The 115,343-nt window shown below is 48.6% G+C and carries 108 protein-coding genes, 1 tRNA gene and 1 other RNA gene (1 of these 110 cut by a window edge); 53 read left to right on the top strand and 57 right to left on the bottom strand.

Annotated features, from left to right (window positions below):
• Positions 1-665: the 5' portion of a DNA topoisomerase VI subunit B gene (locus EZJ49_RS07180; RefSeq protein WP_262555486.1), read on the bottom strand. 1,102 nt of this gene lie to the left of the window's left edge; the window shows 665 of its 1,767 coding nt (coding positions 1-665); it begins with the start codon at positions 663-665; its stop codon lies off the left edge, out of view.
• Positions 666-848: 183 nt separating this feature from the next.
• The gene (locus tag EZJ49_RS07175) at positions 849-4,181 is read right to left on the bottom strand and encodes a cadherin-like domain-containing protein (protein ID WP_262555484.1); all 3,333 of its coding nucleotides are present in this window, start codon (positions 4,179-4,181) and stop codon (positions 849-851) included.
• A 275-nt stretch (positions 4,182-4,456) separates the two neighbouring features.
• On the opposite strand from EZJ49_RS07175, the gene EZJ49_RS07170 reads away from it, so the two are divergent.
• Genes EZJ49_RS07170 through EZJ49_RS07160 form a run of 3 tightly spaced genes read left to right on the top strand, consistent with a single transcriptional unit; the run spans position 4,457 to position 7,205 of the window.
• Entirely contained in the window at positions 4,457-4,795 is a 339-nt protein-coding gene (locus tag EZJ49_RS07170; protein ID WP_262555482.1) for a pentapeptide repeat-containing protein, read from the top strand.
• Entirely contained in the window at positions 4,792-5,943 is a 1,152-nt protein-coding gene (locus tag EZJ49_RS07165) for a hypothetical protein (RefSeq protein ID WP_262555480.1), read from the top strand. Before EZJ49_RS07170 ends, EZJ49_RS07165 begins: the two co-directional genes overlap by 4 nt.
• Entirely contained in the window at positions 5,940-7,205 is a 1,266-nt protein-coding gene (locus tag EZJ49_RS07160) for a PQQ-binding-like beta-propeller repeat protein (protein WP_262555478.1), read from the top strand. Before EZJ49_RS07165 ends, EZJ49_RS07160 begins: the two co-directional genes overlap by 4 nt.
• Here the strand turns inward: EZJ49_RS07160 and EZJ49_RS07155 are convergent.
• Entirely contained in the window at positions 7,195-7,821 is a 627-nt protein-coding gene (locus tag EZJ49_RS07155) for a hypothetical protein (RefSeq protein WP_262555476.1), read from the bottom strand. The two genes, EZJ49_RS07160 and EZJ49_RS07155, sit on opposite strands and share 11 nt — an antisense overlap.
• 124 nt (positions 7,822-7,945) lie before the next feature.
• On the opposite strand from EZJ49_RS07155, the gene EZJ49_RS07150 reads away from it, so the two are divergent.
• The 6 genes from EZJ49_RS07150 to EZJ49_RS07125 all read left to right on the top strand — a co-directional run bounded on the left by EZJ49_RS07150 (position 7,946) and on the right by EZJ49_RS07125 (position 18,004).
• On the top strand, positions 7,946-8,569 hold the full coding sequence (locus EZJ49_RS07150; protein WP_262555474.1) for a hypothetical protein: 624 nt from the start codon (positions 7,946-7,948) through the stop codon (positions 8,567-8,569).
• Positions 8,570-8,707: 138 nt separating this feature from the next.
• Positions 8,708-10,645: a hypothetical protein gene (locus tag EZJ49_RS07145; RefSeq protein ID WP_262555472.1), complete on the top strand. Its 1,938-nt coding sequence runs from the start codon at positions 8,708-8,710 to the stop codon at positions 10,643-10,645.
• A complete protein-coding gene (locus EZJ49_RS07140) occupies positions 10,635-11,081 on the top strand; it encodes a pentapeptide repeat-containing protein (RefSeq protein ID WP_262555470.1) in 447 nt (148 codons plus the stop codon). Before EZJ49_RS07145 ends, EZJ49_RS07140 begins: the two co-directional genes overlap by 11 nt.
• A complete protein-coding gene (locus EZJ49_RS07135; protein ID WP_262555468.1) occupies positions 11,078-12,292 on the top strand; it encodes an HTTM domain-containing protein in 1,215 nt (404 codons plus the stop codon). Before EZJ49_RS07140 ends, EZJ49_RS07135 begins: the two co-directional genes overlap by 4 nt.
• Positions 12,293-12,352: 60 nt before the next feature.
• Positions 12,353-17,254, top strand: coding sequence for a hypothetical protein (locus tag EZJ49_RS07130; protein ID WP_262555466.1), 4,902 nt, complete (start codon positions 12,353-12,355; stop codon positions 17,252-17,254).
• 96 nt (positions 17,255-17,350) lie between these two features.
• On the top strand, positions 17,351-18,004 hold the full coding sequence (locus EZJ49_RS07125; protein ID WP_262555464.1) for a hypothetical protein: 654 nt from the start codon (positions 17,351-17,353) through the stop codon (positions 18,002-18,004).
• Positions 18,005-18,020: 16 nt separating this feature from the next.
• Here the strand turns inward: EZJ49_RS07125 and EZJ49_RS07120 are convergent, their stop codons facing one another.
• Positions 18,021-18,344 (bottom strand): HNH endonuclease, encoded by a 324-nt coding sequence (locus tag EZJ49_RS07120; protein ID WP_262555462.1) that lies wholly within the window; start codon positions 18,342-18,344, stop codon positions 18,021-18,023.
• A 143-nt stretch (positions 18,345-18,487) separates the two neighbouring features.
• Here EZJ49_RS07120 and EZJ49_RS07115 point away from each other — a divergent pair, with 143 nt between their 5' ends.
• The 3 genes from EZJ49_RS07115 (at position 18,488) to EZJ49_RS07105 (ending at position 20,796) form a co-directional block, all read left to right on the top strand.
• A complete protein-coding gene (locus EZJ49_RS07115; protein WP_262555460.1) occupies positions 18,488-19,630 on the top strand; it encodes a cyclic nucleotide-binding domain-containing protein in 1,143 nt (380 codons plus the stop codon).
• A gap of 1 nt (position 19,631) precedes the next feature.
• The gene (locus EZJ49_RS07110; protein ID WP_262555458.1) at positions 19,632-20,318 is read left to right on the top strand and encodes a PilZ domain-containing protein; all 687 of its coding nucleotides are present in this window, start codon (positions 19,632-19,634) and stop codon (positions 20,316-20,318) included.
• Between the two features lie 64 nt (positions 20,319-20,382).
• Positions 20,383-20,796, top strand: coding sequence for a CBS domain-containing protein (locus tag EZJ49_RS07105; RefSeq protein ID WP_262555457.1), 414 nt, complete (start codon positions 20,383-20,385; stop codon positions 20,794-20,796).
• Between the two features lie 38 nt (positions 20,797-20,834).
• Here the strand turns inward: EZJ49_RS07105 and EZJ49_RS07100 are convergent, their stop codons facing one another.
• Positions 20,835-22,769, bottom strand: coding sequence for an LTA synthase family protein (locus EZJ49_RS07100; RefSeq protein ID WP_262555455.1), 1,935 nt, complete (start codon positions 22,767-22,769; stop codon positions 20,835-20,837).
• 105 nt (positions 22,770-22,874) lie between these two features.
• Between EZJ49_RS07100 and EZJ49_RS07095 the strand changes: the two genes are divergently transcribed.
• Genes EZJ49_RS07095 through EZJ49_RS07075 form a run of 5 tightly spaced genes read left to right on the top strand, consistent with a single transcriptional unit; the run spans position 22,875 to position 27,865 of the window.
• Complete coding sequence (locus tag EZJ49_RS07095; RefSeq protein ID WP_262555453.1) at positions 22,875-23,087, top strand: BolA family transcriptional regulator; 213 nt, start codon at positions 22,875-22,877, stop codon at positions 23,085-23,087.
• A 17-nt stretch (positions 23,088-23,104) separates the two neighbouring features.
• Positions 23,105-23,410, top strand: coding sequence for a Grx4 family monothiol glutaredoxin (gene grxD, locus EZJ49_RS07090; protein WP_011165269.1), 306 nt, complete (start codon positions 23,105-23,107; stop codon positions 23,408-23,410).
• A 1-nt stretch (position 23,411) separates the two neighbouring features.
• Positions 23,412-23,618: a DUF2892 domain-containing protein gene (locus EZJ49_RS07085; protein ID WP_011165270.1), complete on the top strand. Its 207-nt coding sequence runs from the start codon at positions 23,412-23,414 to the stop codon at positions 23,616-23,618.
• An 11-nt stretch (positions 23,619-23,629) separates the two neighbouring features.
• A complete protein-coding gene (locus tag EZJ49_RS07080; protein ID WP_262555450.1) occupies positions 23,630-25,015 on the top strand; it encodes an FAD-binding oxidoreductase in 1,386 nt (461 codons plus the stop codon).
• Between the two features lie 60 nt (positions 25,016-25,075).
• Entirely contained in the window at positions 25,076-27,865 is a 2,790-nt protein-coding gene (locus EZJ49_RS07075; protein WP_262555449.1) for a fibronectin type III domain-containing protein, read from the top strand.
• Positions 27,866-27,877: 12 nt separating this feature from the next.
• Here the strand turns inward: EZJ49_RS07075 and serA are convergent, their stop codons facing one another.
• Positions 27,878-29,083, bottom strand: coding sequence for a phosphoglycerate dehydrogenase (gene serA, locus EZJ49_RS07070; RefSeq protein WP_262555447.1), 1,206 nt, complete (start codon positions 29,081-29,083; stop codon positions 27,878-27,880).
• Positions 29,084-29,193: 110 nt separating this feature from the next.
• Here serA and EZJ49_RS07065 point away from each other — a divergent pair, with 110 nt between their 5' ends.
• The 5 genes from EZJ49_RS07065 to EZJ49_RS07045 are packed head-to-tail and all read left to right on the top strand — an operon-like array spanning position 29,194 to position 33,982.
• Positions 29,194-30,552, top strand: coding sequence for a sigma-54-dependent transcriptional regulator (locus EZJ49_RS07065; protein ID WP_262555445.1), 1,359 nt, complete (start codon positions 29,194-29,196; stop codon positions 30,550-30,552).
• Positions 30,552-31,496, top strand: a complete 945-nt coding sequence (locus tag EZJ49_RS07060; RefSeq protein WP_262555443.1) for a phosphatidate cytidylyltransferase — start codon at positions 30,552-30,554, stop codon at positions 31,494-31,496. Before EZJ49_RS07065 ends, EZJ49_RS07060 begins: the two co-directional genes overlap by 1 nt.
• Positions 31,493-32,242: a lysophospholipid acyltransferase family protein gene (locus EZJ49_RS07055; RefSeq protein WP_262555441.1), complete on the top strand. Its 750-nt coding sequence runs from the start codon at positions 31,493-31,495 to the stop codon at positions 32,240-32,242. Before EZJ49_RS07060 ends, EZJ49_RS07055 begins: the two co-directional genes overlap by 4 nt.
• A complete protein-coding gene (locus tag EZJ49_RS07050; RefSeq protein ID WP_262555439.1) occupies positions 32,235-33,137 on the top strand; it encodes an MBL fold metallo-hydrolase in 903 nt (300 codons plus the stop codon). The genes EZJ49_RS07055 and EZJ49_RS07050 overlap by 8 nt, the downstream gene beginning before the upstream one ends.
• 53 nt (positions 33,138-33,190) lie before the next feature.
• On the top strand, positions 33,191-33,982 hold the full coding sequence (locus EZJ49_RS07045; protein WP_262555438.1) for a YihY/virulence factor BrkB family protein: 792 nt from the start codon (positions 33,191-33,193) through the stop codon (positions 33,980-33,982).
• Between the two features lie 37 nt (positions 33,983-34,019).
• On the opposite strand, the gene EZJ49_RS07040 is transcribed toward EZJ49_RS07045, so the two are convergent.
• A tRNA-Arg gene (locus EZJ49_RS07040) sits at positions 34,020-34,096 on the bottom strand.
• A 260-nt stretch (positions 34,097-34,356) separates the two neighbouring features.
• Here EZJ49_RS07040 and EZJ49_RS07035 point away from each other — a divergent pair.
• Positions 34,357-35,439, top strand: coding sequence for a hypothetical protein (locus EZJ49_RS07035; RefSeq protein ID WP_262555436.1), 1,083 nt, complete (start codon positions 34,357-34,359; stop codon positions 35,437-35,439).
• A 44-nt stretch (positions 35,440-35,483) separates the two neighbouring features.
• Here the strand turns inward: EZJ49_RS07035 and EZJ49_RS07030 are convergent, their stop codons facing one another.
• Complete coding sequence (locus EZJ49_RS07030; protein ID WP_262555434.1) at positions 35,484-36,683, bottom strand: hypothetical protein; 1,200 nt, start codon at positions 36,681-36,683, stop codon at positions 35,484-35,486.
• Between the two features lie 201 nt (positions 36,684-36,884).
• On the opposite strand from EZJ49_RS07030, the gene EZJ49_RS07025 reads away from it, so the two are divergent.
• Positions 36,885-37,667, top strand: a complete 783-nt coding sequence (locus EZJ49_RS07025; protein ID WP_262555432.1) for a hypothetical protein — start codon at positions 36,885-36,887, stop codon at positions 37,665-37,667.
• A gap of 68 nt (positions 37,668-37,735) precedes the next feature.
• Complete coding sequence (locus tag EZJ49_RS07020) at positions 37,736-38,083, top strand: ankyrin repeat domain-containing protein (RefSeq protein WP_262555430.1); 348 nt, start codon at positions 37,736-37,738, stop codon at positions 38,081-38,083.
• 3 nt (positions 38,084-38,086) lie between these two features.
• Here the strand turns inward: EZJ49_RS07020 and EZJ49_RS07015 are convergent, their stop codons facing one another.
• From EZJ49_RS07015 to EZJ49_RS06985, 7 genes are all read right to left on the bottom strand, one after another.
• Positions 38,087-39,079: a pectin acetylesterase-family hydrolase gene (locus EZJ49_RS07015; protein WP_262555428.1), complete on the bottom strand. Its 993-nt coding sequence runs from the start codon at positions 39,077-39,079 to the stop codon at positions 38,087-38,089.
• Between the two features lie 112 nt (positions 39,080-39,191).
• The gene (locus tag EZJ49_RS07010) at positions 39,192-39,479 is read right to left on the bottom strand and encodes a hypothetical protein (protein ID WP_262555426.1); all 288 of its coding nucleotides are present in this window, start codon (positions 39,477-39,479) and stop codon (positions 39,192-39,194) included.
• Between the two features lie 183 nt (positions 39,480-39,662).
• Positions 39,663-42,158, bottom strand: coding sequence for an RCC1 domain-containing protein (locus EZJ49_RS07005; RefSeq protein WP_262555424.1), 2,496 nt, complete (start codon positions 42,156-42,158; stop codon positions 39,663-39,665).
• A gap of 96 nt (positions 42,159-42,254) precedes the next feature.
• Positions 42,255-43,004, bottom strand: a complete 750-nt coding sequence (locus EZJ49_RS07000; protein WP_262555422.1) for a substrate-binding periplasmic protein — start codon at positions 43,002-43,004, stop codon at positions 42,255-42,257.
• Between the two features lie 42 nt (positions 43,005-43,046).
• Complete coding sequence (locus EZJ49_RS06995) at positions 43,047-43,502, bottom strand: SRPBCC domain-containing protein (protein ID WP_262555420.1); 456 nt, start codon at positions 43,500-43,502, stop codon at positions 43,047-43,049.
• 116 nt (positions 43,503-43,618) lie between these two features.
• Positions 43,619-44,140: a DUF2231 domain-containing protein gene (locus EZJ49_RS06990; protein ID WP_262555418.1), complete on the bottom strand. Its 522-nt coding sequence runs from the start codon at positions 44,138-44,140 to the stop codon at positions 43,619-43,621.
• A 109-nt stretch (positions 44,141-44,249) separates the two neighbouring features.
• Positions 44,250-44,648, bottom strand: a complete 399-nt coding sequence (locus tag EZJ49_RS06985) for a hypothetical protein (protein WP_262555416.1) — start codon at positions 44,646-44,648, stop codon at positions 44,250-44,252.
• A 187-nt stretch (positions 44,649-44,835) separates the two neighbouring features.
• Between EZJ49_RS06985 and EZJ49_RS06980 the strand changes: the two genes are divergently transcribed.
• Together EZJ49_RS06980 and EZJ49_RS06975 are read left to right on the top strand one after the other, a co-directional pair.
• Positions 44,836-45,717 (top strand): pirin family protein, encoded by an 882-nt coding sequence (locus EZJ49_RS06980; RefSeq protein ID WP_262555414.1) that lies wholly within the window; start codon positions 44,836-44,838, stop codon positions 45,715-45,717.
• A gap of 70 nt (positions 45,718-45,787) precedes the next feature.
• Positions 45,788-46,690: a LysR family transcriptional regulator gene (locus tag EZJ49_RS06975; RefSeq protein ID WP_262555412.1), complete on the top strand. Its 903-nt coding sequence runs from the start codon at positions 45,788-45,790 to the stop codon at positions 46,688-46,690.
• Between the two features lie 203 nt (positions 46,691-46,893).
• On the opposite strand, the gene EZJ49_RS06970 is transcribed toward EZJ49_RS06975, so the two are convergent.
• Positions 46,894-48,681 carry a MutS family DNA mismatch repair protein gene (locus tag EZJ49_RS06970; RefSeq protein WP_262555410.1) on the bottom strand — a complete coding sequence of 596 codons (1,788 nt, stop codon included), beginning with the start codon at positions 48,679-48,681 and terminating at the stop codon, positions 46,894-46,896.
• A gap of 84 nt (positions 48,682-48,765) precedes the next feature.
• Positions 48,766-49,554, bottom strand: a complete 789-nt coding sequence (locus EZJ49_RS06965) for a DUF4382 domain-containing protein (protein ID WP_262555408.1) — start codon at positions 49,552-49,554, stop codon at positions 48,766-48,768.
• 351 nt (positions 49,555-49,905) lie between these two features.
• On the opposite strand from EZJ49_RS06965, the gene EZJ49_RS06960 reads away from it, so the two are divergent.
• The gene (locus EZJ49_RS06960; RefSeq protein WP_262555406.1) at positions 49,906-51,294 is read left to right on the top strand and encodes an MFS transporter; all 1,389 of its coding nucleotides are present in this window, start codon (positions 49,906-49,908) and stop codon (positions 51,292-51,294) included.
• 104 nt (positions 51,295-51,398) lie between these two features.
• On the top strand, positions 51,399-51,581 hold the full coding sequence (locus EZJ49_RS06955; protein WP_262555404.1) for a hypothetical protein: 183 nt from the start codon (positions 51,399-51,401) through the stop codon (positions 51,579-51,581).
• Here EZJ49_RS06955 and EZJ49_RS06950 read toward each other — a convergent pair.
• On the bottom strand, positions 51,578-52,444 hold the full coding sequence (locus EZJ49_RS06950) for an AraC family transcriptional regulator (protein WP_262555401.1): 867 nt from the start codon (positions 52,442-52,444) through the stop codon (positions 51,578-51,580). The genes EZJ49_RS06955 and EZJ49_RS06950 overlap by 4 nt on opposite strands.
• 136 nt (positions 52,445-52,580) lie before the next feature.
• On the opposite strand from EZJ49_RS06950, the gene EZJ49_RS06945 reads away from it, so the two are divergent.
• Positions 52,581-53,024 (top strand): hypothetical protein, encoded by a 444-nt coding sequence (locus tag EZJ49_RS06945; RefSeq protein ID WP_262555399.1) that lies wholly within the window; start codon positions 52,581-52,583, stop codon positions 53,022-53,024.
• A 62-nt stretch (positions 53,025-53,086) separates the two neighbouring features.
• On the opposite strand, the gene EZJ49_RS06940 is transcribed toward EZJ49_RS06945, so the two are convergent.
• Positions 53,087-53,611, bottom strand: coding sequence for a hypothetical protein (locus EZJ49_RS06940; protein ID WP_262555397.1), 525 nt, complete (start codon positions 53,609-53,611; stop codon positions 53,087-53,089).
• A gap of 206 nt (positions 53,612-53,817) precedes the next feature.
• Here EZJ49_RS06940 and EZJ49_RS06935 point away from each other — a divergent pair, with 206 nt between their 5' ends.
• A complete protein-coding gene (locus EZJ49_RS06935; RefSeq protein WP_262555395.1) occupies positions 53,818-54,948 on the top strand; it encodes an AGE family epimerase/isomerase in 1,131 nt (376 codons plus the stop codon).
• Between the two features lie 2 nt (positions 54,949-54,950).
• On the opposite strand, the gene EZJ49_RS06930 is transcribed toward EZJ49_RS06935, so the two are convergent.
• Positions 54,951-55,157, bottom strand: a complete 207-nt coding sequence (locus EZJ49_RS06930; RefSeq protein WP_262555393.1) for a hypothetical protein — start codon at positions 55,155-55,157, stop codon at positions 54,951-54,953.
• A 74-nt stretch (positions 55,158-55,231) separates the two neighbouring features.
• The gene (locus EZJ49_RS06925; protein WP_262555392.1) at positions 55,232-56,128 is read right to left on the bottom strand and encodes a S1 family peptidase; all 897 of its coding nucleotides are present in this window, start codon (positions 56,126-56,128) and stop codon (positions 55,232-55,234) included.
• Between the two features lie 127 nt (positions 56,129-56,255).
• On the opposite strand from EZJ49_RS06925, the gene EZJ49_RS06920 reads away from it, so the two are divergent.
• Entirely contained in the window at positions 56,256-57,776 is a 1,521-nt protein-coding gene (locus EZJ49_RS06920; RefSeq protein ID WP_262555391.1) for an acyl-CoA dehydrogenase family protein, read from the top strand.
• Here EZJ49_RS06920 and EZJ49_RS06915 read toward each other — a convergent pair.
• From EZJ49_RS06915 to EZJ49_RS06885, 7 genes are all read right to left on the bottom strand, one after another.
• On the bottom strand, positions 57,771-58,616 hold the full coding sequence (locus EZJ49_RS06915) for a hypothetical protein (protein WP_262555390.1): 846 nt from the start codon (positions 58,614-58,616) through the stop codon (positions 57,771-57,773). The two genes, EZJ49_RS06920 and EZJ49_RS06915, sit on opposite strands and share 6 nt — an antisense overlap.
• 4 nt (positions 58,617-58,620) lie before the next feature.
• Positions 58,621-60,210, bottom strand: a complete 1,590-nt coding sequence (locus EZJ49_RS06910) for a hypothetical protein (RefSeq protein ID WP_262555389.1) — start codon at positions 60,208-60,210, stop codon at positions 58,621-58,623.
• Positions 60,211-60,236: 26 nt separating this feature from the next.
• Positions 60,237-61,520, bottom strand: coding sequence for a hypothetical protein (locus EZJ49_RS06905; RefSeq protein WP_262555388.1), 1,284 nt, complete (start codon positions 61,518-61,520; stop codon positions 60,237-60,239).
• A gap of 46 nt (positions 61,521-61,566) precedes the next feature.
• Positions 61,567-62,166 (bottom strand): hypothetical protein, encoded by a 600-nt coding sequence (locus tag EZJ49_RS06900; RefSeq protein WP_262555387.1) that lies wholly within the window; start codon positions 62,164-62,166, stop codon positions 61,567-61,569.
• Positions 62,166-64,889: a hypothetical protein gene (locus EZJ49_RS06895; RefSeq protein ID WP_262555386.1), complete on the bottom strand. Its 2,724-nt coding sequence runs from the start codon at positions 64,887-64,889 to the stop codon at positions 62,166-62,168. The genes EZJ49_RS06900 and EZJ49_RS06895 overlap by 1 nt, the downstream gene beginning before the upstream one ends.
• 24 nt (positions 64,890-64,913) lie before the next feature.
• A complete protein-coding gene (locus EZJ49_RS06890) occupies positions 64,914-65,441 on the bottom strand; it encodes a protease (protein ID WP_262555385.1) in 528 nt (175 codons plus the stop codon).
• Between the two features lie 208 nt (positions 65,442-65,649).
• Positions 65,650-67,413 carry a hypothetical protein gene (locus EZJ49_RS06885; RefSeq protein ID WP_262555384.1) on the bottom strand — a complete coding sequence of 588 codons (1,764 nt, stop codon included), beginning with the start codon at positions 67,411-67,413 and terminating at the stop codon, positions 65,650-65,652.
• A 19-nt stretch (positions 67,414-67,432) separates the two neighbouring features.
• On the opposite strand from EZJ49_RS06885, the gene EZJ49_RS06880 reads away from it, so the two are divergent.
• From EZJ49_RS06880 to EZJ49_RS06870, 3 genes are all read left to right on the top strand, one after another.
• Entirely contained in the window at positions 67,433-67,627 is a 195-nt protein-coding gene (locus tag EZJ49_RS06880; protein WP_262555383.1) for a hypothetical protein, read from the top strand.
• A gap of 170 nt (positions 67,628-67,797) precedes the next feature.
• A complete protein-coding gene (locus EZJ49_RS06875; RefSeq protein WP_262555382.1) occupies positions 67,798-68,526 on the top strand; it encodes a hypothetical protein in 729 nt (242 codons plus the stop codon).
• Complete coding sequence (locus EZJ49_RS06870) at positions 68,517-69,947, top strand: hypothetical protein (RefSeq protein ID WP_262555381.1); 1,431 nt, start codon at positions 68,517-68,519, stop codon at positions 69,945-69,947. The genes EZJ49_RS06875 and EZJ49_RS06870 overlap by 10 nt, the downstream gene beginning before the upstream one ends.
• A 3-nt stretch (positions 69,948-69,950) precedes the next feature.
• Here EZJ49_RS06870 and EZJ49_RS06865 read toward each other — a convergent pair whose 3' ends face one another.
• Complete coding sequence (locus EZJ49_RS06865; protein ID WP_262555380.1) at positions 69,951-70,610, bottom strand: SRPBCC domain-containing protein; 660 nt, start codon at positions 70,608-70,610, stop codon at positions 69,951-69,953.
• A gap of 17 nt (positions 70,611-70,627) precedes the next feature.
• Entirely contained in the window at positions 70,628-71,350 is a 723-nt protein-coding gene (locus tag EZJ49_RS06860) for a DUF4097 domain-containing protein (RefSeq protein ID WP_262555379.1), read from the bottom strand.
• A 157-nt stretch (positions 71,351-71,507) separates the two neighbouring features.
• On the opposite strand from EZJ49_RS06860, the gene EZJ49_RS06855 reads away from it, so the two are divergent.
• Positions 71,508-73,109: an ABC-F family ATP-binding cassette domain-containing protein gene (locus tag EZJ49_RS06855; protein WP_262555378.1), complete on the top strand. Its 1,602-nt coding sequence runs from the start codon at positions 71,508-71,510 to the stop codon at positions 73,107-73,109.
• Here EZJ49_RS06855 and EZJ49_RS06850 read toward each other — a convergent pair.
• Positions 73,106-73,606 (bottom strand): substrate binding domain-containing protein, encoded by a 501-nt coding sequence (locus EZJ49_RS06850; RefSeq protein WP_262555377.1) that lies wholly within the window; start codon positions 73,604-73,606, stop codon positions 73,106-73,108. The two genes, EZJ49_RS06855 and EZJ49_RS06850, sit on opposite strands and share 4 nt — an antisense overlap.
• Positions 73,564-74,031, bottom strand: coding sequence for a CpaE family protein (locus EZJ49_RS06845; protein WP_262555376.1), 468 nt, complete (start codon positions 74,029-74,031; stop codon positions 73,564-73,566). Before EZJ49_RS06845 ends, EZJ49_RS06850 begins: the two co-directional genes overlap by 43 nt.
• On the opposite strand from EZJ49_RS06845, the gene EZJ49_RS06840 reads away from it, so the two are divergent.
• Entirely contained in the window at positions 74,010-75,014 is a 1,005-nt protein-coding gene (locus tag EZJ49_RS06840) for an S-(hydroxymethyl)glutathione dehydrogenase/class III alcohol dehydrogenase (protein ID WP_262555375.1), read from the top strand. The genes EZJ49_RS06845 and EZJ49_RS06840 overlap by 22 nt on opposite strands.
• Positions 75,015-75,025: 11 nt before the next feature.
• Positions 75,026-75,850, top strand: a complete 825-nt coding sequence (gene fghA, locus EZJ49_RS06835; protein ID WP_262555374.1) for an S-formylglutathione hydrolase — start codon at positions 75,026-75,028, stop codon at positions 75,848-75,850.
• Here the strand turns inward: fghA and EZJ49_RS06830 are convergent.
• Complete coding sequence (locus tag EZJ49_RS06830; RefSeq protein WP_262555373.1) at positions 75,822-76,559, bottom strand: tRNA-uridine aminocarboxypropyltransferase; 738 nt, start codon at positions 76,557-76,559, stop codon at positions 75,822-75,824. The two genes, fghA and EZJ49_RS06830, sit on opposite strands and share 29 nt — an antisense overlap.
• 206 nt (positions 76,560-76,765) lie before the next feature.
• On the opposite strand from EZJ49_RS06830, the gene EZJ49_RS06825 reads away from it, so the two are divergent.
• A complete protein-coding gene (locus tag EZJ49_RS06825) occupies positions 76,766-77,410 on the top strand; it encodes a L,D-transpeptidase (protein ID WP_262555372.1) in 645 nt (214 codons plus the stop codon).
• 41 nt (positions 77,411-77,451) lie between these two features.
• Here EZJ49_RS06825 and EZJ49_RS06820 read toward each other — a convergent pair whose 3' ends face one another.
• Together EZJ49_RS06820 and EZJ49_RS06815 are read right to left on the bottom strand one after the other, a co-directional pair.
• The gene (locus EZJ49_RS06820) at positions 77,452-77,937 is read right to left on the bottom strand and encodes a hypothetical protein (RefSeq protein WP_262555371.1); all 486 of its coding nucleotides are present in this window, start codon (positions 77,935-77,937) and stop codon (positions 77,452-77,454) included.
• 45 nt (positions 77,938-77,982) lie between these two features.
• Positions 77,983-78,354 carry an MGMT family protein gene (locus EZJ49_RS06815; RefSeq protein ID WP_262555370.1) on the bottom strand — a complete coding sequence of 124 codons (372 nt, stop codon included), beginning with the start codon at positions 78,352-78,354 and terminating at the stop codon, positions 77,983-77,985.
• A gap of 42 nt (positions 78,355-78,396) precedes the next feature.
• Here EZJ49_RS06815 and EZJ49_RS06810 point away from each other — a divergent pair, with 42 nt between their 5' ends.
• Positions 78,397-79,941 carry an AbgT family transporter gene (locus EZJ49_RS06810; RefSeq protein WP_262555369.1) on the top strand — a complete coding sequence of 515 codons (1,545 nt, stop codon included), beginning with the start codon at positions 78,397-78,399 and terminating at the stop codon, positions 79,939-79,941.
• 43 nt (positions 79,942-79,984) lie between these two features.
• Here the strand turns inward: EZJ49_RS06810 and EZJ49_RS06805 are convergent, their stop codons facing one another.
• A complete protein-coding gene (locus tag EZJ49_RS06805) occupies positions 79,985-80,938 on the bottom strand; it encodes a hypothetical protein (protein WP_262555368.1) in 954 nt (317 codons plus the stop codon).
• A 174-nt stretch (positions 80,939-81,112) separates the two neighbouring features.
• The gene (locus EZJ49_RS06800) at positions 81,113-81,358 is read right to left on the bottom strand and encodes a zf-TFIIB domain-containing protein (RefSeq protein ID WP_262555367.1); all 246 of its coding nucleotides are present in this window, start codon (positions 81,356-81,358) and stop codon (positions 81,113-81,115) included.
• A gap of 179 nt (positions 81,359-81,537) precedes the next feature.
• Here EZJ49_RS06800 and EZJ49_RS06795 point away from each other — a divergent pair, with 179 nt between their 5' ends.
• A complete protein-coding gene (locus tag EZJ49_RS06795; protein WP_262555366.1) occupies positions 81,538-82,728 on the top strand; it encodes an MFS transporter in 1,191 nt (396 codons plus the stop codon).
• Between the two features lie 3 nt (positions 82,729-82,731).
• Here EZJ49_RS06795 and EZJ49_RS06790 read toward each other — a convergent pair whose 3' ends face one another.
• Both EZJ49_RS06790 and EZJ49_RS06785 read right to left on the bottom strand, forming a co-directional pair.
• Positions 82,732-83,397: a response regulator gene (locus EZJ49_RS06790; RefSeq protein WP_262555365.1), complete on the bottom strand. Its 666-nt coding sequence runs from the start codon at positions 83,395-83,397 to the stop codon at positions 82,732-82,734.
• A 19-nt stretch (positions 83,398-83,416) separates the two neighbouring features.
• Entirely contained in the window at positions 83,417-85,432 is a 2,016-nt protein-coding gene (locus EZJ49_RS06785) for a sensor histidine kinase (RefSeq protein WP_262555364.1), read from the bottom strand.
• Positions 85,433-85,599: 167 nt separating this feature from the next.
• Here EZJ49_RS06785 and EZJ49_RS06780 point away from each other — a divergent pair, with 167 nt between their 5' ends.
• On the top strand, positions 85,600-86,010 hold the full coding sequence (locus EZJ49_RS06780; protein ID WP_262555363.1) for a CoA-binding protein: 411 nt from the start codon (positions 85,600-85,602) through the stop codon (positions 86,008-86,010).
• On the opposite strand, the gene EZJ49_RS06775 is transcribed toward EZJ49_RS06780, so the two are convergent.
• Entirely contained in the window at positions 86,007-87,014 is a 1,008-nt protein-coding gene (locus EZJ49_RS06775) for a VOC family protein (protein WP_262555362.1), read from the bottom strand. The genes EZJ49_RS06780 and EZJ49_RS06775 overlap by 4 nt on opposite strands.
• Before the next feature lie 141 nt (positions 87,015-87,155).
• Here EZJ49_RS06775 and EZJ49_RS06770 point away from each other — a divergent pair, with 141 nt between their 5' ends.
• The 4 genes from EZJ49_RS06770 (at position 87,156) to EZJ49_RS06755 (ending at position 93,282) form a co-directional block, all read left to right on the top strand.
• Positions 87,156-87,908: an alpha/beta fold hydrolase gene (locus EZJ49_RS06770; protein ID WP_262555361.1), complete on the top strand. Its 753-nt coding sequence runs from the start codon at positions 87,156-87,158 to the stop codon at positions 87,906-87,908.
• Positions 87,905-88,540 carry a phosphatase PAP2-related protein gene (locus EZJ49_RS06765; RefSeq protein WP_262555360.1) on the top strand — a complete coding sequence of 212 codons (636 nt, stop codon included), beginning with the start codon at positions 87,905-87,907 and terminating at the stop codon, positions 88,538-88,540. Before EZJ49_RS06770 ends, EZJ49_RS06765 begins: the two co-directional genes overlap by 4 nt.
• A gap of 151 nt (positions 88,541-88,691) precedes the next feature.
• Entirely contained in the window at positions 88,692-92,699 is a 4,008-nt protein-coding gene (locus tag EZJ49_RS06760) for an alkaline phosphatase family protein (RefSeq protein WP_262555359.1), read from the top strand.
• A 145-nt stretch (positions 92,700-92,844) separates the two neighbouring features.
• Positions 92,845-93,282 (top strand): cupin domain-containing protein, encoded by a 438-nt coding sequence (locus EZJ49_RS06755; RefSeq protein ID WP_262555358.1) that lies wholly within the window; start codon positions 92,845-92,847, stop codon positions 93,280-93,282.
• Positions 93,283-93,323: 41 nt separating this feature from the next.
• Here the strand turns inward: EZJ49_RS06755 and EZJ49_RS06750 are convergent, their stop codons facing one another.
• Positions 93,324-94,661 (bottom strand): MBL fold metallo-hydrolase, encoded by a 1,338-nt coding sequence (locus EZJ49_RS06750; RefSeq protein WP_262555357.1) that lies wholly within the window; start codon positions 94,659-94,661, stop codon positions 93,324-93,326.
• 54 nt (positions 94,662-94,715) lie between these two features.
• Here EZJ49_RS06750 and EZJ49_RS06745 point away from each other — a divergent pair, with 54 nt between their 5' ends.
• Positions 94,716-95,489 carry an exodeoxyribonuclease III gene (locus EZJ49_RS06745; RefSeq protein ID WP_262555356.1) on the top strand — a complete coding sequence of 258 codons (774 nt, stop codon included), beginning with the start codon at positions 94,716-94,718 and terminating at the stop codon, positions 95,487-95,489.
• A 2-nt stretch (positions 95,490-95,491) separates the two neighbouring features.
• Here the strand turns inward: EZJ49_RS06745 and EZJ49_RS06740 are convergent, their stop codons facing one another.
• Both EZJ49_RS06740 and EZJ49_RS06735 read right to left on the bottom strand, forming a co-directional pair.
• Positions 95,492-95,974, bottom strand: a complete 483-nt coding sequence (locus tag EZJ49_RS06740; RefSeq protein ID WP_262555355.1) for an SRPBCC family protein — start codon at positions 95,972-95,974, stop codon at positions 95,492-95,494.
• 9 nt (positions 95,975-95,983) lie between these two features.
• A complete protein-coding gene (locus EZJ49_RS06735; protein WP_262555354.1) occupies positions 95,984-96,517 on the bottom strand; it encodes an SRPBCC family protein in 534 nt (177 codons plus the stop codon).
• A gap of 82 nt (positions 96,518-96,599) precedes the next feature.
• Here EZJ49_RS06735 and EZJ49_RS06730 point away from each other — a divergent pair, with 82 nt between their 5' ends.
• Entirely contained in the window at positions 96,600-97,223 is a 624-nt protein-coding gene (locus EZJ49_RS06730) for a TetR/AcrR family transcriptional regulator (protein ID WP_262555353.1), read from the top strand.
• Between the two features lie 9 nt (positions 97,224-97,232).
• Here the strand turns inward: EZJ49_RS06730 and EZJ49_RS06725 are convergent, their stop codons facing one another.
• Positions 97,233-97,709 (bottom strand): carboxymuconolactone decarboxylase family protein, encoded by a 477-nt coding sequence (locus EZJ49_RS06725; protein ID WP_262555352.1) that lies wholly within the window; start codon positions 97,707-97,709, stop codon positions 97,233-97,235.
• Positions 97,710-97,825: 116 nt separating this feature from the next.
• Between EZJ49_RS06725 and EZJ49_RS06720 the strand changes: the two genes are divergently transcribed.
• Complete coding sequence (locus EZJ49_RS06720; RefSeq protein WP_262555351.1) at positions 97,826-98,767, top strand: sigma-70 family RNA polymerase sigma factor; 942 nt, start codon at positions 97,826-97,828, stop codon at positions 98,765-98,767.
• A 4-nt stretch (positions 98,768-98,771) separates the two neighbouring features.
• Here EZJ49_RS06720 and EZJ49_RS06715 read toward each other — a convergent pair whose 3' ends face one another.
• From EZJ49_RS06715 to EZJ49_RS06705, 3 genes are read right to left on the bottom strand one after another with little or no spacing between them, the layout of a single operon-like run.
• Positions 98,772-99,374, bottom strand: a complete 603-nt coding sequence (locus tag EZJ49_RS06715) for a DJ-1/PfpI family protein (protein WP_262555350.1) — start codon at positions 99,372-99,374, stop codon at positions 98,772-98,774.
• A 24-nt stretch (positions 99,375-99,398) separates the two neighbouring features.
• The gene (locus EZJ49_RS06710; protein ID WP_262555349.1) at positions 99,399-99,896 is read right to left on the bottom strand and encodes an FBP domain-containing protein; all 498 of its coding nucleotides are present in this window, start codon (positions 99,894-99,896) and stop codon (positions 99,399-99,401) included.
• A gap of 2 nt (positions 99,897-99,898) precedes the next feature.
• A complete protein-coding gene (locus EZJ49_RS06705; protein WP_262555348.1) occupies positions 99,899-101,008 on the bottom strand; it encodes an NADH:flavin oxidoreductase/NADH oxidase in 1,110 nt (369 codons plus the stop codon).
• 140 nt (positions 101,009-101,148) lie between these two features.
• On the opposite strand from EZJ49_RS06705, the gene EZJ49_RS06700 reads away from it, so the two are divergent.
• Entirely contained in the window at positions 101,149-102,420 is a 1,272-nt protein-coding gene (locus tag EZJ49_RS06700) for a DEAD/DEAH box helicase (protein ID WP_262555347.1), read from the top strand.
• Between the two features lie 15 nt (positions 102,421-102,435).
• Here EZJ49_RS06700 and EZJ49_RS06695 read toward each other — a convergent pair whose 3' ends face one another.
• Positions 102,436-102,921 (bottom strand): DUF6790 family protein, encoded by a 486-nt coding sequence (locus EZJ49_RS06695; RefSeq protein ID WP_262555346.1) that lies wholly within the window; start codon positions 102,919-102,921, stop codon positions 102,436-102,438.
• Positions 102,922-102,935: 14 nt separating this feature from the next.
• Positions 102,936-103,130, bottom strand: coding sequence for a hypothetical protein (locus EZJ49_RS06690; protein ID WP_262555345.1), 195 nt, complete (start codon positions 103,128-103,130; stop codon positions 102,936-102,938).
• 207 nt (positions 103,131-103,337) lie between these two features.
• On the opposite strand from EZJ49_RS06690, the gene EZJ49_RS06685 reads away from it, so the two are divergent.
• The gene (locus EZJ49_RS06685) at positions 103,338-104,495 is read left to right on the top strand and encodes a DUF2570 domain-containing protein (RefSeq protein ID WP_262555344.1); all 1,158 of its coding nucleotides are present in this window, start codon (positions 103,338-103,340) and stop codon (positions 104,493-104,495) included.
• A 437-nt stretch (positions 104,496-104,932) separates the two neighbouring features.
• Here EZJ49_RS06685 and EZJ49_RS06680 read toward each other — a convergent pair whose 3' ends face one another.
• On the bottom strand, positions 104,933-105,250 hold the full coding sequence (locus EZJ49_RS06680; protein ID WP_262555343.1) for a winged helix-turn-helix transcriptional regulator: 318 nt from the start codon (positions 105,248-105,250) through the stop codon (positions 104,933-104,935).
• An 88-nt stretch (positions 105,251-105,338) separates the two neighbouring features.
• On the opposite strand from EZJ49_RS06680, the gene EZJ49_RS06675 reads away from it, so the two are divergent.
• Positions 105,339-106,115, top strand: a complete 777-nt coding sequence (locus EZJ49_RS06675) for a pirin family protein (protein WP_262555342.1) — start codon at positions 105,339-105,341, stop codon at positions 106,113-106,115.
• A 32-nt stretch (positions 106,116-106,147) separates the two neighbouring features.
• Here EZJ49_RS06675 and EZJ49_RS06670 read toward each other — a convergent pair whose 3' ends face one another.
• Positions 106,148-106,918, bottom strand: a complete 771-nt coding sequence (locus EZJ49_RS06670; protein ID WP_262555341.1) for an MBL fold metallo-hydrolase — start codon at positions 106,916-106,918, stop codon at positions 106,148-106,150.
• Positions 106,919-107,022: 104 nt separating this feature from the next.
• On the opposite strand from EZJ49_RS06670, the gene EZJ49_RS06665 reads away from it, so the two are divergent.
• The gene (locus EZJ49_RS06665; protein WP_262555340.1) at positions 107,023-107,982 is read left to right on the top strand and encodes a GlxA family transcriptional regulator; all 960 of its coding nucleotides are present in this window, start codon (positions 107,023-107,025) and stop codon (positions 107,980-107,982) included.
• 5 nt (positions 107,983-107,987) lie between these two features.
• On the opposite strand, the gene EZJ49_RS06660 is transcribed toward EZJ49_RS06665, so the two are convergent.
• The 6 genes from EZJ49_RS06660 to ssrA all read right to left on the bottom strand — a co-directional run bounded on the left by EZJ49_RS06660 (position 107,988) and on the right by ssrA (position 115,102).
• Positions 107,988-108,524: a class I SAM-dependent methyltransferase gene (locus EZJ49_RS06660; RefSeq protein ID WP_262555339.1), complete on the bottom strand. Its 537-nt coding sequence runs from the start codon at positions 108,522-108,524 to the stop codon at positions 107,988-107,990.
• Between the two features lie 214 nt (positions 108,525-108,738).
• Complete coding sequence (locus EZJ49_RS06655) at positions 108,739-109,389, bottom strand: hypothetical protein (RefSeq protein ID WP_262555338.1); 651 nt, start codon at positions 109,387-109,389, stop codon at positions 108,739-108,741.
• A 41-nt stretch (positions 109,390-109,430) separates the two neighbouring features.
• The gene (locus tag EZJ49_RS06650) at positions 109,431-111,065 is read right to left on the bottom strand and encodes a hypothetical protein (protein ID WP_262555337.1); all 1,635 of its coding nucleotides are present in this window, start codon (positions 111,063-111,065) and stop codon (positions 109,431-109,433) included.
• A 42-nt stretch (positions 111,066-111,107) separates the two neighbouring features.
• Entirely contained in the window at positions 111,108-113,909 is a 2,802-nt protein-coding gene (locus EZJ49_RS06645; protein ID WP_262555336.1) for a hypothetical protein, read from the bottom strand.
• Entirely contained in the window at positions 113,899-114,570 is a 672-nt protein-coding gene (locus tag EZJ49_RS06640; protein ID WP_262555335.1) for a hypothetical protein, read from the bottom strand. The genes EZJ49_RS06645 and EZJ49_RS06640 overlap by 11 nt, the downstream gene beginning before the upstream one ends.
• 186 nt (positions 114,571-114,756) lie before the next feature.
• Positions 114,757-115,102: a transfer-messenger RNA gene (gene ssrA / locus EZJ49_RS06635) on the bottom strand.
• Positions 115,103-115,343 lie beyond the last annotated feature (241 nt).

The raw sequence follows: 115,343 nt of genomic DNA, 5'->3' as shown, positions 1-115,343 counted from the left end.
GTGCTGACACGAGTGACAGTGATAAAATCACCATCGGTCAGTTTGTAAGTGATGGTCATGTGAGGGTTCACCAAAATAGTGCCCTCAATGTAAGTCAAAAGACCGCCGTCGCCGTTAAGTTGAATACGTCCATCCAGTACGAATTCAACGCGCGTTCCATGTTCACGATCCCAATCCAGAGTTTCTTTGTTTTTCAAAACCCCGGTGTTGGATTTGATGTCCACATCCACTTGTGCGGAGATGGCTTTGCGCATTTTTTTAGTCTTGGAAATAACACTTACACCACGGGCATTGGTCATTTGCGCCCAAGTGGTTGCTGCGGAAATACCGATACCCTGCTGACCACGAGAACACTGTCCGCGACCAAATTTAGAGGAAGCCAGATACTCCCCGTAAACCTTCGCCAGATCTTCACCCTCGATACCCGGCCCGTTGTCTTCAACAACGATGCGAATTAAATCAGTATTTTTAGTGGAACCGGCACCCACCTTGGAGATTTCCACAAGAAGGTCCGGCAGAATACCCGCAGACTCACAGGCATCCAAAGAATTATCCACGGCCTCTTTTAGAGTCGTCAAAACAGCCTTTAAAGGAGATGAAAAACCCACCTGCTGGAGGTTTTTAGCAAAATATTCAGCTGTGCTACTTTTGGTAATTTTGCTCACAGTCGCTTGATCCTTACACGATGTTAACGAATTTTAATGAATGACTTTGATAGGTTAAGCCGAACGCAGGGGGTCAAAGCAAGACTTAAGGCTCGGTGATGCTTGGCGTAATTTCAAATGCGAGGAACTTAAAGGCTTTAAAAAGGGGGCCTGAAAGGGTCAAAAACCCCCCTTTTTTCATAGTTATCGATAGGCTTTTCCGCGCCCGTTGGACCATATTTTCAGACTGGAAGGACTGTTCACACTCTGACTTACCGTCGAAGAGTAGCTCAACACACGATTGTTGACGTCTGTGTCGCTCGCCACGTTTGAAAGATAAACTCCGGAAATATCATTCCAAACACAACCTGCAATCTGACTGCTGCCGCCCGGGATGATTTCAATGGCAATATCAGCTGGCACCGACACGGCTGCCGGAACTTCAATCGCCGCTCCGCCATTTCCACCATTGTAACCATTGGTGTCTGTGTTCACGTTACCACCGTCATTCAGATCGGCCAGTCCCCCTGAACCACCGCCACCACCGAAATGGCCGCCGCCTCCACCACCACCAAACTTCGTGGAGCAGGCACCCGCACCACCGCCGAAACCTGCGCCAAAACCACCGCGCCCGAAGTACGCTTCACCCGGATTATTTCCCAAACCGGAACCTATCAAACAACTACTGCCACCTTGTCCGGCCGATCCCTGCGTCGGTGCAATTCCGTTTGAAGGGGAATAATCTCCAGCAGGAGTTGTTCCCGCACTTAAAGATGTCGCGAAAGTTCCGCCCGCACCACCCGCGCTGGCTCCAACAGTTCCCGCCACTGCGGCACTTGAAGGTCCTTCACCCATACCTCCGGCACCACCGGCTCCGGCATCACTGTTATCCGTGCCGCCACGCCCACCACCGCCGCCACCGCCATAGATCATGCCGTTATTTAAGATACTGATTTGCGCGTGAATATCATCAATCTTGAAAGCCGTTCCACCGTGCTGCCCCATACGTTGGGCACCCGCAGTTCCCGCAGGAGCAAATCCTCCGGCACCGGCAGCTCCAACGATCCAGCCATTATTGATCAGGCGCACCCGGGCCCCTGTTGAAAGGGAACCGGTTCGCATCGCAGGCAAAGAAGGATCGGCACTGGAAACTTTAACGCCTCCGTTAACTGTCACCACGAAGGTGCGATTTGAAGAAGCCACCGTGCCGTTGTACTGACTGACTGCCTGAGAATAAATATTGTAATTGGTGGTGTCCGTCGCAATGGCTGCAAGCACCACGGCATCCGTGATACTGACATTCACTGTGGCAACTGTGGATTCATCCGTGCCACCAGCATCGTCCTTCAGTTTCACAGTCACAACCGCTGAGGTGTCCAGTCCCGCTGTCGCCGACAACAGCACCGTCAAGGTGCCGTCACCGACACGGGTCTGTGAACAGTCCACCATCAATCTGGATGGATTGGAATTCGTGCAGATCATCTGCACCTGCTGGCTGTTTTCATTGGCCGGCCCAATATCCACAGTCAGAGCGAAAGAAGAGGGTGTTGAGCCCGTGGGATTCAGCAGAATTTCATGGTCTGCCGGAATCACCGTGATGGCCGGAGCATCATTAACTGGATTAACAATAATGGAAATTTCCTGCTGTGCTATCGAGTTCCCGGCCCCGTTTCCATCATCAAACTGAACTTTGGCATAACAAGTTCCAAAATAATCCGCACGCGGCTTGATGCTGACAGCTCCGGTGGAGACATCAATCACAACGTCCGATACCGGAGTTGCAACCACCGAGATGTCGTTGCAGGCCGTCCCCGACAACCCTGTATAAACCAAAGAATATGTCCCGAAACCTTCATCCAAAGAAGACACCTGAGCGTCACTAAGGACTTGCACCAGACTGGCAAAGGCCGGATCGTCCTCTGTCAAAACAGTGGGCGTGCCCAACGTCAATGCTGGTGCCGCATTCGCCACAGTGATATCCTGAAACTCCATGTCTGAAGCCGCCAGGGGATCAGTCGCCTTTAAAGCCAAACGACAAGTTCCCACCTGCGTGTCATCCGGTGTCCCGCTAACAGCAATAGATCGCCCGTCTGCCGATGGCGTGATATTCAGCCAGGAACAGGTGTCCGAAACATCCCGCGTGATTGTTAAATTTTCCGGATCAGGATCAACAACCATGACAGTACAGGAATAGCTGACATCCTCGGTGGCAGAAGCCGAACACGGTGCAAGGCTGGCGGAGACCACCGGCACATCCTGCACATTGCTGACTGTGATCGCCACATCCGCATACCCCGTTGAAGGGTAAGCATCCGTTAAGGCAATACGGATCTGACAGACACCATCATAATCCGCAGCCGGACGGAAAGAAAAAGCCCCTGTGGTGGCGTCAATACTGTAATTGGATGATACCGGTGCCATCGCATAGTCTTCACAGCGATCCCCGGCCACTGTCGGTGTCACCAGACTGTAAGTGCTGGTGCCTTCCTCAATGGAAGACACATTGGCCGCGGGAATCACCACTGCGAATGGCGCATCTTCGGAAATCGCATAAGGCCCGCCCGTCACGACCACAATCGGTGCCGAATTAGTGATGGAAATATCCCAGGTAAAGCGAGTGCTCTGCCCCAGTTGATCGTCCTCTGCATACACGGCCACATGACAGGTTGTTCCCACCTGCGCCGCTGCGGGGGTGCCACTGACCTCTCCGGTTGTCACATTTATACCCAACCAGCCACCACAGGTCGTCGCCGCATCCAAAGAATAACTTAACGTCAAGGGTGAAGGCAGATCCACATCTGTTGCACTGATCGTACAGGAATAATTGTAATTTTCCCCGATCGTCAACGGACAAGACAGCGTACCGATCACAGGAAGATCGTTCACGGGTAAAACATCCAACGTCACCGTCACCGCCGAAGATTCATTTCCCGCACGATCAACCACCTTGTAGCTGAACGAATCATCAGCTTCATTATTCAGTTGCGGAGCATAAGTACAATTCAGACTGGCCCCGACTCCACAACCGGATAAGGTTCCTTTTCCGGGGCTGGTGACAATCACGACTTCATACTGATCATTTTCAGTGGGTGTGCTTAAAACAAAATTGGCCGGAGTGTCTTCGGTCACAGACACTGTCTGAGGAATACCCGCCACCGGGGGCTGATCATCAATCAGGAAATCACCCAGCATGATGGTCTCTTCCGATTCATTGATCACGGCAGTCAAACGAGCCTTGTAATTTCCTGGTGCCAGTGTCGCCAAAGGCCAGTCATAAGAGCCCGCTGAAGTGATGTGGGCTTCCGCCACAGACCAGGTGCTGCCCGCATCGGCAGAATATTCGAGTTTGAAATAATTTGGCTGGACAGACCCGCCGTTGGTGCTCCAGCGAATGTTCATGGTGGATGTCGATTTATAAGCAGGACGAAGAGCCAAGGTGCTTTGCAGATTGCTGGACAATACCGTCAGGTCGGCATTCATACAGCCTGCAAGAAAGGTTGCCATGATGATGTGAATAAAGATACGCCCCTTGATCATCCTTATATTTATCGGAAATTTCAGGTAATTCTGGATTGTTTTGACATTAAAAAAGTGTCACTATTTATCTCACAATGAGACTTCGGTATTTATTCGGCATTTTCAGTATTACCATGACCGTGTCTTGCGCCCTTCATGCGGCGGCGTTGAACGCTTCCCCTTGGAGTGGTCAAAAATTAGATAAAGTCGAATACTCCGAAAGACCTCTCGCCCTTTCTCAGGTTATCAACAGCGAATTCAAAAACAGTCATTTTACTCTGAGCTCGTGGTTTCAGATGTCTTTTGATAATTCCGACTTTGTGGATTCCCGACTGAATGGGGTGCAGGCCTTAAAAACACGCTTTCATGAGGTGCGTTTTAAAAACTCCAACCTGGCCGGACTAAAATGCAGCCTTTGTGTTTTTGAAAATGTTCTTTTCACAAACGTGCGTCTGGATGGCAGTCGTTTTCTGGCCAGTACATTCCGCAACACCTCTTTTATAGATTCTGATTTAAGCCGGGTTGATTTCATCAATAGCACTTTTGAAAACTGCACTCTGGATGAAAGTTCCGCCAAAACAGTGCATCCCGCTTTACTGAAAAAATGGAAGCTCCAAACCAGGGAAGTGCGATGAAGGAAATTCTACAGTCACGCGCCTTGCAAATTTATGGGGCCCTTCTGGCAGCAACTCACGTCCTGTCAGCATACTTCTGGATGGACCGGTCTTTGGATCTGGTGGTCAAAGCCGGTGAAGTGTCTTCGGCCCTGTGCTGGCCTTGGGCTCCGTTTTGTCAGACGTTGCGCTTTTCTTCCGAAGCCCAGGCCGCAGGCTATCTGGAAATCTACGCCCTGCTGGGTGTGATCACTGCGGTCTTATTTGTGGCCGGTAAAGTGCGCTGGGCCTATGCTGGCTTATTGGGTCTTTTGGGATTGAAGATTTTCTTCACCAGTCTTTCTTATGGACTGATGGGGAACTATCACTACATGAGCTTTATCATTCATGGCGCTTTCCTGTTTGCACCTTACAAGAAAACCTTGATTCCTCTTTGTCTGGGAATTTTCTACTGGGGCGCGGGCGTTCTTAAACTGAACCCGGAATGGCTTTCGGGCGTGGCGCTGATTCATCCCACCTTTCTGCCCGGGCCTCTTGAGCACATCAGTCTGAGCTACGCGGTTCTGCTGGAATGTATTTTTGTAGTGGGGCTTTTCAGTTCCAAAGCCTGGATTCGCCATGTGGTTCTTATTCAGTTTGTTTTATTCCATGCCTTTTCCTGGCACATCGTGGGTTATTTCTATCCTTTGACGATGCTGCTGCTTTTGGGTCTTTTTGTCCTGATCCCCCTGTGCAAAGAACCCTGGGAAGCCGAATGGAATCCGTTTATCTTAAAGCAAAAAAGCACGCTGGTTTTGGGCGGCCTGCTGATCTTCCTGCAATTGATCCCTTATCTGTGGGCCACTGATCCGGCGGCCAGCGGGACTCCGCGCCTGGTGTCTTTGAACATGCTTGATGCCCGTATGGAATGCGAAACCCTTTTGATCCGTCATCAAAATCGGGCCAACGAAGTGTACGATCCATTTATCAAAGCTCCATCCACACGCACCCAGTGCGATCCCATTGTGTTCCTGTCACAAATTCCCGCAATTTGTAAGGACAGCTCTGAAAACATGGACTTCTGGTTGCAGTCCCGTCGCACTACCGACCAAAAGATGCAAACACGTCTGGTCATCAAAGATGTGTGCAAGAAAAATCCGGCAGAACTTCTCTGGGCGGAGGTGTTATGAAAATGGTTCTGGCCCTTTACAGTTTGCTGATTGCCGTTCTTTTGGTGCGTGCCGAAGTGAAAACCTGGCCGTTACTGGGACCCGACTGGCGTTTTGCCAAACTTGCAAAGCCCGCACAGGGAGCCACTGTCACCTATGATCTTTCACCTCGAACCGACCGCTCTGCCCAATCAACCTATCGAAGTGATGCACAAAGATCCGGGCGAACAGAGTCCTCGCTGCCACGCTTTAAAGATCTGTCCCTGCTTTGGAAAATTCCCAACCTGAACAATGGCATCCACCGCGCCAGTAAAAGCAGTCCTGCCGTGGATCCTGAGGGTTTTTATATCGCTGATGACACAGGGTTTGTCAGAGCCTACAACTGGCAAGGCGAATTGCGCTGGCAATTTTATTCCGGTGTCAGCAGCCGGGGCTTTCATTCCACCCCACTGACGGATCAGGACAGTCTTTACATAGGTGACTATGCGGGTTTTCTTTATAGTTTGAATAAAAGCTCCGGCCAAATTCGCTGGATCACAAAGACAGGTGTGACTGTTGGCTCTTCCCCACTATTGCATGCCGGTGTCCTTTATGTCGGTGTCGAGCTGGCAGATCCCGATGGGTATTTACTGGCGATTGAGGCCCGCTCTGGCCGGTGGATCTGGACTTCGCCTTTGCTGGGAAATCATCCTCATTCCTCCCCGTCGCTCAGTCAGGATGGGCAACTGTTGCTTATGGGGTCCAACACCGGAGCCATGGCAGCTTACGACCTTCATACCGGAAAAAACTTATGGTCCTTTGCCACCAATGATGACATCAAATGCAGTGCTTTGATCAATAAGGATCGCGCTTACTTTACATCCTGGGATGGCTTTTTGTATGCCGTGGACAATCATACTGGAAAAATGATCTGGAAAACTGTTTTGGATGGCAGCGCTATGAGCTGTCCTTCCTTAAATAAAAGCGGTGATATTTTGATTATCACGGGCTTTGCCAAAAATTTTGCCATTCGCACGGCCAACGGAACGCCCCTGTGGGATTCCGCTATCGTGGGCCGTGATCTGCGTGCACAGGCCAGTCCCTTAATTATCAGTTATTCTTCACAAGAGGTGGCCATCACCTTATGCGAAAACAGATCCCTGTGCGTTCAGGATGTTCAATCCGGAACGGTTCTGCAAAAAGTAAAAATGCAAAGTGATTTTTCCGGGTCTCCGGTTTACTGGGATGGAAAGCTTTTGTTAAGCACATCCGGTGAAGACGGCCTGCTGGTGCTTAGTCAATAGCGGCGCCACCTGCGCCCAATCGCAACTTATAGCCGTCCTTCTTCACTTCCGCCCGATCATACTGAGTGCCAACAGTTCCCGTCATGCGCCAGCCCTTCGGATCTGAAGCCACCGTGATATCACCACCCGCACTGACAATCTGAGTGCTCTCTTTGGTGATCGCATCAAAGACCACATTCTGTGACAGGGCCATCCCCAGATTGTTTACACTGACAGTTTTTATACCCGGGTCCGTGGCCCGCAAGGAACAAATGGATATTCCAAATTCATCGCTGGCCGAACAGGTTAACGGATAAACGCCCGTTCCTTGAGTGATGGTAAACTCTGGTACAAACCCCGCGACCACAGTGTCGTCAGAGTTCATAAGCTGAATAACAAATTCAAGTTCGGTCCGCCCGTCGGCTTTTCCGTTGGAACCAACATAGATTTCGGATTTAGCGAAGTCGGCTTTCGCAGGATCGGTGATCACACCTTTAACTGGACGTTCGGCGATTTCAATCCCCGGCGGAAGTTTTGGCGTTTTTAAGCCCGCCAAATCCTGGAGACTCGCTTCCAGCGAACATCCTGATGTAAAAAACATCAATGATATAAGAGCTATCGCAAGGTTCCAGCACATTCATGCCTCCGACATTTCACATATCTTATCGGCCTGCTTTGTCGGCAACTATATATTACAGTCGTTTCAGGTTTTGGCCCCTGACTTAAGAAATTCTGTAAAAGTTCCGAATAATCAAGGGTCTATGAACACTCGGAACGTCATGGTTTTAATTTTTGGTACCGTTCTATTATCAGTGAGCTCAGCACTGATCGCTGTACGTTTGACTCAAGATAAAACAATCACCGAAGCAAATTCTTCCGCTCCCGTTGCTGCAAAAGCCGTATCTGTCGCGGCAGCCCCCACTGCGCCCACCGCCCTGGCAGGGCATGAAAATAGTGCTGCGGCGGCAACAGGGACAAACACGGCAACACGGCCTGCGCCAGAAACAGCACTTCCACCACAGGTCTTTATTCAGCCTGATGTGAATGCATATCTGGACAATCGCAAGCCTCTTAGTGTCGATGAGGTTCAAAACACTTTGCTAAAAGCAACACCGGACTGCAAAGAGGACTATCAAAAACTCTGTCTGGGAAATTCTTATTTGGCAGAACATCCACTGGCCTGCCTGCGCAATCAGAAAGATCATCTTTCCCGTGCCTGCTTTAATCAGGTCGCGGCAGTGCGCGATCAGTTTCAGAAGGACTGCGCCTCGGACATTCGCCGTCTCTGTCCAAAACAATCCAGCTACTTTGGTTGCCTTAAGCAGCAGGTGGATTCTTTAAGTCCCGCATGCCGTAATAACATTCAGCAGTTTTCCCGCCGCTAGTTCGTCTCAAACTGAAGCAGTATTTTCAAATGTTGGTAATCCTCGCAATTCTTTCTTATGAATGGTCCGGATTTACCCGATAAAATAGGTATATCGAACTTGTGACCTTTAACATGAACGTGAATGGAAGGAAAAGGTATGGGGTTCTCACAAGCCAGAGCAGTCATTCTTTTTTCATATCTTGTTGTCGCTCCTTTTTTTGCATCGGCCTCTGTTTCTTTGACCGAGGTGCCGCAAGGACTGACTGTCCAGGGTAAAATTGTTCAACCCGACGGACTTCCTTTGGAAGACTCGCATGTCACCTTCAATATAAAGGTTCTTTCCCCGGGTGCGGAAAGCTGTGTGTTGTTCGAGGAAAATCGCGTCGTCAATATGACCAACAGCAAAGGTATTATCAACTTCACAATCGGCGCTTCCGAAGCTGGCACCAGTGTTGTCAATACCGGCCCGCTGCTTGCAATCCATCAGGTTTTGAAAAACTCCGCACCGATCACAGGACTGACAAGTTGTGCTTCAGGTGACACATACACCCCACAAGCCGGGGATTCCCGTAAAGTGCGCGTGTCCTTCACCGTGGGCAGCGAGTCTGTCACACTGGCTCCGGACTTTAAAATGAAATCCGTTCCTTTTGCTCTGGAAGCCGACAATGCCGTGGCTTTGAATGGCAAAAAAGCCAGCGACTTTATTCAAACCTCTGCAACAGTCACGCAGGAGCGTATCGAACAACTGCTGCTACCTGCCAACTTTGACGGTTTGGTGTCGATGTTGAATCCAACGGCGGCTCCGCCAAGTGATGGGGTGATCGGTATTCCAACCTCTGATGGCAGCACCGCACCGGTTCGTGACGGTCTGATGCGCTATGATGAGGTGACCCAAACAGTTCAGGTTTCCGTCGGTGGACAGTGGCAGGATTTGATGACCGGTGGAACCACCGTGGGTTCATCCAATATCGCCGATGGTTCCATCAGCACACCTGATATTGCCAACAATGCAGTGACCGGTGGGAAAATCGCAGGCAATGCCATTACCACGGATAAAATCGCGGACGAAGCTGTGACCACCGATAAGATTATGAACATGTCCGTGACCAATTCCAAAATTGCCGACGGTGCCATTACATTTAACAAGATCGCCAACGGGGCCATCAGTACGTCAAAAATTGTGGACTCAGCTATAACTTCCGCCAAAATTTTGGACGGCAGCATTGTCACCGTGGATATCGCCGATTCGGCCATCACCTCTTCAAAAATTCAAGATGGTTCTATCGTGAATGCAGATGTGGCGGATTCAGCCATTAATTCCGCCAAGATTGAAGACGGCACCATCGTCAATGCCGACCTGGCCGATTCCGCAGTTAATTCTGCAAAAATTCAGGATGGCAGCATCGTGAACGCTGATATTGCTGATTCAGCCATCAATTCCGCCAAGATTGCAGATGGCTCGATTGTCGCTGCCGATCTGGCTTCCAATGCGGTGACCACCGTCAAAATTCTGGATGGTAATGTGACTGATGCCAAGATTGCTTCAGTCTCTGGATCTAAGGTGACCGGAAACATTCCCGGCAACGCGGCAGGCTTCTATGGTTCTTTGGGGGGTGACGTCACCGGAACTCAAGGCGCCACCATCGTTGATGGTATTCAAGGTCGCGCAGTGGCTTCCACTGCGCCCGGTGCCGGACAAGTTTTAAAATGGACGGGTTCGCAGTGGGCCCCACAAGCCGACAATAACTCGGGTGGTACAATCACAAGTGTTGGCGCCGGAACAGGTCTGGCCGGTGGCGGCTCTTCGGGCGGTGTCTCTTTAAGTCTGACTAACACCGGCGTCGGTGCTGGCTGGTATGGAACATCCACATTAGTGCCAAGGTTCTACGTGGACAGCCAAGGGCGCATCACCTCTGTAAGCCATGTTGCCGTGGCTGCCGGGGCGGCCTGCGGCGGGTATCAGCACGGTCAGGTCTATATCGCCAGCAGTTCATGCAACTCCAAAACCATGTCGCAATGTTTGAATGGCAGTGCTGTCAGCCTGGGTTCTTTCACCGTTCCATCATCCTGTGACGGGGATGGTGATGGATTCTAAACGTTCGCTGGGGCTCTACTACGCCATCCTGATTGTCATCATTGGAGCCAGTCAATTCTTTGAAGGGGGAGGCCGCGTTCTTCCCCTGCCGAAAAAGAACCACCTGAATTTCCCTTCAACAGATCAGATCTTCAATCCCGCATTTCCAGTTCTTTCCAGCGGACTTCACCCGCAGTTCCCGGCTTCTGATATCATTCTGCAAGAACTCCTTTTTGCGCCCTTTATTATCCTGAAAGAACAAAACCTTTCAGGAAAGAATCTGGGAAAAGCCCATCTAAGCTTTGCCGACCTTCGGAAAACGGACCTGACTGGAACGGATCTTTCGCAGGCTTTTTTGTACGGCGCCCAACTTGACGGGGCCCTTTTCAATGAAAAAACACATTTACCCTTTTCCGAACAAACAGCCCTGAAGCTCGGTATGAAGAAGGTCCCATGAAAAGCCTTCTGAAAGAACTGCACGCGCAAAGCTCATTGGGTCTGATTGGCGTGATTTTAAGTGTGGAACATGTCTTCACTTTTATCTTCTGGCTGACAGAGCGCCCGATTCATCTGATTCTTTCCTCTTCAACTCCTGCTGTGTGCTGGCCGCTGCTGAGTTTTTGTGAATCCTTAAAGCCGTCTTCGGCTCTGCTGACTTTCATGATGGGACTGTATCTGGCTTTGGCCATCGGGGCTATTCTAAGCTGGGTTTTGAAACGTTATAAAACAGGCATTTTTCTTCTTTGGGTTCTATTATTATTTAAAACCACCCTGATCCTTTTTGATTACCGTCTGACCGGGAACTATCACTACATCCCGACCCTGCTGACATTTGCATTTTTACTGGTGCCCGGTCGGGCCCGCGCGATGCCGATGACTTTCTTTGTGCTTTATTTCACGGCCGGAATTCTTAAACTTAACAGTCAGTGGCTGTCAGGTGCTGCCATCAATGACCGTCTGATTCCGGCGTTCTTCACCCGCATGGGGGTCTGGTATGTTCTATTGCTGGAACTGGTGTTTATTTTTCTGTTGTTTGCGCGAAAAGACCGCTGGTTCTATTTCCTTTTTGCCCAGTTGGTGATTTTCCATTTGTATTCATGGCATCTGACCCGTTTTTTCTATCCGTGTGTGATGCTGCTGCTTTTGGGGATTTTGCTGGTCACAAGGCCTTTGCAAAAATCTGAAGGCCTGATTTTCAGTTGGTATCAGTGCCTGCGACAGCGAAGCGCTGTGGTTCTGCTGGTGCTCTTTGTCGCCTTGCAACTGCCTCAGTACTACATTCCCGGCGAAGCCGCCATCACGGGTGAAGGCCGCATGTATGCGCTGATCATGTACGACGGAAGAACACAATGCCAGCCCCATGTAAGTATATGGAAAAAGAATCAGGACAAAGAGGACATGCCACTGGTGCCACCTTGGTTGCTGACTCGCACGGCCTGCGATCCTTTGATCTTTATGCGCCTGACGGAAAAGGTCTGCTCTTGGGTGGAAAAAGATCCCAACATCCTGCAAGTGGATCTGAATGTTCCCATTCGTTATCAACAGCAGGAAGAGTGGAAGTCACTAGTGTCAATTACCGATTTTTGCCGGAAACATCTGACGTATTCCAGTTTCTTCCCCAACTCCTGGATTAATAAACTGGAACTTTCGTCCGATTCAGAACAATAGGCAGTCTCGTTTTCATTCGAAGAACGTCAAGTTTCCAGTTAAAAAACCGATAAGATATTGATGTTTATTGAACGTGTTGGTTTGGCATATCAGTGTCTCGTTGTGGGATGCGCCCTTCTGTTGGCGGGGTGTAACCTTTCCGCAACTCTTGAAGACATCAGTATTCCTTCCGTGGCATTTGAAGTCGGCAGTAAAATCAAAGGTGGCGAAGACTATCCGATTCAACTGCAAGTCTCTGGAGCTAATTATTCCAAAGCCAAAATCTATTACACTTTGGACGGCAGCACCTGGAGCCTTCTGACCGAACTTCCACGTGGGGTTTACAACTACACTTGGACTGTTCCCAACGGGGACTATCCTCAGGCCGGTCTGCGCGCTGTTCTGGAAAATGAATCCGGCGGTTCACAGCAGGTTGAAAATGCTCTGGAGATCGACTCCACTCCGCCGGCGATTCCGTCCATCACAGATCACACCGCAGCTCTGACCCGCGACACCATGGCGTTTTTTTCAATAACAGACTGTAGCGATGCGCGCTTTGTGAAAATCACCGAGTCCGCAACACCTCCCTCTTTTGACAGCTCTTGGGCCCCTTGTTCAACGGCGGCCCAGTCTTTGGCATCAGCTCTGGACACCGACCGGGTTTATCCTTTCCACCTGTGGTTTGCAGATGATGTTGGAAATGTAAATACTGCGCTTACGACCTACAGCAAAACCCGTGATCGCACGGCTCCGACACTGGCTCTGACCAGTTTCCTGTCATCTTTGAATATCAATGGCGGCAGCACTCAGAATATTTCCTGGTCTTACAGCGATGCACATCCTCATGCCACACCTGTTTCGCTTTCTTATTCACTGGATAACGGAACTTCATGGGTGGGAATTGCCAGCAACCAAAATGTCTCGCCTTACGCGTGGACTACCGGAGCTTTGAATTCAAATCAATTGCGTATCAAAATTGTGGCGCAGGATATTTTGGGGAACTCCACCGAAGTGGTTTCACCTGTGACTCACTTGATTGACAGCCTGGACCCGTTAATAAGTCTGACCTTAAGTTCACCGAACACCGACACCCTTAAAGGTGGCGATGTGCTGACGGTCAGTTGGGTTGCCACAGACGCCAATCTGGGAACAGATCCCGTCGTTCCGGTGTATCGCGTGGACGGCGGACCTTGGACGGCATTCAGTGGCACCACCCACTATCCCTCAACAGGTTCTTTGAGCTGGACAATTCCTGCGAACGTGAATTCTTCCAACGTGGAATTTGCAGTCAGTGTTGTGGACATCGTGGGCCGCTCTAAAACAGCGACAAGCCTGCCTTACACTATCGATAACGGCGCTCCGGCTTTGACATGGACCAGCCCTGCGGATGGCAGCAATGGTATCAATGGCCTGACTCTGAGCGGAGCCTGCGGTTCTGCATCCGGTGACATTGTCACCCTTTCCATTACCGGGGATATTTCCGGCACACCGACAGCAACCTGCACAGCCGGAAGCTGGTCTGTGAACGTGACGTTCAGCACTGGATTTGGCAATAAGACCATCACCGTCAGTCAAAGTGATGACGCCGGCAATGTCACCTCTTTGACTCACACCTTCACCCGCAATCAACTTGCGGCGAAAACTTATGATCTAAGTTTTATTGATCCCATGTACCGTCAAGGACAAGATCCAGTAATATTCAACTTTAGCTCATTGGCACTGGATAGCGAAATCGCAGTCTGGAAACTCATATTTGTCGATGATGCTGATACAACCACCGAGGTTCAGTCCTTCACCTCCCCGACAAATGCCTATAGCTATACTTTGACCTCCGGGTCGCAACGCCACGCCAAGGTGCAAGTGGTGGTCACGGATGTGCAAGGCAATGTTTCCACCTCCACTTCATCGACATTCCAGGTTGTAAGTGAAGTCAGCACAGTTATTGGCAAAGAACCTGCCATTGGAAATGCGGTGGATGGCCTGCCTTCCATTGCCCGTTTTGATGCTCCTTATGGTGTGACTCGATTGGGCTCTTCCCTGATTCTAGCCGACCGATTCTATCTTCGTTCCATTGACACCACTGTTCCGGCAATGCCGTTAGTCAGCACTCTGGTGGGTTCTTCTTTCACAACGGCCAGCACGGGTGTGGGACGCGAGGTTTCTCTGGGGCACGCCGTGGGAGTTGCCACTGACGGAACTTACATTTATGTCAGTGATCATGCACGTCACTGCATATTGAGATATAACCCGAGTCCGATGGCAAAAACTGTGGAGGTTTTGCTGGGCCTTTGTGGTACTTCCGGGCGCCCTGCCGCCAATGAAGACCAGAATAAAGCCAATTCACGTTTTTATGCCCCTGGTGATTTAAAATATCATGCAGGTGCTCTTTATATTGCTGACACGGAAAACTCGTGCATTCGTCGCTATGACATGAACGACACCGTGTCCGTTATTGCCGGATATTGCGGATCTGCGGGTTACACACTGGGAAATCTGGGAACCAATCGCATTCGTATTATCGGCCTTGATATCGACAGTTCAGGGAATCTGTGGTTCACCGGCCGCACCAACGGCACCGTGAACTATTTAAGTCTGACAGCGCCCTATGAAGTCAAAGCTTTCGCCGGAACTTACGCAGGACTCGAGATTTTACAACTGGGCACGCCGCCGGATACTTACATTCGCTCTCCCTATGCCGTGCGGGCTTATAATAATGGTGCTCGCAACAGTTTATTCGTTTCAGATCAGTACTCGCAGGTCGTGGTGGAAATCCCCTATGACCCCGCAAATCCACAAAGTTTCATAGGCACATCTGCCATCGTCGCGGGACAACCCGGACTGAACGGCAGTCAGGCCGGACCGCTGGGGACCAACAAGCTGTTCGTTCCATCCATGTTGTATCTGGATGGCGATGAGCTGGTAATTTCCAACACCTTCTCGGGGCAACTTGTAAAGCTGAACATCGACACCTATGTTTTATCAGACTGGATTGGATCTCCTGCGGAACTTGCGGATTTTAAAACCGCCGGAAATGCAGCCAGAATCTCCAGCCCCAAATTCCTGACCTCTGATGGAACTCATCTGTATCTTTCTGCCGCAAACTCACTTCGCCGCATTGACTTGGGAGCACAGACAGTGACCACCATTGCAGGCCAAGGCAGTCTGGGGGGAGTTGTCAATGGGGCCCTGGGCACATCTCGCCTTTCCCAACCGTGGGGCATACACAAAGTTGCCGGGGGCATTTACAGTCTGGATCGCTATGCCTCTTTGATTCGTTTCACAGATAACAGCGGCAACACACGCACCATCGCTGGAGAGCCCTACGTCGGCGGTCTGCTGGAAGCAGCCTCCAACGGTGACCCTTCCCGCTTCAATTCCCCGACGGACCTTTGCTCTATCGGAAACTCACTTTATGTCGTTGATAATGACAACGCCCGCATTCGTCGTCTGGATGTAGGTGACATCAACAACCCGGTAACAAATCCGGCGACCACTTCACTTGCGGGAAGCTCTTTGGGCTATCAGGACGGAACTGGCACTGGAGCGCGATTCTACGAACCTGTTGGAATGGCCTGCATTTCTGGCGGCGCGCATGAAGGCCTCTATGTGAATGACACACGTGCCGTTAGAAAGGTCAGCCTGACCGGAGTCGTCACCACAATCGCAGGCAGCTTGACGTTAACTGGCGGCACAGATGGTGTCGGGACTGCCGCACGTTTCGACGGCCTGACTGGGATAGATGTCGTGGGCAACACCCTGTATCTGGCGGAAAATACAGGACGCTTTAAAATGATGGATCTGGACAGCGGTGTTGTCACTTCGATCATCAATAAAGATTCATCCATGGCTGAACGTGCCGGTCGTATGTGGGCCTACACCGTAAAATCAGGTTTCTATGATGTCAAAATACTAGGTACCTCCGCCTATCTGACCCAACCTTATGTAAACACCCTTATTCGCGTCAGTCTGACTGACGAGGAAATCGAACTGATGGTGGGCTACGGACAATTCCGCGAAAACTACAAAGCGGACAACGACGGCTCCTATGCCCGCTCTGTAAACTATGCGCGTGGCACAAACCAGGTCAAGGTGGGTGACGATCTCTACGTTGTGTCTTTCTATGATTCCGCCGTGTATAAAGTCGATAAAGATGGTCTGGTCACCTTGTACGCTGGCAAGATCGGAGCACCGGGATACATCGATGGTGCCCGGCTGAATGCGCGTTTTTATTCCAGTCACTACATCACCGCTCACAGTGGCAACCTTTACGTTTCCGACTACGAAAATCATGTTCTTCGAAAAATTGATCTGGCCACTGGCATGGTTACAACCGTCGCCGGAACTGTGGGCGAAGCCGGTAATATCGATGGAAACGCCACCACCGTCGCCCGCTTGAATCAACCCTACGGTTTGGCAGTCCAAGGTGATTATATTTACTTTGTCGAAAGAACCTCGTCCCTGATTCGTGCCTTCAACGTCGCTACCAATGAAATTATCACGGTGATGGGTGTCGCCAACGACAGAGGCTTCAGTGACGGCGATAAAACAACAGGCCGTCTGTTCTATCCCTATGCCCTTACCGCACTCGGAAATTATTTGTATGTCAGTGACACCGATTCGGGGACTTTGCGTAAAGTGGATATAACTGATCCGGTTAACGCCACAATCACGACCATCACCGGAACTCACGGTCAGACTGGTTATGCCGATGGCGTAGGCGCGGTGGTACGAACTTTCAATTCCACGGGGCTGACCAATGACGGAAAATATGTTTATTTCACCGAACGGGGCTCCAACACCATTCGACGTCTAAATCCGGCCACCAATGAGGTAACATTATGGATGGGACATCCTAACTTTACAGGCCATCGCGATGGACCTTTAAACGAAGCCCTTCTGCTGAAGCCCATTCAACCCCTGTTCACGCCTGAGGGGATGTATGTTTCCAGTGGTGATCACTACAATGTGCGCTGGGTGAAGTAACTGTCAACTTTCAAGAAGAATTCAATTTACGGAACAGTTCCCGCAGCATTCATGCATCTCACTTGGCAAATGATACTACGTAGTGCATAAGAAAATATGGATTCGACAATAAGCCTCAGTCGGCAGGCGCGTTTTAAAATTCTCAGCGAAAATATCAGCAAAGCCATCGAAGAAGAGGGCTTTCTGGTTCGTCCCTTCTCGCACCCGACCATGCCTCATTTCAACCGTCTTTCCATCGAGGAACAAGAACAGGTTCTGAAAGATCTTCTGACCTATTATCAGGTCTGCATGGACATGAAGCTTCAGGGGGAATCCCTGAAAGACACGCGCAAGTTCACCGAATGCGCCCTGGCCCGTCTGAATAAAAAAGCCGATCCCGCCATCATGGACCTTCTGCGCCCGGATCATCTGGTGGAAATTTATAATACGACTCAGACACAGGTCTTCCGCAGTCTGCCTTACTTTGAGGTTTGCAGCTATTCTCTGGAGGATGTTTACTGCCGCAAGTGGTATCACCTTTATGAACGCAGCCTGGAAGATCAGGAGCAGTTGGATAAATACATCGGCCTGTTCTATGCCCAAAATCCCCTGCGCACCATCGAAGTCCACGCTCCTGAACATATCATTCGCGAAAATGGGTCTTTGGAGCGCATGGAAATTCTGACCAAAATGTGGTGGTTAAGCCCGCTCTTTTCAACCAATCAGGAAGACATCTATATTCTGGCCGTTGAAACCAGTCGTCTGCCTTAAAGCCCCGGATCACAACCTATTCTTCATCTTGAGTATCGTCAGCAGGGGCTTGAGAGCTTTTAAGTTCTTCCATCGCCATTTCTGCACGGGTCTTATAGCCCTTTTTACTGTTGCAGTCCTTGCAGGAGGGAACGCAGTTGTTCTTATTGGATTTCCCACCGCGGGCGATGGGGATTAAGTGATCCATTGTGAGATCGGCAGGCTTAAAACGCTCGCCGCAGTGATAACACAGACCTTTTCCCAGCTCCTGCTTCCACCACTGGCTTTGACGAAGCTCTCGAGCCTTGGCTTTTTCGCGTTTTTGGTGCTCGGGTGGAGCGGCTGAAAAGAAATAGTCCATGGGGCCTTTATAGCTTAAGTCCAGCCATCCGTCCAGTCGCCTGACAAGCCCGGAAAACTGGACGAATCCTTACCCCGGAAGGGCTCAAATTTAAAGGCCTTTTTGCCGATAAAGTCCTGTGAATATTGAAGGAGTGGGATTCTATGTCTGTAAAAACCTTTAAAAAAGGCGAAGTGATCTATAAAGATGGCGATAAAATCACGGCCGTTTATTTGATCCAATCCGGTGGCGCGAATCAGTGCCTGATCCGTGGTAAAAAAACCATCGACCTTTTTCAACTGGGCTCGTCTCACATTCTGGGCGAACAGGTTATTCTGGGGCAAAGCACGCATCCCACTGCGGCTGTGGCCACAACAGAAACCAAGGTTCTGGAAATCCCGGTTGATACTTTGAAGCAACACTATGAAAGTGCCCCGCCAACACTGAAAATGATCATCAAATCCCTGGCAGACCGTCTGCGTCTGGCGGTGAATGATGTTCGTTCCAGCAAACTGGAAAAAGACTCCTCCCCTTGTCCGGAGGATCAGGTGGCGAAAGTTTATGGTTCTGTCTTCCATACCGCCAATCACAAAGGGGATCGGTCCCAACCCGGTCGCGTGATCGTGGACTGGAATATGATGAAGCAGTATTCCCAGCGTGTGATGGGGGAATCCCCGAAACGTCTGGAACAAGCCATTAACATTTTGGTGAAATTGAAACTGGCCCTTTATGAAATGGGCAAAGACCCCACCAATCCCGACGGCCCGGAGGAAATTCAAAAAGTTCATTTCCTGGATCTGTCTTTGGTGGAAAGTTTCTTTGAATTCTATCAGTACTATTACTTTAAAGGCGGCCGTTCGGAGCTGCTAAAAGTGGATGAACTGTGCATGCAGATGCTGGGTGCCATCCTGAAAATGTCCGAAAACGAACAGCCCGACCGTTTCGGAATTGTCGGTGTGGACTTTGCCAAGTTCAGCGAATTCTGCAAAGAGGAAATTGGCATCAATCTGAACAACGACCACTTCAACCGTCTTGAAGGCAAAGGCGTCTTCATGAAACGCAAGAACAGCGGCACCGGAGTGCAGTTGCAGTTTGAATCCAAGGAATTCCGTTCAATCCTGCAAAGCTGGAAAATGCTGCGCGAGATTGAAAAGTGGAACGAAAAAGGTTTCGTCGATATGGACGAAAAAGAGGAAAAACCAAAGAAAAAATCCAGCGGACCTTCCTGCCCTGCTTGCAGCGCCGACGTTCAGGCTGGCGCCAAGTTCTGCCATGAATGCGGCCACAAGATGACAGCGGCGGCCTAAGATGAGCGAAGCACTGGTCATTTTCAAAGCCATTCATGAGGAATCAAAAAAGCACGAGCTTTTACAGCAGCTCTTGAATTCTCAGGAGCTGATCAGTCTGCGTGACAAGTATGACCGCACCATTATTCTGAAACCGATGGGCACCAACGACAAGTTGCAAATCAAGTGTCATCCACCGGAATCAACCGCAATGAACACCGACGATGCGGCCACGTTCACTGCAAGCTTTGCATTAAAGGGCGAAAAATACCTGTTTGAGACTCACCCGGTTGTGAACGAGCACAACATCACTTTGACTGTTCTGAACTTGTTCCATCTGCAACGACGCAAGAATTATCGCTATGTGATCCCGGCGGACTATTCTGCCGAATTTGTGGTAACGTACCTGAATCAAGTGGTCTGTTCTTACACCTGCCGACTGCTGGATCTTTCCACGGAAGGTTGTGCTGTTGAAATTTCTCACACAGCGGCCAGCCTGAATCTGGAGGACATGGTGCAGGCTGAAATCTATCTGGGTGATCGCGACCCGATCCTGGTGCAGGGATTGATCAAAAATATCCGCCTCAAAAACGATGAGTTCCTGACTTTGGGCGTGGAGTTTAATCACATGGCCAATGCCAGTGAAGATCGTATCATCAGCTCTTTGACAGACCTGCAGCGCGAGCTCTACTTCCGTAAAGCATCCTGATAAAATACAGCGATCTTATTTTATGAAAGTCTCTATCCTATTCCCACCAGCAAAGGAGTTTTTCATGAAAGTCAGAGAGGTTATGCATAAGCAAGCCGATGTCATCAATCTAAACCACACTGTTCGTGAAGCGGCACAAATGATGGCACGCGGTGACTACGGATGTCTTCCTGTGGAGGACAATGACAAAATGATCGGAATGATCACCGATCGGGACATCGCCGTTCGGGTCGTGGCAAAAGGACTTGATCCCAATAACACCAAGGTCAGCGACTGCATGAGCCCCGGAATCAATTTCTGTTTTGAAGAAGATGACCTGGATTCCGTCGGCACGCAGATGAGTTCAAAAAAAATCCGCCGGATGCCGGTGATCAATCAGCAAAAACGCCTGGTCGGAATGCTCAGCCTGGGGGATATTGCCAACAAAAGCCGGGATCAAAAACTATCCCACAATATTCTTTCCCATGTTTCACACTAAATAAAAAAGGCCCGTTTTTACGGGCCTTTTCCTCGGGACTATTTCGAGGGGTAATACAACTTATTATCCCACATGCCTTCGTTAAAATACTGAATCGTGGCCTTCAGCCGTTGCACCAGTTGATCCCGGCGCGAAGCTTCTGGCGGTGACACCGAAAGGTCTTTTTCATTGGTCCGGTCTGTGATGGCAAACATTTGCGGATCGCCGTGGCCCGGTGACCAGACCAGGGAATAATCTTTTGCAAACAGCAGGTATCTGCCGTCAATAAAGTTCACCGCCGTTTTATCGCCGGGAACAAAAACGGAGCTTCCCAGATAGTTTTGATCCTTGTCCGAAATCCCCAGGAAATCCAGGACCGTCGGCAGAATATCAATCTGCTGCACCACCATCTGCGTATCCACCGTCGGGAATTTAAAGGACGGATGGTACAACAACAAAGGGATGCGATAATTCCCCTGCTCGTTCTGATATTCAGGGCGATAGTGCATGGAAGTATGATCGGCCGTAATCACAAACAATGTATTTTTAAACCACGGTTTCCTGGCGGCCTCTGCAAAAAACTTTTCCAACGCATAGTCCGTGTATTCCACAGCCTTCAGAATCGGCAGAGGACCTTCCGGAAAACGCTCCGTGTACTGCGCCGGAACTTTAAAGGGCTGATGCGAACTTAAAGTAAACACCGAGGTCATAAATGGCTGAGGCATTTCATCGACCTGAGTCAGCATCCATTGCAGGAAAGGTTCGTCCCATATCCCCCACACGCCGTCGTCATCGTCCGTGTTGCCGTATTCACGGGCACCATAATACTTTTCCACCCCGGCACTTTGCATGAAGGAATCAAAGTACATGGTTCCATTGTGCCCGCCATGAAAGAAGCTGGAAGAAAACTTATGCGGGGCCAGCAGCGTTCCCAAACCCAGGAAATAATTAGCAGTAAAGTGCGAGGAAATAAACGGCTCGTTCATCAGGGCGGGAATCCCGCCCATGATCGCCCCCACGCCCTCAATGGAACGGCGTCCATTGGCATAGGCATTTTCAAAACTCAGGGATTTGGTCTTTAAGGAATCCAAAAACGGCGTGTAGGACTTGCCGCCATCGACCGGCCCCATGTATTCCTCGCCGAAGCTTTCCAGAATTATCACGACGATATTCTGAGGCTTCCTGGCCCGCTTTCCTTCCAGCAAAGAGCCGCGAAGAGATCCGTTCAACAGAGACAGCATCCGGTCCTTGTCGGTGAAGTATTTTTCTTTGCTCAACCCCTCTGCCCCGTAGCTTTTTATGAAGGTGAAGGTGGAATTTAAAACCAGATTGTTCAGCAAAGGTGCGGTAAAGACGTTGGCGTTGACGAAATTAATTGGCTTGGCCTGCAAGCCTCCGCGAATGCCGATCACGCTGATAACCAGCGCCACAAAACTTAGAAAGGCGTGAGCCCCCCACAACTTCAACTTTCCGGATTTCTGTTCCGCCGTCCAGACAACCGCAGGTTCATGCAACGCCACCCGGCGCACCACCACAACGAATAAAACCACCAGCAACGTGTTCACCACAAACAGCAGCCAGTAACTGCTGACGAAGTTCCACATTTTTCCGGAAAGCTCATTCATCAGGAACAGACTGTCGTAGGTAAAACGACGACCCACGAAATTAATAAACTCGGTGTCCACCAAGTTCAAAATCAAGAGAGGCACTTGCAGGATGCTGAAGACAATCCAGCTCCCCTGCTGCCACAATCGATTCCAGCTTCGCGGCCAGGGAATCAGGGATAGCAGAATCAAGGGTGCCGCCAACGTCAGTGTCGCCACCACGTCAAAGCGCAGACCCACAATGAAAGACCACAACAAATCCTGCGCGGGTTTGTTTTTAAAAAGACTCCAGTTCCAAATCAGGAACTCCATCCGGGCCAGGAAATAGAAAAGTACAGCCACTAAAACCAGAGAGAAGATCTTAATAATTCGATGGGAGGGTCCAAACATGGGGATATAGTACACTGGCGGATTGCGTCATTCAATCTATCAGCACCTCACCCTTTACCGAGACGGCGTGCTCTGCTAGTTTCCCCTTCTATGACAGCAGAACAAATGAAAGAACGTTTAGAGAAGCATTATCCAGGTGCCACCATCGAAGTTTTCGATCTGACTGGCACTCAGGATCACTGGGAAGTATTTGTGGAAAGCCCTGTGTTTGCGGGTATGACTCGCATCCAGCAGCACCAAAATGTGATGGCTTGCTTTGGTCCAGAATTAAAGACCGGCGAGGTTCACGCACTTTCAATTAAGACTAAGATTAAATAATAAAAAGGACCCGTAAAATGGCTACGACTCACGAAAGAATTGATCAGATTGTTAAAGGTAATAAAATCGTATTGTTCATGAAAGGAACTCAACAGTTCCCTATGTGCGGTTTCTCCGCCCGTGCATGCGCGATCCTTCAGGACATGGGCGTTCAGTTCCATGATGTGAATGTTTTGGACGACGATGAAATCCGTCAGGGCATCAAAGAGTACGGCAACTGGCCGACTATTCCACAGCTTTACATCAACCACCAGTTGGTTGGCGGCAGCGATATCATGATGGAAATGTACCAGTCCGGCGAACTTCAGGAACTTCTGAAGTAATATGAGATGCAACGTCGCCCTGTGGGACCGCATTCTTAGGTTTCTATTCGGCGTGGGTTTAACCGCCTACGCCGTGGCCGGCGGTCCTTTCTGGGCGTATATCGGGGTCTATGGACTTATCACCGCAGCTTGGGGCTTGTGTCCCGTCTATGCTTTCTTTAGAATCAGAACTCTGAAAGATTATCACCGACCGATCAACGAAGAATAGGATGTTGTAGCATGTCCACCAGCGCTCTCCTCGAACTTGAAAGCCTCTTGAAGAAAGACCAAATCAAAACCGATGAAGAGAGTCTGAAATACTGGGGCAAGGACTGGACAACCTATTTCGATATCAAGGCTTCGGCCATCGTTTTCCCTCATTCCACCGAAGACGTCGTTAAACTTGTTCACTGGGCACGTAAAAACAAAATCGCGCTGATCCCTTCCGGCGGTCGCACAGGTCTTTCTGGTGCGGCGGTGGCCACGCAAGGTGAAGTCATTGTGTCCTTTGATCAAATGAACAAGATCAAGGAATTCAATCCCGTGGATCAAACCGTGGTGATTGATCCGGGTGTTGTGACCGAAGCATTGCAGGAATTTGCTCATTCCAAAAATCTTTTCTATCCCGTGGATTTCGCCGCCCGCGGATCTTCGCAAATGGGCGGCAACATTGCCACGAATGCTGGCGGCATCAAAGTTGTGCGCTACGGCCTGACACGCGACTGGGTCGCGGGACTGAAAGTCGTCACAGGCACGGGCGATGTGCTGGAGCTGAACAATGCTCTGGTGAAAAATGCCACGGGCTATGATCTGCGCCATCTGTTTATTGGCTCTGAGGGAACTTTGGGCTTTATCACGGAAGCCACCATCAAACTTGCGGCGGCGCCACCGCCAATGAAGGTTCTGGTGATGGGTGTGAGCGGTCTGGACGCCGTGATGAAAATCTTTGCGGAATTTAAAACCAAAACCTCGCTGGTGGCGTTTGAAATGTTTTCGGACAAAGCCTTGCGCAAAGTTTTGGAAGGCACAGGTTTAAGTGCTCCGTTGGCAACAGAATGCCCATTCTATGTGCTGGCGGAAGTTGAAACTCGTAACGAAGCCGATGAAGAACATGCGTTGAGCGTGTTTGAAAAATCCCTGGAAGAAGGCTGGGTCTTGGATGGCGTGATTTCCCAATCCGACGTTCAAGCCAAAACTTTCTGGAGATACCGCGAGGACATTTCCGAGTCTTTGGCCAAGTACTCCCCGTATAAGAATGACATTGCCGTGGCCATTTCCAAAGTGCCTCCGTTCATGGAAGATCTGGACCAGGTCCTGTCAGCGGCCTACCCGACCTGGGAAGTGGTCTGGTTCGGTCATATCGGGGATGGCAATTTACACATCAATATCCTGCGCCCCGAGGGCCTGAGTAAAGAAGAGTTTGTGAAAGAGTGCCGCAAAGTGGACGTTTTGGTCTTTGATGCGGTTAAAAAGTACAAAGGTTCGATCTCTGCCGAACATGGCGTGGGTCTGACCAAACGGTCGTTCCTGAACTACACCCGTTCTGAAGCTGAAATTGCGCTTATGCGCGGGATTAAAAAAGTCTTCGATCCGGACAATATCATCAATCCCGGCAAGGTGATCTAGACCTCACCTAAGACCTGCTCCCATTGCTGCTTTCCAGTCTTCTGATAGACTGGAAAGACAGTGCGTAAATACATACTTATCCTATTTTTATTGTGTGCTTCCTGTACCAAACCTTTGGGCGATCAAGATCCGTTGGATCAACCTTCTTCGGAAGCTCCCGGTGAATTTTCCATCGCCTCGATTCAGCGCGTGGAATTGCAACTGCTGGTGGCCTGGACAAGCTCCAAAGGAGCGAAGTCTTACGAGCTGAACTACGGCACCACCGCCGGAACTTACACGGAATCCATCACAGCGACGAAATCCCCTATTGTTATTCAAGGGCTGACTCCGGGAACCACGTATTATTTCCGCATGAAAGCCATCAACAGCACTGGCACCACTCTTTCCACGGCTGAAAAAAGCTATCCGTTCTTAGGGGCCCCCGGTGAATTTGATATTATCTCCGCAGTTCCGGGGAATGGAAAAGTCACTTTACTGTGGAACCTGAGCGATGAGGCATCCTCTTACGCGGTGATGTCGGGCACGAGCGCCGGAAATATCACCAATACGGTGGCCGCCAAAGCAACCCCGCCTTACGAAGTCAGTTCTTTGACGAACGGGACGACTTATTATTTCCGTATTGTTGCGACAAATCCTATCGGCAGCCGAGATTCCAGCAACACGATGAGTGCAACACCGACTCCGCCGCCTTCTGTTCCTTTGAATTTGACGGCTGTACCTGCTGCCACCAAGTGTACACTGGCCTGGGACGCTCCAAGCACTGGTGCCGCACCGATCGTTTATACTGTCCGTCGCTGGACCGATGCCACTAACAATGTTGTGGTCTGTGATAAAACCCCACTTCCGGGGTGTGAAGATACGGGACGACCGCCGGGAATCTATGAATACACGGTGGATGCAACCAACCTCGCCGGGACGGGCCCACAAACAAATAGAATCTCCTGTCCTGTTGGCATGCCCGGTGACTTCGACTTGCTAACAGCGACTCCCGCTGACAGCAAAGTCACATTAACCTGGCAGGCCAGCGCCAACGCCACGGCCTACACTGTGATGTCCGGCACCAGCTCAAACGATATAACCACGACGGTGAATACGAATGCGACGTCACCTTATGCAGTGACAGGACTTAACAACACAGTTCCTTACTATTTCAAAGTGGTCGCCCGTAATGTCGCCGGAACCAAAGACTCTTCAAACACTCTAAATGCAACACCGAATGTGCCTCCCACTGTACCCCTGTCCCCCACTGTTGTTGTGTCAGAAGTTGGGAAATGCACTCTAAACTGGATGCCTCCGGCAACTGGGGCCCCTCCAATCACTTACACTGTTCGTCGTGTTGTGAATCCGACCACCAACGTGGTGATCTGCGACAACATCGCGGCTCGAACCTGTTCCGAAGAAGGCCTTGCTGGTGGAACTTACAACTACACTATCGAAGCGATCAATCCCACAGGGACCGGACCAAAAACGGCCAACATCCCCTGCTCTCTGGCGGCTCCGGGTACCATCAATCTTGGAAATGCCACTGCGGGTAACACAACGGCCAGCTTCAGTTGGACGGATGGCAGCGGTGCAACCTCTTTCACAGTAAAATACGGAACCACGAATGCGACAACTCAAGTTGCTGCGACAAATGCGGTATCGCCGTTTTTACTGGAAGGTCTTACCAATGGCGTGCTTTATTATTACACGGTAGAGGCCATCAATGCCTACGGTACAACCCGAGCCACTCCAAAAACAGTCACTCCTGTCAGTAACAAACCTGTACTGACATGGCTTGGACCAAAATCCACAACCGCAGTCAACCTTGGCAGCAGCATCACCCGCAACTTCACCATTTCCGATCCCGATCCGGAAGATACAGTGGATTGCGCCAGCTCTCTTAGTGCAACCTCGTCGGACCCTGCGATTATTCCAAATGGCAACATCACATTCGGAGGCAGTGGCAGTCAGTGCTCTGTGACTATCACTCCTGCCGCAGGAACATCGGGCTATGCAACCGTCACGGTCAATGTCACCGATGGCCAGACAACTTTAAGCTCTCCACTGAATATCTATCGCCTTCCGACACCTGATCGTATTTATTCATGGAAAAAATATGGTTCTTACAGCGGTCCGGCCATTCGCATTCGCCGCACCAGTGACCAGGCCGAAGCCGATATCTACTTTGATGCCAATGGCGTTATCAATAAAAGTGATTTCGATACATTTCGCGGAGGAGCCAACCCTTACCTTGTAAAATGGTATGACCAAAGCGGCAATAACCAACATGCAGAACAAACAGATCCCGCCCTGCAAGGCACAGTGACATTGACCAGTTCATACATTCTGACCTTAACTCTGGATGGTTTGAATGACGGCCTTACAGTGCCTTCATTCCCCGTGTCGCCAACCACCACCACATACATGAACTTCAAATACGCAGCTGTGGCAAATTATGGTCATTTGATGACTCTTGGAGACAGTAACAGCGGCTCCTATAGCGGTTTCCATTTTGACAAAAATAACGGGAACTCTGGTGCCTGGCTTTTACAAACGGCTGCGGATTCAGCGAATATTGAAATAACAAACGGAGTCGCAAGTGACACCACCGAAAGAGGCATGGCGGCTGTTATAGGAACCGCCCCCACAATGAAAAGAGACATCGTGGTTTCCACAGCCTCTGCCGTGACAAGATATACGGGAACTCCGACCCAGTATCTTGCTCCAGCGGGCGGGACACCTCTTTATCTCTTCTCTGCCGGCCCTGCGGGCACTTCTCCGATCAAAGGAACGACAAAAGAGATTCTGATCTTCTCTCAGGAACTAAGTAACGATCAGGTCAAAGCCCTGGCCACTCAGATCAACTAGGACTGACTGCGCTTAATACACCACACGCGTGCGGATAGAACGGGACAGCTTCTCGATGTCCGCCGCGAGTGTGTGGGCATGGGATGAATGAACATCCATCACCAGATAACCGATCTTTTCATCTGTGGATAGGTACTGACCTTCAATATTTGCTCCGGCTTTGGAAATCAAACCATTGATTTCACCCAGAACACCCGGTTCATTCTTATGCACATTCAAAATACGTGACGTCCCCTGCTTCACTGGCAGATCCACATTCGGAAAGTTCACCGCGCCCGGTGAAGAACCAATTTTCAGATAACGACGGAAGCTTTCCGCCACTTCCAAACCGATGGCATACTGGGCCTCTTCAGTGCTGCCAGCAATATGCGGAGTCAGAATCACATTGGCCAGCCCCTGCAACGGAGATTTGAATTTTTCTTTATTGGACGCTGGCTCTTCCGGGAACACGTCAATCGCACAACCGGCGATGTGCTTTTCTTTCAAAGCCTGCACCAGGTCTTCAATCACCACCACGGTGCCGCGGCTGGCGTTGATCAGGAAGCTGCCTTTTTTCATCAGCGATAATTCCCGCGCCCCGATCATGTCTTTGGTTTCCGGAGTTTCCGGCACATGCAAAGTCACAAAATCAGACGAACGCAGAAGCTCGTCCAAAGACGACAGCGTGCTGGCATTTCCCAAGGGAAGTTTTTTTAGCACATCATAAAACTGCACTTTCAAACCCATGGATTCGGCCAGAATACTGACCTGACTTCCGATATGACCGTACCCGACAATACCCAGTGTTTTACCACGCACTTCGTGGGAGCCCACCGCGGACTTCACCCACTCACCCATGTGTGCCTGTGTGTTACGGTCCCCCAGTTGACGGGACAAAGAAATCATTTCGGCAATCACCAGTTCAGCCACAGAACGAGTGTTCGAGTGCGGGGCATTGAAAACCGGAACTCCCTTTTCACGCGCGGTCAGAAGATCCACCTGATTTGTGCCAATGCAGAAACAGCCCACTGTCACCAGATGTTTGTTCGCTTCAAGAACTTTGGCGGTCAGTTCCGTCTTGGAGCGAATACCCAGAACCTCGTAATTTGGCAGCAGCCGCATCAACTCTTCTTCCGAAGGCGAATGCGTAATCAGATCCACTTTGTAGCCTTCTTCTTCCAGTCTTTGCTTTGCCACTGCATGGATATTTTCAACCAACAAAATTCTTTGAGCGCTCATCGGGCCTCCACTCTAAAAATGGTACTCCCATTCACGATCTTCGTCACTATTCGCAGTGACGAGGCGTGCTAATGATGGTCAAATAAGTCGTCTCGGGTATGCTGGAGTCTATGACATCAACTCGAGTATTTTCTCTACTTATCGTGGATGACGATCCATTGATTCATCAGTCCCTTAAACTAGCCCTTCCGAATCATTGGAAGGTGTTTTCAGCCCCGACTTTGGAAGCCATTCAATACGAACGTTTCTATCATGCTGCTTTTGTGGACATGCATTTGGAACCGGGCTCTACCAAAGCCGTGGGACCTTCGGTGATTGAAAAACTGGTGAAGCACAACAACCAACTGGAAGTTGTGGCCATGTCCGGCGACCTCAGCCGTCCTTTGATGGAAAGCTGCCTGAAGGCCGGTGCCCAGCGCTTCCTTGCCAAACCCCTGATGCCGGAAGAAATTCTTCTGGTGCTGGAAAAGATCGAAGCGCTTTGGGATCTGCGCAGTGTGGACCCGGCTGCCAGCCGCAAAAGCACGCGTTGGGTGGGAACATCTGCGGCTTCTTTGAAAATCAAAAAGCGCATTGCCGATCTTCGCGGTGAAACCAGTCCGGTGCTGATCGAAGGTGAAACCGGTTGTGGTAAAGAAGTTGTATCCAGACTTCTGCATGAACAGGAAGGCGAACGCCCGTTCATCGCCGTCAACGTCGCCAGTATCCCCGACAATTTGTTTGAATCCGAGATGTTCGGCCACGTAAAGGGGGCCTTCACTGGTGCGGATCAAAACAAAGTCGGTCTGACCGAAGCTGCTCACGGTGGTGATCTGTTTCTGGATGAAATCGAAGCTCTGCCACTGACTCAACAGGCAAAACTGTTGCGCTTCCTGGAAACGGGCGAAGTTCGCAGAGTCGGTGCCAAAGAAAGCACGCAAGTAAAAACCCGCGTGATCGTGGCCAGCAACAAGTCACTGGAAAAAATGGTCGCCGCCGGAGAATTCCGCGAGGACCTTTTGTATCGACTGGCTTCCCAGCGTATTGAGCTGACCCCTTTGCGTGAACGCATGGAGGATATCACCGAGTTGGCGAAACACTTCCTGGATGCCGAACGCCCGCGCCGTAATAAATCCTTCACTGATGATGGCATCGAAGCTCTAAAGAAATACAACTGGCCCGGCAATGTGCGTGAATTGAAGCGCGTGTGTGAACAGCTTAGCCTTACTTCTCCACTGCCATTTATTCGTGCCGAAGATGTCTCAGCTTGGTTAAAACCCGCAGCCACGGCCGTTGGCGCACCATCTTACACTGTTATTGATTTCAACAAGGGGTTAAATACCTTGGTTGAGGAATTTGAAGCGCATGTGATTCGCACTTGCATCAAGCAAACCAGCGATATCGAGGATGCCGCGCGAGTTTTAAAAGTCTCTCGCTCAAATCTTTACAAAAAAATCAAAGACTACAAAATTGAAGAGGAACCTTCTTAATGGATTTTTTTGATTTCGATCTTCCCATCCGTATTGCCATGCCGACTGCGTGGGAAAGCCATATCTATCGTCAGACCGTACTGATTGTCCTGTCCATCATCTTTGCGTCGGCTTTTGTTATCTTCTGGTTCCGTAAAAAGAATTATTACTTCGTGCAATCCTGGGCCAGCATTAAATCCTGGCTGGTGGCGGCTCCGTTAATGTTTTTAGCGATGGGAATGCCAGAACCCTGGCCCTTGGTGGCACTGACGGCGCTGGCGATCCTGGGGGCCAAGATATTCTTCCAGATTATGGGAATGTTCCACCGCAGTTATTTTGTTTTGATCTGTTATGCGGGGATTATCGGTCTGGGTATTTGCGCGTGGTATGACCGTCTGGATATTTACAATGCCATGCCAATGGCTGTTCTGGGGATCACCTGCCTTGTGCCGCTGGCAAGAAATTCTTACAAGCGCATGATTCAGTACATTTCCCTGACTTTGCTGGCCTTCATCTTCCTGGGTTGGTCTTTCATGCACTTGGGTTTGATCATGAAATTCCCGAACGGGGTTTTCCAAGTGATGTATCTGATCATCCTGACTGAGTTCTGCGATAACACCAACTTGGCCGTCAGCCGTTACATTGGCGGCTGGAAGCTGTTTCCGGGGATCAATCCACGCCGTACCGTGGGAAGCACTCTGGTATCGATGCTTTTGACTTTGTTCCTGGCAGGCTCCATGCGCTTCCTTTTGCCAGATGGGTCTGAAAAATACTGGCTGGCTTCCGGACTTGTGGCATCCATGGGTGGCTTTATCGGAGATCTGGTGATGACTGCTGTGCGCAGAGATGCCGGAATGAAAACCGTCGGTCCGTTCATTATCGGTCGTGGGGACTTCCTGCACCGTATGGACCGTTTGATCTTTGTGGCACCTATTTACTACTACGTGATGACGGTCATTCTATGAAGGATTGGAACTACGAAAACGAACAGTGGACCAAGCTTCCCACTTACCTGAAGCATTTGCCGCTTTTCACGCGTCACATTGATTTTTTCAGTGTGTGCATGCGCTTTTTGTGGTCGCTGATTCTGAAAAACATCCTGTACAAGTTCTACATCCGCCTGGAAGTACGCGGCACTCCGTTTTCGGAAATCTATAAAACCCAGCCCAAGCTGATTATCATCAGCAATCACGCCAGTCACTTGGATGCGGTGTCCATCGCCGCTTCTATTCCACGCCGCTACTGGTTGAATCTTTATATCGCAGCGGCGAAGGATTATTTCTTTAGCAATCCTCTGTTTATGTTTTTCTCCCAGCACTGTCTGGGTGCCATTCCGATTGATCGCAAGGACCGCAAGGGCGAAGCCATCAATCTGATTTTGAAACTTCTGACCGAACTGCCACGCATGTGGCTGATCATCTTCCCGGAAGGAACTCGTTCCAAAGACGGGAAAATTCAAGAGTTCAAAAGAGGCGTGTCTATTTTTTCAGAACGCACACAAACACCTTTACTGTTCACCTATCTGGATGGAGTGATGGAACTTTGGCCCAAGGGTCAAAGCATGCCACGCCCGGGAAAACTGATCCTGCACGTAGGTCCAGTTCATCCCCCCGGCCCGATCCAAGAGGTGTATGCTGCTTATAAGAGCTGGGTTATGACCATCAACCCTGATGCCTTCCCGGCTGCTACGGAGGAAAAACCTCATGAATAACGAACTGGAAATCGAAAATAAAACTTTAAAGATTGGTCCCTACGAAATCTGCCCTGTACCAACCGGCCTGTTTGGTCTGGATGGCGGAGCGATGTTCGGCACAGTCCCGAAAGTTCTGTGGGAACGTAGCAATCCTCCTGACGAAAAAAATCGTATTTCCATGGAGGCCCGTGGTTTACTGCTAAAATCCCCAGGCTGCAATATTCTGATCGACACTGGCAACGGTGGCGACTTCGTGGCCAAATACGGCGAAAAGCTGGGCGGCAAATTTGCAGAGCTATTTAACATTCATAGCGATGGCCCATCCCTGCTGAAGTCTTTGGAACATCATCACATCAAGCCTGAAGATATTCACCATGTAATTCTGACTCACCTGCATTTCGATCACGCCGGTGGCGGCACCACGGAAAAAGACGGCAAGCTGGTTCCGACTTTCCCGAATGCAAAATACTGGATTCAGAAGGCCAACCTTGAAACCGCTTCCAAACCCAACCTGCGCGAAAAAGCCAGCTACTATCCAGCGAACTTCCAGCCCCTGATTGATGCCGGGGTTTTGAATATCATGAACGGCCCTCAAGAAAACTTCCTGCCGGGAATTTCCGCCATCATCAGCGACGGACATACGCTGGGTCAGCAGGTGATCAAAGTCACTGACGGCAGTAACACTTTGCTTTATTGCGGGGACATGGTTCCCACCAGCACTCACGTGAAACTGCCGTGGGTTATGGGTTACGATCTGCACCCGCTGACTCTGATCGAGGAAAAGACAAAGTATCTTAGTGAAGCTGCCGACCATTCATGGTATCTTTTCTTTGAGCACGATCCTTACTGTGATGCTGCTCTGATTGAACGCAGCGGGAATGATTTCGCGGTTCAAAAAAGATTCTGGCTGTAGGCGCTGATGCGCAGAATTTACGGGCGAGCCACGCCCGTGGACGGGACTGAAGCTTGCTAAAAAGACTGTGGAGTGTGCTTAAAGACACCATTCAACAAATGCGCGACGGTGAATTACAACTGGTCGCGGCTTCGTTGTCTTTTTCCACCGCTTTGGCTCTGGTGCCTTTCATCGCCGTTGTTCTGGCGACTTTTCAATCCATCGGGGGACTTGAAGCCCTCTACCCCAAAGTGGAAGCCCTGCTGCTTTCCAATATGAAAGAAGCCGCAGGAAGCGGCTTTACTAAAATGATGAAAGTGGTTTTAAGAAACGTGAATGCCGGCAAGCTGGGAACAGCCGGGGCCGTGTTCCTGTTTATTACATCCATCCGCCTGATGCACGACATGGAAGTGGGCATTCACCGCGTATGGAATCAGCGCAACACCCGACCGTTTTACAAACGCCTGATCTATCACTGGTCCCTGGTGCTGGCGATCCCGGTTTTTCTGGCGATCTACGTGGGCTTTACTTCACTGGAACAGTTTGAATTTGTTCATCGTGTGATTCCTGCGTCCGTATCCAACTCTCTGGTTTTGGTCGGCACACTGTTCCTGGTTTACAAAATGGTTCCCGACATTCAGGTTCGCACCCGGGCCGCGGTCGTAAGCTCTGTTCTGGCTTCGGTCAGTTTATTTCTGGTCCACAAAGGCTACGTTCTGTTGGCCAAGAAGTTCTTTTCCTACAACAAGCTTTACGGCTCTTTTGCAGCCCTGCCGCTGTTGCTATTATGGATTCTAACCCTGTGGTACGTGATTCTTGGCGGCGTTGCCTTGTGCGCAAGTCTGCAAAAACGACACGTTGCATAGGGCTTAAGTATTCGAATTTATTGATTATTTAAAAAAGTGGTGATTCCGGTACGACTCGAACGTACGACCCTCTCCTTAGAAGGGAGATGCTCTATCCAGCTGAGCTACGGAACCACGGTATCACGCTGAGTGAACCTTTCTTATAGGGGCAGAAGTCCCCGATTTCAAGAATTTATTTGGCTCCTAGGCTCATTTAAAGCCTGCTGCCTGAGCTGTCGGCATTCCGGCAGGTGCCAGAGGGGCGGCAGACACCCTGCCGGGAACCCGGCCGCCGATCATCTCAGCTCGCATTTATTCGTTTTAAGGTCGTGGTTGGGCTGGCACCGGCCATGCAATTTCATAAGGCATCTACATAATCACGAAAGGTGCTTACCATGAAAACATCCACTCAACTTCTTCTGGCTTCCTCACTGACGGCTCTTCTAAGCTCCACGGCTTTTGCCAATGTCCTGCATGTGCAAACCGGTGCTGACGATGTTCCGGGTTCTTTGCGCGACACCGTTGCCAAAGCTCAGTCCGGTGACACGGTGATGATCGACAGTCGCCTTAAGACCTTGAAGCTGACTCATGAAATCCTGATCGATAAATCCCTGACCATTCAGTCCAACGTCATGAATCCTGCACAGGATCGTCCGACAGTGGATGCTCAAAGATTGGATCGCATTTTCCGAATCTCTCATGACAAAATCAATGTGGAAATTGCAGGTTTGAATCTGGTTAACGGAGTCAGAGCGCGCAAAGATCCCAACCAGAATGGCCGCCCCAGCGAGAACAATGATTTCGGTGGGGCGCTCTATGTGTGGGGTTCGCAAGTTCAAGTGAACATCCATGATGTGGACTTCATTGGAAATTCTGCTCCCAATGGCGGAGCCATTGCGGCTCAGGGACCTATGTATCCAGCTCCGCAAAAAATCGTTCTGCGCAACACCGTCTTCAAAAATAATGAAGCCGAATACAACGGGGGCGCAATCTTCACAATGTGGTCTTTCCTGAAAATCTATGACAGTCAGCTATCAAATAACAACGCTGTTTACGGAGGAGCCATTGAGCCACACTACGGCTGCACCAATATCTACAACTCTGAGCTGACACAAAATCATGCGGAAATAAAAGGTGGCGCCATCGACAATAACGGCTTCGTCAAAATGGCAAATTCAGTGGTTCAGAATAATGTCGCGGATCGCAGCAATGGTGGTTTGAACGCTGCTTATATTCTGAAATTCCAGGGTAATGTTGTTGATAAAAATAAGGCAGCATCCAATGACAATATTGGAAGCATTATCCTTCTAAACAGTCAGGGCCAAAACAAGATCGGAAGTCTTGAACCAAGCAGCAGCTCTTACACAACCATTCATCTGGATAAAAGCGATGCTGTTGGCTCCCTTAACGATCCAACAATTCTGAACGTGACTTCTAAAAGTCGCTACGCTTTCCCGCCTTGCACTCAGGAAGATTAAACCTGAAGGCTCAAGGGCCCTTGCTCTTGAGCCTTTTTATCCCCTTACAAAGCAATCTGTCCTTTTTCAAACATCTGAATCCCCTTCATGATCAATTTCATCTGATCACTAAAGACCGTCGAGGGCTTGTCCTGAATATCGACTGTCTTACATGACTTCATTCCCAGGGCCGCCTTAAATCCACTGCATTTCACCACCGTATAGCACTGGGACGTTGAACACGACACCGGAGTTCCGGAAAAGAAATTCAACCTGGAGTTGCTTTCAAATGATCTGCTATCAATGGCCTTGCTGCATGCCGCGAACAGTGAACCACTTTTATCTGACGGACACATCCAGTCTTTGACCACCGTCAAAATTTCAGCCCGTGAAGACTGCAGAGAAAGCGGAGTCACCGATGGCATCAGCAGCGCATAGTGAATCATCGCCTGCGGCAACTCGGCTTCCGTTCTGGCAAAGCCTTTGTAAAAACCCAGCCCCTTTGCAAAGCGGCCCATCACTCCAGAATAAGCACCGTTCACAGGTTTTAAACGCAGACATTCATGGGACCCACAGCGCGTGTTTTGACGAAGAATCCGCGTGGTGTTGCCAATACGGGAAAGATGTTCCGGATATCTTCCCGCATCATGGTAATACCATTTACCGTCGGACATCGGCTCTTGGAAGTCATCCGCCGTGAACGTGCCAAAAGCCGAACGCCCCCACAGCTTCGCTGCCGCTGGAGCCAGGAACCATCCCGAATTGCAGGAGTGGAAAATCACAATCGCATTGCGGGCCAAAAAACCGCCCATTTGTGCAAACTCTGAATCCGTTTGAGCCAGACGCCCCGTCCGTTTGTGCAAAACAATCCCCGTCTGTGGATTGGAGTGAACGAAAAACTGAAGCGACGTCAGTGCAGAACGCGGAAATTTCAAAGCCTTCAAGACCTGGGATTTATCCAGCTTGGAAGAGTCTGCAATATGCAGCTTAAAACCAGCACTGCTTAGCAACTGCTGATCAGAATAAAAATCACTCACTGCGCTGATGATGACTCTTTGACGTTGCGGAAAACGATCGCGGGAAACTTTTGCAGCAAGAATGGCAGCCCGTAAAAACAGGTCTCCATGATCATCTCCATCACCGACAACGAATACATCCGTGGGAACCCCGGCCCGAAGCTGGCCCGGATCTGTCGCCAGAAAAATTGCAGAACTGTTCTGCGCCCAAATTGAAACCGCAAGAAACGTAAGAACAAATAGTTTCATAATCATCTTCCCGTTTAAATTGAAGTGGAAGCTGTTTACCCGAGGGAATGACTTAACGAAAGCATTCTGTTTACTTTTACAGAGAAGTAATCATACATAAGTCAACTTTTGTGTCTCGAAAAAACCAGCGAACATCACGACCCGATACGATCGTTATAAAAAAGACGTGACGGAATCATCACAAAATTTCACTATAAAAGAATGACACACCATCAGGACATTCAGGATATCAATGCCGAGCGATCCGCCAAATCCGGAGCTTCCGGAAGCCTTGAAAGTTTTCTGCGCAAGTTTCGTCAGATAGCCTATCTGGTGGCTATAATCCCGGTGCTTCTGGCCTACATCATCTGCGTTGGGGTTTCACTCGCGCCGGGAATTTATCTTTTCCGCTGGGTTTCCCTGCAGATGACAGCTTACCCTGATATTATTCAAGCTCTGTGTCTGGGGCTTTCCCTTGCCGGGGGTTTTATCGCCTTTATCCTGACTTTGATTGTGGTGGTACCGGTGCTAAATGCCCCCGCCCTGCCCTTTATCAAACCTTATCGCGGTCCGTGGTTTTCGCTGGAATCCATCCCCTGGTTCTATCACAACGCTTTGACTTATCTGGTGCGCTACACGGTCCTGGACTTTATCACGCCCACCCCGCTAAATATCTTTTTCTTCCGCGCCATGGGGATGAAAATTGGCAAAGCGTGCATGATCAACTCTTCCAATATCTCTGACCCCGCGCTGATTCAACTGGGGGACTATGTCACAATCGGCGGATCAGCGTATTTGATGGCCCATTATGGAATGAAAGGCTATCTTATTATTGATCACTTAAAGGTTGGTGCCGGCGCCACCGTGGGCCTTGCCGCAAAAGTTCTGGGCGGAGTCGAGATCGGTCGCCGTGCCACGGTCGGGCCTAATGCCACAGTCCTGCCAAAAACCGTGATCAAAGAAATGGAAAAATTCGGTGTCCCTGAAAAACCGGAGGCTCTGTGAAAAAGCGCATCTTAATACTTCTGCTCACCCCGCTAATAACCTCGATCTCTTACAGCAAGGAGAAACCTGTGTCGATATCCTCCCCGGAAACGCAACTGCTGGAAGCCACTGAAAATCACGACTCTGCAAAAGTGCGTTCGCTGTTAAAACAGAAGATCAAAATCGACGAAAAGGATTCTCACGGACGAACGGCTTTACTGATTGCCACTCGCAATAACGATGTTGAAATCGCCAGACTTCTGATTGAAGCCGGGGCCGACGTCAATGTTCAGGATCAGATTCAGGACAGCCCTCTGTTATATGCCGGAGCCAACGTGAACATCCCGGATCGGGATAAGGTGACAGCCCTGACTCACGCCAAGAAAAAAGGATTCAAGGAAATCGTGGCCATCTTAGAAAAGGCCGGAGCCAAATAGTTTTTATTTCTGACTTCTATAAATCTGCTCGGCAAAGCGAAGGGCCGACAGGTTCTCTTCGTTTTCAATCCCGGCCGTCGGAGGTGCCAGAAGGAATGTGTGCATCAGACAGCGCGGTGCCCATACCTGAACATGGCTGTAGGGTCTGGCAACTTCGATGATTCCCCGCTCGGAAAGTACCCGTCTTTCATGCTCTTGCGGGGACAGCTCCCCAAAAACCACAGCCATCACGACATCCTTGGTCGCTTGCAAAACGCCGACTTTCCAGTCCTGCAATTGTTCAAAGACCGGTCCGAAATAAGGCGCGACAAAACCACTGTGCTCGGGATAGATCAAACCGACCGCCGCAAAACTCTGCTTAAAGTCAGAGCGCATTTGCGAAGAAAACTTATCAAAAAACTCATCGCCAAAATGCAGGCCAGGGCTGTCCGCCAGCAAAGTTTTTTGTGTGGCCCGCGGGAAAGCCGCCGCCACATTATGCGAATGCACCAAAGCACCGATGGCTCCCGCAGAAGCTCCCCACAGGGTCACGTCGCCAAAACCATCAAAGTTCAAAATCCTGCGTTCGCGAAGATAGTTTAAAGATTTAAGAATGTTGGTGTATCCGACATGCCACGTCTGGCGGGAGGAGTATTCTGTATATCGCGCCACATGACGGCCCGAGAAAACATCCCCCGTGCAGTATGGAAAATAAAGAGCCGTGTGATCAACCCATGAATGCGATGCTGATTCTGCCGTCAAATAACTGAAAGCAGGAATTGCCGGAATTTTATAGATCCATGTTTTCCGGTCCAGACCATGACAGGTGGATTCCGACCAGCAGGCCCCGCCTCCCATAAATTCAATCAAGATTTTATCCTTACGACGCTGGTCCAGAAAGACCGAATACTGACTGCCGTCGCCACAGTAAGCGCCGGGAATCTGAATCCTTTCCCATGAACGTGCCCAGACCTGAATGGAAATCAACATCGACAACAGAACGGCAAATGCCTTCATAGAAAAACTCCTAGTACTAAAATGCTAAGAGCTCACTGACCGTCGATAAATCAAAATCGCCGGAATGCCTGCAATACACGCCCTTGGTTTCGTGTTCCCTTGAAAGTTTCGATCACTCTTCAAGCATTCCCGCAGCTTTTATCACGGACTCTTTTCTATTTTCCAAAGTCCGGCGCACGGCCTGACAAAGTGCGCGGATGGCGTAGGCCTTAAAATCATCTGCGGGATCGCAGCCATCTTCAAAAACCACTTCGATACTTTCCAGATAATTGCAGATTTCCTCCACAGAAGGATCTTCCGTGGACCGGGATAAAATCGTGTCTGAGATCGACAGTGCATGCCACCAACGCTCCCAGTTTTCCACCTGACTGGATTCTTCTGTCTGCATTTCCTTTTTCATTTTTCTGTTTTCTTTGTTCGGATTTATTCTGAAGAGAGTTCGACAACATCAAACAGGAAAGGCCTGCGAAAAATGCCGGGGCCTTTCCAATAAACTACTCTGAGACGGAATAAAGAGAAAAATTGAACATAAAATCACCCTATCACACGAATGAAAATATGTCCACCCTTGGGGGTCCTCACATTACGGACTTGCCGGAGACGGAACATTCACCAAACGCCCTGCTCCAAGTTGATTCAAGCGATCTGAACCCCAGCAATGCAGGGCCCCTGTCACTGTGATACCACAAGTGTGATAGCGACCCAGCGTAATAGCACTATATTTGTCTGATGAAGACACCGGCACAGGAGAAGCCTGCGTCACCTGCGCTCCATTTCCCAGTTGTCCATCGGCACCGGAACCCCAGCAACGAATATCCTGTGTGCTGGTCAGGGCACACTTGTGACCAAAGCCCACACCAAATTCCTGATGAACAAAACCCGGGTCCGCGGGTTGAGCTGTAAAGCTTGTTGGATAAGATCCATTGGACCAGCAGTTATAGACACCTGCCTGGGTTTTTCCACAGAAATTATTCCCACTGCGGTTCAACGACACATAGACTGTTCCCGCATCAACATCCTCCGGCACAAAGTGCGCAACCCCACCCCAGCATTTCAATGCGCCGGCTTCAGTCAACGCGCAGGCGGCCTTCCCACCCGAAACCACAATATCCTTGAATGAATCTGTAGAATCCACAAACTGCGGAGACCCCGCCGTATCCGTTGTACCATTCCCCAGTTGCCCAACGTCGTTCAGTCCCCAGCACATGATTTTCTTCTGATCCGTCAAGGCACATGAACTGTCATTTCCGGCAGAGACCTTCAGGAATTTTTCAGCGCTGTTCACAGCTTTTGGTGTGGAACGATGAGTGGTTTCCCCATCCCCCAAACGTTTACTGGTGCCGTTGGCGCCCCAACATTTTAAAATACCATCCACTGTGATGCCGCAGGTGTGATAGTTTCCAGGGGACACAGCTTTGTATTTTACACCGCGATCGACTTCCACTGGGAAGGATTTCGTCACCGTGGACTTGTCACCCACCTGGCCATTTCCGTTATTGCCCCAGCACTTCAAAACTCCGGCCGTTGTGATACCACAGACATGATAAAGAATTCCGGCATCCATCAGTTGATACTTTTCACCACTATCAACAACAATGGGCACAGAACTTAGCGATGCCATGCCATCACCATTTTGTCCGCTGCTATTTTCCCCCCAGCAGAACATCACACCGGAACTTTGCAAACCACACGTACCCACAACGCCTGCGGAAACTGCCGCATAGCCGGCATCAGACACCAGGGTTGGCACCAGCATTTTGGCCGTTGAATTTGTACCCAGTTCTCCATAGTCACCGCCACCCCAGCACTTCAAATGGCTTTCGGATTTGGTGATCGCACAGGTGTGTCCCCCACCGGCACTCACGGATGAATAGCTAACTGCCGCATCAATCACCGTTACAGCACTGTTGCCAACTCCCAGCCCATCGCCCACTTGTCCAGAGGCGTTGTAACCCCAGCATTTCAGTTTATCATCCATGGTAATGGCACACGTGTGGCTGCTTCCCGCTGAAACCTGACGATATTCGACACCACTATCCACGACTGTAATGGCCACCGGGGAAGCTCCCGTACCCAATGCTTGCAAGGAACTGTTTGTTCCCCAGCATTTCAAATCATTATCAGTGGTGATTGCACAACTGTGATAAGCCCCAGCTGTTACGTCTTTATAAAGAACACCGGCATCCAGTTCTGTCGGTGCAAAGGTGGTGGCGGCAGGACTGGTGCTACCTGTTCCCATTTGCGCATAATCATTTTTTCCCCAGCACTTCAACACACCTGTCGTGGTAATTCCACAGGCATGAGACGTACCGCGGGCAATTTTCTTATATGTTGTCGGGGCATCCACTTCAGCCAATGCGGCGCCACCACCCCAACACTTCACAATACCCGCCGTGGTGATGGCACAACCCGAGGTCGTGCCCAGTTCCAGCTCTTTATACTGGACGCCGCTATCCACCACTGTGGGTTTGCTTTTCGACGGACCCACTGCACCCAATTGCAAAGAGGCATTTTCACCCCAGCATTTTAAAACGCCGCCTGTGGAAATACCGCAGGAAAAATCACTGCCTCGGCTGATTTTGCTAAAGGTTTCATCCAAAACCGGATCAAGAATAAAACGACGGGTCACTTGTTGTTTAAAGAACGATGGATAGCCGATAACTTCCTTCAAAGCCACCTGCAAAATCTTGGACCCGCTGGAAGAACCGTAATAATCATAAGTAATTTTCCCTTGAGTATGACCGGCGGGAATCATCACCACGCCATCCTGAAGACTGTGATTAACAGAATACTGGGCGGTGCTGAGCTCAGGAATCAAAGTGTAACGAACATAGATATTTGTCGGACTGGCCTCCGCCATGGTCACGACAAATTCCTGCTTGGAAGTCTGTCCGTTTTTCACCTGCACATCAGAAGATTTTAAAAATGAGATTTCAGCCGGAGGATAATCGGCATAAAAACTTTCATCCTTAGAAAGCGACGGCAGTTGATTTAAATTTTCAAATGAGGCTTCCAGGGAACATGCCCCCAATGCCAAACCCCAACTCAAGTGCAGCAGAATACGAAAAAACGTTCTCATATTCTACTAATCGGCTGGAACCCGGGTCGATAGAAGTGATCCTCGCAAAAACTGTTCGCTGGATTTTCCGATATCCCAGACTGAGACACGAAATCTCTATTTCATGTAATGATCAAAAATCCTCTGGATCACACCTTCTTTTTTCATCTGCTGCAAGGTCTTGCCAAAGCGTTCTGACAGCTCTTTGTGTCCCGGGTCCCTGGCTTTGGAAAAGGCCACATAAGCCGGATTTTCTGAAACCACATAGACGGCTTCAAAAATATCACCGTATCCCAGGCTCTTGCTCATAAACCGAAAGGCCTCTTCAGAAGCCACAACGGCATCCACCCGTTTCACACCGTCAGAACGCCCCAGCTTTTGAATCAGCATTTCCTGCGTGCTGCTATGATCCAGTCGCAGGTTCTTTTTATAGCTGTCAAACTCCCGCCCATAAGAATACTGATTATTTACCCCCACGGTCAGCCCCTTCAGATCAGCCAGACTTTGCACTTTAATTTTTCTTTTCTTCAGCGCAAACACCATATTGCGGGTTTCACTGACGGGCTCGGAAAAATACAGATACTCTTTCCGCTCTTCGGTCACAAATGGCGGAAAGATAGCATCCACCTTCCCAGTGCGAGCCATCACCACCGCACGCGCCCAGGGGAAGGTTACAAACTCGGGTTGAATTTTCAGTCTTTTGCAGGCCTCACGGATCACCTCAACGTAAGTTCCCTTCAGCACGCCTTTTTCCCGGTAGATTTTAGGTGGGATGTCCTCGTACGAGGCAAAAATAACTTTTTCAGCCCAAGCCGGAAACGAAAACAGAATGGAACCCGCAAAGAACAGCAAAAATTTATTCAGCATTCCGACTAGAATGAATTTGGATCTGAAAATGTTCAACTCTTTTTAGGAATACAGCGCCTTGTAAGCACCTGTGCGCAGATTGATCCCGTATTCCAAATAGGCTTTCATTGCACTGGCCATCTGCGCCCATCCCTGACAGTTCTGATAGGAACTGATAACGCCTTTTTCAGTTTCTTTCCAGCCAGTTTCTGAAATTTTAACTTTGGTTTCACGAGGATTAAGTTCTTCAAAGATAAATTCAGTCTGAGTGTTGTAGCCACCCTCTGAGGCTTCCCATTCTATCACCAGCAATTTATTCTGCACGGTTTGTTTTACAACGACCGGAAATGGCCCCGGAAAGTCCGCAAATTCCCACTGCACGGTCGTGCCTTCAACCAAGGGAGCAGAGGCTCCGGCCGTGGTAAAGTAACCGCTTATTTTTTTTGGATTGTAAACGGCATCAAACACTTCACTGACAGGTTTTTGAATGATGGTTGTCACTTCAAACTTAGGAATCATGAAAGCCTCCGAACTTGAATAATTTCACCAGTGGAAATTATAAAGCTCTTTAAAGGCTTCTCAAGTCTTTTTGCAGGAAATGCAGCAAGGACTGCATTCCTGTATTGTTTCCGCCTTCAATGGAAGCTGATATGATCCTGCGGTCTTTCATCGTGTTCATAACGATCCTGCAAGATGGCCTGTTCGGAACTCATCGGCACACCCACCTTATGAATCGCCACCAGAGTCCATCCGTAAGCTCCCGCACCCACCAGACTTAAACAGCCCACTCCCGTCAGAACCAATGAAAATGCCAGCGAGTTCAAAGGCATATCCCAGGTTCCGCCGATCAGCACTGCGTTCACCGCAAACAGCCCCAAAGTTAGAACATTCAGCAGCATGTGAATCAGGCCGTCTCTTTTGGCTGTGGTGTCTTTGGGAATCCCCATGGCCCAGTCAATAAATCCGGGAATGGCCGCCACCACGGCGCACGCCACGGCCGCCATATTGGAAAAATATCCCAGCTTGTACCAGAAGATTTCGACACTCCCGAGCTGATACACAAGAAAGCTGACAAATGTAAGCAGATAAAAAGTGATGGGAAAGGCCACCAACATGGGATGAATTCCATGTCCTTTGATTGATACTTTGCTGTACATAAAACCTCCCTGTTTTATGCCTTCAAAGTATAGCGACTTTCCAGGAAGAGCCAGCCATCCGGAGATGAAGTGCCAACTCTCAATAACAAGCTCAGGCCAAGGTCGATTGTTACTTGCCTCTGCTGTAGCGCTCGAAGCTGGCCTTGTTTTCAAAATAAATCACGGACCCATCCGTGCGAGCCGCGATCACGGCACTGGCCTTATCAACAGACTTGCCCGTGACCGGGTCCACGGCCCTGCGGGCACTGGCATCTTCCGCCAGAGTTTTTTTGCAGTTCTCACAACAGCCATAATAAGTTTTCCCGGCATGGGCCACCGGAATCTGATCGCGAGGGAAAACCATGTTAGTCACCATGCAGACCTTTTGATTCGGCACAATCTGCAAGGACTCTTTCGCCAAAGCCTCTGTTCCAAACGCCACAAAAACCAAGAAAGCGGCCAAAACAATAACGCCCCATTCTTTGAACTGCTTCATCATAAATATCCTTTCAAAGCTTCTTTCTGTCATTAGGAGCCCCAGCGGCCTTCTGTGACAAGGTCCCTGCTTTTTTCTTTGAAACGTTTTTATACATCGTGACAAAGACCCTCTGCCAAGGTCCTGATATTATCCAATACAATGAATAATCTTTCCATTTTATACATCTAATCAAGAGGTCCCTGCGGTGCTATAGTTAAAACAAATGAAAGGGACTGTTATGAAAAAGCTCTTATTCTCTCAACAAAGTAACTCGCGTCACTGGGTCGGCGATGGTTTTCCAGTCCGTTCGATTTTCACTTACAATGATATCGCCCGGGAAATGACGCCCTTCCTGCTGATGGACTATGCCGGTCCGATGGTTTTTCCTGCTTCCGAGCATCGCCGTGGCGTGGGTGAACATCCGCACCGCGGCTTTGAAACGGTGACTATTGTTTACGACGGTGAAGTGGAACATCGTGATTCCGCCGGAGGTGGTGGCATCATCAAACCCGGTGACGTACAGTGGATGACGGCCGCCTCGGGTCTTGTGCACGAAGAATTCCACGGCGCAGACTTTGCGAAAAAAGGCGGCGCTTTTGAAATGGTGCAACTGTGGGTCAATCTGCCTAAGAAGGATAAAATGTCCAAACCCCGCTATCAGGGTTTGATGAATGCAGACATTCCTCAAGTAGCTTTGCCTGATGGGGCAGGTCAGCTACGCGTGATCGCCGGAGAATTCCAAGGGGCCAAAGGCCCTGCCAAAACCTTTACCCCGATCAACTTGTGGGATCTGCGCTTGCAAGTCGGGCACAAAATTGAACTCAGCCCACCAGTCGGTCATACCGCAGCGGTTTTTGTCCTAAGTGGCGAGGTCACTCTGGGCACTGGTGAACGTTTGCAGGAAGCTGAACTGGCCGTGCTGGACCGCGAAGGTGCAGACTTTACTCTGACAGCCGGCACTGATGCCAAAATACTTTTCCTGGGTGGTGAGCCTATCGAGGAACGTGTGGTTGGTTACGGTCCGTTTGTCATGAATTCAGAAGCAGAAATCCGTCAGGCCTTCATTGATTTCCAGGATGGCAAAATGGGTCAGATTGGTGCCATCGAAGGTTCACGCTAAAAAAGAATCCGAAGGAGCCAAAGGCTCCTTCGGATTTGTTTTTCTTAAGGGTCTCAGGCACAATTCACTCATGGACTTGAATGAAATCGCCATCTTTGTCAAAGTCGTTCAGACTGGCAGTTTTTCCGCCGCAGCCAAACAATTGGAAATGCCCAACTCAACGGTCAGTGCAAAAATATCCTCCTTGGAAAGACGGCTGGGAGTCACCCTGCTTCATCGCACCACTCGCAAATTGCAAATCACGCAAGCCGGACAGTTGTTCTTTCAACGCTGTCAGGTCGGCATTGGTGAACTGAAAACTGCGACTGAAGAGGTCAGTCAGGGACAAGGCGAGCCGCAGGGACTTTTAAAAGTCACCGCCCCGGCGATCATCGGTCCCAGCCTGCTGAAAGATGTCATCACAGAGTTCCGCCGCCAGTATCCAAAAATCCAATTGGAACTACTTCTAACGGACCGCCGTGTGGATCTGATTGCCGAAGGCGTGGATCTGGCCATTCGCGCCGGGGAACTGAAAGATTCCACCCTGATCGCCAAAAAACTGGGGCTTAGCTATTTCGCCCCTTTTGCCAGCCCGGCTTACCTTAAAAGAAAAGGCACACCTCTGCATCCCAAAGATCTGCGCGATCACCAATGCCTGCAATTCACGCCCTTGGGAAAGGACCATTGGGAGTTTCTTAATAAAAATCGCAACAAGGTCACCGTCAATCTGCCCGGTGATCTGGTAATTGATGACCTGAACACCATTAAGGATCTGGCTTTATCCGGTGAAGGGATTGCTCTGTTGCCAACCTTCCTGTGTGGAGCGGAGTCAAAAAACAAGAAATTGGTGCGCATTCTGCCCGACTGGCGATCTGATCTGCGTCCGGTAAGCTTCGTCTATCCTCCGCAAAGATTCACGCAGCCTCGCCTGCAGGCCTTTATAAACTGTGCCAGTGATTTGCTGAAGAGCCGACTTAAAGAACTGGAAATCTGACGCAGAAATGGAAACGGGCCCCAACCCTTCGGTCAAGCCCCGTTTCGGACGACCCCTAAAAGCGGAAGGCGAAGAAAGAATGGAATCTCAAAACGCTTACCAAACTTCCGGATCGTTTCCTTCCTTACAAGGTCATTATAGCGCACTTTTTCCTCTGTAAACCACCGGCTGCCAAGAAGCAGATGGTTTTATCAGAGTATATTTTAAACCTCTTCGACCTTGATCCCTTCAGCCGCCATGATTCGCAAAGCATTGGTGGTCGGACACGGTCCCAAGCGCAAGTGATAGTGGAAAATCATTTTACCGTTTTCATCAATGTCCTCCCGGAAGTGCAGATTCAACAGCGTTGGATTGTTGGCCTCCAGGGCCGTGAGCTCCAGATCATGCGTGGAAATAAAGCCCATTGCGGATTTTTCCTGCGCCAAAGTCTGAATCACAGCCCGGCTGCCGATCTGCCGTTCACGGTTGTTGGTGCCGCGGAAAATTTCATCGATCAAATACAAAACAGGCTTCCCGGAAGCGGCTGTATTTAGAATATCCTTTAATCTACGCACTTCTGCATAGAAATAGGAATACCCGTCCCGCAGGGAATCACTGACCTCAATGCAGGTTTCAATCTGCAAAGGCACGGTCACAAACTGATCTGCAAACACAGGAGCCCCCATATTCGCCAGCGTCTGATTCACTCCCAGAGTGCGCAGGAACGTCGATTTTCCGGACATATTTGAACCGGTCAAAAGCCCCAGTGACTTATCCCCCGGGAATTCAAAATCATTGGCGACAGCCTTACTGCGATCCAATAAGGGATGGAAAATATTTTTGCACTTGAGTGTGCGGACAGAGGCAAACTGAGGATAGCACTGTGTTTGATACTTATCAAAAATCAGCAATGATCCCAGCACTTCAAACTCTGACAACTCCTCCACACAGGATGGGAAATCCTGGGCCATCTTCCGTCTTAGGCGCTCCAGGAAATAAACAGAAACCACCGTCCACGGCAAAATTGCATTCAGAATGAAATGTAAAATCGGATTGGTCTGAGTTCCCACAAAGCCCAAAATTGCTTCCAGTTTTTGCGCCGTTCTTGAGGGCGACAACTGAAAGATGGCCGGACAAAGATCACGCAACACTTTGTCGCTGGCTGATTTGTTTTCAATCGCCTCCAGCACGGGTGCCAGAGCGCTTAGATGATGTGACAACCCTGTACCCTGCAAAAAAGCGGACCCCACCGACCCCAGACTGAAAAGGCTTAAAAGTGGAAATGCCATGAACAATATCGCAGGCAACACCGTGCCTGTTGTACTGCCCCACACCGCCAGCCCTGCGGTGATGAACCACAAGAGCAAATTTGCCAGCAGCAGACCTTTAAAATGCGGCCCCACAAATGAATGCTTCAGGAAGTCCTGAATCTGCAAGGTGGAAAGATTCAGGTCATTGGAGTTGGTTTCAATTCCCAGACGTGTGTAAAACCACACCTGCGGACGCAACTGACGGATTTGCTCCTGACGTTTTCCAAGCACTTCAATATCGGAAGGGGGCTGACTCATCCACTGCAGCAGTCGGCGCAGTCCGCCTTCAGACAGAGTTTCATCAAGCAAAGTCCACAATGAGTGTGACCCCACCAGCCCCAGATCACGGATCAGGGGAAATTCCATCGAGGCGTCAAAAGCCTGTTTCCAGGAACGACCCGATGGCTGACCTAAAAGACGTTTGTGCTGACGCAACAAAAACTCGTTCCAGCGGGTCAGTCTTTGCACATGACGATGAATCCGACGAGTACGCACCACCAGAATAACAAACACCACCAGCAACACCGCAGGCACTGTAAAACCGGAACGCGCATTTGGCATCATCGAAAGCACGACGAGGCTGCCCAGAAAGACCAAGGCTGTTAACAGGCGAATATTCTGATGCTGACGAAGACGCTGCTGCCAGGCCTGCAAAAGACTCTGGATGCGCTGGGATTTTCTTTTCACGGATTGTTGCTTCATGCCTCTCATGATGCCGGGGCCCAGAAAGTGAGGCAACTCAAAAACCCCGGACTCTCGACCGAGAGCCCGGGACAGTCGCTGGACTTATAAAAGTTGTGAAAGTTCCTCTTCGGTCACAACAGGATATTCCTGACCATCCACAATAGGCACATAGCCATCATCGGAATCATCATTCGTATCCGGCACAGTCACAAGTTCTTCGCCAGGAGGCTCTGGCGTCGGTTCAGGTTCCACTGTGCCTGGCTCTTCACCACTGCCGGGCTCTTCAATGACATCCGGTGTTTTCAGAACAGACTTCAACTTCAGCACCGGTTTAAGCAGGCAGCCACCATGCCCCTGTACCACGACGGATTTCAAAGCATCAAAGTCCACAACAACCTGATAGTTGTGACCGGCTTCAAACTCCACCTTGTTCGTCAGAATGATTTTTACGCCTGTTTTTTGCGCACTCGGGGTTTTTAATTCACAGATGGAATCGTCCCCTTTCACCGCAAAGTGTCCTGCAGGCTTCAAGACCAGACGGATTTGCTGAATCCGCAGTCCCGCAGGGGCCACAATATCCTGCAAAGGCAGTGTCACCCCATTTTGCAACTGCAACAAATCCACCGGCCCCAATCCTTGCGCCAAATGCAAGCGTCCGGACCTGCCTGCTCCGCCAACCAGAACCTCCATGTGGTCGATGTCCACCACCACTGACTTCAGGTCCTTATTCGGCGCATCGGTCAACTTGAAACTGACGGTGCTCATCTCGCCCTTGTACTGACTCGAAGTGGCAGCGTCGTTCTCGGAGCCTGATTCGCTCACCGTTCGACTGCACGCGGAACTGAACAGCACAGCTCCAAGGCATATAAGCTTTACAGAAACACGCTTCATCTTACCCTCCTGGTAATTCTTACGTTTCACTGTACACCTCGCCGCCAAAGAACCAAAAAAAGTCCGCAATGAGGCGATCATACTGAGAGCGCTGTCAAAGACCTTGGCAGTTTCTGCAGCATTTCGCAGCCCTAAATGAAAAAATAAACCTGTTCATATTACTGACTTCAGTTTGCCATTTAGACATTTCTCACATAGTGTGGGGCCGCACAACGCACTGGAGACGCTATGGCCTTACTTCTCGTCAGCATATGTCTTGCCGCGGTCATTTACCTATACTTCAACAACAATCCTCTGAATCACTCGAAAAAATTTATCTTCAGGCGCTTCGTTAACTGGTTCCCTCTCGGCATGAGCTACGCCTTCCTCTACATGGCTCGATACAATCTGAACGTTTCCAAAAATGCCATGGGCGACATGATGACCAAAGAACAATTCGGGATCATCTTCGCCGCCGGAACCATCGTTTACGGTCTTTCCTTCCTGATTAATGGACCCCTGGTGGACAAAATAGGCGGTAAAAAAGGGATTCTGATTGCCACCCTGGGCTCAGCCCTGATGAACATCCTTATGGGCGGAGCCACCTATCTGTATCTTATGGGCCGACTGAAAACCAATATGGTGGTGGCCTTCTCTGTTCTATACGCGCTTAATATGTTCTTCCAAAGTTATGGCGCGGTTTCCATTATCAAGGTCAAAGCCTACTGGTTCCATGTCCGTGAACGCGGCGTCTTTGGTGCTATCTTCGGGACTTTGATTTCATTTGGTGTGTACTTTGCCTTCGACTGGGGTCAGGCGATCGTGGAGGCCTCCAAACTGCACATTGAAGGTGAAAAAACCGCCTTCCAAAAATTCATTCAACATATCTTTGCGATTGATACTGGAACCACCGATGCCACCTGGCTGGTGTTTACAATTCCCGCCTTCATTTTGATTGTCTGGGCCCTGATCGACATGGTGCTTCTGAAGGATTCTCCGAAAGAAGCCAACTTTGATGACTTCGACACGGCGGACGCCTCGTCTTCTGACGATGACGACAACGTCAAAATGACGATGGGACTGATTCTTAAAAAAGTCTTTTCCAACCCAGTGATGATCACTATAGCGATGGTGGATTTCACCTCGGGCGTTTTGCGCAACGGGATCATGCAGTGGTATCTGATCTTTGCCAATGAAACCAAGGACGCCAATCCAGCGTTCTATGCCGGGTCCGAATTCTTTATCAAAAACTGGGGGCTTTTACTGTGCCTGACTGGTGTGCTGGGCGGATTTATTGCCGGGCTTGTTTCAGATCGCATGTTCCAGTCCCGTCGCGGGCCTCCGGCAGCAATCAACAATGTCGTGATGATTCTTTTACTGATCGTGATGTGCGTGTTCCTGACCAAAAATCCGACGATCTTTGGTTTGGCGGCAGTCATGATGACCCTGGCGGTTATCGGTGTGCATTCCCTGATGTCAGGAACTGCGGCGGCTGATTTCGGCGGCAAAAAAATGACAGCCACAGCATCCGGCATTGTCGATGGCTGTGTCTATCTGGGGTCAGGTCTGCAATCCCTGTCGATTGGTTATCTATCCGCGAAAAACTGGCACTATTGGCCTTTGTTCCTGATCCCGTTTGCGGTTTTGGGACTGATCCTGGCGCTTCGTATGTGGAAAGAGCTTCCGGAAGCCACCAAGAAATACATTCTTGAAGTGGAAAAGGCCGAAGCTCTTAAGCAGCAGCAGCCCGGACGTTCCTAGCCCAAAGGACCTTTCTGTTACCTTTGTGCTATCGAATGTGAAAGGCGTCTCTGGTAAAAAGACGAATTATCGTCTATATTGAAAGACGTTAAAGGAGGCATGCCATGGAATTATGGTTTATACTTGGTTTTTTAGCAGTGGCGGGACTCTCCGTGATTGTTTACTTCTCTTTGATGGTGTTCTTCCCTGAATGGGTTGGTATCACTGGAAAAGTGGCTCGGGATGCGGAGCTGAGCCATCAAGAAGGCGCTTCAGAAGACACCGGCAACACGCCTATTAAAGGCTAATCGGCTTTATTATATCGGTCCCGGAACTGTCCGGGACTTTGCCCCAGCTTGGCGCGGAAGAACCGGCTGAAATAGTTGGGGTCCTGGAAACCCACCGCAAAAGAAATTTCCCCAATCGGCAAGTTCGTGTAGGCCAGATACCTTTGGGCTTCCAGTAAACAGCGTTCGTGAATCACGTCACGAGCTGATTTATTCAATAAGCGCAGCACCCTCATCGTCAGGGCCTTGGGCGAAATTCCCAGTGTCCGGGCATAAAAATCCACGTTGTGCTGTTCACTGAAATGCTTTTCCAGCAGCCCCTCAAATTCCCGCATAAAACTGACCTCAGCTTTTTTGGCTTTCAGGGGTTTGGCTTCCGTTGTGCGCAGCAACTGCAAGGCCAGCAGACTTAGCAGATTTCTTAAAGCCTGATCCGATCCCATTTTTCTTTCTGCAAACTCCACACACATCTTTTCACAATAAAAACGCAGTTCTTTTTGCAGCTCTGCCGTGGGGCGGAAGACATCCGGGGCATCATACAAACTTTGCAGCGGGGTCTTTTCCAATAAGTCCAAGCGTAAAGCATCCAGATAGAACTCGACAACATATCCGCGCGTCCCCTTGGTCAACTGCCACTGATGCACCTGGCCCGGTTTCACCACAAAAACATTCCCCGCCGTCAGGGGATAGCTATTGAAATCAATGTTGTGCTGGCCTTTACCAGCTGTCACGATCACCACTTGAAAGAAATCATGGCGATGTGGAAATGGCACTTTGGGATTTACACGTTCTTCCAGCCGTTCGGCACGGATATCCCCCCGCTGAGCCGTCACAATCCCCAGAGCATCCATAGAGTGAAGTTTGGAAACATTTCTTCCCAGCATAACCATCCTAAAGTGGCAAATGCCACAGCAAACCTGTCTGACGTCTTTTTGTATAACCTCAAAGTTCCGTCTTTTACTTTGTCCCCTTCAGCATACCCTCGGTATAAAAGCTCATCAACCAATGGAGGGTTCGTTTATGAAAAAGTATTTTCTATCTGCGTCTATGATTCTTCTGTCCGCATCGTCAGCCTTGGCGGCGGAAATCACGCCGGGCACGCTGGTCGGCCGCTATAAGGTGGAAGCGCGCGCCGGGTTCCAAAAGGTTTATGCCAACTTCCGCGTGGTGAACACCCGTGAATTTGAAGTGCAAAGAACCTATTCCAACGGAGCGGAAGACGAAGTCTGCAACGGCAACTACAATCTGCTTAGCAGCGTCAGTTGGGATGAAAACTGGACACTGGCCGCATCAAAACAATTCAAGGGCACCTTCACCTGTCCAAGCAATCGTTCCAAAACCATCACTTTCAATGTCGATTTCGGTTCCAACAAAACCGAGGATCTGGCGCGTGGAACCCAGGTTGTGGTTACCAGCTCCATGGCTCCGGGCATGAAACTAAACGCTTACGTGAAAAAGCAATAGACATAAAAAAAGCGCCCCTCTGGATCAGATGGGGCGCTTTTCTTTGTTTGTGACTTTCAAATCTAATCAATAGCCGAAATTGTCAGCTTATCAATACCCACCTGAATGCCCAGACCATGCAGCAGTTGCAATGAGACATTCATTGCAAGTTGTGGCAGTCCCACTTTCACCGCAGTAAAGGCGCCGACACCGCCGACAATCGCCGCTTCCCCCTGTGCCACCAGATATTTTCCAAGGATCACATCCGGAGAAGAGTTGAACAGGCTGATTTCAGAGGAAACCCCGGCCAGTTTGAAATAACCAATACCCGCCGTCGCTCCGATCCAGTGATGCCCGATGGTCACGCGGACATCCTGAGTGTAACGAGTGCCTTTGACACTCTTACACTTCAATGTTCCGTAAGCCACAGTTTTAAAGTGCCCCACGATAACCTTGATGCCTTTTGATGTCCCCTTAAAGGCCAAACCACAGGCCCACAGACGATTGCCCGCAATGCTGGCTTCATCGTTCATAGAAACAGCCTCTGTATTGGCGTGAGCAAATGCCCCCGTCAAACCAAATGCCAGAAATAAAATCAGCTTCTTCATACCTTCCTCCTTGTTTGTGTATAGTGATGTTCGCTTCATCTTATTCGGAAGGAATTCACAGACAGTGGCAAGCCACCGGATGAAACACATACTTTACCACGCCAAACTCTGTCCATTCTCACTCTTTCCGGGCAGAGTGTGCTGGACTCCTGTCACTTTGCAATGCTATCGTGACCTGCAAAGCTTGGTAATTTTGTGGAGACGTTATGATCAATCAGTGCAAGCAATGGCTATCGCAGGATGTTCTTCCTCTTTGGATCAGCAAGGGTGTGGACTGGCAAAACGGCGGTTTTGTAGAGTCCTTTTCTTTGCAAGGCGAACCTCAGGATGTGCCTCGCCGCTCGATGGTACAAGCTCGTCAGATTTACAGTCTGCGTATGGCTGCCGAGCTGGGGCTTTGTGACCGGGAAAAAGCTGCAAAAGCCATTGAACTGGGGGCTGCCGCTCTGGTCAAAAATTACTCTTTGCCCTCTGGTGGATTTATTCATTCTGCCAGCAAAGAAGGCGTGGCCCAAAATACCACTCCGGATCTTTATGCTCAGGCTTTCGCGTTGTTTGGTTTGGCCCATGCATATGCCGTGATTCCCAAAGAGGAATACAAAGAACGTGCGCGCCAACTGGTGCAGTATCTTTACAATGAACGCCGCCTGCCTCAGGGCGGGTTCACGGAACTGACCGAACAAGGTGTTCAGTACGAAGCCAATCCGCACATGCACATGTTTGAATCTGCTTTGGCATGGATGGCTATCGACAAAGATCCTCTGTGGCAAAGGTTGGGGGATGAAATTCTGCATTTGTGCCTGAATAAGTTCATTGATGCGAAATCAGGAACACTGGCAGAACATTTTAATTCAGACTGGTCCCCAATTCTGGAAAACGGACGCTTCATCTTTGAACCGGGTCATCAGTATGAATGGGCTTGGTTGCTGGGGCTTTATCAAAATATCACAGGCAGGGATCTGACTGCGGTTCGCGAAAAGCTGATCGCCATCAGTGAACAGCATGGCGTGTGGCCGGAAAGAAAATCCGTCTATGATGAAGTCTGGAGTGACCTTTCAACAAAACAGCGCTCCTCCCGCTTCTGGCCTCAGTGCGAACGCATCAAGGCCGTTCTACAAATGGGTTTGGAAAATCCACACAAGCGCGTTGTGTATGCTCAAGCTGCTGACGAAGCCATGACAACACTGTTTAAGTTCTTTGCGACACCTCAAAAAGGTCTGTGGTTCGACACCTGGCTGGAAAACGGTGAATTTAAAATTCAACCGGCCAAAGCCAGCTCGCTTTATCACATCACCGGCGCCATCAATGAATACGTGCGCCTGCGTCCTCAACTGTAAATTTATTTAAGTCTTAAGATAATGTCGTCGGCAACACTTTCAACCGTGTTGCTGCGACTCATTTCCATGCGGTTGGCAACAACCATCGACATTCTTTGAGGTGGACAAAACCTCATGCAGGAAGTGGTGACAACCATCCACTCAGTGTCCGGTCGGAGTTCCTGCAGCCGACAGCGCAGCTTTTCCAGAAACTCCTTTTTAACGATCACCGAGGACCCCTCTTCCCCAGAAGATCTCACAATACAGCCTGAGCAGATCTCAATAAGCTGTTTCAAGGTGCGCCCTAGCGCAACTTAGGCATTGTCTGGGTGATCCAGTCTTTGTAGTAAACCGCATTGGTGTAAACACCCGTATTGTCACACAAAGCACTGCCACGGCTGGTAACCCCGAACAAATACATCTTCCCATTTTGCTCAACGTAAGCCGGACCACCTGAATCACCGGCACAAGTGCCATGACCTTTGGATTCATCCAGACGAACTTCCGTTTCCTGAACGGCCGCAATCGGAGCTTTCGTTTGGCGCAAAAGTCCGTCCCCGGACATCTCCACCTTCAGACAGTTTCTAAGATCGTCGTCGCAGATGACTTCGCCATATTCCAGGGCTTCGTCCAGATTTTTTACTTTTCTAGCATCAACCGGTTCTGTTTCAACTTCAGAAACTCCATACCCCGCCACAGTCACAGTCAGACCGCGCTTCAGGATGCTGTCATCAGGAAGCAATTGAACCGGCTTGTAACCTTCAGGCAACGTTCCACGGAACTTGATAAGAGCAATGTCACCCCAGTCAAATTCGTTGTCTTCCTGAGTATCCGGATCATAGCTGGAGTGAACTCTGTAATCGCTCACGCTGCGAGTGTAGGTCTGAACAATGTCCTGTTCCCGGGCATTCAGAAGGCCGTCCATATCCACGCCGAAGATCAGACGGATTTTGCTGGGTTTAATACCCCAAACACAGTGAGCTGCCGTCAAAACATAACCTTCTGCAATCAAAGAACCTGTGCAAATAGCGTTATTTTCCAGATCATAGATTCCCACAATACCAGAGGCCAACGTGCTGCTTTCAGCCACATCCGTACCGCCCATAATGGCTGCGGATTCCTTAGCGCTGATTTGTGGACGATTGGAAAGTCCACAGGACGCCAAAACAATAGTCGCCAATACCAATAAATATCGGTTCAAAAACGCCTCCCCCTAAAAGAGCGGCTCTTATATGTAGGACCTTACAAAACGGCAACATATTTTTAAAAAAAGACGGGGCCCCCGACATATTCTTGAACTCTGCCTCTAAAAGCCTAAACTTTGAGGTATGAAAAATTTTTATCAAGAAGGCCCAAGCCTTTCGAACACCTTCCGTTCCGATGAAACTCTTCAGAAAATCCTTAAAGTTCTTTTGCCTGCTGATGCTCAGAAAGAAGCTCTTCCGCATCTGGATCATCTTGGCGAACGCGCTGTGACGGACATGCTGACCTGGGCTGAAGAAGCTGAGGCTCAACCTCCCCAGCACGTCCCTTTTGATCCTTGGGGACGTCGCATTGATGAAATCAGAACATCTCACGGCTGGAAAGCTCTTGAACGTGTGGCTGCCGAGGAAGGAATCGTCGCCACCGCCTATGACCGCAAGTTCGGTCCGGCATCCCGCGCTTACCAGATGGCGCTACTGTATCTGTATTCTCCCAGCTCGGCGATTTTTTCCTGTCCGCTGGCGATGACCGACGGTGGAGCCCGGGCTATCGAGCTTTATGGCGACACAGACCTTAAATCCCGGGTCCTGCCTCACCTACTGTCCCGTGATCCGAAAACCTTCTGGACGGCGGGCCAATGGATGACCGAAAGGACAGGGGGTTCCGACGTCAGTGGCACGTCCACGGATGCCCATCCTTTTGCCGGCACCAGTGCATTTGGTGCCACACACTCTCTGCATGGGACAAAGTGGTTCACCTCTGCAACAACTTCGCAAATGGCCCTGACCCTGGCCCGTCCTGAGGGGGCTCCAGCAGGTTCCAAAGGTTTGGCGTTGTTCTTTTTAGAACTGCGCAATGATCAGGGGCAGTTGAACAACATTCAGATTCACCGCCTGAAAGACAAGTTGGGAACCAAAGCTCTGCCAACGGCAGAGTTGAGTTTACAGGGAACTCCGGCCCGCATCATCGGCAGCGCCGGGGAAGGTGTAAAACGCATTGCCAGCGTTTTGAATATCACCCGTATTTATAATTCCATTTGCGCCGTCGGACACATGCGCCGCGCTTTGGATCTGGCACAAAACTATTCCCGCAAACGTCAGGCTTTTGGAAAGCTTTTGATCGATCATCCGTTGCACAAGATCACGCTGGAATCTTTAGAAACAGACTTCCGCCGCTGTATCAATTTCTGTTTCTTGGTCGCGGATTTGCTGGGTAAAGAGGAAGTTGGTGAGGCCTCGGCTTCAGAAAGAATTCTTCTGCGTGTCCTGACTCCGATTTTAAAGCTTTATACGGCGAAAAAAGCCATGCAGATCTCCAGCGAGGTGGTCGAAATGTTTGGCGGAGCTGGCTACATCGAAGATACCGGCATCCCCCGCCTGCTACGTGATGCGCAGGTGTTCTCGATCTGGGAAGGCACAACGAATGTGCTTTCACTGGATATGCTAAGAGCTTTTGAAAGAGACCAGGCCTGGCTGGTGCTGGAAGAGTTCCTGTCCCGCTCTATGGGCTTTTCCAACGAACTGACAAAACTTCAGACTTTGCAAAAGCTAAATCCTGAAGAAAAAGAACAACACGCCCGCGAAATCGCCTTCCTGATCGGAGACCTTGTCGCCAGCGTGGCTATCAAAAGATATCAAGGCTCATAACGAGCCTTGATATACCGCTAGACTTCCCTGGAAAGAAGTGGCTCCGGACTTGTCCCGCTTAAGGTCTTTTCCGGAGCGTTCCTTAAAGCGCACCTCGATCACACAAAACCGGGGCACTTCATGTGCCACCTGATTCAAAGACAGACGAACCTGCTGATAGCCAATTTCCCTGGGGCTTTTATCGTCCACGCGACGATAGATATTCTCCTCCCGTTGGAAGTCAGCATATAAATCGTCATAGTTCGGATTTGAAGTTGGCTTGCGAGCCGCAGCACTTTGCCCCCGGTTACGCAAATCACAGGCGTATTTGATATTCACAGAATCCAGGGCCACCGCATACGCACTGCCTTGCAAGGTAAAATCAACCAGATACTGCCCCAAAGAACGATCAATTCCCTCTGTGGCAAACGGCCCCTTATAGCAATATGTAAGCCCGTATTCGGCTCCTAAAATCTCGCTGCCCAGTTCCGCTTCCAGACTGTTCAATCTTCCGGAAAACAAACTGTCGCTGGCGGTGAACTGCTGCCATTGCGACGTACTGTGAATCGCCCTGATCTTGCCATCTCCACCCGTCGCAACAATCTGATTGCCGATCATCTCTTTGGCATAGCACTGACAGGGCCCGTCTGTGGGACTGACTCTGGCAGGGTCACAGGTGCCTCCCGTGCGCAGATCCACACAGATTTGCTCTGTGGTGGCAGACTGACTGCGAATTCTGGCATTGCAGGCATAAAGCTCCTCTCCTGTTGCAGGATTTAAAGCTGAACCCAAAACACTTCCGGTCGTGGCCGTGGCCCCCAGGCCCCAGATCAGGACAATAATAAAAGCAACCTGTTTCATGGTGCTATCTTTCACACGTCAGCGAAGCAAATCCGCTGGTTTTATTATCATAGTTCCCCCCCAAAACACTGCGTTTGGAAATGGATACATCACGCAGAATCTGGGCACCGGTTTCCATATCCACACCGCCGACAACGAAGTCGATGATAAATTTTTGATGGAACTTTTTGTTACCCACCTTTGTGCACGAGATCTGATCATTGCAAACACGTTCATAGTACGGCGGCCAGATCTGGCTTTGAATAATTCCATCCAGTCCCCGCACGACTTCCCCCAGAGCCACGCCCTGATTATGACGAACCAACGACCCCAGCCCCCCAAAGGACGGCAGATTGCCCAGATTGCTAAGTGACGAAATATTCGGGAAAATATCAATTCCCACCTGAGCTTCCTCTGTATCGTACATCGCCAGCAACATCTGTTTAAATCCGGACAGGAAGATCGCATAGTCATCGGTTGGATTCTGGAAGGTCACAATCAGACGGTATCTGCCGCCTTCTCTTAAAGAGCCTTCAGACAAACGGAATTTCATGCCTGGAACCAGCCCCTGCCAGTTCGGCGGCACTAAGCCCCCGTCCCACCATTCGTCAACCAACGTCTGACGGTTTTTCCCAAGATTATATAATTCAATCTGGCCAAAGAACGGCTGAGTATAATTGGAAATGCTGGCACACTGCGCACCTGCGCACTTCTTCTGTGCCAAATTGGATACTAAAAATTTCAATTGAAGTTCCGCCAGATCGGACTGTTGTTTCAGTTCGATTCCGGCAATATCTGAATCCACGCTATAGTCAGTGACAAATCGTGGAGTCATAAGTCCAAAGTCCTCTGTCAGATTCAGAAGTTTGGAGGAAGGCGCAATGTTCAGATGCAGCAGGCGACTTCCGATGTGAGTCAGGTCCTCACTGTTTCCAGTGTCATCCCCGGCAACCAGAGTATTGAGTTTTGCATACATATCCTGAGGTTCAACCCCCAGTTCCTGCAAATAAGCCGGATCAAGACACTTGCGTTTAAAGACAGGCTGAACAGCAAATTTGTTTCTGGCCCGGATTTTCAAAAAGCACATATCCCCACTCAAGGTCAGCGCCCCATCGTCTTCCCGCTTGATCTGGCAGAACTCCTGATTTTCTTTGGCGATCAGAGGTTCGCCGCCAACATCGACGACGCGGACATCAAAACATGAACGGATAAATTTATACTGGCGTTGCAGACTTTCTGTTGCCGGATCTCTTTTAAATTCCCCCAGATTTTGGGAATTGTTAATACGGCAGTTTCTGGCGGCATGATCACCAAAGATACTGGTGTTCAAACCCGTGTTGGTTGTATCCCAGAATGCGGACCCCAGACTGATCATCAAAAAACGACCGGAATCCTTTTCACATTTATCCACCAAAGTGGACGGAATCAGTTGATTTCCCGAATAATCCCCCCAGCTTTGTGTCGCTGGGGAGATTTGGATCTGAATTTTCTCGTCGGAATCGACCACGCATCCAGATGCATGAGCCGAATTCCACATTGTCAAAGATCCGATCAGAAGGAGCAGATGTCCCAAGATCCGTAACTCATTTTTAAAAGAACCACCAATATTAGTCATGTCTGACTCCTTCCAACTGGAACTTACTATTTACAATTAGGGCAGTTGCCGTCCAGATCTGCCATTTCAATTTTCGTGTGCGTGCAGATGTTCGCGCCATGTTTCTGCCATTTACGCAGTCTTGGGTAAGAGCTCAGACCATCTTTTTCTTTAAAGACGTAACGAACTTTACAGAACTTCGCCGCAGCACCTTTGTTGTATTTATCAAGGTAGATCGGAGTGTTCTTGTCGATAGACTGAACAAAGTTTGCACCGCTGATCAAATCTTTGATATCGCCAGCAAGATACTTCGTATGGTTGCTGACCGGGTCATTGATTTGAGTGATGTCTTTGTCGAACTGAGGAGTGTTGTTGCCGTTTGGCTCCTCGTCCGTATCGCTGCAATTTCCGTCTTCACAGCTTTGAGTCTGAGATGTACAGATCAGGTGAGCCTGAACATCAAGATCCGCAAAGTCACTGTAGCCTTTGCCATTGTATTTGTAGCCGATGTCTGTCAAAGACGCCTCTGCGATCACTTTATAAGCCGCTTTGTAGTGGCTGTAGTCGATCTGAGATCCACGGTAGCAAATATCAACGAAGTAAGCTGCATTGTAAGTTTCGCTTCCCAGGTTGAAGGACAATTTGTCCAGAACTCTGTCAAACGCATCCACTTCCCCGAACAAAGACTCAAAGTAAGGGCTTACGCCGGAAACTTTGTCAGTGTGAGGGTCCTGACGGTCTTCCCACTTAGTCCAGCTTGCGTGAACGTAGTTACCGTATTTACGACCTTCCTGAGTTGAACAGACGCATGTGTTGCCGTTGCCGCCGTTGTCGCCACCGTGCGGATTGGTGCATGTTCTGTTCTGAGTGTTGAAGGTATGACCGTTTGTTTTACAGGAAACATCACAATATCTGAACTTGCCAGGACCTGCCTGCGTTTTTTCGCTGCCCAATACTCCCGGAGGAACATTGCTGGCGTGAGTTGGTGTGTTCACCCAGTTACGACCCGCAGCCTCACAGCCCGCCTGAGTGTCCAGACCTTGTGTTGACATTGGATTCAAATCCATCAAAGCAAATTGTGGTGTGGGTTTTGCCCCGCCATCACAATCCAGGCCATCACACTTGGGGGTACAGGCAGTGTTCGTGCCTTCATAATAACAGATTTTCTTATCGCCATAGGTGTCTGCCTTGGTCAGCAAACCGGCATTACACGGATAGATACTTGGACCCGAGCTGTTTACTCGGAAGCTGTAATTGACCTGAATTGCATTCGCCTGGAATGCCATCAGGGTGACGGCAGCCGTTGCAACCGCCTTTACCAAACTTTTCATGTTGTCTCCTTTCCCACTTAAGGGTGTTGTTGTAAAAACTGATTTCTCAGTTCAAATTAAAAATTAATGGGGTTTTCAAAGGGCGCGCGCCAAAATCAGGACGACGAAGCTGGACTTCGTGCACCCGTGTGGATTGCCCTGGTTCCCGGCAAAGGACATAACTTAGCTCCACAGGAACATTCACCGTGTCCAGACGAACTGCCAGCAGTGTTTCTTCACTGTTGCCCTGGCAGATAGTGACCAGTTCTTTCACAAAAGCCTCGCCACCGACAGGAGTGTAAAAATTGAAAACACTCTTACTGTCCAGCAGGACGTACTTTTGCGATTTCATGAACTGAACAAAAGGTTCCGGACTAATCAGCTGGCCCTTAATTTCATAAAGTCTGGATATTTCCGTAAAAAGCTGACGCAGCAGCGGAGACGTTGTCCCGGCGCAATTGCGGCAGAACGGCTCTTCACGCTGACAGGACGACGCATTCCCACACAGATCCTGACACATTGGGGCAGTCTGGGCGTTGCAGCTTACCTGAACCGCTTTGGCATATTGTCCGGAGTTGTTTTGGATATATCCTGTTTCCACCACAAAGGCGCTGGCCGACAATCCCATTAACAAAAACGCAGAAACGTACAAAAATATTTTTTTCATCAGAAGCCCCAGAAATTCTGTCCAATTTTATTTCGACAGGCTTTATTCAAGCCATACAGTCCGCCAAAACGTTTATGTGGTTTAAAGGATTTTCCGTCTTCGCTACAGGTGAAGCTGACGCGAACTTCGCCGGGACAGTAGTCCGATTTGATATCCACGGACTTGGTGATCTCATCAGTGCGGCCCTCCTCGCGAACGATTTCCACAGTCAGCGACTTTACTTTTTCTCCGGTGTACTTTTCAAAATGATCCGCAGCTTTCGCGGCACAAAGATTCTGATAGCAGCCGACACCGGCCCCCAGTTGATCCACACAATGATCCGGAATCGTGCCGTATTTTTTATACGTGGCCAGCACCTGATTCACATCGACCTCCTGAACCCGCGGAATATTGACCTTGTCTTTTTTTGCAGTCACAAAACGATGAATGGCACGGAACAGATAAACCCCAAGTTTGATGGGATTCAAAGGCAGTGAGGACTTGGTTACAGCGGCACCTCCGGCAACCCCGACAAAGTTGATGGAACAGCCTCCGCAATAAGAACGGCTGTTAGGCGCTCCTGCCTGAATATTCCCCGGGGAACTTCCCACGCTGGTGCCGCCATCCTTCACACTGCAATAGTTCACGGAAATACCGTTAAAGGCATAGAAGTTGAAATCCTTGGCACTGTTTGGAGCCAGCGCCACCGCACAGGGAGCTCCCATCAACGGACCGAAGTCCGCCAATAAAGCGATCTGCATTTTTTCTTTTTCAATTTTAGGATCGAAACGAACGACCCCCTTGGAGATCATCTGATTCAGACTTGTAACTTTGGGTGCCTTGAAGTCCACATCAATATAAAGAGGCAGCGCATTCCAGCCAAACAAAGCGGAACTGGCCAGATCGGCCATAAGGCGTTTGTTTGCCCGGCGAGTCTGGAACCAGGGATCATAGACTTTGCAGGCCTTCAGATCCGCATATGGGTTGAAAACATCCGGCGTTGCCACAGTGGAGTTCACCGGCAGAAAGGCATCGGCATACTTGGCAACCGAATAAAGATCGACCATGGCTTTGATCAAACGACGGGAGCATTCTATTGCCGAGGCGCAGATTGAATTTCCCGGCTCAGAGGTTCGGGCCAAATCCCACACCAACAAAGGTGCACCAAACTGCATCGGTTTGATATCCGCGGCAATTGTCGCCGGTGGAGCAATATTTAAAAGCTCCCGCGCCCACGCATTGAATCCATTCCTGTTCACAGTGTAGCCTTCAACATTCCAGAAGCGTTCACGCTCCAGGGAATCACAATAAGAAACCACACTGGTGCTGACCTCATCAAAATAGCTTGAAGCTTCGGCCAGCGTTGTCTGAGAACCTTCAAAGGATCTTTTCATGACATCCATCTGTTGCACACGGTCGATACCGGTCTTCATAAAGTCCAGTCGTTTATCTCCGGCCAGACGGGCCTCGGTGCAAAGATAATAAAGTTCATCGCGATGCTGATTTGAGTAGCTCTTGGCAAACATCAATGGTTTCACAAACTCCGCCAGTTCAGCAGGCTTCATCGAAGAGGTGATGATATTTAAAAACTGAATGGAGCTTTGCAGGCGGCTTTTCATGGAACCGCGGGCAGACACATAGTTCTTACGGAAATTTTCCACCCAGTCAGCGGCTTCTTCATAACTACGGGTGCCAAGGAAGTCGTCGTTCACGTCACGTGGGCCGCGATTCACCACGTCGTCTTCGGGGCCTTTGGGAATTTCCTTGCTGTGCTCTGTACGGTCCCCGTCCGGGCGTGCCAGTTCACGGATACTATTCAATGACAGCGTCGCCGCATCACATTCCGGCTTCTCGATACTGCGGCAGCCGTTGGGAATCATCATGATGGACTCTTCCAGTGCAATCGACCGGAACAACTGGCCATACTGCGGCGCCACTTGCAAAGGTATATTGGAATAGCGCCAGGCAAAGGAAAGATAAATCTTAACACTGTTCCAGAAATCAAATCCAACCGCCTGGAAATCCAGTGATGCAGGCAGCTTTAGGTCCATCTGCACGATGGCATTGCGGGATTCCAGTGCCTTATCCAGATTTTCGCAGTCGGTGACGTATTTTCCCTGCTCCTGCGCCGCCTGAGCGATGGAAAGCAAAGCTTCCTTGTCCACCTCAACAGAGTTTAGCTGTTCCTGAAGTGAAGAAAATCTTTTAAGATAATAGCAGGCCACACGATCGGCTTTTTTCAGAGTGATAAAGTTGGCACCGGTGAATTTATCCAGATTCTCCCACTTAACACCGGCCCCTTCTGAATTGTCCCACAGCTTTGCAAGATATGAATTCAGTTCCGGACAATAAGTCTGACCCTGACATTTTTCTGCAATGGCATTGTAGCCGCTTAGCTTCGAGGTTTTTAGATTTGTGGGCAGCAAGGGCAAATGCCCCGCCAAAAGTTTGTTAATAATCGCTTTCGTCAGACGACTGGTTGCAATGCGGAACTGCTGCATACCCAACGAGCTGGCTTCTTCAGGATTGCCGCCAATATTTTTTGCCAGGGAATGCACGACCTTTCCTGCATTGTAGCCATCAACCACAATAAATGCTGATTCGGTCGGATGATCGGAGTCTATAGCACATTGGGCGCGGTTGGTGATGCGCAGCTTATTCAAAGCCAAAGGTGATGCCACCTGCGCATAAGCTCCTGCCGTCATCCCAAAAATCAATAAACTTAAAATCATACTTTTAGCCATAGACTCCTCCTCAAAAAAACCGTTCTAGTTCATACCTGTGCCGCAAGAGCTGACTTTATTCAGCATGGTTGTATAGAACAGCACCACGGTCTGATCCGCAGGTGAGAAGTTTCTTTTCACGGAACCATCAGAGTTCACCATGTTGTAAAGGTAAGTGTTCACAAAACGATAGACCGCCGGAGTCACCAGAAGATTGGAACGGCATTTGTAGTTTTTGTATGTCACAGTGATGCTGGCAAAGCCGTTGTTGCTATCGCCGCCGTCATAGTCACCGATATAGATCGTGTCACCATTACCGCCATTGGCGCGGCCGTAACCCACCTGGAACTGCACTGTCCAGCCAGAGCCGCTGCTGTCCTGCCCGACGATTTTACAAAGATTTCCCGAACACGCCACAGCCATCTCGTTTTCAATTTTCTTTTGAAGTTCAGCTTCAGAATACTGAGGTAGCGGGCGCGGCGTGAACTCATCACTTCCACTGTCAAATTCACTCGCACTGACTTGCATTGACGTCGCAAGAAGGATACCGCCAAGAAGCATCTTGATATTCATAATTTCCCTTTCTGATTTCCTTGATTGGAAAAGTAAAAAAATTTTGAGTAATTACTTCTACCCGGCGATTTCGTGGAATCACAAAATACGAATCTGCAATTAAAGGATTTGTAACTTTCGTGTTTCAGCGATTCCACCCCGGGGAACGAAAAAAGGCCGCTGATTTTTTCAGCGGCCTTTCTGCAATTCCTTCTTTTTTTTCGAACAACTAGAAGGTCACAGGGCTCATGTGCGGAACTTTGCCTGCATCGGAATTACCGATGATCATGCCACGCACGCGCGAGTGACGAGTTGCCGGTTCAAATGGCAGACCTTTGTACTTAGGTGATTGCATTGCCGGAACCCAACTGCCGGATCTATCAACTGTCCATTCACGGAAGTACATATTGATATGAGTGCCTTCCACCAGATAGTCGATTGCCGCACCCGGACCGGCCATTTTCATGGCTGACTTGAAGGTGAACAGATTTTCAGCCATGCCTTCACCGAAGGTTCCGTAAGCTGCCGCAAATGCCTTAGGATCTGAATTCATGGTCTTATACATGGTCTTCAGAGCATAATACATTTTGCTTGCTGCCTCGGCTGTTTTACGAATGGTTGTGTTCATGCAGGAGCCCGGCAGACGTCCACCACCATCAATCATACACAAGTCGTATGGATCATTGCGTTCATTGAAGTATGGATAGATCAGATCTGTCGCCTTGTCGATAAAGGCATCCTGACTCAGGCTTTGGGCTGCTTTCATAAGATTCATTGTATTCGTGTCATCGAAGTTCACGTTGAACTCGATACCGGTGTAACCCAGATCGCGATCCGGAACACCCACCATCAACGAATCAATTCCTGTTTTCTTCACAAGGGCATAGATGCCGGCCTTCAGACGGTTGCCGTTACTTTGCTCATGCTTGAAGGCATAAGAGTAGGTACCGAACATGCTTTCCATGCGGGCCTTGCTATCCCAGTTCTGAACAGAGTACTTCGCACCATAGAACATAAAGTCTTTTTCTTTATGTTTGAACCAGAAGCGAGAGTCCTCGGAATCAGAGAAGATACCATAATGCACGACCGCAGTGTTGCGATCCAAATGCATATCGGATGTTGTGAAAGAGCTGACTTTACCTTTGCTGTATGTTTTGTCCCAAATAATCGGAATGGACAGTGATTTGCTGACCACGCGACCCGTGGAGACAGAACGGAATGTTTCCACTTTCAGCACCGGAGCCCGCTCCACCAGATTTTTCGGTTTCTGGGCTGCGAAGTTTTCTGAAGCCAGAACGTTTCCGCGAATCACGTCTTCATACGCCTTGCGACCTGTGTCGGTTGACAGATCAAACAGGAACGAGAAGCCATCATCGGCATAACGGAATTCATTCAAGCTCAAAGTCAGGATGGATACGTTCGTGAACATTGAGAAGCTGTTCAGCTTACCTTTGGTCATTTTCACATAAGCCTGATCAGAGCCCACTTTTTCCACGTAAGTTTCCCAGGTTCCATTGGCAAGCTTCGCCACTCCTGCACCCACAGGTCCGAATCCGGCCCCGGCAGAGAAGATGATTCCACCATGTCCAATGTATGTGATGCTGTCGCCGGCATCCCATGTGTCAAGATCGCTGGCATCTTTAGGAACCTGCCAGCGTCCACCCATATTGCGGGCTTTTTCCAAAGTGCTGACGTAACGAACAGACTCTGTTTCCTTACCCATAATTGGCAGAACCCCGACATAGCCCCAGAAGTGTTGACGCAATCCTGTTGCATTGTCGAACCAGAAGCGCACCTGCGCGCCCAGACCGACTTCGATGGAACCGTAAACGGTTTTTTGGAAGCCGTCGCGATAGTCACCATAAATCAGGGTGTCGCTGCTTGGACGATAATCATACTTCACAATAGACTTTGGCTGAACATTGCGGAAGTGAGGCGTCAAGTTCACGATGTACTGACCGTAATCGAAGCTCAAGTGGAACAGTGGTTTCAACTTGGCTTTGAATTCGTTCTTGTCTTCGTCATCGTACCCAGTGGATGAACTGCTGGCACTGGAGGTGGATTCACCTGTTGAAGACGATGAAGAGGAAGTTGACGTGGAACTTGAAGAAGTTGACGTCACAGTTGAAACAGTGTCTTCACCACGAGTCGTCGCAGTGGAAGTCGCCGTTGAAACCGTGGCCGTCGAGGTTGACGTCGGACCGTAGGTCGTTGCTGTTGAAACCGTTGTTACAGGACCATAGGTCGTTGCCGTTGTATATCCAGTGCTATAAGTCGTATGGCCGGTTGAATGACCCGTCGTATAGCCCGTGGAATATCCGGTAGAATAGCCAGTGGAGTACCCGGTCGTATAACCCGTGGAATACCCAGTGGAGCCATGGTTACCCTTGGTTCCATGATTGCCATTGTTACCCTTAGTTCCGTTGTTCCCGTTGTTCCCGTTGTTTCCGTTATTTCCGTTATTCCCGTTATTCCCGTTATTCCCGTTGTTTCCGTAGTTACCGTTATTCCCGTTATTCCCGTTATTCCCGTTATTCCCGTTATTCCCGTTATTCCCGTTATTCCCGTTGTTTCCGTAGTTACCGTTGTTCCCGTTATTTCCGTAGTTACCGTGGTTCCCGTTGTTCCCGTTGTTCCCGTTATTTCCGTTATTTCCGTTATTTCCGTTGTTTCCGTAGTTACCGTGGTTCCCGTTGTTCCCGTTGTTTCCGTTATTCCCGTTGTTTCCGTTATTCCCGTTGTTTCCGTTGTTTCCGTTATTCCCGTTGTTTCCGTAGTTACCGTGGTTCCCGTTGTTCCCGTTATTCCCGTTATTCCCGTTATTCCCGTTATTCCCGTTATTCCCGTTATTCCCGTTATTCCCGTTATTCCCGTGTGCCTTATTCAGCCGGACAACGTCATCCGGCCAATAACAATCTTCCCTGGTGGGCCGCTAATGAAAAGCAGGTTCAGAACGCTTTCTGCCGCAACAAACTTCCCACCACCAGTGCTGCCATTACAGCCTTTTATAAAAGCCGCCCTCTGGATCCCGGTTTTGAGGAAGGCACTTACACCGTATCTGGTATTGAAATCAAAGATGAAAGACCGGAATTGGTTTTGGCCTTAAGCCGACTGCTTGCCCCGGCAGAATCCGAACAAAAGATCAAAGGAACACCCGAGAATTTCCAACAGGCTTTTAAAATCAGCTCATCCTGTAATAAAGCTCTTTGTGCCGTTCAGAAAATATTTGGCCCTGAAGTCGGCCCGCAGATGCTTTATCTGATGGATCAGTTCGACATCAACACTTCGCCTTACGCTTTTATCAATGCTTCAACTTTCACTGCTGCTGAAATCGCCGATGTCATTCGCACCCTGGAACTGGTGCATCCCGACCAGCTCCCCTTTGGCAGCAACAAAAAGCTGATCCACTTTAAACGCGGCTACACCCGCGCGTCCTATGGCGACGACGGTGGTAACGTTGTTGCCAATGCTACCATAGAACTTTTTGATTCATGGACAGAGCAAAGCTCCATCATGCGCCAATACTCACTTTACCACGAAATTGCCCATAATCATTCTGACAATCAGTTTTCCGACTATGATCGCTCGACCATCTGGCTGGACATTTCTGACTGGAAAGAGACCAAGAAAGGAGACTTCGATTCTTTGCGCAAGAAAGCCAAACAGGGTCATCCTTTTGTTTCCCGCTATGGCGAAACAAATCCTTTTGAGGACTTCGCCGAAAGTCTGACAGCCTATCGTTTTAATCCATCGTGGCTAAAGCAAAAATCCAAAGATAAATACAATCTGATCAAACTGCTGGTTCATGACGGGTTGGAATACACTTCCACCCGGGACTGCCAGCGAACGCCCATTTCCAGAAGTTATCAGAAAAGTATAGAACAAAATGGCGATCGCCTGTCACAGGCCGATAAGGATTATATTTTGAAATCCTGCCGCAAGCCATTCTATGAATCCGTGCTGGGACATCTGCCAACCAGCTTCTTTGACTCTTGTGTGAACTACGAAGCCACCTTGCTGTGGCAAAAGCAGAACCAGCAGCAGTATCCGGATTTGGTTGAGCAGGCTTTGTTTGACCCCAATCTGCGGTCATCCACTTTGAAATTTAAAAAAGTGCGGGTGGAAATCGCCGAAAAGCTGCAACCCGAAATGACAGATTGGATTCTAAAATCCATGGAAGGCTATACCTATCAAATGAACTCGTCGCAATCCAATGCAGAATACTGCGAAGTCTGGGCAAAGATGGAAAATAGCATTTATCCCGAGCTTTATCTGAACAACAATTGGGCAAGGAAAAGCGTCTTTAGCTCTCGCAATTTCCGCCCCTCGGGCGGGGCCGCGCGCGGGCTGTGCCTGGATCTGGTGCAGGGCTTTGTTCCCACAGCCAAATCAACAAGATCAACCGTAACAAGCTGGCTTAGGAAAAGCGCCTATCTGCCAGATGATGGAAAAATCAACGAACGTGGCATCACCCGCGAATCCCTGATGACGTATATCAAGGACCGCACACGCTTGTACGAAAAGTAGTTTCTATTTTTTTCTGGAGATTCTTTTTGACGGAGTCAGCTCTGCCAGCTCGGCCAGAACCTGTGTCCAGCGCTCTTTAAGTGCTGTCTTGGTCCGGGCGTCCTTGATCTTTTCATGGTGAAAAACCAGAAAACTTTTATCTTCGCTGCGATCCCCAAGATAAACTTGCAGGATCGTGGCCTTATGCCAGTCGGTATCCTGCCAGGTCATGCGCAGACGCACGCCTTCCTTCATGGTGCGAATTTCACCAAAAACGCCGTCTTCTGTTTCAAAAACATTTTTAGGCTTAAACTTAAACGGTGACAGCGGTTTCAGCCAGATTGCCTGTCCCTGCGGAGACTCCAAAAGATCCCACAGTTCATCCGCCCCGATGTAGAACGTCCGCGAGGACGCCATCATGTATTCACCCTTGTCGTTGCGTCCTTCAACCTTGCGACCGATGTGAATCTCATAAGACGAGGTCACAATCTGCTGCCACCAGGTTTTGATTTTGTATTTCTTAGCCAGAAAGGCCACGATTTCTTTGTGGGTCATGTGGGCGGCACCCTGCGTATCCAGGATTTTCACCCACTGATCCCAATTTTTTCCGGTGTGTTTGGCCACCGACTCTGCGGAAACCTTGTTCAGTTTTTCAATCACGCCTGTCGGAACTTTTTTGGCCATACACTTTTCCGTTAAAACTACAGAGCTTTTTTAATGTGCAAACTTGCCGCACCGGACTTCACAGAAACCCTGAACTTGGAACCGGATGTTTCGCCAATCTCATTGGTCAGCTTACCCGCCGGAGAAATAAAGCTCGTGGTAAATTTGGCATCCGCAGGCATCGTCAACTCGACCGAACCACTGCCGGACTTCAAATCAAACTTGCCCGAAACAGGAACTGCCGCATAAGTGATTTTGGCCGAACCCGATCCCATTTTCAGATCCACGTCACCAGCCAAAGATTTCACTGTGATTTCACCGCTGCCGCTGGAGCCTTCCAGTTCATGAACATCAGCATCCACGGTCAAATGGCCCGCGCCGATTTTAAAATCAATTTCACCCTTGGTGCCTGTGACCGATACATCACCCGCGCCATTTTTAAGATCCAGGTCGATCACCTTGGGAACCAGGATAGTGAAGTTTGTTGTACAGTCAGACTTCTTGAAAACACCTTTGCGGTGAATCTTGATATCCAGATCAGAACCCTTTTGTTTGAATTCCAATGCACAGGACTTAGTGAATTCGATTTTTTCCGCTGTTACAACCAGCTTGTCCTCGTGACCACCTTCAATCTTGACAGCACCCTTGATATTCTCCAGCTCCAAAGAACGGATAAGCTTGGCATCAAACTCTTTGGTCTCTGTCTGCGCCCAAGAAACGGAACCCACCAGCACCACAGCCATCATCAACATTGTTCTCATATTTCCTCCTAAACAATTCCCTAATTTAGCTCCCGAAAAAGGCTCTTTTCAAGCCAGAAACAAGAGTTTTTTTCCAAGGCCTTGAATGACGGGAGGAAAGGGTTGCGTTTCTCTCTGGGAACACGTACAAAAACAGCTTTCAAAAGGACCTCTGTTCATGATCAGCACATCCAATGTCAGTTTGCGTTTTGGCGGGAAAAAGCTCTTTGAAGACGTGAATGTCAAATTCACTCCGGGCAATTGTTATGGCCTTATTGGCGCCAATGGTGCCGGAAAGTCCACTTTCCTGAAAATTCTTTCCAAAGAAATTGAACCCAATACGGGCGAGGTCCATATCGCCTCTGACCTTCGACTTTCCATCCTGAAGCAGGACCACTACGCCTATGATGAGTTCCCGGTTCTAAAAACCGTGCTTATGGGAAATGAACGTCTGTACAAGGTGATGGAAGAAAAAGACGCCCTTTATGCCAAGCCGGACTTTTCCGAAGCCGACGGTGTGCGCGCTTCTGAGCTGGAAACAGAATTTGCCGAACTCAATGGCTGGGAGGCTGAATCCGAAGCCGCTGTGATGCTGGCCGGACTGGCAATTCCTGAAGAACTGCACAGCAAACTGATGAAAGAGCTGACTGGCGGCGAAAAAGTGAAAGTTCTTTTGGCGCAAGCCCTGTTTGGCCGCCCGGATATTCTATTGCTGGATGAGCCGACGAATCACTTGGACATCTATGCGATCCAGTGGCTTGAACAGTTCCTGGAAACTTTTGAAAACACAGTCATCGTGATTTCGCACGATCGTCACTTCCTGAACAAAGTCTGCACTCATATCGCGGACATCGATTTCGGCAAAGTCACCACTTACAGCGGGAACTATGATTTCTGGAGACAATCCAGCGAACTGAATCAACGCCTGCGTGCCGATCAAAACAAAAAGAGCGCGGATAAAGCCGAAGAGCTTAAGGCCTTTATCGCCCGCTTTAGCGCCAATGCCTCCAAATCCCGGCAGGCATCTTCCCGTCAGAAGCAGTTGGAAAAGCTGGAGTTCAACGATCTGCCAGCGTCTTCACGCAAACAACCGTTCATCGGCTTTGATATCAAGCGCGAACTGGGGAACGATATTCTGACCGTGGATAAAGTCACCAAGACCTGGGAAGGTGAAACCCTGCTGAAGAATATCAGCTTCACCCTGAAAAAAGGCGACAAGGTTGCTTTGCTGGGCCGAAACGATCTGGCAAAAACTTTGCTTCTGGAAATTCTGTCCGGCGAAATGGCAGCGGATTCAGGTTCTTTCAACTGGGGTATCACCACATCCATTTCCTATTTCCCAACAGACAACTCCAAGTATTTCGGCGGCAACGAGGAAACACTGGTGGACTGGTTGCGTCCGTTCTCGACTGAAAAAGATGAAACCTTCCTGCGTGGTTTCCTGGGAAAAATGCTGTTCAGTGGTTCCGATGCACTGAAACAGCCCAAGGTTCTTTCCGGGGGCGAAAAAGTGCGCTGTATGTTCTCCAAGATGATGTTGTCCGGTTCTAACATTCTGATTCTGGATGGACCGACGAATCACTTGGATCTGGAAAGTATCACCGCCGTGAACGAAGGCTTAAGCCGCTTCAAAGGCACTGTGATCTTCACTTCACATGACCATGAACTGATTCAAACCGTTGCCAATCGTATTATCGAAATTGATGACACGGTTATTTACGACAACCATATTTCTTACGAAGAATATCTGGCGGCCAAAGCCGTTCAGACAAATTCTTAGAACTGCGCCCCTGAATAATCCCGGTCGAGGGACTTTTTAAGTTCCTCGACAAAGACATTCACGTTCGTGTTGAGCTTATTGCGAGTCGGTGTCACAACCCAAATATCTTTGCTGCCTTCGCTGTACTTCTCTAGCAGTGAAATCAGATTTCCTTCCTTAATCTCTGTGGACACATAAGACCCCGGCAGGCGTACAATCCCCAAGTCATCCAAAGCGGCTTTCAAAAGAACTCTGGGGTTGTTCGTTTTAAAGTTTCCCTTCACCGGAACGGAAACTGTCTTTCCCGATTTTTTAAAGGTCCATGATCCCTGACCGCCGGAAAGGCAATTATGATCAGACAGATCTTCAGGGACCAGCGGCAAACGATGCTGCTCCAGATACTTTGGTGAAGCACAGATATACTCGCGACGGGTGGCAATCTTCTGCGCCATTAAGGATGAGTTTTTCAAATGCCCTATACGGATGGCCACATCAAACTTCTTTTCAATGATGTCCACAATACGGCTTTCAAAATCCAGCTCCACTTGCAGGTCAGTTTTCGCGCCACATCGTAATAAGCCGCAGTGATCGGCGCTTTCGGAGACGAAATCACAAACGGCGTATATTTTTGCAAAGACATCATGGAGGTGGCTTCATCCTGGGGAATGATGCCCAGGAATGGCAGTTGCAGCTGATTGGAAATCGTCTGCGGCGACAGCCCTGTTGGGGACGCTTTGTTGATCACCAACTGGAACATGTCTTTCGGGAATGTTGCAGAAAGCAGTTCGTTCACCAAACGTTGAGTCTGTGTCACCACCAGAACTTCCGGTGTTGTGACGATCATGATCGCCGTGGCTTCCTGTAAAACGGCCATCTGGGCAGGGCCCAGATCCGTCCCGACATCGACCACGACATACTTGAATGCACGACCAAAGAAGTCCAAAAGTTCCCGGTGATGGAGTAATCGAAGGTGTTGGTGAAACCACCGGAGTAGTGGTACGGGTTGGTGTTGGAATTGTTGAGGCCGTCGGTGAAGGCGTAACGACATTGAAAAAAGGCGATCACGTAATTCCTCTTTACACCCCTGAGTGCCGCACTTGTAAATTCTGTCTTTCCGGAAAAACAAATCTTTGTCAGCGCATCCGCGAAACACAGGGCAAAGGCCTGATGCCGGATGGAACCTCCCGTTTCTCCAAAGACGGTAAACCCATCTTCCACTATATGGGAACTTCCACCTTTGCCGAATACACAGTTGTGCCGGAAATCTCTTTGGCGAAAGTCGATGAAAAAGCTCCGCTGGACAAAGTCTGCCTTCTGGGTTGCGGTGTAACAACGGGAATCGGAGCGGTGCTAAACACTGCCAAAGTCGAAAAGGGTGCCACCGTAGCCGTCTTCGGTATCGGCGGGATTGGTCTGTCTGTCATTCAAGGTGCAAAAATGGCCGAGGCCAGCCGTATTATCGCCGTTGATATTAACAATGATAAATTTGAAATGGCGAAGAAGTTCGGCGCCACCGATTTCGTAAATCCAAAAGATATCCAGGGCAGCGTCGTTGAAGCCATCGTCAAAATGACTGATGGTGGGGTTGATTATTCCTTTGAATGTGTCGGAAATGTTCAGTTGATGCGTCAGGCTTTGGAATGTTGCCATAAAGGCTGGGGCCAATCTATCATCATTGGTGTAGCTGGCGCAGGAGAGGAAATTTCAACTCGTCCATTCCAACTGGTAACAGGACGCGTGTGGAAGGGCTCTGCGTTCGGTGGCGTGAAAGGCCGTACCGAACTTCCGGGATACGTTGAAAAATACATGTCCGGCGAAATCAATCTGGATGATCTGGTCACCTTCACCATGCCTGTGGAAGAAATCAATCAAGCCTTCCAGTACATGAAAGAAGGCAAGGCCATTCGTAGCGTTGTCACATTCTAAAGGATAAAACGATGAAAGTGCTTAAGACGCATAAGACATTCGAGGGGCTGACCCAATTTTGGTCTCACGAATCCCAGGAAACCAAAACAGAAATGAAGTTTTCCACCTTTATCCCTCAAGGAAAGGTGGAAGGCTGTATTATCTGGCTTTCCGGGCTGACCTGCACAGAGGAAAACTTTATCACCAAAGCCGGAGCTCAAAAGTACCTGGCGGAAAACAATCTGATGGTGATTGCTCCGGACACCTCCCCTCGCGGTCTAAATCTGCCCGGGGAACATGATGCTTATGATTTTGGCTCTGGCGCCGGATTCTATGTGGATGCAACAACTGCGGATTATAAGACAAACTATCGCATGTACAGTTACATCGTAAATGAATTGTATGGCATAATTCAGAATCATTTCAAAATCGCCAAGATATCTATTATGGGTCATTCCATGGGGGGACATGGCGCTCTGGTGATAGGACTGCGCGAGTCCGACAAATTCAAATCCGTTTCAGCCTTTTCCCCGATTGTGAATCCCACGCAGGCCCCTTGGGGTCAGAAAGCTTTCCAAGGCTATCTGGGTGCAGATCAAACGGCATGGAAACCCTATGATGCCTGCGAGCTTTTGAAAATCGGAAAAAAACATGCCCATAAAATTCTGATTCATCAGGGCACCAAAGATGAATTCCTGCTAAACGGTCAGCTTCTGACACCAAACTGGGTGGAAACCTGTCAGAAGCAGGGTCAGGAACAGGAAGTGGTCTTTGCTGAAGACTACGATCACAGCTACTACTTTATTGCGACCTTTATCGAAGCACACATCAAGCATCACGCTCGTTTTCTAAAGTAAGAGTTTGTGCGGGCCTTTTTCCTTCTCGACGGGAGTTAAAGGCCCCATTTTTTTCTTCAGACGTTTTCAGATAATCCAGCTGACGTTCCACCAAAACATCGAAAACCTGCAACAGATTATCATGCTGCCTGAGGGCTGTGTTAAATCCCCGACTGTCACCCAATAATTCAATGGTCTGATGGATGGCCTCTATCGTGGAATAACAGAAATCGGAAGGCTGTTTACGTACACGGAAGGCCGAGGGCTTTTCAGGAGAAAAACAAATTTGCGGTAACGATCCAAGATTCTGACTTTCGCGCATCATCTTTTTGGCTGTCGCCCAGGTCCCGTCAATCACAAAGACTGTCAGCTTCTTTCCCAATGGAGCCAGCCCGTCACGACGACCCGCAGGCATCAGTGAAAGATTCAAGGAATCTGATCCCGGATACAAAATCACACAGTGGCGCTCAGGATCATTGATCAGCTGGTTAACAATTTCATGACTGGAATAGTCCTGACCGGAAATCAAATATGAATGCTGCAAACAAAGATGCGACATTCGCCCGGTGGCAATTCGACGGCGCAATTCAATGGGATGAATCAAAATCACAAAACTGATACACGGATCAAACGGCTTGATGTGCTGGCAGTAACATCCTGTCTGAGGCTGAATACACACCGGACAATGCTGACGATAAACAGTCTGATCATGATAGTTTTTTAGTTCCACAAAACCCGCCTTTTAAAACTTCGGACCGGGGCATCCTTCCCCAATACGAAATGCCTCGGATTCTTCAGCACGACTTCAGTATCCAAGTCTTTCCAATCTATCACAGTTCCCCTGTTACATGTCTTTATCTGTACTGATTTTTTTAGATTTCTGTCCCCACAAAGTACAATGAGGACAAGTACAACTCACAACAGATGAGGTGTGGCATGAAAACACTACAGCAAATAACAGGCTTAATCGCCGCTCTGCTACTTTTGACAATCGGCACCGCACAGGCAGAGCCCGCCGAAGCAATGAGAAATCACAAACCCCATGTGATCGAGGAGATCAATCCTTTTGATCCAAACATCGAACAAGTACTGGAGGAGTTCGATAGAATCTATGAAGAGGAAACAGGACAACCTTCCCACCTTCCTGACAGCTTTATCGACGACATTATTGGATTTGCCAGTTGTTCCCGCAACACTTGTGCTGTCTGGGCACAAGTTGTGAAGTCCACTCAACGCATGTATCTGTATGTCAACGGCAGCTTGCGTGGATCATGGCTGGTTTCCACAGGCATGTCAGGATATGGCACTCCGAACTTTGACCGTCACCCTGATGGCCGTATCTATGACCGCTATACCTCTGGTAAATATCCCGGCGGGGACTACAAGGGCCTGGGCAACATGCCTTATGCCGTCTTTATCACCGGTGGTTTTGCCCTGCATGGCACACCTCAGGGAAACTGGTCCAAACTGGGAACCAGAGCTTCACACGGCTGCATCCGCATGCACCCCGACAATGGATATGTCTTCAACCGTCTGGTACGTCAATATGGTAAATACAATGTCTGGATCACTGTGCAATAGTTTGAAAATAAAAAAGGGTCTTCCTGTGAAGACCCTTTTCCTTAACGGCGTCCGTGATAGTTGGTCGGGATTCCCGTACCACTCCACTTATGGGTTTTATATGATCCGGCAGCACGCACCTTCTCATAAGAAATCTCCACGTCAATCAGAGCATTAAAATCAGCCTTCACCGCCATAAAGGCCAAACGCAACAGGGCCTCTTCGCGGTCTTCACAATCCGCCACTTTTAAAGGCTTTTCTTTGCGGGAAAAATTGCGGGTTTCCTTGCTTTGCGCCTTCATAAAAACAGCAATGTTTTTCGCTGCTTCAATCGTGTCATTATAGGCTTCCATTTCCGGAACAATCTTCGCATCAAAGCACGGCCCGCAGTAAGCTCCGTGAGACAACAGCTCCGGAACTTCCTTCAGGAACGAAAAGCTTCCTTCTTCCAGAAACTGGGCGCAGTTCTTACAGACAGCTTCTTTGCAAGCTCCACATTGAAGAGTGGCTTTGGGTTTTTGACAGACACAGCAGTTCGTATTTTCCATAGACACAACCTAATACATTCGGGCCCAGAGTTCGACAAGATTCTATCAACGCCCGCTAAACATGGTCGGTCGTCGCAAGTCCTTGGCCGGAACCCTGGCTTTTTGCTTCCACTGGAAACGCTTCATGTCAATCTGGTTGGAGTCTGAAAACTCCACACCTTCACTTTCCAGTAACTTCTTTTGCTTTTTAAATTCTGCCGTTCCCGGAGGGAAAGAGATCTTACCTTTGGAGTTAAGAACTCTTTGCCAGGGAAGCTGATGACTTTCACTACATGAGTGCAACAGCCACGCCACCCCTCGCGAACCTTGCGGCTTTCCTGCCAACGCCGCAATCTGCCCGTAGGTGGCCACTTTCCCGCGCGGGATCTTTTTGATGAAGCTTAAAACTTTTTTTGAGAAATCGGTGGTTGCCTGCATAACGTCCCTTTAAGCTATACTTTCGTGAGGGGGAAAAGTCACATGTCGAATTCAGAAAATTCTATCGAGTCAGGTCCACTGTATAAGTTTCTGCTGAAAGTGGAAAAAGCGGGAAATGCCCTGCCACAGCCTGCCTTGATGTTCCTGCTTCTGACCATTCTGGTGATTCTGCTTTCGGCAGTTATCAGCGGACTGGGGGTTGAAGCCGTTCATCCGGTCAAAAAAGAAACTATAACAGCCGTCAATCTGCTGTCTGTTCAGGGTCTGCACATGCTTCTAACAGACATGCTAAAGAATTTCACAGGCTTTGCCCCGCTGGGAACAGTGCTGGTGGCTATGCTGGGCTTCAGTTTGACGGAAAAAAGTGGTCTTCTGGGGGCCCTGCTTCGTTTGCTGGTTTTGAAATCCCCAAAACAGTTGCTGGTCCCAGCTGTTCTTCTTGCCGGAATCATGTCCCACACTGCGGGCGACATCGGGTATGTTTTATTGATTCCTCTTTCCGCCATGGCATTTCATAGCGCAGGTTTAAACCCTTTGGCAGGTCTTGCAATCTGCTTTGCCGGAGTTTCCGGGGGATTTGCCGCCAACTTTATGCTAAGCGTGGCGGACCCGGTTCTGTCCGGTTTGTCTCAGGAAGCTGCACGAATTATTGATCCCGCCTACGTGGTGACTCCGGTTGTGAACTGGTACTTCATGTCCGTGTCTTCCATCCTGATTATCGGCGTGGGAACTTTGGTGGCTAAAAAAATCACCATTCCGTTTCTGGGTCAGTATAAGGGTTCTGCAGAACACACTTCACCAGAGCCTTTAAATGCCTATGAACGAAAAGGACTGCGCTGGGCCGGGATTGTGTTCTTTATTTTTGTTGGTCTGGTGCTTTGGGGAACTGTTCCTGAAAATGGTTTTCTGCGCAATGCTCAGAATGGTTCCTTGCTGAACTCTCCTTTTTTGATGGGAATTATCCCGATGGTCTTTTTCCTTGCCGCTCTGACGGGGGTTGCCTATGGATTTGCTTCAAAGACCTTTAAGTCCCAAACGGATGTCACCACTGCCATGCAGGATTCCATGGTCACAATGGCGCCCTATCTGGTGATGGTTTTCTTTGCAGCTCAGTTTATCGCCTTGTTCAACTCCTCCAATGTGGGATTGATTCTTGCAGTCAAGGGATCTGAAGTTTTAAAGGACATGCACCTGAGTGCGATTCCTCTGATGATTGGATTTATTATTCTGACCTGCGTGGTGGATTTGTTTTTGGGAAGTGCTTCGGCAAAGTGGGCGCTGATGGCCCCGGTCTTTGTTCCGATGTTCATGCTTTTGGGAATCGCCCCGGAGCTAACGCAAGCCTCTTATCGTGTGGCCGATTCTGTGGTGAATATTATTTCCCCGCTGATGCCTTACTTTCCTCTGATTCTTGCGTTTGCCAACAAATATGATCCAAAAGCGCGTATCGGAACTTTGATTGCTTTGATGCTGCCGTACTCGATCGCTTTCACCATTTTTTGGTCACTGCTGCTGTTTGCGTGGATCTGGCTGGGATTGCCTCTGGGACCGGGGGCGCACCTGCACTTTGTGATGCCGGGTCAGTAGAAAATAAAAACTCCCTGAGACATCTCAGGGAGTTTTTTTATATTTATTGTTTGTAAGAGCGATACCAAACCGCACTGTCCGTACCCAAAACGAAAACCAATGTGCGATTCTTCGCCGAAGAGCTGGCATCCGGCCCTGACGTCAAAGCCCCACCTAAAGATTCCCAACCGGACCACGAACCACTGAACCATTTGTGCCAAAGGGCATTGTCAGTTCCCCGCACATACACATCCAACCGTCCACTGCCCCAGGAAGAAACTCCCGGTGACGACGTTAAAACACCGCCCAAAGATTCCCATGCGGACCAGCCACCCGCATACCAGATATGCCAGAGGGCGTTGTCTGTACCTCTGACAAAGACATCAATGCGATTTGCTCCCCATGAAACCGCGGCAGGGTCTGAAGTTAGAATGCCGCCCAGAGACTCCCACCCCGACCAGGTATTTCCCGTAAACCATTTGTGCCAAAGAGCATTGTCGCCACCTCGAACGAAGACATCCAAACGACCACCGGACCACGTTGCTGCTGCCGGTCCTGAAGTTAAAAATCCACCCAAGGAAACCCAAGGCTGCCACACTCCGTGACGGAAAGTGCGCTGCCAGAGCGCATTGTCACCTCCCCGAACAAACACGTCGATACGGTTGGGGCCCCAGCAAGCCGCTGCTGGAGATGATGTCAGAAATCCACCCAGTGAAGTCCATGAACTCCACGAAGTTCCGTTCCATGCCCGATACCAAAGAGCATTGTCCGTACCGCGCACAAAAAGATCAGTACGATAATTTCCCCGTGAACACGATGCGGGGTCTGATGTCCCAACACCGCCAAGACTGGCCCAAGCAGACCAACCCGGAGGCTGCGGATCATCATGTTCAGGGACGACAACAGGCCCTTCCAAAGGCGCTGGTGCTGTGATGGCATCAGTCATCACAAAGGCATGAGTCCCTTGTGCTGCGCTGAGAGCAAATGAAAATAAAAGAAAGCCTGTAACAAAACGCATATCATCCTCCTGCGATTCGAGCGTTGGTTAAAGTTCCTTCACCGCCAAGGTAACCAATGCCGAATCTGACAGGTAGATGATTCGCACGCTTTGCTAAAATGCCTTACTAAGTCTTGCTAAAGAAAATTCCAGTGCAAAAGCACACTGGACTCTTCGCTTTGATTTTGTTCAGGTCTAATCGAAAAGCTCTTCAAGGAAAGATTTTCTGCGTTTGTAAGGCTTTTGCTGATAGGGACCGGACTGATGTGGGTGATAAGAGGGCTCTTCTTTTTTACTTTCAAATTCCTGAGATCGTTCGATGATTTTATCAAGCTCTCCGCGATCCAGCCAGATGCCACGACATTCAGGGCAATAGTCGATCTCAATACCTTTACGTTCGGAAATTACAAGATTCGGCTCTTTACAGTTTGGACATTTCATTTAATACCTCCAGAACTTTCAAGCTACTAAACGGATTTTCTTTTTGAAAATCGATAATATTTAATAAAATCTTTGTTTAAAACAATAACTGATCCGAGACGAAGTCGCGTTCAAATCAGAAAGTCGTAAAATTAAAACCTTGTCTTGCCCCTGTTCACAGACAAGCGTAGTTATTGGCTATGACAACTTCTTCTGACTCCCCTCTGTCTCGAGGACTGGTTCTTCTGCTGGCCGCTGCCGTCGGCATCATCGCCGCCAATTTGTATTATGCGCAACCGATTGTCGCCATGATCAGTCAGGCACTGGGACTTGCACCGGAAGCGGCGGGCTTGGTGGTCACACTGACCCAAGTGGGATATGGCCTGGGCGTCCTGATGATGGTGCCACTGGGGGACATGCTGGAAAACCGTCGCCTGGTCATGACGATGCTGGCACTGACCATTTTTGGATTGTTAGGATTGGCGTTCTCCACCCGCTTGATTCCTTATTTTATCGCAGCCTTTGCAACCGGCCTTGGCGCATCGACAGTGCAAATCATTGTTCCCTATGTTGCACACTTTGCACCTGAAATGCGCCGCGGGCAGGTGGTCGGAAGCCTGATGAGCGGTCTTATGATCGGCATTATGCTTTCACGTCCCACGGCAAGTCTGCTGACAGATCTTTTTTCTTGGCATGCAGTGTTTGTCTTGTCCGCCGTTTTGATGACGATCCTTGCAGTGGTGCTTTATCTTGTTTTACCACCACGTCCGCCTTCCAATAAAGATTTGCGCTATGGGACTTTGCTTAAATCCATGGGACATCTTTATCTGACAACTCCCATCCTGCGTCGTCGCGCGCTTTATCAGGCTTTTCTGTTTGGAGCCTTCAGTCTTTTTTGGACAGCAAGTCCCCTGCTTCTGGCAGGACCGGATTTCAATCTTTCCCAAACAGCCATTGCTGTCTTTGCCTTGGTCGGTGTTTCCGGTGCCATTGCCGCTCCACTTGCGGGCTGGGCTGCTGATAAAGGCTGGAGTCAGAAAGCCACAAAGATGGCCATGCTTATTTCCGCAGGATCTTTCCTGTTAAGCCATGTTTTCTCTGCGGGATCAGTGGCAGCTTTGGCGTCCTTGGTGGTATCTGCTATTTTACTGGATGCCGGGATTACAGCAAATCTGGTGCTGGGTCAGCGCGCAATCTTTTCTTTACAGGCAGAATATCGCAGCCGACTAAATGGTCTTTTTATCGCCACTATTTTTGTAGGTGGCGCCATCGGGTCCACACTGGGAGCCTGGTCCTATGCCCGAGGTGGCTGGAATCTGACTGCGTGGGTGGGATTTGCCATGCCCGCCTTGGCCTTTTTGGTTTTCCTGACTGAAAAAAAGTCTGAATAGAAACTAAGCCAGCCCGCGGCGGATGGCTTCGCGCGTGGCTTCGGCTCTGCTGGATATGTGCAGTTTTTGATAGATGATTTTCACATATCCTGCCACTGTCTGAGCACTCAGTCCCATCTTCCCAGCGGCTTCGGCCACGGTGAAGCCCTTTGCCAATAACGCCAAGGTTTCACTTTCGCGTGCGGTTAAATCAACATCCCTGCCTTTTGCAGTTTCAGGAATTCTAAAATGGCTGATAAGTCTGTGAGCAATTGCCGGAGACAATGGGGGCTCGCCATTCTGGATTCGTTTTAAAATTCCAGCGATCATCTCGACATTTTCATCTTTTAAAATATAGCCGGAAGCCCCTGCGGATAAAGCCTCGAACAAATGGGCGTCATCGTGGTAAATCGTCACCACCACACTTAATACTTCAGGAAACTGATCGCGAAGCTTTTTAACCAGTTGAATTCCCGAACCATCCGGAAGCCCCAAATCCACCAGAGCAATCCTGAACAAATCCTTGCGATCCGAATTTACCATCTGATCCAGCCAGTTCTTTGCTTCCTTCAGATGAGTGCATGCAAAGACCTGTGTCTCTGGGAACACCTGATTCATGGCCTTAACTAGAAATTCCTGCGTTTTTGGTTGATCCTCAACCAGCAAACAAAGATTCTTCACTTCGCTCATAGAGCCAATATACACAAAATCAGGAAAGATCGAAAGGAATCGTCAAAGAAATTTGTGTTCCTTTACCGGAACTATTCACATGGAAACGACCACCAATGTCTTCAAGACGTCTTTGCAGACTTCCCATGCCAAACCCCGAATTTCGGGTTTCAGACTCTGCCGCAGAGCCGATGCCCTTTCCATCATCTTCGATCAGAATAATAAGGCTTTCTCCTTGCGCTTCAATGAGCACCCTTACTTTTTCCGCCTCCGCATGACGAATCACGTTGCTGATCACTTCGCGTAAGGCAGAGCCCATGGCTTTATGCTGGCGATAGTCCAACAGGTTTTCACTTTGAGGCCCTTCAAACACCGGCCAGTCCAGCTCAATGTTTACAGCAGTCAGACGACGTTCGGTTTCGTGGCGCAAATCGGCCAGCAGACGCATCAGCATGACTTTTTCACCCGCAATGCCACTGACTATCGAACGAATGTCAGAGATCGCCCCTTGCAGCGTCGGTCGCAGATTATCATCCGCCATATAAAGCCCTGTCAGCAAACGCGCGCCTACATCGTCGTGCAGATCCTGCGCCATGCGACGGCGTTCTTCCGCCACACCACGATCGTAAGCCTGACGACTGGATTCAGCTTCTTCAATCAGATGCACAATTTCCCTGGCAAGATCCTTGGAACTTGAATTAAACAGTGACGTTCCTGACCACGGATAACTCAGCTCCATCGCTGGTGCGCTGGCCACAGCTGGCAAAATCAAAGTCAGACCGTCTTTTTTAATTTCCACTTCACGAGTTTCACCAATAGCGGGCTTTAGCTCTAGTGGATCAAAAAGTTTACGCAACAGATTTTGCCAACGCTCTTCTCTTTGCGGAACAGATGGAGCAAACGCAACGTGCAGGGATTCCGCCAGCAGTTCGTGGGTTTCCAGTCTTTGCTTTTTGGAAAAAAGACGCCACAGGGAATCCCGCAATGGCAGATAGACAAAACCAATCGCCAAGAGTGCCAAACCCAATGCCGGCAAACGCTCCATCCCCAGCACATAGATCAAAGCCGCATCCAAGGCCACCAAGATCATCGCCCCCACAGCATAGAAAAGGAATCGGAAGGCCCACTGACCAACCTCAAACAGGCGATACTTCGTCAGCCCCGCTGCCAAACCCAAATAGATAATCAGGAAGAATGAAAAGGCATAACCTTGATTCAAAGGCTGCATCTTCATCAACAGTGGCAGCGTATTAAAGATCACCCAGGCTCCGGCCCCTATCAAAACCGACAACCCCAGCCATGTAAGAGATGCTCTGGAGGTGGGATCTTTTTTTGTAGCGAAGAACTGCGCACCAATGGCGATGCAAATAGTCAGCATCTCGACGGCAATCATCAGCGATACATTGGCCCAGTCAGGCAAAACATTCAGCAGATATAAACCGACCCAGGCAATAAAAAAGACCGCTTGTGCCAGCGCCATCTGACGCCAGAATCTTAAACGCACTGGATAGATCATAAACAGAGCCAGAATGCTGACCCCGAAAAGGCAAGCACCCAGGGCATTAAAGGCCTCTAAGACGATAAAAACATTTGAATGGATCGCCAGCTCTCGTGTTGTATAGACGGCCGACGGCACTGCCGAAATAAATGTCGAAAGACCACTGAACGCAAAAAGACCGCTGGCAAGATCACGAGGCCGCAAAGCCCAGATACTGCCGGAAATAATCAACGACCCCATTCCCACAAAAATCTGCAACCAAAACAACGCTGGCAAATCCGCCAGCTTGCGATCAGGGAAACCCAAATCAGCGCTTGCCGCCAGAATTAGATCCTGACGCTCAAAGAACCGGGCCAGATCTGCTTTTTTTCCAAGATCCCCCGGTTCGGGAATCAGATCGGTTGCTTCTAAAGTGATACTGCCGCTGTTGGTATTGATTTGATCGCCGACAGATAAAGACTGAGGCAAAGTTTTTTGCTGAAGAGCAGTATAGACAGCCGAGGCACTCACGAGAAATCCAAATATCAACACCAAGGCAAAGCGGCTGCTAGGAACCATCCTGTCTCCCCTATCAAAACACTGTTATCAGGCATTATTGGTATAATTCCCACAAATGTTCAATCTTGGCCAAAATGTTTTTACCAATAGACCACAATAAGAAACAGTTGAGTTGGCGTTTTCGATCGCTCTGTGGTGTTCTATAGTGGATCTATTAAGGAGCACCCATGAATGTTCAAGACAGTGAATTCAAAGCCCTGTTGGAAAAATATCGTAAATTTTCAGTCTATGGGCTTAGCCCCGATGCGACCAAGCCCAGCCACTACGTTCCGGCCTACATGAAAGACCACGGTTGGGACGTCGTCGGCACTTATCCAAAAGCCCATGATGTGGGTGGTTTTAAAATCTATTCATCGTTAAAGGACATTCCACCGGAATACCGCAGATTCGTGGATGTGTTCAGAAGTTCAGATCGTATCCCCGAGGTGGTCGATGAGGTTCTGGCTGTCGGAGGCGTTGAAGTCCTGTGGCTGCAGCTGGGTATCACAAACCCCGAAGCCGAAGAGCGCGCAGAAAAGGCCGGAATCAAAGTTGTTTCCAACCGCTGTTTGATCATCGAGCATAAGAAGTGGTTTTAGAAAGAAAACCGCTCTTTCAACTGACTTTCGCTGAGCTTTTGTAAAGACAGAAGCTCAGCATATGCATCTCCACCTAAACCCAACGCCGCGGCAAAGGCGGGTTCGGTTTTAAGACCTTGCTTTCTAAGCTCTTGAATTTTTCCATGAAAAGCAGCGCCCCCAAGACAAAGCAGGCGTTCTTCAACAAGGAAGTGTCTGTTGGCTGTTTGATGGGACGTTGGCGTGGGCTGCGCGAAAATTTCAAACGGAACATCTTTGAATGTGAAAGATGCCACGACAGAATCCACGCCGCTCACTGTAAGTCTTTTCATATTGAAGTCAGTGAAAACCCCTAAATGCTGCTGAAACTCTTTCTGTAAAGAATCCAAATCGTCCGCATATAGCAGAACATCCACATCGGAACCGCTCACAGCAAGATCCAAAGGGAATGTACCGACGATGCGCGGCTCATAAGCGCTGAATAGCTTTAGAATTTGAGATTCTTTAATGGCTTTATGGATTTCCGCGTTTTTCTCCAAACGAATAACGGATTCCAGAGACAAGGGATGAAACTTGAGGGCCAGCGGTGCCAGATTTATTTCAAGTTCCTGATTGAAGTCTTTCTTCAGACCGGATTCGTTAAACTCGCATTGAGGATAACGGGATTTTAGTTCCACAAAAGTCAGATCACTGACCACTTCCAGATGCTCAAAACCTTCGATAGTGACTTTGCCCGGCTTCGGCGCAGGCAATTCCACAACATCAATGCTCCAGTCCTTAAAGTGTACAGGCTTACTTAATTTGTAAGTGGCAATAGGACGGCCATTGACATCACTTTCAATCAACAGATCGGCAAATCCTTCAAAAGACTTTTTAAAGCTTTCATAGGATTGCAAAGAAGACGCCCGGTAGCAGAGATGGTCTATCTGCCAGTGCCTTTCAAAAGTCACATTTTGACCAGACAGCCTTAAGAAAAGCTGCTCAAGGAAAGTCTGTGCTTCGCGATAGAAGGTCTCTGCATTCATGGTCATCCCCGCCTGTGTCTTAGGAAGATTTATTTGCAGAACGAAGCTTTGTCAAAAGCTGCTCCTTTGACGCGCTCCTTGTGGATTTGACCCGTACAGCGAGTTCTATTATTTTTTCTTGGGAAAGAAGGTCTAATTCTGATGCAACGGCAGTGGGTGCTAATTCGAGGAATCATGAGTGAATCTTACCATTGGTGGAACTTCCTTCCCCAATTGCAGGAACACTTTCCTCAAGACCACTTTCACACCGCCGACATTCTTGGAAATGGTCGTCTGAATAGTCACAAAACCCCACTAAGCCTGTCCAAGAATATCCAAGCTCTGCGTGAACAGGCCCCAACAGACGGAAAGAAGATTCTTTTTGGGTTTTCTTTAGGCGGCATGCTGGCGCTGGAGTGGGCCCATCGACATAGCGAAGAGGTCGCGGCGGTGATTCTGATTAACGCCAGCCTGAATAATTCTCCATTCTACAAGCGCATGACTCCCTATTCCTTCGGACGCATTTTTCAGTCAGCTCTGCAAAGAAACCTGCATAAACGCGAAGAAATGATTATTCGCATGACCACCGCACAGACATCACAGGAATCAGTCAGCACTCTGGCACAACACTGGGGCGCCCGCAGCCAGGAGCTTCCCGTTCGGCCTGCCAACTTCCTTTGGCAGTTGGGTCTTGCCACGCAGGTGCGCCAAAGAAAAGAACCACCGGCTCCGATTCTGGTTCTTTCATCAGCCAAAGATCGCGTGGTTCATCCGGAATGTTCCGAGAAAATCGCCAGCAACTGGAATCTACCGCTGGTCAGACACCCCGAAGCAGGACATGATCTAACCTTGGATGATCCAAAATGGGTTTTGGAACAGGTAAGTCAGTTTATCAACTCAGGATTGAAAGTATGACCATCGCAATAAAAATCGGACTGACTGTGGCGGCTGTGGGTATGTGGCTTTTCACCCAAAAACTTCTTGGCCAGCGCCACATGCCATTTAAAGATCGTATCGGGGACTACTTCCATATCCTGACAGAGCGTTGGAGCCAATACCTGAATCAAGCCCCGAAAGTGGCCAACGGCCTTTTGATTTCCAGCTCTTTGGTGATTGATGCTGTGGGAATCTATCTGATTGCTCAGACTTTACTGGGGCCTAGCATTCGCCCTTTGCTGGCGCTGCTGGTTCTCTTTACCTTGCGACAAGTCAATCAGGCCATCACTGTTCTGCCAACACCGGAAGGCATGATCTGGCGGAATCCCGGGGTTCCGTCTCTTTTTGTGACCTACGGTGTTTCCAATGATCTTTTCTTCTCTGGGCACACTGCTTTGGCTGTTCTGGGAGCTTTGGAAATTTCCCAATTGGGCGGGCCGGTCTTTACGACGTTAGCCTTCGCCATTGTGCTTTTTGAAGTTGCCGTGGTTTTACTGCTGCGTGCTCACTGGACAATGGATATTTTTGCAGGGGCAATCACCGCTCTTTGGACACACGAAGTTGTCTCTAAGTATGCACCCTCCATAGATCATTGGATCGCCACCTTCTAGACAACGGCTTCTCAGAAATGTCACCCTCTCAAGATGAGACGGTGCTCCCTGCCCCCAAAGAAATATAGTCGTTTATAGACCTAAATTCTCCAGCCTTTTTGGCATCGACCTTGCCTCTATTCATAGTGAGACAAATCTTTTTGGAGGATTTATGAAACGTCCATCTGCCTATGTTCGCTTGTTTACTGCGGGTCTGGCTGCCAGTGCGATTGCAATGGCCTGCACCTCACCAGCACAAGCCTTCAATCTTCCCTGGAAGAAAGCTCAGGCAGCAGCCCCGGCGGCTCAACAAGTTCAAACTGTTGTTCTGGCCGTGGATGGTTTCAGTTACTTCGCGTTCCTTGAAGCACAAAGACAGGGCCTCTTTAAAGAATTCACAAGCGCAGGAGCGCATATTGCCCCGTTCCCCTCAATGACAGACCTGTCCTGGTCAGTTTTAACTGACACTGCCAATCTCTTCGGGGCCGCAGGTCGTATCAAATCCGTTGAAGCCACATACTTTGATGAATCCTCCCAATCCGTGCAAGGTGACCCGCGCGACTACTATCGTCGCCTGGCCTTCCCAAAATACTATATGGGCGCTTTCGATGCCTTCTTCAATCCTTATGTTGAAGCATTGATGTACTTCCCCACTGAAGAAGTTCCAAAATTAGAAGTAAAAACAGTGATGGATGATCTTCTGGCCGCCAAGCCGAAAAAATTTATGACGGGCTATATTGGCGCAGTGGATTCAACGGCACACACTCAACTGGACCGTTTGTATCCGGTTCTGAAAACTCTGGATGCAGAGGTCAAACGCCTGATCAAATCGTTTAAAGAAAAAGGTCAGGATGTAGAAGTGGTTCTGGTATCCGATCACGGAAATATCGGTCGTTTCCAGGAAGGTAAAAAAGAACAGGAGCTCACTGGCGTCGATGTTCATAAAATTGTCGAGCGTGCCGGTCTGAATTCTGTGCAACAGCTTCAGTCCGATAAAGATGTCACCATGCCTTTGCTGGCGCTGGGTTCCTGGGCTCCGGTTTACCTGAAAGACCGTAATAACATGAAGAACCTGATTTCTGAGTTCCGCAAGGAATCCTGGTTCGACATGGCTGTTTATATCAACCGCAATAATTCATCCGAAACTCTGATGACCGTGATTACTCAAACAGGTGAAGCCAGAATCAAATACGACAAACAAAAAGATCTGTACTTCTATCTGCCTGTGACTGGAAATCCTTTGCAACTGGCAAAGGCTCTTCATTCCACATCCACAATGGCTAAACCGATCACTTCTCAGGAAGCCATGAAAGCCTCTGATCTGTCACCGTATCCGGATGCTCTTTATCGCATTATCGAGTCTGCATCCGAAAGAAACTTCGACTTCCCGGACTTTATCCTGACTTTGAAAGACGGCCACTTTATCCAGAACTCTCTGGGTGCCTTCACAAAAATGTACCGCACTCACGGTTCCCTAACCGCAGCATCCTCTTACGGTTTGCTGGCTTCTACAAAACGCAAAGTCCCTGGGCAAATCCGCTCTAAAGACATTCTTCCGTTTATTGGCGTCTCTGCAAAATACCTTTTTGCTGATGCCGTGAAAAAGCACAATGATTCCGGTCAGGAATCTTTGAAACAGGTTATTACCAATTCACGCCAGGGCATTCAAACAGATGCCAAAGACCTAAGCCAAAAGCGCATCTTCCGCCATTTGACCAAGTTTGTGGCTGACACTCGCCCTTATTTCCTGGTGTCCGAAATGAAAAGTTTCATGGATGCCTTCAAATTCGATCCCTTCAAAGATTCATCCGGCAGAAGCATGTCTCCGATGAACTTTGACGTGTCCAAGTTCGATGTAACCACGATGATTTCGCCGGAAGATATTGGTGCCGTCACAGATGCGGTTCTGACTTCCGGTTCTGTGGAAAACCTGATGAACGACCCACGCATCGCCAAGGTCAAAGAAAAAGTCGGCCTTCTGAAAGACCAAAAGACCGCAAATTTGGATCTGCAAAATATGGACATCAACCAAACCGACGATGGCATTCTGGGTACAATTAAACAATTCGTTCTGCCAGCCAAACGCGCTGTCATGAAAATGTATCAGCTGCCATATCTGCTGGAAAACTCCATCGTGGTTCAGGAAAAACCGTTCCTGCCGGAAACTCGTGATATGCAGTTTGCACGCAAATGGGTTTCTGACAAAACCAAAACAGTTCAGTCCTTCACCGCATTGAGCAAAGCAGACTCTAAAGGACAGCTGTCTTTGGCACAGAGCCTTCTTAAAGAAGCCATCAAAGAGGCCGATCTGGAAGGTCGTATCTATCCAACACCACTGACAAAAATCTATAATCAGAAGATAGACGATCTGACGATTGTCTATGTACCAGGTATCTATAACAGCATCTTTGACAAAGAAATCTTCAGCCTGGGACTTTCTGCTCTCAGCGATGAACTGGGTCTTCGTGTGATTCAACCGCCTGTTGAAAGCACTTGCGGCAGCGAAGTGAACGCCGATATTATCCTGAACTATCTTCGCCAGGACTATAAAGCACGCACTCAACGTGGTCACGCGGCTCCAAAATACCTGTTCCTAAGCTACTCCAAGGGTGCCGTGGATACCCTGCATGCTTTCTTGAAAGCTCCGAACTTTATTTCAACGACAGTGAAAGGGATGGTATCCATCGCCGCCCCACTGCGTGGTTCCAGCATCCTGAACACAACAGATGTTCCATTCGCGCTGGTTTCCGCTTTGTCTGAAAAACAAGGACCTGAAATCTGTCAGACAGAAAAAACAGCCTCCAAATCCATCACACCAACAGCAATGGACGCTTTCTGGAGAAAAAATGAGCGTACACTGACAGGTATGACCCGCTACTTCTCTGTGACTTTCGAAAGTTCTCCGGAAGATTCCCATATCTTCATGAAGGCAACAAAGCTGATCGGTCAGTTTGATGAGGACAACGACGGTGTTGTGACGGTTTCTTCCTCCAAGTTCCCGGCAAACCTGAAAGCTGTGGATCTGGGCACTATTCATGCCGATCACTTGGCGGGCATCTTGTCTTCCCGTTTCAATCAAAAGGCGTTCATGAAAGGTCTTGTGAACTCTTTGGCTGAACTTGATATCAACAACGATAAGAACAACTTCAAATGGAACTCGCAAGTGATCATATCTGCGGCAAATGCTCACTACATCAAAGATAAAAGATACTACCGCATGAAGAGTCCGGGTGTTATTGAACAGATCGGAATCGGCCAAGAACATCTTGTTGAGCTTGTCCCTTACGGAACAACTTACGAACTTTCCCGCCAATTGCTGCCAAAACTGAATGATCCGGCAGACAGCTACGAGGTGAAAGTGAAATTGCCACAGTCGGGTCTTCGTTATGATCCATATCAGGTCCTGGATGTGGCAAAATTAGGCGACGTGATGGCCGGTGTTAAGGTAAATCCGGTGACTCGTCAGAATATGCCAGATGGTATCCGTATTGATTACAACCACGAAAACATGGTTCACTTCCGCATGGATCACCAATTCAACTATGAGTCTCGTTCTCCGGGCGGGTTAGATGACAATAAGGCCTTTGGCTATGTCACAGCGGACTACGAGGGTGACAAGTGGGCCTTGATGAAAAGCGCCAACAACTCCATCCGTATGACGACTTTAGCCTACAGATTCTCTCCTGCGGAGTTTTCACAGATGAATCTGAAGTTGGCCGTCACTAAAGATGTTAATGGCGCGGACCCGGTGAAAGGTAAAACAGGAAAAGATGACTCTGCCTTCCAGGTATGGTTCACGATTCGTGATGGCCGTGCAAATGGTGACAGAACTGTGATTGATGCGAAGAACGATAAAGTCTTCCTGTTTGGTTATTACTACGGTGGTGCTATCGCAGGTGAAAACCGCAAAGCAGGTGATATCTTTGAAAACTGGTATTCCAATAAAAACGTCGTGATCGCCACGTTACCAGAAGCCAAACAGCTGCTTCTGAATAATCCAGATATGCTGGGTAAGGCGCAGGACTACAAGCGTGATCTGGCAGCGGACTTGAAACGTGCTTTCCCGGACAAAAACGTTCAGGATCTGGAGGTTGTGGCAATTACTATCCAGCACGACTCCAACGATACAGCATCCGCATCAGAAGCTTACTTCAAAGCTTTGGACTTTATGCCAAGATAAGTGTTCATAAACAAGTATCCAAAGGGTCTGATCTTAACGATCAGGCCCTTTTTATTTTAGCAGCACTGCCAAGGTCTATTGTAGGGCAACACCACATCTCGCAGTCAAAGGCTATCAGGAGTACAATCCAAAGCAGGAGGTTTTTATGGCTATGCAAACATCATCAGCAAAGTCCGCAGGAAAAACCGACGCTGCTTCCTTTGCCAAGGTCACCGGGTCCCTTTCAGTGCAAAACTTCACCAAAGCCGGCGAAGTCCGAGACTTCCCCAAAGGCAAACTTGAGCTGGTTAAATTTGGAGACGCCGTGGTCGGACGAGCCACCCTGCAACCGGGATGGCGCTGGTCCACGTCAGTAAAGGAAATCGCACAAACGGAAAGCTGTGAAGCTCCCCATTTTCAGTATCATGTTTCAGGAATTCTGCGCATTAAAATGGACGACGGGACAGAAATCGAATGCAAACCCGGCGATGTCTCACTGGTTCCTCCGGGACATGACGCTTGGGTTGTCGGAAACGAGCCTGTTGTAATCGTGGACTTCCAAGGAATGATTGACTATGCAAACAAGGCTCCTCACAAACATTGACTATCCATAAGTGTCCCCGTGCCTATTCAGTGCGGGGCACTTTACTCAGTGCCTCTTATTTTTAGCTGTGCCTTTTGATAGCTGGCGAATGCACCATCAAAAAGACAGCGCACCAAGGGATCTTCCATAAAGTCGGCGGAACCAAGTCGTTTTTCAATATCTTCGGAAAAACGAGTATCATTAATTCTGACATACATGGACGTCAGAGATTCCCCAAGTTCTAACGCCGCGTACAGTTTGACCAGAGGAACCTCCGTCGTCCACCCCACAGAGAATTCCTGATCAGTTACTTCTGTGATCTGATTTCTTTGAATAACGTAACGGAACTGCTCTGGGCTTCCCTTATCGTCAAACACAGACAATTGCCAGACAACGGGCCTTCCAAAATACACGCCGTCGGGCTCTTCCAAAGATCTGTAGCGGTCCTTGATTTCTGACTGGCAGTATTTCAGAACACGAGATCTCATCTGTTGCGAATTTGGACCTAATCTTCTTGCGACCTCCGCTGTATTTGGCACCACCAAATCCGGGTCATAGACATAATCCACTTCATTTTTCTCAAGACGCTTCATCCACGACAAAGGGGTCGAACGAATGACTCTTGATTTATTTATCTCGATGGAACAGGACGGGTCCAGACGGACTATATCTGTATTCGGAAGAACTGCACAAACTTGCTTTTGAAACTGCGCATAGCTAATCGGGAAAAAGGCTTTGTTGTACCAAGACCAGTCTTCCATCTGAAACTGACATGAACTTGGGATGACACTTTTTGGATTTAAAAGCTTTAACTGTTCAATCCATTCAGGAGGAAGCTCGCCAGACGCTGGCTCTGCCCTTGACGGTGAAAGGACTTCGATTTCGCGCATGGTTTGAAAAGGCCACATGATCAGATCCCAGGGCGCCTGTTGTTTTAACAGTTCCAATGTTTCGTAATCAATCCACGAATCCACGACGTTCAGAATATTCAGCCCCTGTGCCTGAATTTGGAACAGAGAATCCACATTCTCATCCAAGGCACGACGGGGCGTCACCGTAAAATCTCCAACTTGAACCGGGTGATTGAGCTTTAAGGAATAAACCTGTTTAAACCCCAACTTCCGGGTCAAGGAAAAGAATTCTTCAAAAACACAGAATCCATAGATCGGCGTTTCCCGATCCAACAGCGCAAGACTTTCCATAGACCAGTGATCATCATGGAAATGAGAAATAAAAACCGCATCCAGCCTCAAGTTGCGGATCTGAGCCTGATCAAAGCTCACTTTCGGAAAGGCATGACAGTTCCGGCTGAAAGGAGTTTCAAAGATCGTATCAAACGCAATCTGAGTTCCCTTACTTTCCAGAAGATAGCCGGCATGAAGGATTCGCGAAATTTTCATTGGCTCACTATAGCGCGCTTGCTTCGTAGGGGCAATTACGCCTATTGTAAGGGCATGAAACTTATATCCTGGAATGTAAATGGTTTGCGCTCAGTTCATAGAAAGAACTTTCGCGAATGGTTTGAAAAAGAAAAAGCCGATATCGTCTGCCTGCAAGAAATCAAAATCAGCAGTGATGTGATCGAAAAGGACGAATCCCTTTACCATCCGGCCCGCTATCATTCCTCATGGGCTTTTGCTGAAAAGGCCGGTTATTCTGGTTTGGCTCTTTATTCACGCAAAGAACCAGATGATGTGCGTGTTGGTCTGGGTATTCCGAAGTTCGACAGCGAAGGCCGCTGGCTGGAGGCTGACTTTGGCCCGATCACACTTGTTAACAGCTACTTCCCCAACAGTCAGCGTGAGCACACGCGTCTGCCATTTAAACTGGAATTCTGTGCAGCGGCTGAAAAACGCCTGCAAGCTTTGCGCAAAAAGGGCCGTGAAGTCATCATATGTGGCGACTTTAATATTGCTCACAAAGAAATCGACCTAAGAAATCCCAAAACCAATATGAAAAACGCAGGATTTCTACCTGAAGAGCGTGCCTGGATGACCCGCTTCCTGGATAAGCTGGAATGGGTGGATAGTTTCCGTAAATTTGAACAGGGTCCTGACCACTATACATGGTGGAGCTATCGCCCAGGAGTTCGCGAAAAGAACATCGGTTGGCGACTGGATTACTTCCTTGTGAATAAAGAGGCCTCTGATCGCCTTAAAGCGGTTGCGCACTGTCCCGATGTTCTTGGTTCAGATCACTGTCCCGTGCGCCTGACGCTTAAGAAATAGCTCTAAATACTTTTCATCAGTTTTTGTAACTGATCAGCACAGATACCCCAGCCTTCATAGAAGCCCATTTCTTCATGCTTCTTACGATCGGCTTCATTTTTATGACGTGCAATGGCCGTGTATTTCGTTTTCCCGTTTTTTTCTTCAAGCAGAATAAATGCCGTAAAGAACATGTTTGCTCCGGACACAGGAACTTCAACCGGTCGGAACCCCGGTAGCAAAGCATCTGTCCAGACAAGCTTCTTGTTCTTTTCCACCTCAAGGAAGCAACCCATGTTCGGATACTTCTCCCCTTCCGGGGATTGCATCACGGTCCTGAAAATTCCACCTGGCTTCAGATCCACCTCGGCCTCGGTGACTTTCCAAGGTTCTGGACAGAACCATTTGCAGATAAGCTCTGGCGTTGTCCAGCCTTTCCAAACCTGTTCGGCGGTTAAATCCAGTTCTCTTTCCAGTACTAAATCAAGCTTTGGATCAATATTCATAATTTCCTCCTAGTTTGTGACTTCAACAATGGTTTTAAGATTTGCAATGCCCTGTTTAAATTGGTCGGTTATCATTTTTTCGCAATCCACAAAGAATGTAACAAGTTTTCCGGCAAAGCCGCCTTCACCTGACATCGACCACGTGAACTTTGTGCCTTCCCCGTCTTTCATCACTTGGTAAGTCACAATATTATCTGCGGCCATCGGGGCTGTCATAATCAGACGAAGCTCCACCATTTCATTAGGGACGATTTTAGTAATTTCAACACTGCCCGCACCTGCATCGCTATTTCCGGCAAAGACCAGTTTTGCCCCCACCTGGTCCGGGATTCCTTGATAGTCCTTTTTCATGTTGGGATCGACTTTTTCAAATGGCGACCACTCGCTGCCTTTTTTTAAATCGCTGATGTAAGGAAAAACCTTTTCAATCGGAGCATTGATATGTTCACTGACTTCGTATTTGAAGTGCCCGTCCCGAGAAGCAATAAAGGCCACGAAGATCGCCAGCACCACCAAGATTCCAAGAACCACTTTTAACAACATATTGAACTCCTTTATTATGAGGATACCTTAACATACTATTTAGTATGTTGTAAAGTTCGGATGTTTTTGCTAGACTCTTGATATGGAAAAAGGAAAAAAAGCCCCCAAAAAGACACGAAATCTGGAGCAATCTCGAAAAGAGATCCTGGATGCTGCCTTTTGGGAGGTTTTTACCCGGGGCTTCCAGGGCGTCAGCATTGATGACATCGTAAAAAAGACATCCATGACCAAAGGGGCCTTTTATCACCAGTTTCCGACGAAGCTCGATTTGGGCTACGCACTGGTGGATGAAGTCATCAAACCCATGACTTACAGTCGCTGGATTGATCCTCTGAAAGAATACGATAATCCCCTTGAAGGAATCCTGTTACAAATTAAAAAGCTTATTGGCAAAGCCGCACCACAAGAACTGCGCTATGGATGTCCATTAAATAATCTTGTGCAGGAAATGGCCCCTGTCGATGCGGGCTTTAAAAAGCGCCTGCAAAATGCCCTGACCTATTGGATCGAAGGAATGGATAAGGAACTAAAACGCGCGCAGAAGGAAGGCTTCCTGCGCCCTGATGTCAACACACGACAGGTGGCTCACTTCGTGGTCATGGCCCATGAAGGTTTCTATGGAATGCTTAAAGGCCTTGATGATCCCAAAGCCTTTAATGCACTTTATGACTCACTAAAAAGATACTTCGAGACCTTACGGGCTTGATTCTTCCAACTACAGTCCGGCTTTATCCAAACCAAAGTAGGCATCTGCGGAACCAGCCGGATTGCGGAAGGCCACATTCAGACGATTCCAGACATTCACAACACTAATCCCCAGTGTCAGATGAACCAGTTCCTGCTCAGTGAAATGTTTTTGAACTTTATTATACAGCTCATCGCTGACGCCTTCACGCCCCAGCTGAGTCACCGCTTCACTCCACTCCAAAGCAGCTCTTTCTCTGTCGGTGAATAAATGAGAATCACGCCAGACAGCGATGTGATACATGCGCAGTTCTCGCTCTCCGCGGATTTTGGCTTTTTTCACGTCCATATCCAGACAGAATGCGCAGCCGTTGATCTGAGAAACTCTGTTATGAACCAATCCGAACAGACTTTCCCCTAAAACAGTTTCCACGGAATGACTCATTTGAGACAGCTTCTGAAAATGGTCCTGAATCATAGGGGCGAATTGAATACGGGCGTTGTGCATAAAGACTCCTTATAGGTTTTTGTACCCCTAAGACGAAATCAGCCCCGAAAATGTGACAGATTTAGATATTTTCTGGTGAATTGTCACATTTCACCTTTTAGACTCGTCTTATCGATATGGAAACACATCTCTATTTTAAAGACTGGGACCCTCTAGTCGCCAAACACCGTCCCTATTTGATATCTTTCACCTTTAGAATGACCGGCAGTCTGGCCGAGGCCGAAGATGTGGTTCAGGACGTTTTTATCGAAGCCGCCAAGACCGATCCGGCCAGCATTGAAAGTCATAAGTCCTGGCTGACCAAAATATGCTCCAACCGGGCTTTGGATCTATTAAAGTCCTCTTACAAAAAAAGAGAAACCTACAGCGGAACCTGGCTGCCTGATGCAATTCCCGACAGTTTGCAAAATTGGGACAAATCGTGGGTGGATAGTTCACTTGAGGAAAACCTGCTGCTTTCCGAAAGCCTGACAACCAGCTTTCTATTGTTGCTGGAACGCCTGAATCCCGAAGAACGGGCGGTTTATCTTCTTAGTGAAATATTTGAATATCCGTTTAAAGAAATTGCAGAGTTCATCAATAAGTCAGAAGCGGCCTGCCGCAAAATAGCGCAAAGATCCCGGGAATTCGTGACTGAAAATCGTAAGCGTTTTGAAATCGGCCCCGATACAAATCCCACCAAAATCATTTCAAATTTTTTTGAAATCGCAAGATCCGGAAACACCCAAGCCCTCAGCGATCTGCTGTCTGAATCCTCGGAATTTTGGTCCGATGGCGGCGGTAAAATCGCAGCAGTACCACATGTTCTATATGCACCATTTGAAATTGCCCGTTTCTTTGCCGGTATCTATTCTTCGCGCGTAAAACCGCCTTACGAAATGAAAATGGAACAGCACCCAGTCAGCGGACGCCCAGGCGTGGTTATTTCAAAAAAACTTCCAACGGGAGAATGGTGTTTTGAAACAGTGATGTCCTTTGAATTTGAAAACGGAAAAATTGCCCGGATCTATTCGCAAAGAAACCCGGATAAGCTATCCCGCCTGACAAACCACGCCTAGAAGCCTAGGCCCAGAATTCCTGCGGTGGCAAAGTTCCATGTTTAAATAATTTGTACCAGTGCTGACGCTTTTCTTCGTCATATATGCCAAGTAAACGCAGAAGCTCCAAGGTAAAATCCACCGCCCCTGCTCCGGATGCGGTCACAAAATTTCCGTCCGTCACCGCCAGCTTGTTAACGTAATTGGCGTCGTCACTGTAAGTTGGCACAATTGCCTTCAGCATGGTCAGGTCATTGCTGGTGTGCTTTCGCCCTTGCAAAACTCCCTCTTGCGCCAAGGCCACCGTGGCGCCGCAGATAGCCGCCAGGACAGAATTCTTTTGCAAAACCTGCGCTGCCAGCCCCCGAACATATTTATTTTTTGTCGTATCCGTCCAGTTCTCCCCACCGATCAGAATCAATCCTGAGATCTGATCTGCTGTAAAGTCTGTGATAGCCGCCTCGGGCAGAACTTTTAAATTGCCTATGGATGTAATGGTGTCTCTGGATTCCGAAACCACAGTAAAAAGAACTTTATTCTGGGTCAGCTCCGCCATAAGATGGGCGCCTTCCCAGTCAGCAAACTGGTCCGGCAGATAGATCAACAACTTCTTTTGAGATTCATTCATTTCAAACCCCCTCTGCAACGTGCCTTAGTTTTCAGGCTTGTAGTTGCTAATGTTTTCAAACAGTTTTTCCATGCGATAATATAATTCGGCGATATTCTTGTCCGGATCTTTCCCGGCCAGCATTGCGGTCTCTTCAATTTTTTCAATACAACTTAGATCATGGCAGACAAGATAAGAGCTGCTCACGTTGGCACTCATAGCCACCGACAACAATCCGATTTCCTCAGAACTTCCATAGGCATGGCACCAGCTGCAAAGTCCCCCGGTTGGCTCTCCGGTGGAGGCGGTCCGTTTAAATGCCACCCCTCTTGGCACGTCCCAATTTGGCAGTTTAAAAACTAAATAGGTGTATGCTCCCGAAGGCTCTTTCCACGTCATGTAAGAACGAACCCGGAAAGGATACTTCAATCGCTCTGGCAGAATAAGTTTCTTTTGATCCCGCCGACGAAAGGCATTGACCAGCTCTTCTTCAGAACCAATTGAGAACTCGTTTTCTTTTTGATAGCTTTGTTCTGCGCTCATAACTATTCCGTTCTATCTGATTGAAGTAACTTAGCAAGGCCTCTGGGTTGAGAACGCAGATACTGTGGCGGACATTTTACAGAGGCATTCAATTTCGCAGCTGCATGCCAAGGCCAGCGGGGATCATAAAGCACAGCCCGGGCAATGGCGATGGCATCTGCTTTTTCATTCTGCAAAATCTCTTCTGCATGTTCAGGATCGGTAATAAGGCCCACCGCAATGGTTTCTACCTGGGCACCGTGTTTAATTTTTTCCGCAAACTCTACCTGATAACCCGCCCCCAAGGTAATATTTTGTCTTGGATCAAGCCCACCAGAGCTGACATGAATCGCCGGGCATCCCAGTTCCTTTAAACGACGACTGAATTCGATAGCCTCTTCAAGATTCCACCCGCCTTCAACCCAGTCCGTGGCGGATATGCGCACCCACACGGCCACATCAGCATCGACTGCCTCTCGAACCGCCGCAAAAACCTCCAAAGGAAAGCGCATGCGGTTTTCCAAACTGCCGCCATACTGATCCTGACGTCGGTTGGATAAAGGTGAAAGAAACTGATGAAGAAGATACCCATGGGCTGCATGAATTTCAATTCCCTGAAAGCCAATACGACTGGCTCTTTGCGCTGATTCGACAAAGGCTTTCTTGATATCGTTCATTTCAGCAGAACCGAGCTCTTTGGGAGGATGCTCGCCCTCATGGAAAGCCACAGCAGATGGTGCCACCGTTTGCCAGCCATGTTCACTGGTTGGCGCTATCTGCCCGCCCCCGTTCCACGGTTTTTCTGTAGAGGCCTTTCTGCCTGCATGAGCCAGTTGAATTGCCAAAGGCATGGAGGAATAGCGGCGCACTTCAGTGACCACATTTTCCAATGCAGCTTCGCAATAGTCATCGTAAAGCCCCAAGTCCGCCCACGAAATACGGCCGTTGGCGGTAACGGCGGTTGCTTCCAAAATTAATAGCCCCGCCCCCGAATGGGAAAGCGATCCCAGGTGCATCATATGCCAAGATGAAGCCTGTCCATCCCGAGCACTGTACTGACACATCGGAGCAATCACGATACGATTTTCAAGTTCCAAAGAACCTATATTCCATTTTTCAAAAAGCTTTGCCATTTTAGCCTCACACGCTGATGTTTATTTGCTCATATCAAGGAAGCTATGACAAGACCGGGCATATAAGCTTTACCAAGAAAGGCCCGGGGACTTTTTACTCGTCGAATCCCGGGCCGGGTCATGGTAGGGTCGGCCCCATTATGAATAACTTTACAAATTTCGGCCTTTTAGACTCCCTGATTAAAACTCTGACTGAAAAACGCATCACCAAACCCACCGAGATTCAGAACAACACCCTGCCCCTGTTAATGAGCGGACAATCCGTCGTTGGTGTTTCTGAAACAGGCAGCGGTAAAACCTTGGCTTATGCCCTTCCGATGCTGCATCTTTTGAAATCCCTGGAAGATTCCGGTGAACCGATCACAGCTGAGTCCGCCCCACGTGCAATTGTTATGGTGCCAACTCGGGAACTGGGCGAACAGGTTTCCAAAGTCTTTAAAACACTGACCCACGACACACGCCTTAGAGTTCGTCCTGCACTGGGCGGTATGGCGATGGAACAAGCGCGCAGAAACACCTCTGGAATGTTTGAAATCCTGCTGGCGACTCCGGGCCGCTTGGCGCAGTTGATGGATATGGATAAAATTGATCTGAAAGACGTTCGTATGCTGGTCTTTGACGAAGCCGATCAAATGATGGATCAGGGGTTCCTGGCAGATTCCAACAAGGTTTATTATTCCTGCCCTAAGGATGTTCAGTTGGCTCTTTTCTCTGCCACTGTTTCCCCGGCGGTTCAGGATCTGATTAACGATCTTTTTGCTGATGCAGAAGTCATCCGTAGTTCCGGCAGTGGCAAGGTTGTTAAAAGCCTAACGACGAAGAATCTGACCGTCAAAGATGGCGACCGATGGGCACACTTGGATAAAATTCTGGCTCAAAAAGTTGATGGCGGAACAATCCTGTTTACCAACACGCGCGAACAATGTGACAAGTTGGCCAAAGACCTTGAAGCCAAAGGCTTTGAAGTTGCTGTTTATCGCGGCGAAATGGAAAAGAACGATCGCCGTGCGAACCTTAAAAAATTCGCTGATGGCAAAATCAAACTACTGGTGGCAACGGATCTTGCCGGCCGCGGGTTGGATATTCAGAACGTGGACCGGGTTATTAACTTCCACCTGCCACGACAAATGGAAAACTATCTGCACCGCGCAGGTCGTACTGCGCGTGCGGGCCGCAAGGGCACGGTCATTAATTTAGTCACAGAACGTGATGAGCTTTTGATTAACAAACTTGAGGGTCGCGGCGGGAAAAGGGAAATTGATTCTTCCAAGTACAATTCCCACCCTCGCGCGAAAGAAAAGACGGCGACTGCCAAAAAACCGGCCACTGCAAAAACAACAGCAGCCAAAAAAATCAATCCGTTCAAAAAACCAAAAAAGAAGCTGGGCTTCCAGCGTCCTACAGCAAAGTAGGACCTGTTCGGTTCTTTAAGCGAAGGCCTTCTTTCGGGAGGCCTTCAGCAGCCATGTAATCATCAAGACCGGTCTGATAATAGTGATGACCAACAACAAGCCTCCGTTACCCGGAGAGAAGTTTCCAGCCTCTACAATCTCTCGTACATGCCCGATCGCCGCCCCGACAAAGAAGAGCGAAGCGAAGGTCACTACAGCGGCTTTAAAAGGCAGTGGACGCCGGAAGGCCATAATCCCAATCACGCCCAATGCAAAGTCACTGACACCGACTTCATACTGAAATGGTGAAACCTGCCAGCCGATGAATCCCGCCGCCACCTGTGGCAGGAAGATATGGAAAAGTCCCACCCAGACGCCATCCACACCGACCGAAAGCAGCAGCAGCCATTTTAGATAATCTTCGGCAGTGCGCTTGGTGGTGAATGTCGGAACCAAAAGTGCCACAAAAAACAGAATTGATGGCAAATTGGACAGTACAAAACGAATTACATGTTCAATCATATTTATCCTTAAATTTAGTGCTTACCATCGGCTGCGTGCATTTTCTTAAGAACCATCGCCAATGTTTCCGCATCCACCCCTGCACGTTTCATCAGTGCTTTTGCACGATCAAAATCATCTGAATCAATCGCCTCAAAGAACGCATCAAGCTTGTTGATTTCAGCAAGTTTCTCAAGAACCAGTGTGCCTTCAAAATCGCTTTCTTCCATACACATCCCCTCTGTCGCTATATTCTTTCGTAAACCCTTGGCTGGAATCAACTGTTCTATGCTGCCGGAACCCCGGCAGAAAACTTACCGAGATCCCGGCAATGCCGATTATCCGGCAGTCAAAAATGATCGTAACTATATGAAATCACTTAAAAATAACCTTGGCACAGCCTTCGCTATAAAGAAAAGACATCAAGGAGACTTACCATGTTAAATATAAAGAAAACCATCATGACACCCACTCTTTTGCTTTCGTTGATCACAGGTCCGGTGGCTTTGGCAGGAACCACCGATCGCTGTAAACCCATGCCCACCGTAAAAGAACTGCGCACATTGAACAGACATATCCCCACCGGTCCTGCAAGCTCAGCTATGGCCGACAGTTCAAGTGATGCCTTCAAAGATCTTATGACGGCAATTGCACAAGATGCAGGTGGAGAAACCAGCGGCGTCCTGGCGGGCTGGGTTTTAAATGCTTTAATGGGCGGACAAACAAACAAAGACCTGGAAGAAATTAAAAATGATCTGAAAAAACAAGAACAGATGTTAACGGCCATCCAAGCACAGCTGAACTCCCTTTCTGAACAGATGAAACAAGAAAGCCAAGCCATCATGGATGAAGTCGAAAAAGCACACTATGAAGATCTGGTCAGTACACTAAACGAACCTATCTCCAATATTCTCGCCTACTATCAACAGCTCACTTGGCTTGCACAAGAAGATCCTTCTTGTGATCACAAAGCCGAAGCCGCACAGGTTCGCGACAATATCATTAACAATGTTCTGCCTCATCTGATTCAAATCAACATGGTGCTGACTGGGCAGCAAGGCAGTGGAACTGTGACTCCGGCGATTGACTACTGGCGCGATCTGGTTCTGAAGAAAACTCCGGGATACGGATCTGCTTACTCTGCTTATCCTCGTTTCGTAAGCAACCGTTATTTGAAACCTATGAATATGTTCATGGACTACTACAAGCGTGTTCAAGCTCTGGCGACTGTTTTAGCTATGGAAGCTTACCATGCTCAATCCACGCCGGATGTGCAAATGGCTCAACACTATCTTGATCTTTATAACACGAATATCGCAGGACAGTTGCAACAGGCACAGATCCCAGGCGTCAACCTGCCCGATGACAACCTGGTCATTGATACTCAGAATAACCTCATGTGGACATATATGCCCGTTCTAAAGGGGTGGGACAATGCCGGATTGTGGGAAGCTTATAAAGCCAATTCGCCCAGCGAACATTTTGCCTGGGATGCTGCGGTAGGTCCTCCAGAGTCATACAGACGGCCTTTGGGGGCCGTGGATGATTTCACTGTGTCGCTGGAGATAGAAAAAAACCGATCCAAGGTGATTTGAGAATCTTCCGTTTCTGACAAACGTGACAGCAGTTTTTCGTAATCCTGCTGAGCTTTGGTGGATTCAAGGTTTGACAGGTGACAAGTGGCAATCCCAAAACAGGCCAGCGCCGGGATCATAACGATAAAGGCCACAACTTGAACAGTGCTAATGCTGGGAAGAGCAAGACTGCCAATCACAAAAAGAGCTGACAGGAATAGAACTGCAATTAAAGAAATCAGAGTCAGCTTATTCTGAAGCTTCCAGAAGCTAAAGTATTCTGTCGTTTTTTTCGTTTCACGCAAATCCAATGAGCGCCTCACAACACAATCAATTCGGGAATCATATCCAACGGGGCTGTATCATTGCAAGTAAACTGCATCTGTGGACATTACAATAGTTACCACACATCGTGGCAAGCTATTAACCATTCGCAGATCTTCTACGAGCACCTCGACTTATAACCACTTGTTGCCGAATTTCGCCATGGAATCAAAGACGGCCGAAAGGCCTTTGCCCTTTTCGGTCAGCGAGTATTCAACCCGTGGCGGGACCTCGGCATAGACTTTTCTGGCGACCAGGCCCTGATCTTCCAATTCGGTCAGGCGCTCGGTCAGGGTTTTGGGACTGATCGAACCCAAAGAGCGACGAAGCTGGTTAAACCGGACGACTTTGTTTGCCAGCAAATCTCTAAAAATGAGAATCGTCCATTTTCCATCCAGGATCATCGCGGTCTTATACACCGGGCAGGCCTCCAATGATTTACTTTTCGCCATTAGTTCACTCCAGGAAACTAGTTTCCAAAATACCCCTACTTTACTAAATATACCACCTGCCCCAGAATAGCATAAGGAGCCACGAAGAATGAGAAAAAGATTCGCCGTCCTGATCGGCATCAGCGTCCTTGTTGTTATGGCTTTGTTTCAATTTGTGACTTTAGGAGACAGTTCTATGAATTCAAAACTATCCGACATTCAAGTAAGGCCTTGTTCGCAATTGCCGGAAATGAATCTGGGCTGGCTGTCTTTAAAAGATCACTTTATCGCCACGGTCGGCCCTTATTCAGGCCGTGGTGAACAATTAAAAAATCTGCTGGTTTTGGCGGATGCAAAAATTCAACCTAAAAGCCGCTTTCCCGATCATCCCCACAACGACATGGAAATTCTGACTTGGGTGGTGCACGGAAAGCTTCAGCACTTGGACAACAAAGGAACCAATCAGGAAGTTCCGGCTGAACATCTGCAACTGATGAGTGCGCGTGACGGAATCTTTCACGCAGAAGGAAATCTAAGCAACGAACCTTTGCGTCTGTTGCAGATCTGGATTCTGCCAAACTCAAAATCCGGAACACCTGTAGTGCAACAGGCGGGTTTGAATGGAAGTGGGTTTAATCTGCTGGCGGCGCCAGCCTCCGCACCCCTGATCATTAGGCAAGATGTGTGGTTGTACGCCGCTAAAATCGACGGCGATGAGCAGACCTTTGACATTCCGGAAGACAAGTTTGCCTATGCCGTTTCAATCGGGGATCTTTCCTGGAATGGCAAAGCAGTCAAAGATGGCGATGGCCTTGTTATCCAAAATGGAAAGCTTGCGATCAAAGGCACCGGCCAAGCCATTGTGATATTACAGAATAAAAACTAAAGAGGGATTTGACCACGCGAAGCGGTTACCAATTAGAATTCCATTTGCTCTCCGTCCGCGGGCACTAACAAACGGGATAGCATGCCATGCTTTTCCCCCACTTCCCGCACCTGCTGGCGAGTGACCGGACAGTGATCCAAAGCCTCCAGATGATTGACGACTAAAGTTCCCGAAAAAAGTTTCAGCATCGGCAGTACATCATCCAGTCCCATGATGATCTCTCCACCGATATCAAACCTGGCTCCGCCACCGGGCATGACCACAACGTCGGGTTTAAAGTGACTTAGAGCGCTCTGAACTTCATTTGAAAGAATCGAATCCCCCACGACATACACTCGGGGATGCCCCGGAAGATCCAAAACATAGCCGTATCCATGTGCCATGAAAGACCCCACAAGCCCCTCACCATGCAAACAAGGGACAAGCGAAATCTCGCCCCCGGCAAAAGAGTTTTTCTTGTCGGGAATAAGCATCTGCACATCAAAACCCAGTTTCTTTAAGAACTTCTCGTCATCAGACTGACACAACACCGGAAGCCTTCGGCTTTTTATCCATTTGATTGCTTTCTGATCCAGATGGTCGAAATGTCCTTTCTGGCAGTGCGTGATCAAAACATGGGTCACAGTGTTCAGGACCTGATCTGTTCCATCGGGAAGTTCCACCAATGGGTTTCGACGACGGTTCTTGGTGAGCCATTTCAAACTGGGAATTCTGCCCGCCCGACAAAGCATCGGATCCACCAGAATTTTCTGGGCCCCGTAATCCAACAAAATCGTGGCGTTTCTGATCTGACGAATTTTCACGAAGAACCTCCTGATAGCCTATTGTCAGCTATTTGGTTCAAAGGTAAAATGTCACAAATAGACATAATAAGGTCATTTACGGACATCAATAAACGGAGGCGCCCATGATCAAAATCGGACTGTTGGCTTATCCACAGTGTCTGCCTTCGGGACTGCTGGCGGGACTGGATTTCTTTAAAGCCGCCAATCTTATTCTGGGTAAACAGGCCTTTTCAGCCAAAATCGTGGGGCTAAAAAAAGCCCCGGTCCGCTGCGCTCACAACCAGGAACTGAGCCCCGAGATGGCCATCGATGATTTCGATCCGGATGTCATTGTGGTGCCGGGATTTTGGACCTCATCCTTGAAAGATGCCCAAAAAGGTTTGTCCTTAAATGAAAAGTTACAGCAGTACTTGGATACTCTTCCAAAGAACAAGGTGATCTGGAGCTACTGCGCCGGAGTTCTATTTCACGCACGTACAGGACGACTGAACCGCAAGTCCGCTACCGCCACCTGGTGGTTGATGAAGGGACTTGAAGAAAATTTTCCGAATGTTCAGTGGGACTGCAATAAGGTTCTAAGCCTGGCGGCGAAAGACCTGACCGCCGCGGGTGCCAACGGCTACTTCCCCATTTTTGAACAGGCCATTAAGTCTGTCGGCAATGACCGAGCGCTGGCAGAGGTCCAAAAATACCTGATGACACCTGTACAGATGCAAAAGCACGATCCGTTTTACGAATTGGAGCTGGCTTCTTCCGCCAATGATAAGTTTGTGAAAATCAAGAGTCTGATTGAACGAACTCCGGCCAGTGAAGTTCACACCGAACTGGTGGCCGAAAAACTAGCCATCTCGACCAAAACACTTTCCCGATATTTTAAGAAGGAACTGAACTGGACACCGTCGAAATTCTTCCGACTGGTGAAGTTCAATCAAGCGGCAAAGCTTTTAACCAGCACGGATCTTTCCCTGGGCGAAATCTGCGAAAAGCTGGGATTTCCTGACGAATCGAACTTCCGCCGGGGGTTTAAGAACGCCATCGATCTGACCCCGGCAGAATATAAGCAAAGATTTAAAAGGATCTAGCTGATCTACTTCTTTCTTACGAATTTCAATTTACGGAACTGCAGCATGCGGTTGTTCGCTGGCATTTCGAAGTCTTTCACAAACTCAAAGCCGTTCTTAAACATCGCAGCCAAGACGTCTTCGAAGCTGCGGATACCACTTTGTGGATCGCGTTCACGCAGGGATTTATCAAATTCTTCATTGCTGGGGGTTGTGAACTTGCCGTTATAGTTGAACGGCCCATAGATCAGAACCTTCCCGCCTTCTTCCAGACGGCCGGCGATAAGTTTGATGAAGGTCTTACATTCTTTCCAGTGCATGATATGGAAGGTATTGATCGTCAGAATGACGTCAAAAGTACGAATCGGGAAATCATCTTCACCCACGGTCATACGGAATGGGGTGTTGATGTTCGGGATTTCACTTTGCTTGATGCGTTCACGCAACATCGGCAGGTTTTCAGCCACCTCTGTCGGGGTCCATTCCATCTTGGGGAAAAACGGAGCCAGGTAAACCGCGTGTTGCCCGGTCCCTGCGCCAACTTCCAGCAGACTCCTTTTCACTGGAGTTAAAAAATAAAGCTGTGCTAAACCCTCCCCCAGTTTGCAGGAGGTTGTGATGGCATGGTTTAAAAACTTGCGAGAACTCTTGGGTCATAAAGCCTACAATAGACATAGAAAAACTATCGTAAAACGAAGCGTACTTATCCAGTTCACTAAATACAAGATGCTCGCGGTATTCCTTCGCATCAGTCGCTGTAAATTTCTTTCTCATCTACTAGCTCATTCGACGCATTTCTGCTTCTGCTTCATTCTTATATTCAAACAAAAAATGGAGATGACTTACTACGCAATCTAAGAAAAAGGATAACTTGTCAATGGCTCCTGAAAAGGACTCAAGATTTAAAATGCGTAACTCTTGATCGATTGAGCCTTCACCCTTTTTGTTTTTGGCATATCTAAAGTTGATTCCTTCTGGGTCCAAGCACACCAATTCCATGATTACTCTCTCAGCGTTTTTAATCTCAGAGGCATCTGGACATTGTCCTGTCACTTTTTTCACTTCCGCTAATACGCTTTTTAACTCACTCCAAAGTTTATCTATTGAGTGAATGTTGGGAACACTCTGCGACCGGTCTAAAAATTCAAAACCGTATCCGATCGCCTCTTTGAGCTGCAATTCAATATGATGTCTAAAGTTAAACACTATTGGATAAACTAAAATATCCTGCTGAGATCGATTGTCCCGTATTGCTTCGATACCCACCTGAGCCATTGCCTTGAACCCGCGCGTGTATGCCCCGGTCATATCTGGGGCAAAATTCAGACATGAGTTCATCATCCAGTTAGGCGATTTTTTAAATATACTATCTGATTCTTTAAGGCTTTTTCCTTGTAACCATTCTTCAGAACTACATTCATTGGCCATTAGAATCATCTCCTATTTCAACTTCCAACACAAACTCATCGTTACGGCTTTTGGACTTGATCTACCGAAAAGTAGAACCGTCCGGGCTTGCGCCTTAACCCTTCCGCCGGATAGGTCAAAACTAACCTTAAATTCCTTTTGTCATACGTCCATCCTGCCATTAGGCACGCTTCTGCGACTGCGGGGTTTTCGGAATATACCCAAGCGTAATACTTTTTAGTCCAAGCAAGAACAGCTTTGTGAAGAGCAAGATTTGAGTGTAGGCGCTCCCTCTTAGCTTCTAAACCCATGACATTTAAACAATATCCCAAAATCTTTGCGCCTTTGAAATTAACAAAATCGTTCATCCTTGTAATTTCGTCATACACAAGTCGACGAAACTTAAAGTGTATTATTTGAGTGGCTTCTCCGCTTTCCCTTGCGGAGCAAAATAAATCAGTCCACACGGAATTGTGTTGAATTCTCCAGCATGTTCCGCGCGGACTTGTTACGGTCGAAGCTGAATAGATAACTTCAAACATTAGACCAGCTATCATGTCGTATATAGTATCGAGATCTTGATGTTCTGATCTTTTAAGCCTGATTCCCTTAGGAATTGGTTTTTTATCAAGGAGTCTTATAGCATCTTTAATAAAATCAACGATTGCTCTAAGCTTACAAGAAGGTTCATCATTCCTTCCTACTGCTTCTACGCCATCTAATCTGTAAAGATCCCCCAGTGCATATTCTAGGTGACCTTTGGCCCTAAAAAAAACGAAAGCTTGTCGCTGATAGCCTTTAGATATGAAATCCTCTAAGGTCAAAAGGACAATACGACAGTAAGCTTCCCACTGTTTGTAATCCCAATCCATCATCTTCACGCCATCAGGATCGAGAAGAGTGCTGATGTTCTCAGCCATCTCTGCATTCCCGAACATAACTGAAGTTAAGGGCTTATGATATCCAAGTAAGCCAGATTTATATCCGGATTCCTCATGGTATAAAAATGAGTCTTTATTGCCGATCGCCTCCAGCACTATGTTTTTTGCAAATGTTTCTATGGGAAGACGATACTTTTTTGTCTTTGCGACATCCTCAAAAATGGCTAATGCAGTACGGGGAGAATACGCAACTATAGCACGGCAAAAACGAGCGTCCGCAATCAGTAGCAAGATTGCATTGGCAAACTCTTCAACTTTCTTAAGTTTTGGCGGAGCAGGGCTATTAGGATACCGCTCCCGCTCCTCTCTACCAAAATGAATCAATTTGTCTACTGAATGAGTAAGCTCATCTGCAACCACTGCCAATTCTTCTTGAGACCCATTAAGTATGGCCCGATACAAGACTCTGGCAAAACGTTGAGAATTAAGTCGCCCATAGACTGGTGGTTTAATAAAAGCAAACCAGGCCCATAAAAGAAAAGTAAGTAAGAACAAGACTCCCATAAGAGCCTGCCATATTGTCGGATTAAGAGGACCTACAGGAACAAACCATTCTTGGGCACGCCACAAGTCAGTTGCCAGGGCAAGTACCCCGAGCGCCGTCATTCCAAAGAAAGTTATCCCTTGGAGAGGGAGTGGGGCCGTTCTAATTCTAAATCGATAACGAACGTCGGCAATCGTCCATGCGAGCACCATTAAAGCTAGACCAGACAAAAATTCCGCAAATCCAAACAGTTTTGGATCTGTTGAACTCATTTGAACGAAGCACATCGGTCCGTAGCAAATTATCCCTTCCATCTATTTCACTTCTTTCAATAAGGATCCAAACTGATTTAAACCGTATGCACCCAATTTATGTATGGTTTTGATCGCCGTTTCGCGCGCCTCGGTCTTCAGAAGCTTCGGCAAAAGAATTTTTGCTTTTTCCAGCCAGCCATAAAATCCATAGTCTGCGACTCGGCAATCAACCATAAGGCGAAATACCTCTGCAACTTTTTGTGGATACTTCTCGGCCAAATCCAATAATCGCTCCATGACCATGTAGTCAGGAGTGATGTAATTACAAAGAGTTAAAACGGTTATTGCTTGGTCCAATGACCATTCATCATCAAACTGAGCAGATTTGAACCACCAACCAAACTCGGCTAACTCAGCTCGATCTTTTGGATCTTTCATCTTTTTGCATTCCTCGACTCTAAAGTTCCAGAAGCTAATTGAACGCTTCACAACGTTTGGATCAGGTTCGTACTTTTCATTTGCAAGCCCTCTACCAATCATATCCAAAGCCCTTTTCTTAAGTCTTGCATCGAGCTTAGAGTACAACTTAGACAGAATCTCAGAATCGAGTTCAAATTCACCGTAAAGAAAAAAAGAAATAAGATGATCCACCAATCTCTCATCAATCTTCTCAGGCCTGTCACCCTCACTTACCTCAAAACGATCTATTGCTAAAGAATAGTGATCTTTAAGTTCCTTAAAAACCTTTGTGTAAGGTTGATTAAAAAGTATATTCGCATCCCAGGCTGCCGCCCAGTATCCATCCAAATCTTTGTCTCTTGGGAGAATATTTTCTTTGGCCGCCTGAAACCACTTTGTGTTCAAGGGGAGTAGCCACGGAATCCAGCGACCGTAAATAGCGCGGACAGATTTTGATTTCTCAAAACGCAAATCAAGGTGTTTATCTAATGCAGAGAAAAGTTCAGGAGCTTTATCTATGGGAAGTTCATCTTTCGATAAACCAAGGTTTCTTCTTACCCAAAATCCATAGTGAATCGTGGCCTCCAAGGCAACCCCACGAATGCTATTGATGGCCGTCTGATAGTAGCCCTTGTCTGATGTGTACTTATCCTCTAATTCAACTTTGGGATGAATATCGGACAACCCTAATGACAAAATGTCCCATACCTTTTCCCTTAACGAGAAAGGGATTTCATTTGTTTCTGAAAGAAGACCGCGCTCCACAAGCCTACATGCCGCTTGACGAGACCAGCCCCAACTTGGATCTTTGTCGCCTCCTGGCTTAAATGCATCCTCTTCAGATTCATCATTCTGACCACTTGCCCACAGAAGAAAATCAATTACCTTTTCCCATTTGAACGGTTTCTTTTCAGCTAGGGCTTTTGAAAAACCTTCCACGATAGCGCGAACATATGTTTTTTCCCTAAACTGGAACTGCTCCATATTATCTGCAAATTCATCTAAGCGTTCAACTACAACGACTTGCAATTCTCTACCCAGTCCTTCAATCGTTGGACCAAAACCCCACTTCTCTGGAGGGGCCCAATCATCCAAATACTTTTTTAGATCTGCGGTTGGTAGAGACTTTAACTCAGCTGCGGATTTGGGACTTGAAGATCCGACCCAATCGGAGCTCATGTAATAATGAAAAGTTGGATTTTCAAGGTCACCGAACTTTGCATGCAACCGATCAAAGAGCTTTTTTTCATCTCCATCCAGAAACTGACGAATCATATAATAGTAATGATATCTGGAAATCTCATTGTCTTCTTCATTGATCTCTTCCGGTGCACTATCTTTGTTCCTATAAAAAACATCTGCCTCAATCATGGATAACAATTTTCTTCTGTCCGCATTGGACAACAGTGGGTAGCCCGTTTCAATGAGAAGAGCATACTCGTGCCAAACATCGAGGCAGTCGAAAAGTTGTTGATCGAGAATAAATTTTGAAACCAAATCGGCTCTTCCGCTCAATCGGACTATATGAAGACCAAGACGACTGAAAATCGGAAAAAATCCTGCTCGGAAATAATCACAAAGAGAAGCCACAAGTTCGGGAGCTTCGATCAAAAGCTCCTCAGATAGACCTCTAATCCAATTTACGATGATGTCTTTTAGGCCGTCATCATGGTTCTGATCAGAGCTTTCGATTGAGCCACGCCAAATGTAGCTTAAGTCTCTAAATTCACGGTCATCTTTATTTTCCTCAAATAGAATTGCCTGACGCAATTTTTCACAAAGGAGTTTTATTAAATTTACTTTATCCTCTTTATGAAAAGATGGTGCGATATCTTTTAGGGCCTCATCGTAATCCCATTCGTTACGGATAATAGGATCTGCACGCTTGATGAAACTGTTATCGTCGGTTTCTTTTTCAAACTTTCGGATACCAAGCAAGACGTCAGAAACCTGTAATGCTTCTTTTGAAAACCCACCAGCCCTTAATTGCACAATGTAAGCAGCAACCTTAGACGGTAGAAGAAAAAAATTTGTGTCATTGGAACCGAGCCACTGGACTATCTTTTTATAAAGATTCACTGAAACCGAAGGAGGCATCTTAAGAGCCGCATCCACAAAGTCTTCATGTACCCGAGGATTTTCAGTAGCTGGAACCTTTAGGATGATTTGCATCACTTTTTCAGGCTTCTCCGAAGCAATCTTAACAAGATATTTTGCGGGTGGCCAAAAAGGATACCGTACAGAGTCACCTTCTCTTAAAGGTTCACTTGGGCGATCAAACTGCTTTAGCTCATCCAAAGGCTCAAGCCAGTCGGGTGATTTTAAGTTTTCAAAGAAGAAATCATAGTCAGCCGTTCTCTGAATTTTACCGAGGGCAGCTGTTACATGTTCTTTAGTTGGCATTTGATTCTCCCTCCTCGATAATTTTCATGATGTCTTCGTGAACTTCAAACGTTCTGGGTTCAAGCCAATTAAGAAGAAAGTATTCGAAGTGTTTCAGATAGTCTAAAAAAATTGGCTCATCGGTCGGAGTATAATGCGCAGTTGTGGTGAAGTAGTCTTGATACTTGATCCATTCCTTCGTCTTCAGATCTTCGATATCGCTGGGCAAGGGTACAGAGCTAAAGTTTTGCTTCCTTATGACAGCTTGTACTGCATTTTTGCGGCCCCTCTTAATTTTTACCTCCGCGCCGAGCATAGATTCAATTTTTACAAGAAACTTTCGTAGGACTCCGTCAACTTCTCCGTTCCATTTCGGATCTCCGGGCCAACGACCCTTTGCGCACATATTTGTCCATTCTTGGTTTACATTATTGACGAAGTCCCCAAGTCTTTGCTTCGCACCGTCTTCAATAGGAACATCAATCACATCAGGAAGCTTGCCCATCATCTCCCGAATAGCATGTGCAGTTAAATGTATACGATCTTCATTGTCACTTTGAGAAAACACCTTAATAGCGGACATATACATTCGAGCTAGAGCTTCACTCTTTACTCTCAAAGCTTTATGAAGTTGAATTTGCATTGGCTCTAAAACTACAGCCGCATTTTCGCCGGTGGCCATCTGATCTATCTCCGTTGGCAATAAACAGATTAGTGTTAATATTTTTTTAACACAAAAGACAGCTCAGTTGTGAATAATCGGACTTAAATCTTAATAGCTAGATAACTTGTTAAAATCTGCGATGTTGTCTGAAAAAAGAAAACCCAAATATCCTCTGCGGAAATCTGGGTTCTCAAACTTGGGTAATGGTGGAGGCGGGGGGAATTGAACCCCCGTCCGCAAATGATCCACGATAAGGCGCTACATACTTAGTCAGTGTTTTAGATTGGTCCTCGGGCTTCCACAGACAAAATCCCTAAGACCTCTCCCCCAGTAAATTTAAGAGTGCATGCTGGAGAAAACCCAGCACTCCGAGGTCCCTAAATGACGATCAATCCAAGTGCGGAACCACCACAAGGTTGATCGTGCTGCTTAATTAAGCTGCAAGTGCGTAATCGTTGCCAATTACAAAGTGGACGTTTTTAACGAGGTCCTCATCCGCCCCGGTATGCTCCTTATGCTTCAGCACCCACGTCGAAGCCAGTACGCCCCCATAGTGTGTGAACATATCGCCTTCATTGTCCCTTAGTTTTGGACAAATGAAAACCGGTTATCCTTCCCATTTGAACACCCATTTTCAACGATTAAATTTTTCGTGACGCAGGACTTTTGTCTTGATTCGGTGGTGTCATCCTAACCAGATCCTAACGTTAGCAAGGGACAATTTACGCCAAATGGTTGAGATATCCACCATTTATAGGGCTATTCCACAGAGTTATCCACATTGTTGGCTG

This window comes from Bdellovibrio bacteriovorus (assembly GCF_025558485.1).
In the GTDB taxonomy this organism is placed as follows: Bacteria; Bdellovibrionota; Bdellovibrionia; order Bdellovibrionales; family Bdellovibrionaceae; genus Bdellovibrio; species Bdellovibrio bacteriovorus_G.
The sequence above is the reverse complement of the archived record's forward strand: the minus strand, read 5'-3'. Positions and strand labels throughout refer to the sequence as shown.

Bases quoted from the DNA above. Each gene is read 5' to 3' on its own strand.
- EZJ49_RS07175 (WP_262555484.1), bottom strand. From the start codon at position 4,181: ATGATCAAGGGGCGTATCTTTATTCACATCATCATGGCAACCTTTCTT.
- EZJ49_RS07170 (WP_262555482.1), top strand. From the start codon at position 4,457: ATGTCTTTTGATAATTCCGACTTTGTGGATTCCCGACTGAATGGGGTG.
- EZJ49_RS07165 (WP_262555480.1), top strand. From the start codon at position 4,792: ATGAAGGAAATTCTACAGTCACGCGCCTTGCAAATTTATGGGGCCCTT.
- EZJ49_RS07160 (WP_262555478.1), top strand. From the start codon at position 5,940: ATGAAAATGGTTCTGGCCCTTTACAGTTTGCTGATTGCCGTTCTTTTG.
- EZJ49_RS07155 (WP_262555476.1), bottom strand. From the start codon at position 7,821: ATGTGCTGGAACCTTGCGATAGCTCTTATATCATTGATGTTTTTTACA.
- EZJ49_RS07150 (WP_262555474.1), top strand. From the start codon at position 7,946: ATGAACACTCGGAACGTCATGGTTTTAATTTTTGGTACCGTTCTATTA.
- EZJ49_RS07145 (WP_262555472.1), top strand. From the start codon at position 8,708: ATGGGGTTCTCACAAGCCAGAGCAGTCATTCTTTTTTCATATCTTGTT.
- EZJ49_RS07140 (WP_262555470.1), top strand. From the start codon at position 10,635: ATGGATTCTAAACGTTCGCTGGGGCTCTACTACGCCATCCTGATTGTC.
- EZJ49_RS07135 (WP_262555468.1), top strand. From the start codon at position 11,078: ATGAAAAGCCTTCTGAAAGAACTGCACGCGCAAAGCTCATTGGGTCTG.
- EZJ49_RS07130 (WP_262555466.1), top strand. From the start codon at position 12,353: ATGTTTATTGAACGTGTTGGTTTGGCATATCAGTGTCTCGTTGTGGGA.
- EZJ49_RS07125 (WP_262555464.1), top strand. From the start codon at position 17,351: ATGGATTCGACAATAAGCCTCAGTCGGCAGGCGCGTTTTAAAATTCTC.
- EZJ49_RS07120 (WP_262555462.1), bottom strand. From the start codon at position 18,344: ATGGACTATTTCTTTTCAGCCGCTCCACCCGAGCACCAAAAACGCGAA.
- EZJ49_RS07115 (WP_262555460.1), top strand. From the start codon at position 18,488: ATGTCTGTAAAAACCTTTAAAAAAGGCGAAGTGATCTATAAAGATGGC.
- EZJ49_RS07110 (WP_262555458.1), top strand. From the start codon at position 19,632: ATGAGCGAAGCACTGGTCATTTTCAAAGCCATTCATGAGGAATCAAAA.
- EZJ49_RS07105 (WP_262555457.1), top strand. From the start codon at position 20,383: ATGAAAGTCAGAGAGGTTATGCATAAGCAAGCCGATGTCATCAATCTA.
- EZJ49_RS07100 (WP_262555455.1), bottom strand. From the start codon at position 22,769: ATGTTTGGACCCTCCCATCGAATTATTAAGATCTTCTCTCTGGTTTTA.
- EZJ49_RS07095 (WP_262555453.1), top strand. From the start codon at position 22,875: ATGAAAGAACGTTTAGAGAAGCATTATCCAGGTGCCACCATCGAAGTT.
- grxD (WP_011165269.1), top strand. From the start codon at position 23,105: ATGGCTACGACTCACGAAAGAATTGATCAGATTGTTAAAGGTAATAAA.
- EZJ49_RS07085 (WP_011165270.1), top strand. From the start codon at position 23,412: ATGAGATGCAACGTCGCCCTGTGGGACCGCATTCTTAGGTTTCTATTC.
- EZJ49_RS07080 (WP_262555450.1), top strand. From the start codon at position 23,630: ATGTCCACCAGCGCTCTCCTCGAACTTGAAAGCCTCTTGAAGAAAGAC.
- serA (WP_262555447.1), bottom strand. From the start codon at position 29,083: ATGAGCGCTCAAAGAATTTTGTTGGTTGAAAATATCCATGCAGTGGCA.
- EZJ49_RS07065 (WP_262555445.1), top strand. From the start codon at position 29,194: ATGACATCAACTCGAGTATTTTCTCTACTTATCGTGGATGACGATCCA.
- EZJ49_RS07060 (WP_262555443.1), top strand. From the start codon at position 30,552: ATGGATTTTTTTGATTTCGATCTTCCCATCCGTATTGCCATGCCGACT.
- EZJ49_RS07055 (WP_262555441.1), top strand. From the start codon at position 31,493: ATGAAGGATTGGAACTACGAAAACGAACAGTGGACCAAGCTTCCCACT.
- EZJ49_RS07050 (WP_262555439.1), top strand. From the start codon at position 32,235: ATGAATAACGAACTGGAAATCGAAAATAAAACTTTAAAGATTGGTCCC.
- EZJ49_RS07035 (WP_262555436.1), top strand. From the start codon at position 34,357: ATGAAAACATCCACTCAACTTCTTCTGGCTTCCTCACTGACGGCTCTT.
- EZJ49_RS07030 (WP_262555434.1), bottom strand. From the start codon at position 36,683: ATGAAACTATTTGTTCTTACGTTTCTTGCGGTTTCAATTTGGGCGCAG.
- EZJ49_RS07025 (WP_262555432.1), top strand. From the start codon at position 36,885: ATGACACACCATCAGGACATTCAGGATATCAATGCCGAGCGATCCGCC.
- EZJ49_RS07015 (WP_262555428.1), bottom strand. From the start codon at position 39,079: ATGAAGGCATTTGCCGTTCTGTTGTCGATGTTGATTTCCATTCAGGTC.
- EZJ49_RS07010 (WP_262555426.1), bottom strand. From the start codon at position 39,479: ATGAAAAAGGAAATGCAGACAGAAGAATCCAGTCAGGTGGAAAACTGG.
- EZJ49_RS07005 (WP_262555424.1), bottom strand. From the start codon at position 42,158: ATGAGAACGTTTTTTCGTATTCTGCTGCACTTGAGTTGGGGTTTGGCA.
- EZJ49_RS07000 (WP_262555422.1), bottom strand. From the start codon at position 43,004: ATGCTGAATAAATTTTTGCTGTTCTTTGCGGGTTCCATTCTGTTTTCG.
- EZJ49_RS06995 (WP_262555420.1), bottom strand. From the start codon at position 43,502: ATGATTCCTAAGTTTGAAGTGACAACCATCATTCAAAAACCTGTCAGT.
- EZJ49_RS06990 (WP_262555418.1), bottom strand. From the start codon at position 44,140: ATGTACAGCAAAGTATCAATCAAAGGACATGGAATTCATCCCATGTTG.
- EZJ49_RS06985 (WP_262555416.1), bottom strand. From the start codon at position 44,648: ATGACAGAAAGAAGCTTTGAAAGGATATTTATGATGAAGCAGTTCAAA.
- EZJ49_RS06980 (WP_262555414.1), top strand. From the start codon at position 44,836: ATGAAAAAGCTCTTATTCTCTCAACAAAGTAACTCGCGTCACTGGGTC.
- EZJ49_RS06975 (WP_262555412.1), top strand. From the start codon at position 45,788: ATGGACTTGAATGAAATCGCCATCTTTGTCAAAGTCGTTCAGACTGGC.
- EZJ49_RS06970 (WP_262555410.1), bottom strand. From the start codon at position 48,681: ATGAAGCAACAATCCGTGAAAAGAAAATCCCAGCGCATCCAGAGTCTT.
- EZJ49_RS06965 (WP_262555408.1), bottom strand. From the start codon at position 49,554: ATGAAGCGTGTTTCTGTAAAGCTTATATGCCTTGGAGCTGTGCTGTTC.
- EZJ49_RS06960 (WP_262555406.1), top strand. From the start codon at position 49,906: ATGAGCTACGCCTTCCTCTACATGGCTCGATACAATCTGAACGTTTCC.
- EZJ49_RS06955 (WP_262555404.1), top strand. From the start codon at position 51,399: ATGGAATTATGGTTTATACTTGGTTTTTTAGCAGTGGCGGGACTCTCC.
- EZJ49_RS06950 (WP_262555401.1), bottom strand. From the start codon at position 52,444: ATGCTGGGAAGAAATGTTTCCAAACTTCACTCTATGGATGCTCTGGGG.
- EZJ49_RS06945 (WP_262555399.1), top strand. From the start codon at position 52,581: ATGAAAAAGTATTTTCTATCTGCGTCTATGATTCTTCTGTCCGCATCG.
- EZJ49_RS06940 (WP_262555397.1), bottom strand. From the start codon at position 53,611: ATGAAGAAGCTGATTTTATTTCTGGCATTTGGTTTGACGGGGGCATTT.
- EZJ49_RS06935 (WP_262555395.1), top strand. From the start codon at position 53,818: ATGATCAATCAGTGCAAGCAATGGCTATCGCAGGATGTTCTTCCTCTT.
- EZJ49_RS06920 (WP_262555391.1), top strand. From the start codon at position 56,256: ATGAAAAATTTTTATCAAGAAGGCCCAAGCCTTTCGAACACCTTCCGT.
- EZJ49_RS06915 (WP_262555390.1), bottom strand. From the start codon at position 58,616: ATGAAACAGGTTGCTTTTATTATTGTCCTGATCTGGGGCCTGGGGGCC.
- EZJ49_RS06910 (WP_262555389.1), bottom strand. From the start codon at position 60,210: ATGACTAATATTGGTGGTTCTTTTAAAAATGAGTTACGGATCTTGGGA.
- EZJ49_RS06905 (WP_262555388.1), bottom strand. From the start codon at position 61,520: ATGAAAAGTTTGGTAAAGGCGGTTGCAACGGCTGCCGTCACCCTGATG.
- EZJ49_RS06900 (WP_262555387.1), bottom strand. From the start codon at position 62,166: ATGAAAAAAATATTTTTGTACGTTTCTGCGTTTTTGTTAATGGGATTG.
- EZJ49_RS06895 (WP_262555386.1), bottom strand. From the start codon at position 64,889: ATGGCTAAAAGTATGATTTTAAGTTTATTGATTTTTGGGATGACGGCA.
- EZJ49_RS06890 (WP_262555385.1), bottom strand. From the start codon at position 65,441: ATGAATATCAAGATGCTTCTTGGCGGTATCCTTCTTGCGACGTCAATG.
- EZJ49_RS06875 (WP_262555382.1), top strand. From the start codon at position 67,798: ATGGTTACCCTTGGTTCCATGATTGCCATTGTTACCCTTAGTTCCGTT.
- EZJ49_RS06865 (WP_262555380.1), bottom strand. From the start codon at position 70,610: ATGGCCAAAAAAGTTCCGACAGGCGTGATTGAAAAACTGAACAAGGTT.
- EZJ49_RS06860 (WP_262555379.1), bottom strand. From the start codon at position 71,350: ATGAGAACAATGTTGATGATGGCTGTGGTGCTGGTGGGTTCCGTTTCT.
- EZJ49_RS06855 (WP_262555378.1), top strand. From the start codon at position 71,508: ATGATCAGCACATCCAATGTCAGTTTGCGTTTTGGCGGGAAAAAGCTC.
- EZJ49_RS06840 (WP_262555375.1), top strand. From the start codon at position 74,010: ATGCACGACCAAAGAAGTCCAAAAGTTCCCGGTGATGGAGTAATCGAA.
- fghA (WP_262555374.1), top strand. From the start codon at position 75,026: ATGAAAGTGCTTAAGACGCATAAGACATTCGAGGGGCTGACCCAATTT.
- EZJ49_RS06825 (WP_262555372.1), top strand. From the start codon at position 76,766: ATGAAAACACTACAGCAAATAACAGGCTTAATCGCCGCTCTGCTACTT.
- EZJ49_RS06820 (WP_262555371.1), bottom strand. From the start codon at position 77,937: ATGGAAAATACGAACTGCTGTGTCTGTCAAAAACCCAAAGCCACTCTT.
- EZJ49_RS06815 (WP_262555370.1), bottom strand. From the start codon at position 78,354: ATGCAGGCAACCACCGATTTCTCAAAAAAAGTTTTAAGCTTCATCAAA.
- EZJ49_RS06810 (WP_262555369.1), top strand. From the start codon at position 78,397: ATGTCGAATTCAGAAAATTCTATCGAGTCAGGTCCACTGTATAAGTTT.
- EZJ49_RS06805 (WP_262555368.1), bottom strand. From the start codon at position 80,938: ATGCGTTTTGTTACAGGCTTTCTTTTATTTTCATTTGCTCTCAGCGCA.
- EZJ49_RS06800 (WP_262555367.1), bottom strand. From the start codon at position 81,358: ATGAAATGTCCAAACTGTAAAGAGCCGAATCTTGTAATTTCCGAACGT.
- EZJ49_RS06795 (WP_262555366.1), top strand. From the start codon at position 81,538: ATGACAACTTCTTCTGACTCCCCTCTGTCTCGAGGACTGGTTCTTCTG.
- EZJ49_RS06790 (WP_262555365.1), bottom strand. From the start codon at position 83,397: ATGAGCGAAGTGAAGAATCTTTGTTTGCTGGTTGAGGATCAACCAAAA.
- EZJ49_RS06785 (WP_262555364.1), bottom strand. From the start codon at position 85,432: ATGGTTCCTAGCAGCCGCTTTGCCTTGGTGTTGATATTTGGATTTCTC.
- EZJ49_RS06780 (WP_262555363.1), top strand. From the start codon at position 85,600: ATGAATGTTCAAGACAGTGAATTCAAAGCCCTGTTGGAAAAATATCGT.
- EZJ49_RS06775 (WP_262555362.1), bottom strand. From the start codon at position 87,014: ATGAATGCAGAGACCTTCTATCGCGAAGCACAGACTTTCCTTGAGCAG.
- EZJ49_RS06770 (WP_262555361.1), top strand. From the start codon at position 87,156: ATGCAACGGCAGTGGGTGCTAATTCGAGGAATCATGAGTGAATCTTAC.
- EZJ49_RS06765 (WP_262555360.1), top strand. From the start codon at position 87,905: ATGACCATCGCAATAAAAATCGGACTGACTGTGGCGGCTGTGGGTATG.
- EZJ49_RS06760 (WP_262555359.1), top strand. From the start codon at position 88,692: ATGAAACGTCCATCTGCCTATGTTCGCTTGTTTACTGCGGGTCTGGCT.
- EZJ49_RS06755 (WP_262555358.1), top strand. From the start codon at position 92,845: ATGGCTATGCAAACATCATCAGCAAAGTCCGCAGGAAAAACCGACGCT.
- EZJ49_RS06750 (WP_262555357.1), bottom strand. From the start codon at position 94,661: ATGAAAATTTCGCGAATCCTTCATGCCGGCTATCTTCTGGAAAGTAAG.
- EZJ49_RS06745 (WP_262555356.1), top strand. From the start codon at position 94,716: ATGAAACTTATATCCTGGAATGTAAATGGTTTGCGCTCAGTTCATAGA.
- EZJ49_RS06740 (WP_262555355.1), bottom strand. From the start codon at position 95,974: ATGAATATTGATCCAAAGCTTGATTTAGTACTGGAAAGAGAACTGGAT.
- EZJ49_RS06735 (WP_262555354.1), bottom strand. From the start codon at position 96,517: ATGTTGTTAAAAGTGGTTCTTGGAATCTTGGTGGTGCTGGCGATCTTC.
- EZJ49_RS06730 (WP_262555353.1), top strand. From the start codon at position 96,600: ATGGAAAAAGGAAAAAAAGCCCCCAAAAAGACACGAAATCTGGAGCAA.
- EZJ49_RS06725 (WP_262555352.1), bottom strand. From the start codon at position 97,709: ATGCACAACGCCCGTATTCAATTCGCCCCTATGATTCAGGACCATTTT.
- EZJ49_RS06720 (WP_262555351.1), top strand. From the start codon at position 97,826: ATGGAAACACATCTCTATTTTAAAGACTGGGACCCTCTAGTCGCCAAA.
- EZJ49_RS06715 (WP_262555350.1), bottom strand. From the start codon at position 99,374: ATGAATGAATCTCAAAAGAAGTTGTTGATCTATCTGCCGGACCAGTTT.
- EZJ49_RS06710 (WP_262555349.1), bottom strand. From the start codon at position 99,896: ATGAGCGCAGAACAAAGCTATCAAAAAGAAAACGAGTTCTCAATTGGT.
- EZJ49_RS06705 (WP_262555348.1), bottom strand. From the start codon at position 101,008: ATGGCAAAGCTTTTTGAAAAATGGAATATAGGTTCTTTGGAACTTGAA.
- EZJ49_RS06700 (WP_262555347.1), top strand. From the start codon at position 101,149: ATGAATAACTTTACAAATTTCGGCCTTTTAGACTCCCTGATTAAAACT.
- EZJ49_RS06695 (WP_262555346.1), bottom strand. From the start codon at position 102,921: ATGATTGAACATGTAATTCGTTTTGTACTGTCCAATTTGCCATCAATT.
- EZJ49_RS06690 (WP_262555345.1), bottom strand. From the start codon at position 103,130: ATGGAAGAAAGCGATTTTGAAGGCACACTGGTTCTTGAGAAACTTGCT.
- EZJ49_RS06685 (WP_262555344.1), top strand. From the start codon at position 103,338: ATGTTAAATATAAAGAAAACCATCATGACACCCACTCTTTTGCTTTCG.
- EZJ49_RS06680 (WP_262555343.1), bottom strand. From the start codon at position 105,250: ATGGCGAAAAGTAAATCATTGGAGGCCTGCCCGGTGTATAAGACCGCG.
- EZJ49_RS06675 (WP_262555342.1), top strand. From the start codon at position 105,339: ATGAGAAAAAGATTCGCCGTCCTGATCGGCATCAGCGTCCTTGTTGTT.
- EZJ49_RS06665 (WP_262555340.1), top strand. From the start codon at position 107,023: ATGATCAAAATCGGACTGTTGGCTTATCCACAGTGTCTGCCTTCGGGA.
- EZJ49_RS06655 (WP_262555338.1), bottom strand. From the start codon at position 109,389: ATGGCCAATGAATGTAGTTCTGAAGAATGGTTACAAGGAAAAAGCCTT.
- EZJ49_RS06650 (WP_262555337.1), bottom strand. From the start codon at position 111,065: ATGAGTTCAACAGATCCAAAACTGTTTGGATTTGCGGAATTTTTGTCT.
- EZJ49_RS06645 (WP_262555336.1), bottom strand. From the start codon at position 113,909: ATGCCAACTAAAGAACATGTAACAGCTGCCCTCGGTAAAATTCAGAGA.
- EZJ49_RS06640 (WP_262555335.1), bottom strand. From the start codon at position 114,570: ATGGCCACCGGCGAAAATGCGGCTGTAGTTTTAGAGCCAATGCAAATT.